Source organism: Microbacterium sp. ZW3a (assembly GCF_057167165.1).
In genome coordinates this window covers 1,025,021-1,138,819 of record NZ_CM169903.1, presented here as the reverse complement: position 1 = coordinate 1,138,819, position 113,799 = coordinate 1,025,021, and the positions used below count along the sequence as shown (strand labels likewise).

The 113,799-nt window shown below is 69.0% G+C and carries 105 protein-coding genes, 1 tRNA gene, 3 rRNA genes and 1 pseudogene (2 of these 110 only partly in view); 27 read left to right on the top strand and 83 right to left on the bottom strand.

Features of this window, described 5'->3' with window-relative positions; genetic code table 11:
- The 4 genes from ACU6WY_RS05295 to ACU6WY_RS05280 form a co-directional block, all read left to right on the top strand.
- Positions 1 to 466, top strand: partial view of a hypothetical protein gene (locus tag ACU6WY_RS05295; RefSeq protein ID WP_483821407.1) — the 3' portion only. Its footprint begins 254 nt before the window's first position; 466 of the gene's 720 nt are visible here — the last part of the coding sequence; its start codon lies off the left edge, out of view; it ends in the stop codon at positions 464 to 466.
- The gene (locus ACU6WY_RS05290) at positions 444 to 857 is read left to right on the top strand and encodes a phage holin family protein (protein ID WP_483821406.1); all 414 of its coding nucleotides are present in this window, start codon (positions 444 to 446) and stop codon (positions 855 to 857) included. Before ACU6WY_RS05295 ends, ACU6WY_RS05290 begins: the two co-directional genes overlap by 23 nt.
- Positions 854 to 1,429, top strand: coding sequence for a DUF3618 domain-containing protein (locus tag ACU6WY_RS05285; RefSeq protein ID WP_483821405.1), 576 nt, complete (start codon positions 854 to 856; stop codon positions 1,427 to 1,429). Before ACU6WY_RS05290 ends, ACU6WY_RS05285 begins: the two co-directional genes overlap by 4 nt.
- Positions 1,430 to 1,606: 177 nt before the next feature.
- Complete coding sequence (locus tag ACU6WY_RS05280; RefSeq protein WP_483821404.1) at positions 1,607 to 2,722, top strand: mechanosensitive ion channel family protein; 1,116 nt, start codon at positions 1,607 to 1,609, stop codon at positions 2,720 to 2,722.
- Between the two features lie 47 nt (positions 2,723 to 2,769).
- On the opposite strand, the gene ACU6WY_RS05275 is transcribed toward ACU6WY_RS05280, so the two are convergent.
- From ACU6WY_RS05275 to ACU6WY_RS05265, 3 genes are all read right to left on the bottom strand, one after another.
- Positions 2,770 to 3,060, bottom strand: a complete 291-nt coding sequence (locus ACU6WY_RS05275) for a hypothetical protein (protein WP_483821403.1) — start codon at positions 3,058 to 3,060, stop codon at positions 2,770 to 2,772.
- A gap of 591 nt (positions 3,061 to 3,651) precedes the next feature.
- Positions 3,652 to 7,647, bottom strand: coding sequence for an alpha/beta hydrolase (locus ACU6WY_RS05270; RefSeq protein ID WP_483821402.1), 3,996 nt, complete (start codon positions 7,645 to 7,647; stop codon positions 3,652 to 3,654).
- Between the two features lie 297 nt (positions 7,648 to 7,944).
- Entirely contained in the window at positions 7,945 to 9,693 is a 1,749-nt protein-coding gene (locus ACU6WY_RS05265) for a hypothetical protein (protein ID WP_483821401.1), read from the bottom strand.
- A gap of 693 nt (positions 9,694 to 10,386) precedes the next feature.
- On the opposite strand from ACU6WY_RS05265, the gene ACU6WY_RS05260 reads away from it, so the two are divergent.
- Both ACU6WY_RS05260 and ACU6WY_RS05255 read left to right on the top strand, forming a co-directional pair.
- Positions 10,387 to 10,821 (top strand): recombinase zinc ribbon domain-containing protein, encoded by a 435-nt coding sequence (locus tag ACU6WY_RS05260; RefSeq protein WP_483821859.1) that lies wholly within the window; start codon positions 10,387 to 10,389, stop codon positions 10,819 to 10,821.
- A gap of 33 nt (positions 10,822 to 10,854) precedes the next feature.
- A complete protein-coding gene (locus ACU6WY_RS05255) occupies positions 10,855 to 11,955 on the top strand; it encodes an IS1249 family transposase (protein WP_483821400.1) in 1,101 nt (366 codons plus the stop codon).
- Positions 11,956 to 12,109: 154 nt separating this feature from the next.
- On the opposite strand, the gene ACU6WY_RS05250 is transcribed toward ACU6WY_RS05255, so the two are convergent.
- Positions 12,110 to 12,186 (bottom strand) — tRNA-Pro (locus tag ACU6WY_RS05250).
- A gap of 126 nt (positions 12,187 to 12,312) precedes the next feature.
- Between ACU6WY_RS05250 and ACU6WY_RS05245 the strand changes: the two genes are divergently transcribed.
- Positions 12,313 to 12,696, top strand: a complete 384-nt coding sequence (locus tag ACU6WY_RS05245; protein ID WP_483821399.1) for an RNA-binding S4 domain-containing protein — start codon at positions 12,313 to 12,315, stop codon at positions 12,694 to 12,696.
- 279 nt (positions 12,697 to 12,975) lie between these two features.
- Here the strand turns inward: ACU6WY_RS05245 and ACU6WY_RS05240 are convergent, their stop codons facing one another.
- The 42 genes from ACU6WY_RS05240 to infC form a co-directional block, all read right to left on the bottom strand.
- The gene (locus ACU6WY_RS05240; protein WP_483821398.1) at positions 12,976 to 13,878 is read right to left on the bottom strand and encodes an NUDIX domain-containing protein; all 903 of its coding nucleotides are present in this window, start codon (positions 13,876 to 13,878) and stop codon (positions 12,976 to 12,978) included.
- Positions 13,879 to 13,991: 113 nt separating this feature from the next.
- The gene (locus tag ACU6WY_RS05235; RefSeq protein WP_483821397.1) at positions 13,992 to 14,435 is read right to left on the bottom strand and encodes a DUF805 domain-containing protein; all 444 of its coding nucleotides are present in this window, start codon (positions 14,433 to 14,435) and stop codon (positions 13,992 to 13,994) included.
- A 277-nt stretch (positions 14,436 to 14,712) separates the two neighbouring features.
- The gene (der, locus tag ACU6WY_RS05230; protein ID WP_483821396.1) at positions 14,713 to 16,236 is read right to left on the bottom strand and encodes a ribosome biogenesis GTPase Der; all 1,524 of its coding nucleotides are present in this window, start codon (positions 16,234 to 16,236) and stop codon (positions 14,713 to 14,715) included.
- Complete coding sequence (gene cmk, locus ACU6WY_RS05225) at positions 16,226 to 16,945, bottom strand: (d)CMP kinase (RefSeq protein ID WP_483821395.1); 720 nt, start codon at positions 16,943 to 16,945, stop codon at positions 16,226 to 16,228. Before cmk ends, der begins: the two co-directional genes overlap by 11 nt.
- A complete protein-coding gene (locus ACU6WY_RS05220) occupies positions 16,938 to 18,071 on the bottom strand; it encodes a prephenate dehydrogenase (protein ID WP_483821394.1) in 1,134 nt (377 codons plus the stop codon). The genes cmk and ACU6WY_RS05220 overlap by 8 nt, the downstream gene beginning before the upstream one ends.
- A gap of 52 nt (positions 18,072 to 18,123) precedes the next feature.
- Positions 18,124 to 18,894 carry a pseudouridine synthase gene (locus ACU6WY_RS05215; RefSeq protein ID WP_483821393.1) on the bottom strand — a complete coding sequence of 257 codons (771 nt, stop codon included), beginning with the start codon at positions 18,892 to 18,894 and terminating at the stop codon, positions 18,124 to 18,126.
- Positions 18,891 to 19,490: an SMC-Scp complex subunit ScpB gene (gene scpB, locus ACU6WY_RS05210; protein ID WP_483821392.1), complete on the bottom strand. Its 600-nt coding sequence runs from the start codon at positions 19,488 to 19,490 to the stop codon at positions 18,891 to 18,893. The genes ACU6WY_RS05215 and scpB overlap by 4 nt, the downstream gene beginning before the upstream one ends.
- A complete protein-coding gene (locus ACU6WY_RS05205; protein ID WP_483821391.1) occupies positions 19,480 to 20,322 on the bottom strand; it encodes a segregation and condensation protein A in 843 nt (280 codons plus the stop codon). Before ACU6WY_RS05205 ends, scpB begins: the two co-directional genes overlap by 11 nt.
- Positions 20,306 to 21,208: a ParA family protein gene (locus ACU6WY_RS05200; protein WP_483821390.1), complete on the bottom strand. Its 903-nt coding sequence runs from the start codon at positions 21,206 to 21,208 to the stop codon at positions 20,306 to 20,308. Before ACU6WY_RS05200 ends, ACU6WY_RS05205 begins: the two co-directional genes overlap by 17 nt.
- A gap of 86 nt (positions 21,209 to 21,294) precedes the next feature.
- The gene (xerD, locus tag ACU6WY_RS05195) at positions 21,295 to 22,224 is read right to left on the bottom strand and encodes a site-specific tyrosine recombinase XerD (protein WP_483821389.1); all 930 of its coding nucleotides are present in this window, start codon (positions 22,222 to 22,224) and stop codon (positions 21,295 to 21,297) included.
- Between the two features lies 1 nt (position 22,225).
- Positions 22,226 to 22,804, bottom strand: a complete 579-nt coding sequence (locus ACU6WY_RS05190; protein WP_483821388.1) for an NUDIX domain-containing protein — start codon at positions 22,802 to 22,804, stop codon at positions 22,226 to 22,228.
- Position 22,805: 1 nt separating this feature from the next.
- The gene (locus ACU6WY_RS05185) at positions 22,806 to 24,515 is read right to left on the bottom strand and encodes a CTP synthase (protein ID WP_483821858.1); all 1,710 of its coding nucleotides are present in this window, start codon (positions 24,513 to 24,515) and stop codon (positions 22,806 to 22,808) included.
- Between the two features lie 130 nt (positions 24,516 to 24,645).
- Positions 24,646 to 26,346 carry a DNA repair protein RecN gene (gene recN / locus ACU6WY_RS05180; protein WP_483821387.1) on the bottom strand — a complete coding sequence of 567 codons (1,701 nt, stop codon included), beginning with the start codon at positions 26,344 to 26,346 and terminating at the stop codon, positions 24,646 to 24,648.
- Positions 26,343 to 27,263, bottom strand: coding sequence for an NAD kinase (locus tag ACU6WY_RS05175; RefSeq protein WP_483821386.1), 921 nt, complete (start codon positions 27,261 to 27,263; stop codon positions 26,343 to 26,345). Before ACU6WY_RS05175 ends, recN begins: the two co-directional genes overlap by 4 nt.
- The gene (locus ACU6WY_RS05170) at positions 27,260 to 28,060 is read right to left on the bottom strand and encodes a TlyA family RNA methyltransferase (RefSeq protein ID WP_483821385.1); all 801 of its coding nucleotides are present in this window, start codon (positions 28,058 to 28,060) and stop codon (positions 27,260 to 27,262) included. The genes ACU6WY_RS05175 and ACU6WY_RS05170 overlap by 4 nt, the downstream gene beginning before the upstream one ends.
- Positions 28,057 to 28,218: a hypothetical protein gene (locus ACU6WY_RS05165; RefSeq protein ID WP_483821384.1), complete on the bottom strand. Its 162-nt coding sequence runs from the start codon at positions 28,216 to 28,218 to the stop codon at positions 28,057 to 28,059. The genes ACU6WY_RS05170 and ACU6WY_RS05165 overlap by 4 nt, the downstream gene beginning before the upstream one ends.
- A gap of 19 nt (positions 28,219 to 28,237) precedes the next feature.
- The gene (locus ACU6WY_RS05160; RefSeq protein ID WP_483821857.1) at positions 28,238 to 29,272 is read right to left on the bottom strand and encodes an HAD-IIA family hydrolase; all 1,035 of its coding nucleotides are present in this window, start codon (positions 29,270 to 29,272) and stop codon (positions 28,238 to 28,240) included.
- Positions 29,272 to 30,084 (bottom strand): hypothetical protein, encoded by an 813-nt coding sequence (locus tag ACU6WY_RS05155; RefSeq protein WP_483821383.1) that lies wholly within the window; start codon positions 30,082 to 30,084, stop codon positions 29,272 to 29,274. The genes ACU6WY_RS05160 and ACU6WY_RS05155 overlap by 1 nt, the downstream gene beginning before the upstream one ends.
- A gap of 863 nt (positions 30,085 to 30,947) precedes the next feature.
- Positions 30,948 to 31,064: ribosomal RNA gene (gene rrf, locus ACU6WY_RS05150) — 5S ribosomal RNA — on the bottom strand.
- Positions 31,065 to 31,163: 99 nt separating this feature from the next.
- Positions 31,164 to 34,274, bottom strand: a 23S ribosomal RNA gene (locus ACU6WY_RS05145).
- Between the two features lie 405 nt (positions 34,275 to 34,679).
- Positions 34,680 to 36,201 (bottom strand): 16S ribosomal RNA (locus tag ACU6WY_RS05140).
- The 16S, 23S and 5S rRNA genes sit together here, the layout of an rRNA operon.
- A 529-nt stretch (positions 36,202 to 36,730) precedes the next feature.
- Positions 36,731 to 37,504 (bottom strand): DUF4184 family protein, encoded by a 774-nt coding sequence (locus ACU6WY_RS05135; RefSeq protein ID WP_483821382.1) that lies wholly within the window; start codon positions 37,502 to 37,504, stop codon positions 36,731 to 36,733.
- Between the two features lies 1 nt (position 37,505).
- Positions 37,506 to 38,819 carry a tyrosine--tRNA ligase gene (gene tyrS / locus ACU6WY_RS05130; protein ID WP_483821381.1) on the bottom strand — a complete coding sequence of 438 codons (1,314 nt, stop codon included), beginning with the start codon at positions 38,817 to 38,819 and terminating at the stop codon, positions 37,506 to 37,508.
- A 49-nt stretch (positions 38,820 to 38,868) separates the two neighbouring features.
- Positions 38,869 to 39,582 (bottom strand): hypothetical protein, encoded by a 714-nt coding sequence (locus ACU6WY_RS05125; protein WP_483821380.1) that lies wholly within the window; start codon positions 39,580 to 39,582, stop codon positions 38,869 to 38,871.
- Positions 39,579 to 40,226, bottom strand: coding sequence for a SatD family protein (locus tag ACU6WY_RS05120; RefSeq protein WP_483821379.1), 648 nt, complete (start codon positions 40,224 to 40,226; stop codon positions 39,579 to 39,581). Before ACU6WY_RS05120 ends, ACU6WY_RS05125 begins: the two co-directional genes overlap by 4 nt.
- Positions 40,227 to 40,277: 51 nt before the next feature.
- Positions 40,278 to 41,708: an argininosuccinate lyase gene (argH, locus tag ACU6WY_RS05115; RefSeq protein WP_483821378.1), complete on the bottom strand. Its 1,431-nt coding sequence runs from the start codon at positions 41,706 to 41,708 to the stop codon at positions 40,278 to 40,280.
- 40 nt (positions 41,709 to 41,748) lie between these two features.
- Complete coding sequence (locus ACU6WY_RS05110; protein ID WP_483821377.1) at positions 41,749 to 42,849, bottom strand: heparan-alpha-glucosaminide N-acetyltransferase domain-containing protein; 1,101 nt, start codon at positions 42,847 to 42,849, stop codon at positions 41,749 to 41,751.
- Positions 42,850 to 42,857: 8 nt separating this feature from the next.
- Positions 42,858 to 43,781 (bottom strand): ornithine carbamoyltransferase, encoded by a 924-nt coding sequence (gene argF, locus ACU6WY_RS05105; RefSeq protein WP_483821376.1) that lies wholly within the window; start codon positions 43,779 to 43,781, stop codon positions 42,858 to 42,860.
- Entirely contained in the window at positions 43,778 to 44,956 is a 1,179-nt protein-coding gene (locus ACU6WY_RS05100; protein WP_483821856.1) for an acetylornithine transaminase, read from the bottom strand. Before ACU6WY_RS05100 ends, argF begins: the two co-directional genes overlap by 4 nt.
- A gap of 92 nt (positions 44,957 to 45,048) precedes the next feature.
- Positions 45,049 to 45,951, bottom strand: a complete 903-nt coding sequence (argB, locus tag ACU6WY_RS05095; RefSeq protein ID WP_483821375.1) for an acetylglutamate kinase — start codon at positions 45,949 to 45,951, stop codon at positions 45,049 to 45,051.
- Positions 45,948 to 47,105 carry a bifunctional glutamate N-acetyltransferase/amino-acid acetyltransferase ArgJ gene (gene argJ, locus ACU6WY_RS05090; protein ID WP_483821374.1) on the bottom strand — a complete coding sequence of 386 codons (1,158 nt, stop codon included), beginning with the start codon at positions 47,103 to 47,105 and terminating at the stop codon, positions 45,948 to 45,950. Before argJ ends, argB begins: the two co-directional genes overlap by 4 nt.
- Positions 47,102 to 48,151 carry an N-acetyl-gamma-glutamyl-phosphate reductase gene (gene argC, locus ACU6WY_RS05085; protein WP_483821373.1) on the bottom strand — a complete coding sequence of 350 codons (1,050 nt, stop codon included), beginning with the start codon at positions 48,149 to 48,151 and terminating at the stop codon, positions 47,102 to 47,104. The genes argJ and argC overlap by 4 nt, the downstream gene beginning before the upstream one ends.
- 509 nt (positions 48,152 to 48,660) lie before the next feature.
- Positions 48,661 to 51,171: a phenylalanine--tRNA ligase subunit beta gene (gene pheT, locus ACU6WY_RS05080; protein ID WP_483821372.1), complete on the bottom strand. Its 2,511-nt coding sequence runs from the start codon at positions 51,169 to 51,171 to the stop codon at positions 48,661 to 48,663.
- Entirely contained in the window at positions 51,171 to 52,211 is a 1,041-nt protein-coding gene (gene pheS / locus ACU6WY_RS05075; RefSeq protein WP_483821371.1) for a phenylalanine--tRNA ligase subunit alpha, read from the bottom strand. The genes pheT and pheS overlap by 1 nt, the downstream gene beginning before the upstream one ends.
- A 48-nt stretch (positions 52,212 to 52,259) precedes the next feature.
- Complete coding sequence (locus ACU6WY_RS05070) at positions 52,260 to 53,171, bottom strand: amino acid ABC transporter permease (RefSeq protein WP_483821370.1); 912 nt, start codon at positions 53,169 to 53,171, stop codon at positions 52,260 to 52,262.
- Positions 53,168 to 53,818, bottom strand: a complete 651-nt coding sequence (locus tag ACU6WY_RS05065; protein ID WP_483821369.1) for an amino acid ABC transporter permease — start codon at positions 53,816 to 53,818, stop codon at positions 53,168 to 53,170. The genes ACU6WY_RS05070 and ACU6WY_RS05065 overlap by 4 nt, the downstream gene beginning before the upstream one ends.
- 80 nt (positions 53,819 to 53,898) lie before the next feature.
- Positions 53,899 to 54,819 (bottom strand): glutamate ABC transporter substrate-binding protein, encoded by a 921-nt coding sequence (locus ACU6WY_RS05060; protein WP_483821368.1) that lies wholly within the window; start codon positions 54,817 to 54,819, stop codon positions 53,899 to 53,901.
- 93 nt (positions 54,820 to 54,912) lie between these two features.
- Positions 54,913 to 55,674 (bottom strand): amino acid ABC transporter ATP-binding protein, encoded by a 762-nt coding sequence (locus tag ACU6WY_RS05055; RefSeq protein WP_483821367.1) that lies wholly within the window; start codon positions 55,672 to 55,674, stop codon positions 54,913 to 54,915.
- A gap of 78 nt (positions 55,675 to 55,752) precedes the next feature.
- Complete coding sequence (locus ACU6WY_RS05050; protein WP_483821366.1) at positions 55,753 to 56,550, bottom strand: TrmH family RNA methyltransferase; 798 nt, start codon at positions 56,548 to 56,550, stop codon at positions 55,753 to 55,755.
- Positions 56,551 to 56,650: 100 nt separating this feature from the next.
- Positions 56,651 to 57,034, bottom strand: coding sequence for a 50S ribosomal protein L20 (gene rplT / locus ACU6WY_RS05045; RefSeq protein ID WP_063257942.1), 384 nt, complete (start codon positions 57,032 to 57,034; stop codon positions 56,651 to 56,653).
- 29 nt (positions 57,035 to 57,063) lie between these two features.
- A complete protein-coding gene (gene rpmI, locus ACU6WY_RS05040; RefSeq protein WP_483821365.1) occupies positions 57,064 to 57,258 on the bottom strand; it encodes a 50S ribosomal protein L35 in 195 nt (64 codons plus the stop codon).
- Between the two features lie 47 nt (positions 57,259 to 57,305).
- Positions 57,306 to 57,932, bottom strand: coding sequence for a translation initiation factor IF-3 (infC, locus tag ACU6WY_RS05035; protein ID WP_483821855.1), 627 nt, complete (start codon positions 57,930 to 57,932; stop codon positions 57,306 to 57,308).
- A 244-nt stretch (positions 57,933 to 58,176) separates the two neighbouring features.
- Here infC and ACU6WY_RS05030 point away from each other — a divergent pair, with 244 nt between their 5' ends.
- On the top strand, positions 58,177 to 58,581 hold the full coding sequence (locus ACU6WY_RS05030) for a DUF1844 domain-containing protein (RefSeq protein WP_483821364.1): 405 nt from the start codon (positions 58,177 to 58,179) through the stop codon (positions 58,579 to 58,581).
- 32 nt (positions 58,582 to 58,613) lie between these two features.
- Here ACU6WY_RS05030 and ACU6WY_RS05025 read toward each other — a convergent pair whose 3' ends face one another.
- The 6 genes from ACU6WY_RS05025 to ACU6WY_RS05000 are packed head-to-tail and all read right to left on the bottom strand — an operon-like array spanning position 58,614 to position 62,920.
- Positions 58,614 to 59,393 (bottom strand): SseB family protein, encoded by a 780-nt coding sequence (locus tag ACU6WY_RS05025; RefSeq protein WP_483821363.1) that lies wholly within the window; start codon positions 59,391 to 59,393, stop codon positions 58,614 to 58,616.
- On the bottom strand, positions 59,377 to 60,123 hold the full coding sequence (gene priA, locus ACU6WY_RS05020) for a bifunctional 1-(5-phosphoribosyl)-5-((5-phosphoribosylamino)methylideneamino)imidazole-4-carboxamide isomerase/phosphoribosylanthranilate isomerase PriA (protein WP_483821362.1): 747 nt from the start codon (positions 60,121 to 60,123) through the stop codon (positions 59,377 to 59,379). The genes ACU6WY_RS05025 and priA overlap by 17 nt, the downstream gene beginning before the upstream one ends.
- A gap of 46 nt (positions 60,124 to 60,169) precedes the next feature.
- Positions 60,170 to 60,817 (bottom strand): imidazole glycerol phosphate synthase subunit HisH, encoded by a 648-nt coding sequence (hisH, locus tag ACU6WY_RS05015; protein WP_483821361.1) that lies wholly within the window; start codon positions 60,815 to 60,817, stop codon positions 60,170 to 60,172.
- The gene (hisB, locus tag ACU6WY_RS05010; RefSeq protein WP_483821360.1) at positions 60,814 to 61,428 is read right to left on the bottom strand and encodes an imidazoleglycerol-phosphate dehydratase HisB; all 615 of its coding nucleotides are present in this window, start codon (positions 61,426 to 61,428) and stop codon (positions 60,814 to 60,816) included. The genes hisH and hisB overlap by 4 nt, the downstream gene beginning before the upstream one ends.
- Positions 61,425 to 62,510 (bottom strand): histidinol-phosphate transaminase, encoded by a 1,086-nt coding sequence (locus tag ACU6WY_RS05005; RefSeq protein ID WP_483821359.1) that lies wholly within the window; start codon positions 62,508 to 62,510, stop codon positions 61,425 to 61,427. The genes hisB and ACU6WY_RS05005 overlap by 4 nt, the downstream gene beginning before the upstream one ends.
- Before the next feature lie 59 nt (positions 62,511 to 62,569).
- Positions 62,570 to 62,920 carry a LysM peptidoglycan-binding domain-containing protein gene (locus ACU6WY_RS05000; protein ID WP_483821358.1) on the bottom strand — a complete coding sequence of 117 codons (351 nt, stop codon included), beginning with the start codon at positions 62,918 to 62,920 and terminating at the stop codon, positions 62,570 to 62,572.
- A 259-nt stretch (positions 62,921 to 63,179) separates the two neighbouring features.
- On the opposite strand from ACU6WY_RS05000, the gene lexA reads away from it, so the two are divergent.
- The 3 genes from lexA (at position 63,180) to ACU6WY_RS04985 (ending at position 66,894) form a co-directional block, all read left to right on the top strand.
- Entirely contained in the window at positions 63,180 to 63,869 is a 690-nt protein-coding gene (gene lexA / locus ACU6WY_RS04995; protein WP_483821357.1) for a transcriptional repressor LexA, read from the top strand.
- A 93-nt stretch (positions 63,870 to 63,962) separates the two neighbouring features.
- Positions 63,963 to 64,958: a hypothetical protein gene (locus ACU6WY_RS04990; RefSeq protein WP_483821356.1), complete on the top strand. Its 996-nt coding sequence runs from the start codon at positions 63,963 to 63,965 to the stop codon at positions 64,956 to 64,958.
- Between the two features lie 49 nt (positions 64,959 to 65,007).
- Positions 65,008 to 66,894: a prolyl oligopeptidase family serine peptidase gene (locus tag ACU6WY_RS04985; protein WP_483821355.1), complete on the top strand. Its 1,887-nt coding sequence runs from the start codon at positions 65,008 to 65,010 to the stop codon at positions 66,892 to 66,894.
- Positions 66,895 to 66,979: 85 nt separating this feature from the next.
- On the opposite strand, the gene hflX is transcribed toward ACU6WY_RS04985, so the two are convergent.
- The gene (hflX, locus tag ACU6WY_RS04980) at positions 66,980 to 68,497 is read right to left on the bottom strand and encodes a GTPase HflX (protein WP_483821354.1); all 1,518 of its coding nucleotides are present in this window, start codon (positions 68,495 to 68,497) and stop codon (positions 66,980 to 66,982) included.
- Positions 68,498 to 68,585: 88 nt separating this feature from the next.
- Between hflX and ACU6WY_RS04975 the strand changes: the two genes are divergently transcribed.
- Positions 68,586 to 69,230 carry a class I SAM-dependent methyltransferase gene (locus ACU6WY_RS04975; RefSeq protein ID WP_483821353.1) on the top strand — a complete coding sequence of 215 codons (645 nt, stop codon included), beginning with the start codon at positions 68,586 to 68,588 and terminating at the stop codon, positions 69,228 to 69,230.
- A 7-nt stretch (positions 69,231 to 69,237) separates the two neighbouring features.
- On the opposite strand, the gene dapF is transcribed toward ACU6WY_RS04975, so the two are convergent.
- The 13 genes from dapF to dapA form a co-directional block, all read right to left on the bottom strand.
- A complete protein-coding gene (dapF, locus tag ACU6WY_RS04970) occupies positions 69,238 to 70,092 on the bottom strand; it encodes a diaminopimelate epimerase (RefSeq protein ID WP_483821352.1) in 855 nt (284 codons plus the stop codon).
- A 10-nt stretch (positions 70,093 to 70,102) separates the two neighbouring features.
- Positions 70,103 to 71,092, bottom strand: a complete 990-nt coding sequence (miaA, locus tag ACU6WY_RS04965; RefSeq protein ID WP_483821351.1) for a tRNA (adenosine(37)-N6)-dimethylallyltransferase MiaA — start codon at positions 71,090 to 71,092, stop codon at positions 70,103 to 70,105.
- Positions 71,089 to 72,639, bottom strand: a complete 1,551-nt coding sequence (miaB, locus tag ACU6WY_RS04960; RefSeq protein WP_483821350.1) for a tRNA (N6-isopentenyl adenosine(37)-C2)-methylthiotransferase MiaB — start codon at positions 72,637 to 72,639, stop codon at positions 71,089 to 71,091. Before miaB ends, miaA begins: the two co-directional genes overlap by 4 nt.
- 121 nt (positions 72,640 to 72,760) lie before the next feature.
- Entirely contained in the window at positions 72,761 to 73,393 is a 633-nt protein-coding gene (locus ACU6WY_RS04955; protein ID WP_483821349.1) for a regulatory protein RecX, read from the bottom strand.
- 128 nt (positions 73,394 to 73,521) lie between these two features.
- Positions 73,522 to 74,571 (bottom strand): recombinase RecA, encoded by a 1,050-nt coding sequence (gene recA, locus ACU6WY_RS04950; RefSeq protein ID WP_483821348.1) that lies wholly within the window; start codon positions 74,569 to 74,571, stop codon positions 73,522 to 73,524.
- A 337-nt stretch (positions 74,572 to 74,908) separates the two neighbouring features.
- Positions 74,909 to 75,133: a DUF3046 domain-containing protein gene (locus tag ACU6WY_RS04945; protein ID WP_483821347.1), complete on the bottom strand. Its 225-nt coding sequence runs from the start codon at positions 75,131 to 75,133 to the stop codon at positions 74,909 to 74,911.
- A 10-nt stretch (positions 75,134 to 75,143) separates the two neighbouring features.
- Complete coding sequence (locus tag ACU6WY_RS04940) at positions 75,144 to 75,452, bottom strand: helix-turn-helix domain-containing protein (protein WP_138174360.1); 309 nt, start codon at positions 75,450 to 75,452, stop codon at positions 75,144 to 75,146.
- 168 nt (positions 75,453 to 75,620) lie between these two features.
- Complete coding sequence (locus ACU6WY_RS04935; RefSeq protein ID WP_483821346.1) at positions 75,621 to 76,148, bottom strand: CinA family protein; 528 nt, start codon at positions 76,146 to 76,148, stop codon at positions 75,621 to 75,623.
- On the bottom strand, positions 76,145 to 76,732 hold the full coding sequence (gene pgsA / locus ACU6WY_RS04930) for a CDP-diacylglycerol--glycerol-3-phosphate 3-phosphatidyltransferase (protein WP_483821345.1): 588 nt from the start codon (positions 76,730 to 76,732) through the stop codon (positions 76,145 to 76,147). Before pgsA ends, ACU6WY_RS04935 begins: the two co-directional genes overlap by 4 nt.
- Positions 76,732 to 79,422 (bottom strand): FtsK/SpoIIIE family DNA translocase, encoded by a 2,691-nt coding sequence (locus ACU6WY_RS04925; RefSeq protein ID WP_483821344.1) that lies wholly within the window; start codon positions 79,420 to 79,422, stop codon positions 76,732 to 76,734. Before ACU6WY_RS04925 ends, pgsA begins: the two co-directional genes overlap by 1 nt.
- An 89-nt stretch (positions 79,423 to 79,511) precedes the next feature.
- Positions 79,512 to 80,003, bottom strand: a complete 492-nt coding sequence (locus ACU6WY_RS04920) for an N-acetyltransferase family protein (protein ID WP_483821343.1) — start codon at positions 80,001 to 80,003, stop codon at positions 79,512 to 79,514.
- 84 nt (positions 80,004 to 80,087) lie between these two features.
- Positions 80,088 to 81,764, bottom strand: coding sequence for a ribonuclease J (locus ACU6WY_RS04915; RefSeq protein WP_483821342.1), 1,677 nt, complete (start codon positions 81,762 to 81,764; stop codon positions 80,088 to 80,090).
- A gap of 77 nt (positions 81,765 to 81,841) precedes the next feature.
- Positions 81,842 to 82,819, bottom strand: coding sequence for a 4-hydroxy-tetrahydrodipicolinate synthase (dapA, locus tag ACU6WY_RS04910; protein ID WP_483821341.1), 978 nt, complete (start codon positions 82,817 to 82,819; stop codon positions 81,842 to 81,844).
- A gap of 103 nt (positions 82,820 to 82,922) precedes the next feature.
- Here dapA and ACU6WY_RS04905 point away from each other — a divergent pair, with 103 nt between their 5' ends.
- Positions 82,923 to 83,459 (top strand): NUDIX domain-containing protein, encoded by a 537-nt coding sequence (locus tag ACU6WY_RS04905; RefSeq protein ID WP_483821340.1) that lies wholly within the window; start codon positions 82,923 to 82,925, stop codon positions 83,457 to 83,459.
- A 22-nt stretch (positions 83,460 to 83,481) separates the two neighbouring features.
- On the opposite strand, the gene ACU6WY_RS04900 is transcribed toward ACU6WY_RS04905, so the two are convergent.
- The 3 genes from ACU6WY_RS04900 to ACU6WY_RS04890 are packed head-to-tail and all read right to left on the bottom strand — an operon-like array spanning position 83,482 to position 85,550.
- Positions 83,482 to 84,240, bottom strand: a complete 759-nt coding sequence (locus ACU6WY_RS04900) for an SDR family NAD(P)-dependent oxidoreductase (protein ID WP_483821339.1) — start codon at positions 84,238 to 84,240, stop codon at positions 83,482 to 83,484.
- 3 nt (positions 84,241 to 84,243) lie between these two features.
- Positions 84,244 to 84,744 (bottom strand): dihydrofolate reductase, encoded by a 501-nt coding sequence (locus ACU6WY_RS04895; protein WP_483821338.1) that lies wholly within the window; start codon positions 84,742 to 84,744, stop codon positions 84,244 to 84,246.
- Positions 84,741 to 85,550, bottom strand: coding sequence for a thymidylate synthase (locus ACU6WY_RS04890; RefSeq protein WP_483821337.1), 810 nt, complete (start codon positions 85,548 to 85,550; stop codon positions 84,741 to 84,743). Before ACU6WY_RS04890 ends, ACU6WY_RS04895 begins: the two co-directional genes overlap by 4 nt.
- 177 nt (positions 85,551 to 85,727) lie before the next feature.
- Between ACU6WY_RS04890 and ACU6WY_RS04885 the strand changes: the two genes are divergently transcribed.
- The 4 genes from ACU6WY_RS04885 (at position 85,728) to ACU6WY_RS04870 (ending at position 88,128) form a co-directional block, all read left to right on the top strand.
- Entirely contained in the window at positions 85,728 to 86,165 is a 438-nt protein-coding gene (locus ACU6WY_RS04885) for a TlpA family protein disulfide reductase (protein ID WP_483821336.1), read from the top strand.
- Complete coding sequence (locus tag ACU6WY_RS04880) at positions 86,158 to 86,685, top strand: DUF4395 domain-containing protein (RefSeq protein WP_483821335.1); 528 nt, start codon at positions 86,158 to 86,160, stop codon at positions 86,683 to 86,685. Before ACU6WY_RS04885 ends, ACU6WY_RS04880 begins: the two co-directional genes overlap by 8 nt.
- A gap of 107 nt (positions 86,686 to 86,792) precedes the next feature.
- Entirely contained in the window at positions 86,793 to 87,218 is a 426-nt protein-coding gene (locus ACU6WY_RS04875) for an OsmC family peroxiredoxin (RefSeq protein WP_483821334.1), read from the top strand.
- Entirely contained in the window at positions 87,211 to 88,128 is a 918-nt protein-coding gene (locus tag ACU6WY_RS04870; protein ID WP_483821333.1) for a TIGR01777 family oxidoreductase, read from the top strand. Before ACU6WY_RS04875 ends, ACU6WY_RS04870 begins: the two co-directional genes overlap by 8 nt.
- A gap of 27 nt (positions 88,129 to 88,155) precedes the next feature.
- Here ACU6WY_RS04870 and ACU6WY_RS04865 read toward each other — a convergent pair whose 3' ends face one another.
- Entirely contained in the window at positions 88,156 to 88,620 is a 465-nt protein-coding gene (locus tag ACU6WY_RS04865; RefSeq protein ID WP_483821332.1) for a hypothetical protein, read from the bottom strand.
- Complete coding sequence (gene dapB, locus ACU6WY_RS04860; RefSeq protein ID WP_483821331.1) at positions 88,617 to 89,429, bottom strand: 4-hydroxy-tetrahydrodipicolinate reductase; 813 nt, start codon at positions 89,427 to 89,429, stop codon at positions 88,617 to 88,619. Before dapB ends, ACU6WY_RS04865 begins: the two co-directional genes overlap by 4 nt.
- Before the next feature lie 82 nt (positions 89,430 to 89,511).
- Here dapB and ACU6WY_RS04855 point away from each other — a divergent pair, with 82 nt between their 5' ends.
- Complete coding sequence (locus ACU6WY_RS04855; RefSeq protein WP_483821330.1) at positions 89,512 to 89,982, top strand: GNAT family N-acetyltransferase; 471 nt, start codon at positions 89,512 to 89,514, stop codon at positions 89,980 to 89,982.
- Between the two features lie 33 nt (positions 89,983 to 90,015).
- Here the strand turns inward: ACU6WY_RS04855 and ACU6WY_RS04850 are convergent, their stop codons facing one another.
- The 3 genes from ACU6WY_RS04850 to ACU6WY_RS04840 form a co-directional block, all read right to left on the bottom strand.
- Entirely contained in the window at positions 90,016 to 90,618 is a 603-nt protein-coding gene (locus ACU6WY_RS04850) for a histidine phosphatase family protein (protein WP_483821329.1), read from the bottom strand.
- Between the two features lie 78 nt (positions 90,619 to 90,696).
- Complete coding sequence (locus ACU6WY_RS04845; protein ID WP_483821328.1) at positions 90,697 to 91,722, bottom strand: aldo/keto reductase; 1,026 nt, start codon at positions 91,720 to 91,722, stop codon at positions 90,697 to 90,699.
- A 216-nt stretch (positions 91,723 to 91,938) separates the two neighbouring features.
- Positions 91,939 to 94,227, bottom strand: a complete 2,289-nt coding sequence (locus ACU6WY_RS04840; RefSeq protein WP_483821327.1) for a polyribonucleotide nucleotidyltransferase — start codon at positions 94,225 to 94,227, stop codon at positions 91,939 to 91,941.
- A gap of 303 nt (positions 94,228 to 94,530) precedes the next feature.
- Between ACU6WY_RS04840 and ACU6WY_RS04835 the strand changes: the two genes are divergently transcribed.
- Positions 94,531 to 95,769 carry an aggregation-promoting factor C-terminal-like domain-containing protein gene (locus ACU6WY_RS04835; protein ID WP_483821326.1) on the top strand — a complete coding sequence of 413 codons (1,239 nt, stop codon included), beginning with the start codon at positions 94,531 to 94,533 and terminating at the stop codon, positions 95,767 to 95,769.
- Positions 95,770 to 95,939: 170 nt separating this feature from the next.
- Here ACU6WY_RS04835 and ACU6WY_RS04830 read toward each other — a convergent pair whose 3' ends face one another.
- Entirely contained in the window at positions 95,940 to 97,904 is a 1,965-nt protein-coding gene (locus ACU6WY_RS04830) for a glycosyltransferase (RefSeq protein ID WP_483821325.1), read from the bottom strand.
- A 133-nt stretch (positions 97,905 to 98,037) separates the two neighbouring features.
- On the opposite strand from ACU6WY_RS04830, the gene ACU6WY_RS04825 reads away from it, so the two are divergent.
- Entirely contained in the window at positions 98,038 to 98,655 is a 618-nt protein-coding gene (locus ACU6WY_RS04825; protein ID WP_483821324.1) for a VTT domain-containing protein, read from the top strand.
- Between the two features lie 8 nt (positions 98,656 to 98,663).
- On the opposite strand, the gene ACU6WY_RS04820 is transcribed toward ACU6WY_RS04825, so the two are convergent.
- On the bottom strand, positions 98,664 to 99,425 hold the full coding sequence (locus tag ACU6WY_RS04820; RefSeq protein WP_483821323.1) for a fructosamine kinase family protein: 762 nt from the start codon (positions 99,423 to 99,425) through the stop codon (positions 98,664 to 98,666).
- A gap of 46 nt (positions 99,426 to 99,471) precedes the next feature.
- Between ACU6WY_RS04820 and ACU6WY_RS04815 the strand changes: the two genes are divergently transcribed.
- Positions 99,472 to 100,254, top strand: a complete 783-nt coding sequence (locus ACU6WY_RS04815) for a DNA/RNA non-specific endonuclease (protein ID WP_483821322.1) — start codon at positions 99,472 to 99,474, stop codon at positions 100,252 to 100,254.
- A gap of 58 nt (positions 100,255 to 100,312) precedes the next feature.
- Here the strand turns inward: ACU6WY_RS04815 and ACU6WY_RS04810 are convergent, their stop codons facing one another.
- The 3 genes from ACU6WY_RS04810 to ACU6WY_RS04800 form a co-directional block, all read right to left on the bottom strand.
- Positions 100,313 to 100,921, bottom strand: a complete 609-nt coding sequence (locus ACU6WY_RS04810; RefSeq protein WP_483821321.1) for a class I SAM-dependent methyltransferase — start codon at positions 100,919 to 100,921, stop codon at positions 100,313 to 100,315.
- Between the two features lie 632 nt (positions 100,922 to 101,553).
- Positions 101,554 to 102,198: a CE1759 family FMN reductase gene (locus ACU6WY_RS04805; protein ID WP_483821320.1), complete on the bottom strand. Its 645-nt coding sequence runs from the start codon at positions 102,196 to 102,198 to the stop codon at positions 101,554 to 101,556.
- A gap of 1 nt (position 102,199) precedes the next feature.
- On the bottom strand, positions 102,200 to 103,405 hold the full coding sequence (locus ACU6WY_RS04800) for an LLM class flavin-dependent oxidoreductase (RefSeq protein ID WP_483821854.1): 1,206 nt from the start codon (positions 103,403 to 103,405) through the stop codon (positions 102,200 to 102,202).
- 162 nt (positions 103,406 to 103,567) lie between these two features.
- Here ACU6WY_RS04800 and ACU6WY_RS04795 point away from each other — a divergent pair, with 162 nt between their 5' ends.
- Positions 103,568 to 104,671, top strand: a complete 1,104-nt coding sequence (locus tag ACU6WY_RS04795; RefSeq protein WP_483821319.1) for an acyltransferase family protein — start codon at positions 103,568 to 103,570, stop codon at positions 104,669 to 104,671.
- Positions 104,672 to 104,874: 203 nt separating this feature from the next.
- Here ACU6WY_RS04795 and efeB read toward each other — a convergent pair whose 3' ends face one another.
- Genes efeB through efeU form a run of 3 tightly spaced genes read right to left on the bottom strand, consistent with a single transcriptional unit; the run spans position 104,875 to position 108,339 of the window.
- Positions 104,875 to 106,149 (bottom strand): iron uptake transporter deferrochelatase/peroxidase subunit, encoded by a 1,275-nt coding sequence (gene efeB / locus ACU6WY_RS04790; protein WP_483821318.1) that lies wholly within the window; start codon positions 106,147 to 106,149, stop codon positions 104,875 to 104,877.
- A 1-nt stretch (position 106,150) separates the two neighbouring features.
- Complete coding sequence (efeO, locus tag ACU6WY_RS04785; protein WP_483821317.1) at positions 106,151 to 107,380, bottom strand: iron uptake system protein EfeO; 1,230 nt, start codon at positions 107,378 to 107,380, stop codon at positions 106,151 to 106,153.
- Entirely contained in the window at positions 107,377 to 108,339 is a 963-nt protein-coding gene (efeU, locus tag ACU6WY_RS04780; protein ID WP_483821316.1) for an iron uptake transporter permease EfeU, read from the bottom strand. Before efeU ends, efeO begins: the two co-directional genes overlap by 4 nt.
- A 445-nt stretch (positions 108,340 to 108,784) precedes the next feature.
- On the opposite strand from efeU, the gene ACU6WY_RS04775 reads away from it, so the two are divergent.
- Both ACU6WY_RS04775 and ACU6WY_RS04770 read left to right on the top strand, forming a co-directional pair.
- A complete protein-coding gene (locus ACU6WY_RS04775; RefSeq protein WP_483821315.1) occupies positions 108,785 to 109,783 on the top strand; it encodes an IS481 family transposase in 999 nt (332 codons plus the stop codon).
- Positions 109,784 to 109,792: 9 nt separating this feature from the next.
- Entirely contained in the window at positions 109,793 to 110,809 is a 1,017-nt protein-coding gene (locus tag ACU6WY_RS04770; RefSeq protein ID WP_483821314.1) for an isopenicillin N synthase family dioxygenase, read from the top strand.
- Positions 110,810 to 111,028: 219 nt separating this feature from the next.
- Here ACU6WY_RS04770 and rpsO read toward each other — a convergent pair whose 3' ends face one another.
- Positions 111,029 to 111,298 (bottom strand): 30S ribosomal protein S15, encoded by a 270-nt coding sequence (rpsO, locus tag ACU6WY_RS04765; protein ID WP_013583433.1) that lies wholly within the window; start codon positions 111,296 to 111,298, stop codon positions 111,029 to 111,031.
- A gap of 165 nt (positions 111,299 to 111,463) precedes the next feature.
- Here rpsO and ACU6WY_RS04760 point away from each other — a divergent pair, with 165 nt between their 5' ends.
- The 3 genes and pseudogenes from ACU6WY_RS04760 to ACU6WY_RS04750 all read left to right on the top strand — a co-directional run.
- Entirely contained in the window at positions 111,464 to 111,685 is a 222-nt protein-coding gene (locus tag ACU6WY_RS04760) for a DUF167 domain-containing protein (RefSeq protein ID WP_483821313.1), read from the top strand.
- An 86-nt stretch (positions 111,686 to 111,771) separates the two neighbouring features.
- Positions 111,772 to 112,984, top strand: a pseudogene (locus ACU6WY_RS04755) (MFS transporter).
- Between the two features lie 97 nt (positions 112,985 to 113,081).
- Positions 113,082 to 113,799: the 5' portion of a DMT family transporter gene (locus tag ACU6WY_RS04750; protein ID WP_483821312.1), read on the top strand. 218 nt of this gene lie beyond the right edge of the window; 718 of the gene's 936 nt are visible here — the first part of the coding sequence; it begins with the start codon at positions 113,082 to 113,084; the stop codon falls past the right edge of the window.

Genomic DNA, 113,799 nt, shown 5'->3' with positions numbered 1-113,799 from the left:
CGCGAAGGGTCTCGAGGCCGCCGGCGATGAGCTGGGTTCGATGGCTCGCGGCTCCGAGGGTGGCGGCATCGCCACGGATCTCGTGCAGCAGCTCTCGAGCCGCGTGTCCGGCGCGGCGTCGTGGTTGAGCGACCGCGAACCGGCGGACGTGCTCGACGAGGTCACGCGGTTCGCTCGACGACGCCCCCTCGTCTTCATCGGTGGAGCCGCGCTCGCCGGAATCGTGGCCGGCCGTCTCGTGCGCGCTCTCGCCGCAGATCACAACGACCAGTCGTCCTCCACGGCCGGGGCCGCGCGTCCCACGTCGTCGCCCTCGGCATCCCCCCGTGTCCCGGCGACCGGAACGGCGCCGATGCCCGGCGCGACGTCTGTCACCGTCGCCGAGCCGGTGGGCGACTCCCCCCTGTTCGACTCGACCGCGAACACCCGACGGGAGGGTCAGGATGAGCGACCCGACACCGTCTGAGCAGCGCGCCGCATCGTCCAGCCTCGGTGACCTTCTCGGAGAGGTGACCCGCAACCTCTCGACGCTCATGCGTCAGGAAATCGCGCTCGCCAAGGCCGAGCTGACCGAATCGGCGAAGACATCGGCGAAGGGCGCCGGCCTCCTCGGAGGCGCGGGGTACGCGGCATCCATGGTGGTGCTGTTCCTATCGATCGGCCTGTGGGCCGCACTGTCCGAGCTCGTGGGCGGCGGCTGGGCCGGCGTCATCGTCGCGCTCGTGTGGGCCGTGATCGCCCTCGTGCTGTACGTCGTGGGCCGAAAGCAGATGAAAAAGGTAAAGGGCGCCCCGCAGACCGCGGAGACCCTGCAGGAAATCCCGCAGACATTCCAGAGGAACGAGGAAAACAAATGAGCGATTCACCCGAGGCCATTCGCGCCGATATCGAGCACACTCGCGTCGAGCTCGGTCAAGACGTGGATGCGCTGGCCGACAAGGTCAACCCGTCGAAGATCGCCGACCGACAGACCGCGAAGATCAAGGGCGTGTTCGGCTCGTTCCGCGACCGCGTGATGGGTGCTGCCGACGACACCTCGTCCTCTGTCTCGTCGGCCGCCTCCGGTGTGGCCGAATCGGGTTCGAAGATCGCCCACGCCGCGAAGGGCAAAGCCGAGGGCAGCCCTCTCGCGGTCGGGCTGATCGCCTTCGGCGCGGGACTGCTCGCTGCGGCTCTCATTCCCGCCTCCGAGAAGGAGAAGGGCCTTGCCGCCTCGGCGAAGGAGCAGGCTCAGCCGCTCGTCGACGAGGTGACCGACGTCGCCAAGCAGGCCGCGTCGAACATGAAGGAGCCCGCGCAGGATGCTGCGGCCGCCGTGAGCGAGCGCGCCCGGGAGGCCGCCGGCACCATCAAGGACGAGACGACGGATGCCACCGACTCGGTCAAGGACCGCACCGCAGAGGCGCAGAGCAACCTCAGCGGCAGCTGATTCGAACCCCGGGGGCGGGCGCGTGGCTCGCCCCCGGATCGCTGGCGCTTGACGCTCACGCTGCCCGGGGTGGCATCCATCGCATCGACGTTCGCGCGCCGCGATATCGGGCCTGTCCGTTTGCCCCCGCCCCGGGGCCCGCCTCTACCGTGGACAGATCCAATCGGGAGGACGCGCGTGACCGAAGAGATCGAGCAGAACTGGCAGAGCTGGGGCGGATTCGCGATCGTGGCCGGCGTGGCCGTGGGGGTCGTAATCGCGATCATGATCGTCGTGGGCGTGGCGCTCACGCTCATCGGCCGCCGGAAGAGGTGGGCGGGCCAACTCCGCGAACGAGTGAGCTGGCCGTTCCGGATCACCCTGCTGCTCGTGGCTCTCACGGTTTCGATCTCCGCTCTCCCCGTGAGCGCAGGCCTGCGCGGCGGCCTGGAGCATCTGTTCGGCATCCTGGTCATCATCGCGGGGGCGTGGCTGCTCGGTCAGCTGTTCCTCTTCTTCGTCGACAGCGGGAGCCAGCGCTATCGACTCGTGGAGAGCGACACGTTCTCTGCACGAAAGATCCGCACCCAGCTGCAGATCGTGCGCCGCCTGGTGATCGTGGTGATCGTCGTCGTCGCGGCCGGCGGCATCCTCATGACCTTCGATGCCGTGCGCGCCGTCGGCGCGAGTGTGCTCGCCTCCGCTGGCATCGCGTCGATCGTCGCGGGCCTGGCCGCCCAGTCGGTGCTGAGCAACCTGTTCGCGGGCGTGCAACTCGCCTTCAGCGAGGCGATCCGCGTCGGCGACGTCGTCGTGGTCGAAGGCGAGTACGGCCGCATCCAAGAGATCACGCTCAGCTACGTCGTGCTGGAACTCTGGGATCAGCGCACCCTCGTGCTGCCGTGCACGTACTTCACCACCAACCCGTTCGAGAACTGGACCAAGCTCGGCCGAGCGCTCCTGGGCACCGTCTACTTCGACCTGGACTGGCGCGTTCCTGTGGACCAGATGCGGCTCGAGCTCGAACGGATCCTGGCCGAGACGGAGCTGTGGGATCGCGCCGCGCAGGGAGTACAGGTGACGGATGCCGTCGGCGGCACGCTGCAGGTGCGCGTCCTCGTCAGCGCCGACGACTCCGGCCGGCTGTGGGATCTGCGGTGCCTCGTGCGCGAGAAGCTCGCTGAGTGGGTGCGCACCGCGCACCCCGATGCACTCCCCCTCCGACGCGTGCAGATCGACGAGAAGCCGATGGATGCCACGGTCGTGCGGGAGCAGGGGCCTTCGGCGCCGCAGTCTGGCACGGCCTTGGGCTGAGGCGTTTGGGATCGGGACCCATGGGGCCTTCCTGAGGCGTCCCCGTTTCAGAGCCCAGTCGAGCTGAAGAATCTCCACACGGCATAGCCGATCATCACCGCTCCCATCAGCACGCCAAACCCGCCCGCGACTCCAACCCAGAACGCACTTTGAAGACGCTCGAGGAGTTCACTGAGACCCCTCCCGAACCACCGCATCTCTCCGCGAACGGTCGCTCGATATATTCGCTCGCGTTGGCTGACAACCACCACACCGATGATCAGAAGAATGACCCCAAGAATCAGGTTGGGTGCGGCGGGAGCGGGGATCTCCTTTAGAGAAAAGAACAGCACTTCCATCACCAACCCCACCTGCCTTGCACGCCGCATCCAGCCCTTGCTCCGAGGGAGCACAGCCGCCGTAGTACACCGATGGGCCGTCTTCCTGGACACGACCTATTCCGTAAGTGCCGACGGGGCCAGCCGCAAGAGTACAACTTCCTCCCGCGAGGAACCCACTTGCGCCCTATTCGCGTCTGAGCGGCGACGTGTCGTCGACTTCCCATTCGCCAGATCCTTCGGCATAACCCCATCGTCTTTTCCAAGCCCGGGAGCCTCCAACAAACCCGGGGCGCTTCAACGAGACCCCTGGCGCGCGGTCGAGCAGGTCGAACTCGCAACGCTCGAATGGGTGTGATGGTGGAACAACTCCCGCCTCCACGGCGCGCTCGACATGCGCACCCCCAACGAGGTCGCGGACACGTACTACGCTCACCAAGAATCATCCAAACCGGCACCCGCCGGACAATGCTCCCGATAGGAACGAAAGTCAGGCCGATTCAGTCAACGGGTGGAACGCCCTCTCCTCGCAAGAATCTGGCGATGCGAGGATTCTCCTTCGCTGAGCAATTCGACATGAGCTCAGAGATTGACGTTCAGTTGCGGGATGCCTCAGGCTGCACGTCGATGAAGGTACGCGGCAACCGTGGGGGGACAGTCGTCGCGCGCAGCCAGTCGTAACGCGGTGCCGTCCCGGTCAGAGATGAGTCCGTTCAGGACGGTCTCGGCGATGGCCTGTTTGTTTGCTTCAGGCACAGATGCCCACTGCCTCTCGATGGCCGGCCAACGATCGGGAGCGGCCCGCACCAACGCCGCGAGGTTCTTGGCAAGGACGCGAATCGCGCCCTGTGCGACTGCGCCGGCGTCCACTTCGGTCAGTAGATCGATCACTAACCGCTCCATCGCATCGATCCCCAGGATCGGTTTCACAAGGCGCCGCAACGCGTCCGAATATTGGTTGTATGTCGCACTCAAGAGCGCGGACTGCTCGCCTGCGGAGATTGCGCCGACGATGCCCGAACGGTAGATGTCGAGAAGCTGATGCAGTTGGTCCGGGGTCGGATGTGATTCGCGTGGGCCGTCGTGAACGATGGTCGCGAGAAGCGCAAGCAGGGCACCGCTCGCCTGGGGATCCTCTTCCCGCTGCAGTGCGATTCGGAGCCGTTCTGCGACGAATGCCGTTCCGGTGAGGGTCCATGATCCCGTCGCTGCATCATGGCGAAGGTGCTCGGCCAGGTTGCTGACGACTCCGTCATTGCGTGCCCTCAACAGATTGATCGTCCAGGGCAGGCGGTCGGCCCGCTCCTGCGCAGACAGCTGTTCCCGGGCGCCCAGGATTGCGTTCATCATCGCCTTCTGGTCGCGAAGACGGTTCGAATCGAAAGCTCCGTCGACCCGCGCCCGGGCGTCGACGTCGGCATACGACATTATTCCCCACACCGCTCTGAGGCGTTCATTGGCTGATTCATCGAAACGCTCCAGCAGGGGCTTGAGTTCATCCCACTCCCGCTTGGTGCCATGCGGTCCGAGCGCGTCTGCGACCGCGTCAACCGACGACGCGACGATCGAGACCCATTGCGGGTTGCTTGGGTGCACGTCGTCCCGCCCTGAAAGTTCCGTAAGCAACGACCCGAGCACTTCGGAGTCGACGGCAGCCACCTTCACCATCGCGGGCCACGCTCGCCTCGGTTCGATATGTGCAACGGTCCGCAGCATCGCGACCAACTCCGTGGCGCGCGCAGGACTGAGCGTGGCGCGCAGCTGCAGCGCGATTTGAGATAGGGCTGCCACCGCAACCCGGTCCTCATCTACACCGCAGTTCAGTACCGCTTCAATCGCCCAGTCCGGGTGGTCGTCGGCGAGAAACAGGGTTGCGTTGATTAGTTTGTCGCGAGGAATCTCGAGACGGGGCCGAAGGCACTCCGAGACCATCTCACCTGCTTCGATGCTGTCCCGGCCGAAGCCGACCACACGGACCTGGACTGCGTCCCACAGATCTGGCATCCTCTGTCCGAGAACCTCCCGCCAGCTGTGCCACCCTCGTCGAGTCCGCGCGTCCTGATCCAGCCATTCCGCCTTCAACAGCTCGACACAATCGATAACGGCGCCCGGGGGCACGGGCGACGCCAGCGCGACGTCGAGGAACTCCCTGCGGGCCACGGGATCGGCAGAGTCGACTGCGGCGCAGATCGCTCGTCTCCCTGCGACGGGCAGCAGTCGATAGCGCGCTAGGGCCGTGGTCAGCAGCCCCAGGTCTCTTCCGGTGTCGCCTTGAAGGATCGCCCGAAGGAATCGTTGCGCCTCGGTGTCGATCAGCGGATCGCGTTGCCTGTACCGAGCGATCAGTGCGTCCAGAACATCCGCCAACGCAGAAACAGCGGTCGCATGGGGCAGGCGCACGATGAGGGAGCCCAGCGCGTGCACGACGGCGGTCAAATGAGACTCGACGTCCTCGACGATCGTGATCAGGATGCCCACCACGGCGGGCACGTCTTGGCCAGCGGCATCTTCGAGCAGGTCAACTGCTGCCGCGAACTCCTCTGGCTGTTGGGTAGCGATTCGGTGAAGAAGCTTGCTTGTCTGTTCTACGTCGTCGAGCGAGAGTGCACCGATAATGCTGACCCGAGCCCCCTCGATGAAGTCGATGGGAATGAGGCTCTGGATGGCCTCAAAACGTTGGGGGGAGAGCTCATGAAGCAGGAGATGCCCGATGACCCCCCAGTAACCGGAGATCCTGGATCGCAAACCGTTGCCGAGGCGTTCCAGATCGGATTGGCTCCCCCCAACGGCGAGGTACTTGGCCACGGAGAACTCCGCAAACGTCTGGTGGAAGAAGTGCAGTCTCCCACCCATTCGGCCGAGCACGCCCTCGCTGATAAGTTCGTTTGTCGATTGGGTGTCATCAATCGGAGCCACGTCCTCGATGAAGCGACTAACGCTCTCATCCCAAATGTCATTCGCGACTTGGAAGGCCGCCTGCTCTTTCGCGACCGCCGCGGCCGTGTTTCGCCGACCATCGCGTTCTGCGCTCACCCGACTCGACCAATATTCGGAGTACAGCCGTGTAGCTGTGAGATTATCTGGCAACCTACCTGTGCTTACGTACAACTGGCACGCCATCGCGAGGCGAAGGGGAACCCCGAGCACCGCGAGCCCGCGCTTCACTTCGAGCGCCAATTCGACGCTGAATCGGAAGGCAAGCGCTTTGTCCGAGGCGACCTTCTTCGCGGTGAGATATGCGTCCACCCACTCGAGCACTTGATCCCGATCGAGTGGTGGCACCGGTGCCGACTCCAGCGCGAGGGTGTCTGAGAATGGCGCAAGCAGATCGTGCCATTCTCGGGCGCGACACGTCACGATGACGTCGCCTACCTGGCTGAGGCGGCCGAGAAGGACGGCAATCTCGTCCCCATTGGATTGATTCAGAAGCAGGTCAATTGTGTCGATAATTACGACTGGTCGAGGCTCAAGGTTCTTTACGCGTGCGGTGAGAGTGCCTTCTTGGCTCCCGGAGAGTGCTCCGAGCGCTGCATCAATTTGATCGGCTTCGGAGGTTCGCTGGGATAGCCGCAACATCGAGCACGCGACAAGGACTACGGGGCGGAGTCCATCGAGCGCGTCGAAGAGTTGACCCGTCAGTACAGACTTGCCTAGACCTCCCTCTCCGAACAGGATCTGGATCGGCGTACGGAACTCGAGTACCCGCTCTAAGAGGTTGGTTCGCGTCATCGACGGGAGGATGTCCGGCGTTAGTTCGTGCCGGGCAGATCGCGACGCAACGGCCAATGCTGCGGCCGCGTCTGAGGCCGTTGCCGTGGTACCGGCGGTCACCGACTCGGGTTCGCGGTCAGCTAAGGTTTCGCGGACGAACCGAGTCGTCTGCTCGTAGACAAAGTCGTCGCGATCAATGGGCGTTGCAATGCTGTTGTGATCGGCATCGACCGACAGCAACCGTGCGTCGTAAATCCCTGGATCCGCCGAAGCTGCGGTGACGACGATCAGGCCACCGGCGACGGGCCGGTTCTCCGTGAGTACGAGGTGTCGAGGACGCCCTTCTTGCGCGACCCAACTGCTATATCGGCGAGACAGGTGTGTCAGATGCGGGTCATTATTCAGCAGGGTGGCAATTGCTCGGGTGCCGCGTAGTCCACGGATTCGGCTGGCGAGTGTCGCCAATGCCGAACCGGTGTGCGGGGTTGCCAGGAAGACGACGCCGCGGCAGCGATCTGCGACGCGTCTGTCGTCGCTGTTCGAGCTCGCCTGCGATTGAAGCAGCATCTCTTTGATGACTAGGCCGCCCAGGCTATGGGCGACAAAAATGATGGGGCGCTCTCCGATTCCGTGCGCGCGAAGGGTAGCCAGCACGTTGGTCGCGCGGTCTTCCAGATGCATTGCGGTCCCGAACCAGCGCGAGGCTGCCGAATCGTACGAGAGCATGCCAACCCGAACATTCGGAAACTCTTGCTGTAACCATTCGGGCCAGAATGAACCCGGCACGCGGCGCTGACGCCAATCGGTCGCGCGACTCCCGCGCAGCATACGCAGGCCATGGACGAACACCACATCGGCGACAGCACCCTCACCCGAGGTCAGCGCTCGGAATGGCATAGGTCTCCTCTCGACTCCGTTGCGACCGTATCGTGTTCGCGAGGGATGCCACGTGACTGTGGTGATGTCTTTGTGCGTCGACGCCTCTCAGTTCGTTCAGTCGGCGGTCGGGACGTGAGAGCCCACGAGATGGATCTCAAGGCCGCATTGACGGAAAGCCGCGTGAGGCTACAGCAGCAACTGCAGCTATCCAGTCACCACCCGCGCAGCCACCCGACGGCTATTGACGCCACGCTGCATCAATTCAACCTGTCACCGATTCGTTCCTCACGCCCGGCCGACAGATCGACCAGAAGATCAGAAAGCGGTCGCGCCCGCGTCGCCATCGAAAACCTGCTCGTCTGTGCTTGGCGACCACCCCAAGCCCCTCACGACCAGTTCGAGCACGAGGTCGCCGCTCCGCCCACGGAAGTGGCTCTCGTTGCCGATGGACGTCGCTTCCGCCGTCGCGATCGCGGCGTCGCGGTCGCCGAGCCGCGAGACGATCCGATCGAAAACCCGCGACGCCTGGTAGGCGACCGTTGCGGCGCGTTCGTGGGCGCAGCCCGGCCCGCAGAGCTCGAAATGCGATCCGCCGATCCGTTCGAACGCGGAACGGAACGCGTCCGTGGACCATTCCTCGTCGGTCCGCAGCCACTCGATCAGTTCGCGGCGTTCCGGGATCCGGTCGTCACATCCGCGGCGGAGCTCCTCGTCGGGCGAACCCCCGAGCGCCGCGTCGACGTCCTCCGGAAGCGCCCGCATCGGGCTGAGGCCAAGCACGACGCGGAACACGACGTCAGTCGCGGCGGTGAGCGGCAGCTCGAAATCCTCCCGGAAGTGGTCGCCAAGCTCTTCCGGCGCGTCGATAGCACGCTGCACCCACCCGACGAAGCTGTTGACGCCGTGCGCGGCGGCCTTCTCCTTGCTCATGCCGCGGTTCCGTTCGTAGGCCGAGGCGGCGTTGCGTGCCGACGTCCACGCCATCCGGTACAGCTGGCCGAGAGAGAAGTGCTGGGCGCCGCGGTGGGCGTGGCTCCGCAACGTCTCGAGGTGATGGTCGGCGGGGTCGGGGAATCCGTGATCGGAAAGCTGGTGCCGGAAGTAGCGGATCGCTTCCTCCGTGACAAGCGCGCGTGCCAGATCGCGCAGTTCCTTGCGGTGGGTAGACCAGAGCACGTCGAGCTTGAGGTAGTCGCGCACGTAGCCCGCGAACCGCTCCAGCCGGCGGCCGAGTGGGCCGTCGCCCGGCGCCATGAAGTTCGTCCGCTCCGTGTAAATGCTCGATCCGAGCACCGCCGGTTCCTCCTCGTCCCACACGAACGCGTTCGACGGCGATGACGGGTGGATGAGCAGCAGGTGGGCCCGCCAGGCGTCCGCGAGGAGCTCCACTGACAGGTCGACGTTCGGCGCGATCTGAGCTTCGTCGTAGCGTCCAACTCGGATGGTCCCCGTGGAATCGCTCACGGCCTGGATGACGGCCAGCGCGCCAATGCGGGCGGTCACCGAAGCGTGCTCGAGGTCGTACTCGCCGGGATCGTCCGTCTCGGTCGGATACTTCGCCGCGACGGCGGCGCGACGCCGGCCTTCGAGCGCCGCCTCGCCCTGCGCCCGAACCGCGTCCTGCTCGCGGCTGATCTCCGCCGCGGCCCGCGCCCGCGTGTCGTCCTCGGCCTTTTTCTGCCGCTTTGCGAGCGCTGACGGATCCAGCACGGCGGCCGACCGCTGATTGACGGTGCCGTTGCAGTCGCGGCATTCCGGCGCGAGCCCGCGACGGGCGTCGGCAAGCGTCTGTCGGGAGCCGAGGGTGAGCGGTCCGCCGCAGGTCGGGCACGCGAAGGTCGGGGAGGTCGCCACTCCCCCAGCCGCGGCAGCGTAGTGGACCGTGCCGGACCAAGGCTTGAAGTCGATCTCGGTCGTCTTGCGCGTCCAGACGACGGCGTCGGAGTACCCGTCAATCCCGCCGAGCTCCCAGTACAGCCGCGCGACTTCCTGGAGCTCCGCGGGAGCGTGGGCGGCGGGCACAAAGTCGAACTCGAAGTCGGCGGGCAAGACGCTGTCGGGCATCTTCGGATGATAGCCAGCCGGGACGACACCGCGCGTTGTGGAATTTGCTTCAGGCCGAGCCTTTCACGTTCGCGATCATGCTTCATGAACCTCGGTCCGCTCGGTCCGCTCTTGCACGATGCCGGCTTTGATTCAGCATCTGTGCTCGTCGTCCGCCATGCCACTTTGACTAGGCCCGGTGCACCGTGTTCGCAGCTACGGTCACTGCAAAGTCGATGTCGATATCGGAAGCCCGAGTGGCGGACCGTTCCGCGTAAGCTCCCACCACGGCTACGAGTTGAAGAGGCGGCGGACCGCTCCCGGGTAGGAGAAGTCCGCCGCCTGTGATCACCCGAGTTGGACGACGCGCAGCTGTCGGTGTGGCGCGTATTCCATCATCAAGGTCGCGCCGACGATGACGTCTATGTACGTCTGCGGTTCGCTCGGCGCTGCTCGCCACTCGTCTGAGTTCAGACCTTGCAGTTCGACCTGACACAAGGTCGAACCGATGAGGAGCTTTCGCGCGACGGCGGGCACGTCCGTGCTCCGCCCGTTCCGGTCGGGCAATCCAACGAGAACGGCGTCACCAGCTAGCCGCGCTTGTCTTCGTGCGAGCGGCGAGTGGTACCACCACAGGTATGTCGCGCGTCGGTTGTATGGCAAGGACTACTCTTCTGCGGGCAGTGCGAAAGTGACGGCAGACACCGACGCTTGGTGTACACGCAGAACACGGGAAACGGCGGCACGTACGAGTACTGGGGCTGCTCCGGCAAACAGCGGGACAGCTGCCCAGTGGGCACCATCCGCATGGACGATGTCGAGGCAGCGGTGGCGCGACGAGTCGCTCAAGAGAGACTCACTGACGAGGACGCCAGCGTCCTGGGCGCTGCGCTCGACGAAACGCTGGGCGGAAGCCAGGCGGCGCAGCTTCAAGCGCGAAAGTCGCTCAACCTCGAACTCAAGAAGCTCGAGGCTCAAGAAGAACGCCTCATCGACCTGGCACCGAGAGGAGGACACGATCGATATCCACGCTCGGCGCACAGACATCAACGCGGCAATCCACCAACGCCGCCCAGGAAGCGGCAACGCGGGGTTATAGGCCAAAAAGTGTGTATGGGATGGTCGTTTAGCCGCGTGATTTCGCGGTGAATCGGGGATCGGTATGGTCCGCGACCCTTAGTCGTGGACCTTCCGACGAACTCGACGACTTGTCTGGTATGCGGGTCGCTGCTGGTGAAGAACGGGCGGACGTCGGCAGGGACGCAGCGGTGGCGGTGCCCGTCGTGCGGAGCATCGTCGACCAGGCGCCGTCCCGACGTCGCGCGTCGAGAACAGCTCCGCCGGTTCGTGAACTGGATCGTAGGCAAGAGCACCCAAGCCGAAACAGATGGGACGGCGTCGGGACGATCCTTCCGCCGCCGGTCTGCGTGGTGTTGGGAGCTGGTTCCCGATCTCGGGAAAGTCGAGACGGTCCACCACGCCGTCCTCGTCGACGGTGTCTGGGTAGGAACGTGGTGCCTACTGATCGCTCTCAGCGACACCGGACGCGTCCTGGCCTGGCAGTGGTGCGCCCGCGAATCGACCGCCGCGTGGGCTGCGTTGGTGGAACAGGTTCCCGCGCCCGCCGTCCTCGTCTCCGACGGCGGCTCCGGTCTACCCAGCGCGCTCAGACGATGCTGGCCAGAGACCGCGCATCAACGCTGCATCTTCCACCTGCAAATGAACATCACCCGCCATCTGACGCGACACCCGCGAACTACCGCCGGCAAAGCGTTACGACGCCTGGTGATGGACCTCAGCGCCGTCCGCGACGAAACCGCCGCGATCGAGTGGCAGCTTCGCCTCGAGCAATGGTGGCAGGCCTTCGGTCACCTCACCCGGGAACGCACCATGTTCCGCAACGGACAGTGGGGCTTCACCCACGACCGCCTCCGCAAAGCCTGGCTACTGATGCGCCTGGTCACACGCCGTCAGACCCTGTTCACTCACATCGTCTACGGCACCCCGCGCACGACCTCCGCGTTAGAGAGCCTCAACGCCCAAATCCGCGACCTGCTGCGCCGACACCGCGGAATGAGCGAACAGCACCGCCGCCGCGCAGTCGAATGGTTCCTCACCCTCCGAGAACTTCCCCTCGAGCACGCCCTCGACCTCGCACGCCCCACCGAGACCCCCATCCCCGCAGCGCACGTCGACGAACCCCTCGGGCCCGCCCTCTACGACACCGCCCTCAACCCCGAGGAAGGCCTCTGGACCCGAACCGGATGGGCAGGACGCGGCTAACACGCCCGACCCATACACACTTTTTGGCCGATAACCCGCAACGCGATGCTGCCAGACACAACAGCGACAGAAAAGGCCTCCCGCATCTCTGCGGGAGGCCTTTCGTCGACCTCTACGAGGCTCAACTTGTCCAATGGTTTGAACATCCTCGAAATGGTCGGGATGACAGGATTTGAACCTGCGACCCCTTGACCCCCAGTCAAGTGCGCTACCAAGCTGCGCCACATCCCGTCGCCCGCGAGCGGGCAACTCCCCTATATTAGCCCCTCCTCGGCACCGCCGCGAACCAGACGCAGCCCGGGCGTGTGGCGCCTCTCCACAGCCACTTACGATGGAGGTTCGCCCGAAGGAGCCCGAATGCCGGATGCCACCACCTCCGCCCGCGTCGACGCGTGGCTGTGGGCGGTACGCGTCTACAAGACACGGTCGGCGGCGACCACGGCGTGCCGCGCGGGTCATGTGCGGGTCAACGGCGAGCGGGCGAAGGCGGCCCAGCCGGTGCGCCCGGGCGACGAGTTGCGCGTGCGCATCCAAGGGTTCGACCGGATCCTCGTCGTAAAGAAGACGATCGCGAAGCGCGTCGGCGCGGCGCTCGTGGCCGAGGCGGTCGACGACCGCACTCCCCCGCCGCCCCCGAAGGAAAGCATGCCGTTCGTTCCGGTCCGCGACCGCGGCGCCGGACGCCCCACCAAGCGCGACCGCCGCGACATCGAGAAGCTCCGCGGCCGCGACCTCGACTGACGACATTCCCGCTCGGCCCCCGGCCCGCCGCGCACATCCTCACCGACGCGCACAAACTCAGCCCACCCACCGCCACCGCAGCTTAGGTTGCGCACATCACTGAGCCAGCGCCCCGCGCCGGCCAGCACCACCGCCCCGGCCCCCCGCCGCGCCCACGCTCAGCGATGCGCACAGACTCAGCCGACGCACCACCGCCGCAACTGAAGCTGTGCGCATCACTGAGCCAGCGCCCCGCGCCGGCCAGCGGCGCTACTGTCACCGCAGCGTCGAACCAGCCCCTCAGCCCAGCTGCTCCCGCAACCACCGCACGCCGCGCACCGACGCCCCGAGCTCCTCGACCCGCGCCGCGAGCCCGCGGTCGCTCGTCACGACGATCACCGGGTTTCGGGAATCCACGAGCGCGCGGGCGACCTCGACGATCTCGTCGTCGCCCGACCCCGGGGCGTGGAACACCCGAACCTGACCGGCATCCACGTCCGCGGAACGCGCCTCGCCCTCGAGCACCGCCGCGACGAACGGGAACCAGCGCGTTCCCGCGAGGCCGAGGTGCTCGGCATCCATTCCGTCGACGGCCAGTCGCGAGAGCTGACCGACCAGGCGTTCGGCCGCGCCGGCGCGGTCTTTCCACCACCCGTCGGGTGTGGAGCCCATCACGTTCGCGATGTCGACGATCACGGCGGGGCGCGCCGACAGCGCGTCGCGCAGCACCGGCCACGCCGAGGCGAATCCCGGATGCAACGGGCGGGATGCCACCTCGTCGACCGGCACCCACTCCAGCGCCACGCTCTCGGGGTCGCTGATCACCGGCTCGAACGGCGTGGTCACGTCGGCGACGAGCGTCGAATAGCTCCAGATGCCGAGGTCGAGCACGCTCTCGAAGCGGGGCTGCACGGCATCCACCGGCACACCCGCCTCCTCCGCCGACTCGCGCAGGGCCCCGTCGCGCGCGGACTCACCCTCGTGCCGCGCACCCCCGGGGAGCGCCCAGGTGTTGCCGAAGTGGCTCCACGACACCCGGTGCTGCAGCAGCACGCCGCGCGCCGCGTCGAGGGCGAGCAGGCCCGCGGCACCGAACCGGCCCCAGTACCTCTCCCCCGTGGGCGCGACCACCCAGGCATCGCCGGGATCGCGGGGCCCGTGCGGACGCCGCGGTTCGCCGGGGGCGGGAGGTTGGATCGTCATCCTCTCCAGCCTGGCACACCCCCGAAGCGCCCGGCGCGCCTCGCGTCACACGCCGCCGCCGAAACGACGACGCGCCCCGACCCAGAGCGGGTCGGGGCGCGTCGAGGAAGGTGTTACGCGTCGAAGCGTGCGCCCTCCGGCTTGGCGTCCAGAAGCATGAACACGAACAGGATGATCCCACCGACGAAGGGCACGAAGGCGATGAAGATCCAGAAGCCGCTGCGGTTGGTGTCGTGCAGCCGACGGACGGTGAGGGCGAGGTGCGGAATGATCGTCACCAGCGACCACAGACCGTAGATCACGTAGAACACCAGTCCGAGACCGGAAGGACCCACCGCGCGGCCCATCTCATCAACGGTCGGACCACCGGTGGCGAGGGCCAGGACGACGAGCACCATGCCCACGAGGAACATCACCAGCGCCCACCACCAGTACTCGCTGCGGCTGGCACGCCCGGTGAAGGTGGCGTATTTCTTGAAGAAGCGCTGCACGGCGGCGCCGATCGGCGCCCCGTAGTACGGCTGGTTCAGCGCCGGGACGGCCTGCTGATTGGTCATGATGAACCCCCATCACGGCATCGACGGGATGCCACTCCGGCGGCCCGGGAATAGTCCGCCGGAGTGGACTCTATCGACTCACAGGTGCCTTTCAGGAAACATGACACGCCGACTCGCGACGCATTCTTCGCGACAGCGCAGGACGCCGCCACCGCCGCGGCACTTCGCGCGAGATGCCGACGCGGGAAAGTGTCGACGCGCCGAGCCCCGATCACACGCGAAACGACGAACGCCCCGCCTTCCCGAAGGGGAAAACGGGGCGTTCGCGCGCGGCGACTCAGCGCTGGCGCTTCTCGCGGATGCGCATGTTCAGCACGATCGGTGTGCCCTCGAAGCCGTAGATCTCGCGCAGGCGCCGCTGGATGAACCGGCGGTAGCCCGGGTCGAGGAATCCGGTCGTGAACAGCACGAAGGTCGGCGGACGCGTGGCCGCCTGCGTGCCGAACAGGATGCGCGGCTGCTTGCCCCCGCGCAGCGGGTGCGGGTGCTCGGCGACGAGCTCGGCGAGGAACGCGTTGAACTTGCCCGTGGGAATGCGCTGATCCCACGACTCCAGGGCCGTCTCGAGCGCGGGCACGAGCTTGTCGAGGTGGCGTCCGGTGCGGGCCGAGATGTTCACGCGCGGCGCCCACGTCACGTGCGCCAGGTCTTGCTCGATCTCGCGCTCGAGGTAGCGGCGACGGTCGGCGTTCTCCATGTCGTCGTCGTTCAGGCGGTCCCACTTGTTGAACGCCAGCACGAGCGCACGGCCCGACTCGAGCACGAGGTCGATGATGTTCAGGTCTTGCACGCTGATCGACTGCGACACGTCGAGCACGACGACGGCCACTTCCGACTTCTCCAGCGCGGTCGAGGTGCGCAGCGACGCGTAGAAGTCGGCGCCCTGCTGCAGGTGCACACGACGACGGATGCCGGCGGTGTCGACGAGCGTCCAGAGCTTGCCGCCGAGCTCGACGACCTCGTCGACGGGGTCACGGGTGGTGCCCGCGAGCTCGTTGACGACGACGCGCTCTTCGCCGGCGGCCTTGTTCAGCAGCGACGACTTGCCCACGTTGGGGCGCCCGAGGATCGCGACACGACGCGGGCCGCCGATCTCGTACTTCGCCACCGCCGAGATCTGGGGCAGCACCTTCATGAGCTCGTCGAGCAGGTCGGCCACGCCGCGCCCGTGAATGGCCGAGACAGGGTGCGGCTCGCCGAGGCCCAGGTTCCACAGCGCCGCGGCCTCGGGCTCGTGTCGAGCGTCGTCGACCTTGTTGGCCACGAGGAACACGGGCTTCTTGGTCTTGCGCAGCAACCGCACGACGTGCTCGTCGGTCGCGGTCGCGCCCACCGTGGCATCCACCACGAACAGCACCACGTCGGCGAGGTCGATCGCGACCTCGGCCTGCGCCGCCACCGAGCGGTCGATGCCGCGGGCGTCGGGTTCCCAGCCGCCGGTGTCGACGAGCGAGAAGCGGCGGTCGAGCCACTCGGCCTTGTACGTCACGCGGTCGCGCGTGACACCGGGGGTGTCCTCGACGACGGCCTCACGGCGCCCGAGGATGCGGTTCACCAGCGCCGACTTGCCCACGTTCGGGCGGCCGACGATCGCGACCACCGGCAGCGCGGGCAAGAACTCGATGCCGTCCTCGCCCGACGCGAGGCCCGCGAGGAGCTGCGCATCTTCTTCGTCGAGGTCGAAATCCTCGAGGCCGGCGCGCAAGGCGGCGGCGCGCTGTTCGGCCAAGACCTCATCGAGCTCGGCCATCTTCTCGGCGAGCTGGTCGGGCCCGCCTTCGTACTCGTCGTCAACGCCCATCGCGGGCTCCCATCGTGGAGTCGACGACGTTCAACACGGCGTCGACGGTCTGTTCGAAATCGAGGTGGGTCGAATCGACCACCTGCACGCCGGGAGCGGCGGTGAGGAAGTCGACGACCGTGGAATCGGCGGCGTCGCGCTGGTGCAGCGCGGCAGCCACCCTCGCGGCGTCCTGGTCGGTCAGTTCGGCGCTGCGCCGCGCGGCGCGCACCTCGGGGGCGGCCGTGAGCAGAATGCGCACGAGCGCGTCGGGGTACACGACGGTGGTGATGTCGCGGCCCTCGACCACCACTCCGCGCAGACCCGAGGATGCCACGAGCCGGCGGAACAGGTCGTTGATCGCCTGCCGCACGGCGGGAACGCGGGCCACGCCGCTCACGGCATCCGTCACGCGGGGCTCGCGGATCGCGGCCGTGACATCGGTGCCGCCCACGCGCACCCAGCGGTCGGCCGGGTCGAGCGAGATGGCGTAGTCGAAGTCGCCGAACACCTCGAGCACCGCGGTGGCATCCGAGGTGTCGGCGCCGTGCGCCAGGGCGTGCCAGGCGAGGGCGCGATAGGCGGCGCCGGTGTCGAGGAAGCCGAAACCGAGGCGCTCGGCGGTGGTCTTCGACACGCTCGACTTGCCGCTTCCGGCGGGACCGTCGATCGCCACGACGGCGGGCGCACTCACCGCGGGCTTGGTCAGGGAGGGGGTGGCATCAGTCATGGGTGGTGCTCGCAATCCGCCATCCGCGCTGCTGGAGCCCGTCGACGGCTCGGTGGACGGCGTCGGGAACGACGCTGATCTCGGCCAGGCCGAAGGGAGCCCCCGGCGAGTGCTCGAGACGCAGGTCTTCGACGTTGACGTCGAGCTCACCGAGCTCGCCGAAGAGGCGCCCCAGCTGGCCCGCGGTGTCGTCGACCATGACGACGAACGTGTCGAACCGGCGGTTCTGGCCGTGCTTGCCGGGCAGGCGCTCGACGCCCTCGTTGCCGCGGCGGATGGTGTCGGCCACCGTCCGGCGGGCGCCGGGAGCGTCGGGGTCGCGCAGCGCGTCGGCGACGTCGGTGAGGTCGGCGGCGAGCTGGTCGAGCACCTCGACCACGGGCGCGGCGTTCGCGCCGAGGATCTGCACCCACAGCTCGGGAGCGGATGCCGCGATGCGGGTGGTGTCGCGCACGCCCTGCCCCGCGAGACGGAGCGAACCGTCGGGGGCGGTGACGAAGCGACCGGCGAGGAGGCTCGCGACCAGCTGCGGCACGTGCGACATGAGCGCGACGGACTCGTCGTGCTCTTCGGGGGTCATCTCCACGAGCGAAGCGCCTAGGTCGAGGGCGAGGCCCTCGACGAGCGAGAGGTCGTGCGCCGAGGTCTCGCCGTCACGGCAGACCACCCACGGGCGTCCGACGAAGATGTCGGCGCGCGCCGAGATCGCTCCCCCGCGTTCGCGGCCGGCCATCGGGTGCGACCCGATGTAGTGCGTGAGGTCGACGCCGCGGGAGCGCAGCGTGCGCAACGGCTCGAGCTTGACGCTCGCGACATCGGTGACGACCGCCCCGGGGAAGGCCGCGAGTTCGCGCTGCACCACGTCGGCGACGACGTCGGGCGGCACCGCGACCACGATGAGCGAGGGTCGGTCGTCGTCGCGCTCGGCGCGGCCGGCGCCGTAGTCGATCGCGAGGCGCAGCTGCGACGGAGAGGTGTCGGCGAGCACGACGTCGACCCCGCGGGCGGTCAGCGCGTGCCCGATGCTCGCGCCGAGCAGACCCGAGCCGACCACGCGCACGGTGCCGCTCGTACGGGTCGCCAAGGGCGCCTCCGCGCGCGCGGGCGTTCCGTTCGGTTCGATCATCGGGTCTCCTGCTGCCCTGGCGGTGACGCTGGCACCGCGCGGCGCCCGTGTGTCACTCGGCCGGAGCGGCCGGAGCGTCGCTGTCCGAACGGGACAGCGTCAACAGTGCGCCACGTTCCACTGTAGTCAACTCCCGAGCCTTCCCCACCGGGAGAGTTCCCAGGTGGAGCGGGCCGAACTGCCGCCGCACCAGTTCGACGACGGGGTGACCCACCTCGGCCATCATGCGCCGGACGATCCGGTTGCGCCCGGAGTGCAGCGTCAGCTCCACCAGACTCGCCCCCTTCGAGGCATCCAGCAGGCGCGCCTTGTCGGCCGCGATCGGTCCGTCCTCGAGCTCGACGCCGCGGGTCAGCCGCGCGATCGTCTGCGGGGTGACGAGGCCGTCGACCTTCGCGATGTACACCTTGGTCACCCCGAACGAGGGGTGGGCGAGCACGTGGGCGAGGTCGCCGTCGTTCGTGAGCACGAGCAGGCCGCTCGTGTCGGCGTCGAGGCGTCCGACGTTGAACAGACGCTCTTCCCACTCCGCGGTGAACTGCCGCAGGTCGGGCCGACCACGGTCGTCGCTCATCGAGCTGACCACGCCGGTCGGCTTGTTGAGGATCACGTAGCGCTTGGAGGCATCCAACTGCACGGCCACCCCGTCGACGTCGACGAGGTCGTTCTCGGGGTCGATGCGCGAGCCGAGCTCGGTCACGACCTCGCCGTTTACCCGCACGCGTCCCTCGACGATCATCTGCTCCGAGACGCGGCGCGACGCCACCCCGGCGTTCGCCAGAACCTTCTGCAGCCGTACGCCCTCGGTATCCATCTCACTCATCTGAGCACCTCTCCATCGAATCCGTCCGCGCCGTCGTCGAGCAACGGCGAGATGTGGGGCAACTCGTCGAGCGAATTGATCCCCAGGTTGATCAGCAGCTGATCCGTCGTGCCGTAGTGGATCGCGCCCGTGTCGGGGTCGGTGAACACCTCGGTGATCAGGCCCCGAGCCAGCAGGGTGCGTACCACCGAGTCCACGTTCACGGCCCGAATGGATGCCACCTGCCCCCGCGTCACGGGCTGCTTGTACGCGATGACGGCCAGGGTCTCCAGCGCCGCCTGAGACAGCCGCGACGGCGCCTGGGTGTTCACGAACTCCCCGACGACGTCGTCGTACTCCTCGCGCACGTACAGCCGCCATCCGCCGCCGACCTCGCGCAGCTCGAAGCCGCGGCGAGGACCGCCGGACTCGCCGTCGTAATCGGCGACGAGCGCCTCGACGGCCTGGCGCACCGCCGGAACGGGCGCGGCAACCGCGGCGGCCAGGCTCACGAGGCTCTGCGGCTCGTCGACGACGAGGAGGATCGCCTCCAGGCGACGGGCCACGGATGCCGTGTCGTTCGGCCGCTCGGTCGGGGCGGCGAGGTCATCGGTCATAGTCGGCTCCCAGGGCGGCGAGGTTCTCTTCCGACCACCTCTCGGCGGTCCAGCGCAGGGTCAGCTCCCCCAGCGGTTCGAGCTGCTCGAACGACAACGCGGCGTGCCGGTAGAGCTCGAGGATCGCGAGGAACCGCGCGACGACGACCCCGGTCTGGGTCACGCCGGCGACCAGGTCGCGGAAGTTCAGCGTTCCCGCCCCGCGCAGCAGCGTCACGACGATCGCGGCCTGCTCGCGGATGCTGACCAGCGGCGCGTGCAGGTGATCGAGGCCCACGGTCGGCGGCTGCTTCGGGGCGAGGGCGACCACGGCGAGCGCCGCGAAATCCTCGGCGCTGAGGGTCCACACGAGCTCCGGCACGGCGCTGCGGTACTTCTCGTCGAGGCGCGCGCTGCGGGTGTGGCGTCGGTCCTCCCGCTGCAGGGAGCGGGCGAACCACGCCGACACCTCTTTGAACGCCCGGTACTGCAGCAGCCGGGCGAAGAGCAGGTCGCGCGCTTCGAGCAGCGCCACGGATTCGGCATCCACGAGTTCGCCCTGCGGCAGGAGCCCGGCGATCTTCATGTCGAGCAGGGTCGCCGCCACGACGAGGAACTCCGACGCCTCGTCGAGGTCGCCGGCCGGACCCATGGCCCGCAGATAGGCGATGAACTCGTCGGTGACGCGGCTGAGCGCGACCTCGGTGATGTCGAGCTCGTGCGCCGAGATGAGGTTCAGCAGCAGGTCGAAGGGGCCGTCGAAGACGGGCAGAGACACCCGGAAGCCGGTGGCCTCGTCGGCTCCGCCGTCCGGCGCGGTGGCAGCGGTGCCGTCGTCAGGCGACAGCGCCACGGGCGACCAGTTCCCGCGCCAGCCGCAGGTAGGCCTGTGCGGCGGCGTGCTCGGGCGCGAACTCCGTGATCGGCATGCCCGAGACCGAGGCATCCGGGAACTTCACCGTGCGACCGATCACCGTTTCGAGCACGTCGTTGCCGAACGCCTCGACGACGCGCTCGAGCACCTCGCGCGAGTGCAGCGTGCGCGGGTCGTACATCGTGGCCAGGACGCCGTCGAGCTCGATCGCGGGGTTGAGGCGATCGCGCACCTTGTCGATCGTCTCGATGAGCAGAGCCACACCGCGCAGCGCAAAGAACTCGCACTCCAGCGGAATGAGCACGCCGTGGGCCGCCGTGAGGGCGTTGACGGTGAGCAGGCCGAGCGAGGGCTGGCAGTCCACGAGCACGACGTCGTAGTCGGCGGCGACCTTGCGCAGCACGCGGGCGAGGATCGTCTCGCGCGCGACCTCGTTGACCAGGTGCACCTCGGCCGCCGACAGGTCGATGTTGGCCGGGATCAGGTCGAGCCCCTCGACACGGGTCTGCACGATCACCTCACGCGGGTCGCGCTTGGTGTCGAGCAGGAGGTCGTAGATCGTGGGGACGTCGTGGGTCTGGATGCCGAGCCCCGCCGACAGCGCACCCTGGGGGTCGAAGTCGATCGCGAGCACGCGGCGGCCGTAGCCGGCGAGGGCTGCGGCGAGGTTGATGGTCGTCGTCGTCTTGCCGACGCCACCCTTCTGGTTGCACAGGGCGATGATGCGCGCCGGACCGTGGCTGTCGAGCGTCGGCGGCGTGGGGAAACCGTGGTACGGCCGTCCGGTGGGGCCGAGGATGACCTCGTCCGCGTTCTTCGCCGTCCCCTTCGTGCTCGCCGACACCGAGTCTCCCGCCTTCGTCATAACGTTCCCGAGTCTACTCGCCACCCCGCCGCGCGCCGGGAGACCCGCGGGGCGCCGGTGCACCGGTCCCGGGCGGACCGGGGTGCTCAGCGCGCCCGGGGGTGCGCGGTGGCGTAGACGTCGCGCAGCGCGTCGACCGAGACGTGCGTGTAGATCTGGGTCGTCGCCACCGACGCATGACCGAGGAGTTCTTGCACGACGCGCACGTCGGCGCCGCCCTGCAGCAGGTGCGTTGCGAACGAGTGCCGGAGCGTGTGCGGTGAGACGTGGGCGGTGAGCCCGGCGCGCTCCGCGGCCACCTGGATGATCAACCACGCGCTCTGGCGCGACAGCGGGGCGCCACGCACGCCGAGGAACAGGCGCGGCGTCGCGCGCCCCTTCGCCGCCCACGCCGGCCGCACCCGCGTGAGGTAGGCGTCGACAGCGGCCCGGGCGTACGACCCCACCGGCACGACCCGCTCTTTCGCGCCCTTGCCCCGCACGCGCAGCACGTCGCCGTGCGCGGTGTCGTCGACATCGAGCTGCACGATCTCCGACACCCGCGCCCCGGTGGCATACAGCAACTCCAGCAGCGCGCGGTCGCGCACGGCCGGCCCCTCGGCCGCGGAGGCGTCCGCCGATCCGGGCGCCGGGCCCGCGGCATCCAGCAGGTCTTCGACCTGGCCGATCGAGAGCGCCTTCGGCAGCCGCCGCGGTGCTTTGGGAGGACGCAGCCGTCCACTCGGATCGTCGTCGACGCTCCCCTCGCGCACGAGAAAACGGTGCAGCCCGCGCACCGAGGACTGCAGCCGCGCGAGCGACGAGGCCGCGGGCGGTGGCTCGGCCGCGGCCCGCTCGGCGGCGAACTCCGCCACCGTCTCGGCCGTCACCGACTCGACCTCGTGGATGCCGCGCTCCGCGAGCCACGCGCGGTACACCTCGAGGTCACGGCGATACGCCGCGACGGTGTGGTCGGAGAGTCCGCGTTCGAGCGCGACGTGCCGCAGATACGTTTCGACGGCGCGCTCGAGCCTCACGTCACGCCGACGCAGCCTCGCGGCGCAGCACCTCGGCGGCCGCCAGAACACCGGTGGCCAGGATGCCGTTGCGCAGACGCCCCGCCAGCACTCCGTCGATCACGTCGGCCAACGGCATCCGCTCCACCCGCATGTCGGACTCCTCATGCTCGCGCTCGTAGTCGGTGACGACGTCGCGGAGTCCTCGCGCGAGGAACAGGTGCACGATCTCGTCGTTGCCGCCGGGCGTGGTGTGGATCGACACGAGGTGCTGCCAGCGGTCGGCCGCGAGGTCAACCTCTTCGCTCAGTTCGCGCTTCGCCGTCTCGACGGGCGGCTCCCCCGCCACGTCGAGCAGCCCGGCCGGGATCTCCCAGTCGCGTTCCTTGATCGGCTGACGGTACTGCTGAATGAGCACGACGCGCTCGTCGTCGTCGATCGCGACCACCGCCGCCGCGCCCGGGTGCTCGACGTACTGGCGCGTCATCTCGCCGTCGCCGTACCGCACGGTGTCGGACCGGACGTCCCACACCGCACCCTGATACACGAGGTCGCTGGCGACGACCTCCAGGTCGACGGGCTCGTCGCGCAGCGACTCCATGTCAGTCCTCCTCGACGTCGTCGAACAGTTCGCTCGAGCGGTGACGCTCCAGCGCCGCACCGACGAGACCGCGGAACAGCGGGTGCGGCTCGGTCGGCCGCGACCGCAGCTCGGGGTGCGCCTGCGTGGCGATGTAGTACGGGTGCACGTCGCGCGGCAGCTCGACATACTCGACGAGGTCGAGGTCGGGGTTGAGCCCCGAGAACACCAGGCCGGCGTCACTCAGCTGCTGGCGGTAGGCGTTGTTGACCTCGTAGCGGTGGCGGTGACGCTCCGCGACGCGGTTCGATCCATACACCTCGGCGGCGAGCGAGCCCTCGGCGAGGTCGGCGGGGTACAGGCCCAGGCGCATAGTGCCGCCAAGGTCGCCGCTCTGGAGGATGTCGACCTGCTCGGCCATGGTCGCCACGACCGCGTGCACGGTGTCGGGGTCGAACTCGCTCGACGACGCGCCCTCGAGGCCGGCGACGGTGCGCGCGTACTCGATGACCATGCACTGCAGGCCGAGGCAGATGCCGAGCGTGGGGATGCCCTGCTCGCGCGCGAAGCGCAGCGCCCCGAGCTTGCCCTCGATCCCGCGGATGCCGAACCCGCCGGGCACGATGATCCCGTCGACCGCCGAGAGGGCCTTGGCCGCGCCCTCGGGCGTCTCGCACAGGTCAGAGGGGATCCACGTGATCTTCACGTGCGTCTCTTGTCCGAAGCCACCGGCCTTGATGGCCTCGGTGACCGAGAGGTACGCGTCGGGCAGGTCGATGTACTTGCCGACCAGGCCGATCGTGACCTCGTGCTTGGGGTTGTGCACGGCCTGGAGCACGCGCTCCCAGCGCGACCAGTCGACCTCGGCCGCCTTGTCGATGTCGAGCGCGTCGACGATGTAGGCGTCGAGGCCCTGGTCGTGCAGCATCGTCGGGATGTCGTAGATGCTCGGCACGTCGACCGCGTTGACGACCGCGTCTTCGTCGACGTCGCACATGAGCGCGATCTTGCGCTTGTTCGACTCGGTGACGGGGCGGTCACTGCGCAGCACGAGCGCGTCGGGCTGGATGCCGATCGAGCGGAGGGCTGCGACGGAGTGCTGGGTGGGCTTGGTCTTTTGCTCGCCGGAGGCGCCCATGAAGGGCACGAGCGAGACGTGCACGAAGAAGACGTTCTTGCGGCCGAGCTCATGACGGATCTGCCGCGCCGACTCGATGAACGGCTGCGACTCGATGTCGCCGACCGTTCCACCGATCTCGGTGATGATCACGTCGGGCTGCGGCGTCTCGGTCGCCTGCAGACGCATGCGGCGCTTGATCTCGTCGGTGATGTGCGGGATGACCTGCACGGTGTCACCGAGGTACTCGCCGCGGCGCTCGCGCGCGATGACCTGCGAGTAGATCTGCCCCGTGGTGACGTTGGCCGCCTGGCTCAGCTCGATGTCGAGGAAGCGCTCGTAGTGGCCGATGTCGAGGTCGGTCTCGGCCCCGTCGTCGGTGACGAACACCTCACCGTGCTGGAACGGGTTCATCGTTCCGGGATCGACGTTGAGGTAGGGGTCGAGCTTTTGCATGACGACGCGGAGACCCCGCGCCGTGAGGAGGTTGCCGAGGCTTGCCGCCGTCAGGCCCTTCCCGAGAGACGAGACCACACCTCCGGTCACGAAGATGTGCTTCGTGGTGAAGGCCGATGCCGTGGTGTCGTATGAATGTCCCGCGTCCGAAGTCTGCATCACGGGCTTCGATCCTATCAGTGAGTCGGAGGGTGGACGCCCGATGGTCACCGGGTGTTGGGGGAAGTCTCGCACCGACCTCCGACACCCGTGTCACCCGGGCGTGACGATCCGGTGTCGGGGCGGAGCGTCAGCGCAGGGTGCGCCCGGTCTCGAGGAGTTCGCGCGCGTGGGTGAGCGCCGCGTCGGAGTCGCTGAGGCCCGAGAGCAGCCGCGCCATCTCGGCCTCTCGTTCGGCGCCGTCGAGCCGCCGGACACTGGATGCCGTCACCGCGCCGTCGTTGCCCTTGACCACCGTCAGATGGTTCCCGGCGAACGCGGCGACCTGGGCGAGGTGGGTGACCGCGATCACCTGCGACGATTCGGCGAGTCGGGCGAGGCGCCGGCCCACCTCGATGGCCGCGGCGCCGCCGATTCCGGCATCCACTTCGTCGAAGACGAACGTCGGCACCGGGTCGACGCCGGCGATGACGACCTCGATCGCGAGCATCACGCGGCTGAGCTCGCCCCCGGAGGCGCCCCGCGAGACGGGCCGGGGATCGGCACCGGGATGCGGGGAGAGCAGGATCGCGACGTCATCGCGGCCGTGGGTGCCGGGCGCCGCCGACGGCGACACCTCGACGGTGAGCCGGGCGTCCGGCAGGGCGAGGGCGTGGAGTTCCTCCGTGACCAAGGCCCCGAGCCGTTCGGCGGCCTCGCGCCTCACGGTCGTGAGGGTGTCGGCCGCGGCATCGAGCTCGGCCGCGGCGGCGTCGCGCCGTTCCCCGAGCCGCGCGATCCGGTCGCCATCGTCGTCGAGCTCGAGCAGGCGCGCCGACCCGGTCTGCAGCAGATCGATCGCCGCCTCGACCGAGCCGTGCGCGCGGACGAGCCCGGCGAGCACACCGCGGCGCTCGTCGACGGCCGCGAGTTCGTGTGGCCCCGACTCGTCGAGGTCGGCGAGGTAGCCCGACAGGGCGACGGCGGCGTCGGTCGCGCGATACCCGAGGTCGGCCACCTGCTCCCCGATCGTCGCGAGCGCCGCATCACTGCCCGAGACGCGCTCGAGCGCCCGCCGCGCCTCCGCGAGCAGGGTGACCACGTCGGGGGTTTCGTCGTCGCTGGAGAGCACCGCGTGCGCGCTCACCGCGGCGATCCGCAGCTCCTCGGCGTTGGACAGGCGCTCCGCGCGACGCGCGAGCTCCTCTTCTTCGCCGGCCAGCGGTGCCGCCGCCTCGATCTCGACGATCGCGGCGCGTAGTTCCTCGGCCTCGCGGGCGCGATCGTCGCGATCCGCGGTCAGCGTCGAGAGCTCGGCATCCAGCGCCCGCCAGGCGTCCCACGCCGCGCGATACGCTCCGCGCGCGGCCACGATGGCTTCGCCCCCGAAGCGGTCGAGCGCGTCACGCTGGGCGGATGCCGAGCGCAACCGCAGCTGATCGGACTGCCCGTGCACCACGACGAGGTCGTCGGCCAGGTCGGCCAGCACTCCGGCCGGCGCCGTACGCCCACCGACCGTCGCGCGGCCGCGCCCTTCGCTCGACACCGTGCGCGCGAGGTACAGCTCCGCGGCACCGTCGCCGAGCGGCTCGACGTCGCCGCCGGCCTCACGCACGCGCGCGGCCACCGACCCGTCTTCGGGAACCACCCAGACACCTTCGACCGCAGCCTGCGCGGCGCCGGAGCGCACGGCGCCGGAATCGGCGCGCTGACCGAGCAGCAGCCCGAGGCCCGTGACCACCATGGTCTTGCCGGCACCCGTCTCGCCCGTGATGGCGGTGAAGCCGCGCCCGATGGGCAGGGTGGCGTCGGCGATCACGCCGAGGTCGCGCAGGTGCATCTCTTCGATCACGGCGTGCCTCCCAACGCGCCACGCCAGCCCGTCACGGGCAGACGAAACTTGCGCACGAGTCGGTCGGTGAAGGCTGCGGGGTGCAGGCGCGCCAGACGAACCGGCCGCGACGACCGGCGCGCCACCACCCGCGCGCCCGGCGGGAGTTCGTGCGAACGGCGACCGTCGCACCACAGGATGCCACTCCCGCTGGTGCGCTCGAGCACCTCCACCGCGACCGTGGCATCCGGGCTCACGACGAGCGGACGCGCGAACAGGGCGTGCGCCGACAGCGGCACCACGGCAATCGCCTCGACGGTCGGCCAGATGACCGGGCCGCCGGCGGAGAAGTTGTAGGCGGTCGAACCGGTGGGCGTGGCCATGACCACGCCGTCGCAGCCGAACGACGACAGCGGGCGACCGTCGACCTCCATCACGACCTCGAGCATGCGCTCACGGCTGGCCTTCTCGACGGTGGCCTCGTTCAGCGCCCACGTCTCGAAGATCACCCGCCCGTCGGCATCGAGCACCTTCACCGCGAGGGCGAGGCGCTCCTCGACGCGGTAGTCGCGGGCGATCACGCGGCGGACGGCGTCGTCCATATCGTCGCGCTCGATCTCGGCGAGGAAGCCGACGTGGCCCATGTTGATTCCGAGGATGGGGGCCGTGCCCCCGCGCACCGTCTCGGCCGCGCGCAGGATGGTGCCGTCTCCGCCCAGCACGATCGCCATCTCGAGGTCGTGGACGCCGGTGTCGACGCCGAGGGTCTCGACGCCCTCGAGCGACAGGCGCTGTGCGAGCTCCGGACGGTCCTCGGCCGAGACCACAGGCACCGCCCCCGCCGCGCGCACCGCGGACAGCACGCGCTGGGCCGCCTCGACGGTGTCGTCGCGGCGCGCGTGGACGACAAGGAGGATTCGGCGTTCGCTGGGGGTCATCGGCTTCCGGTCAGTCGGGTCACGGTGCTCTCCCATTCTGAGGGGTCGGTGCCACGGGAGTCCGAGAACCACGCCACGTACTCCTGGTTGCCGTGGGTTCCCACCAGTGGAGAGGCGATCACCCCCGCCGTCCGGAGTCCGGCGTCCCACGCGGCCCACAGCACACCGTGCACCGCGTCGGACCGCAGCGCCGGGTCGGTCACGAGACCACCCTTGACCGCCGTGCGGCCCACCTCGAACTGCGGCTTGATCAGGAGGACGGCATCGGCGGAGGGCGTGGCGGTGGCGACGACGGCGGGAAGCACGTGGTGGAGCGAGATGAAGGACAGATCGCCCGTGACCACGCTCGGACGCTCGGCGACCCCTGTCGCGGAAGCCAGGGACTCGGCGGTCATGAACCGCACGTTATACCCCTCCACCGACACCACCCCCGGGTCGGCGGCCACGACGGTGGACAACTGCCCGTGGCCGACGTCGAGCGCCAGTACCGGTTGTGCGCCCCGCTCGCGCAGCACCTGCGTGAATCCCCCCGTTGACGCCCCGAGATCCACGGCCACGCGCCCGGCGACGTCGATCTCGAAGGCATCCAGCGCGGCGAGAAGCTTGTGCGCGGCGCGGCTGACGTAGTGGTCGGCGCCGGCAACGGCAATCACCGCTTCGTCGTCGACGCGCACCGACGGCTTGACCACAGCGCGCCCATCGACGCTCACGAGTCCCTCGGCGATCAGCTGCGCCGCGTGCGAGCGAGAACGCGCGAGACCGCGCGCCGCCAGCTCCGCATCGAGTCGGCCGCTCATTCGTCGGCCGGCGTCGCCGCGCCCGATTCGAGTCGGCGGGCGAGCTCGTCGTGCAGGGCGGCGTAGGCGTCGGCGCGCGCGTCGAGAGGCTGTTCCTCGATAATGCGCAGGCGGCTGATCAGCTCGGCGTCGGCATCGGTCTCGCGGTCGTCCGACATGGATGCCATCGTATCCGCGTCAGCGCACGCGGAAGGGGTCCGCGTACAGCTGTTCCGGAACCCGGAAGCCGAAGATCGCCCGACCGGAGTTCCAGATCGCCGCGGCTCCGGCGCGCAGCAGATCGATCTGACGATCCCCCGCCGAGACCACACGGAGGTCGACACCGTCGATCTCGACCACGGCGTCGCCGACGCGGGTGCGGGCGCCCTTGACGATCGTGGCCGGGTACGGCTCGAACAGCTGGCGCAGGTCCGCGACGATGTAGTCCGGCCGCTGGTTGGGGGCTGCGGCGAGCACCTGCTTGGGCCGGTCGATCCCCGTGAGGACGAGGACCGATTTCATCTCGGCTCCCCGCGCGCCCTGGATATCGGTGTCCAACCGATCACCGATGAACAGCGGCGACTGTGCGCCCATACGGGCCACAGCGACGTCGAAGATCGGACGCTCGGGCTTGCCCGCCACCGTCGCGAGTCGCCCGACGGCCGTGTGAACGGCCGACACGAGCGTTCCGTTTCCCGGCGCGATACCGCGGGCCTGCGGGATGGTCCAGTCCGTATTGGTCGCCACCCACGGGATGCCACCCTCGTCGATCGGGGTCGCCAGCGCGTACGCCGCTTCGGCGAGATCCTTCCAGCCCAGCTCGGGCGCGAAGCCCTGAACGACGGCCGCAGGAGCGTCCTCGGCACTGCGGGTCACGACGAAGCCGGCCTTCTCGGCCTCGACCACCAGCCCCTCCCCGCCGATGATGAGCAGGGTCGACCCGGCCGGTACGAGTTCACGCAGCAGACGCATCGCCGCCTGCGGACTCGTCACGACATCGTCGGGTGCAACGCGCAGACCGAGCGAGCACAGATGCTCGGCGACCGAGGCGTCGGTTCGCGAGGCATTGTTGGTGATGTACCCCAGGCGGTGTCCGGACTCCGCGGCACGGTTGAGACTCTCCACGGCGTGCGGAAGAGCATCGGGTCCGGCGTAGACGACCCCGTCGAGGTCGGCCAGCACGACGTCGACCCCGTCGAGAGGCGTCGGCGGGGTAGTGCTCCGGCCGAAGATCACCGCTCTCCGTCCTCGTCGCCGTCGCTCTCCGGTGTCTCCTCGGGCGCGTCGTCCGATTCCGGCTCCTCCGCCGGCTCGTCGTCGACGTCGGCGGGGGCGACGTTGGTCACGGGAACGACACCGGATGCCACCTCCACGCCGCCCTCGTCATCGATGAGGTCGATCTCCTCGACGACGATGACCTCGCGGTCAGCGACGCCAGCTGCCGCATCCAGGGCCTCGGCGGCGATGTCGGCGCGACGCGACCATTCCGCCGCCTCTGCGTCGCGGCCAAGCTCCTCGAGCACCGCGGCACGAGCCGCGAACAGGGCCGGGCTCCACTCGAAGGCGCGATCGGGGTCCGCTTCGGGGATATCCAGCTCCTGGAGCGCCCGATCGGTCTGCCCGAGATCGAGGCGCGCGCCCGACATCGCGATGGCGAGTTGCACACGCACCGCGACGGGGAGCGTCGCGCGGTCTACCGCGCGTCCCTCTTCGAGCGCACGGTCGGGACGACCCACCCCTCGCTCACTGTCGACGATGAGCGGGAGCTGCTCATCGGATCCCGAGATCCGGCGATGGGTGCGCAGCTCGCGCAAAGCCAGAGCAAAATCGCCGACCGCATAGGCGGTGATCGCCACCGTCTCGCGCACGACGGCGACACGGCCCGCGCTTCGCGACGCCGCCAAAGCGTGCTCGTGCGCCCGCGCGGGGTCTTCATCAATGAGCCGCGCCGCCATCACCAGATGACGAGCGACGTTCTCGGCGTTGTCCTTGCTGAGGGTCTTCAGCTCATTGCGCGCCGCGCCCGGCAGATCGCGCGCCGTCACCTCTTCGGGAAGCTGCGGCCCGCGCTCGCGCTGATCCTGGGGAGGACGCGTGGCGCGGGAGTCCTCGCGGTCGAAGCGTCGCGGAGCCCCGGCCCCGGGCCGGCGGTCACCGGACGGGCGGCGGTCTGCGCCCTCCGAGCGCGGACGATACGGACGTGCATCCCCGTCGCGGCGCGGACGCTGCGCGCCGTCGCGGTTGTACGGACGGGAGTCTCCCTCGCGACGCGGACGGCTGTCTCCGCCACCACCGCTGTAGGGACGCGAATCCCCATCACGACGCGGACGACCCGCACCGGACCCACCGCTATACGGACGCGCATCACCATCACGACGCGGACGGCTGTCTCCGCCACCGCTGTAGGGACGCGCATCACCATCACGACGCGGACGACCCGCACCGGACCCACCGCTATACGGACGCGCATCACCATCACGACGCGGACGCTTGTCTGCGCCACCGCTGTAGGGACGCGAATCGCCATCACGACGCGGGCGCGCCGTCGCGTCACCCTCACGGCGGAAGGGACGGTCTCCACGATCAGAATGCGGACGGGCATCACGGCCTGAGCTGGACGGACGCGCATCACCGTCGCGACGCGGACGCCCCGCGCCCTCGCCGTCCCGACGGAACGGCCGCGCCGACGCGTCGCGAGGCCCGCGAGCGGCCGAGCTGCCGCGATCAGAACGCCGCGCACCGTCGCCCCGAGGAGAAGAATTCGGCCGCGATCGACCGTCCGAACGCCCGTCGCTGTCGGGGCGTTCTCTCGAGTCGTCGTTCGACATGGAATCCTTCTCTCGGAATTATGTCCGCACAAATGCGAAATGGCCACCCAACAGTGGGTGGCCATTTCGACTTAAAAGAAGTCCGGCGGTGTCCTACTCTCCCACAGGGTCCCCCCTGCAGTACCATCGGCGCTGAGAGGCTTAGCTTCCGGGTTCGGAATGTAACCGGGCGTTTCCCTCTCGCTATGGCCGCCGAAACACTATTGATGTTTCAAAAACCAACAACGAATGTCATTGTTGTGTTCCCGACCGTACATCGAGAACCACTCAGTGGACGCAAGCACCAAAAACGGTGTGTTATCAAGTCATCGGCTTATTAGTACCGGTCAGCTTCACGTATTACTACGCTTCCACATCCGGCCTATCAACCCAGTAGTCTGGCTGGGAGCCTCTCACCCCGAAGGGTATGGAAGTCTCATCTTGAGGCCGGCTTCCCGCTTAGATGCTTTCAGCGGTTATCCATCCCGAACGTAGCTAATCAGCGGTGCTCCTGGCGGAACAACTGACACACCAGAGGTTCGTCCAACCCGGTCCTCTCGTACTAGGGTCAGATCCTCTCAAACTTCCTACGCGCGCAGCGGATAGGGACCGAACTGTCTCACGACGTTCTAAACCCAGCTCGCGTACCGCTTTAATGGGCGAACAGCCCAACCCTTGGGACCTACTCCAGCCCCAGGATGCGACGAGCCGACATCGAGGTGCCAAACCATGCCGTCGATATGGACTCTTGGGCAAGATCAGCCTGTTATCCCCGAGGTACCTTTTATCCGTTGAGCGACAGCGCTTCCACAAGCCACTGCCGGATCACTAGTCCCGACTTTCGTCCCTGCTCGACCTGTCAGTCTCACAGTCAAGCTCCCTTGTGCACTTACACTCGCCACCTGATTGCCAACCAGGTTGAGGGAACCTTTGGGCGCCTCCGTTACATTTTGGGAGGCAACCGCCCCAGTTAAACTACCCACCAGGCACTGTCCCTGAACCGGATCACGGTCCTAAGTTAGATATCCAGAGTGACCAGAGTGGTATTTCAACAATGACTCCACGAACACTGGCGTGTCCGCTTCACAGTCTCCCACCTATCCTACACAAGCCACACCGAACACCAATACCAAGCTGTAGTAAAGGTCACGGGGTCTTTCCGTCCTGCTGCGCGTAACGAGCATCTTTACTCGTAATGCAATTTCGCCGAGTTCGCGGTTGAGACAGTTGGGAAGTCGTTACGCCATTCGTGCAGGTCGGAACTTACCCGACAAGGAATTTCGCTACCTTAGGATGGTTATAGTTACCACCGCCGTTTACTGGGGCTTAAATTCTCAGCTTCGCCTTACGGCTAACCGGTCCTCTTAACCTTCCAGCACCGGGCAGGCGTCAGTCCGTATACATCGTCTTGCGACTTGGCACGGACCTGTGTTTTTAGTAAACAGTCGCTACCCACTAGTCTCTGCGGCCACCACACCCTTTCGGAGCAAGTCCTAATAAGTGGATGGCCCCCCTTCTCCCGAAGTTACGGGGGCATTTTGCCGAGTTCCTTAACCACGATTCTCTCGATCTCCTTGGTATTCTCTACCTGACCACCTGAGTCGGTTTGGGGTACGGGCAGCTAGAACCTCGCGTCGATGCTTTTCTCGGCAGCATAGGATCACCCACTTTTTATCCGCATCGTGTCTCAGCCTCAATGAGTGACGGATTTGCCTATCACTCGGCCTACGCACTTGCACCAGGACTACCATCGCCTGGCTTGGGCTACCTTCCTGCGTCACACCTGTTAATACGCTAGCCGCACCAGCATGGGGTCGAGCGTTCACACAGACGTTCATCACCCCGAAGGGATCCGACCATTCCATGCTAGGACTCTTAGCACCACTGGATTAGCTTGGGCGGTTCTTCGCCGGTACGGGAATATCAACCCGTTGTCCATCGACTACGCCTGTCGGCCTCGCCTTAGGTCCCGACTTACCCAGGGAAGATTAGCTTGACCCTGGAACCCTTGGTCTTTCGGAGGACATGTTTCTCACACGTCTTTCGCTACTCATGCCTGCATTCTCACTCGTGTCGCGTCCACGGCTGGGTCACCCCGCCGCTTCACTCGCGACACGACGCTCTCCTACCCATCAACACGGCTGGACCACGAAGGCCTACCAAAAATGTCAATGCCACAACTTCGGTGGCGTGCTTGAGCCCCGTTACATTGTCGGCGCGGAATCACTTGACCAGTGAGCTATTACGCACTCTTTCAAGGGTGGCTGCTTCTAAGCCAACCTCCTGGTTGTCTAAGCAACTCCACATCCTTTCCCACTTAGCACGCGCTTAGGGACCTTAGATGGTGGTCTGGGTTGTTTCCCTCTCGACTATGAAGCTTATCCCCCACAGTCTCACTGCTGCGCTCTCACTTACCGGCATTCGGAGTTTGGCTGACGTCAGTAACCTTGTAGGGCCCATCGGCCATCCAGTAGCTCTACCTCCGGCAAGAAACACGCAACGCTGCACCTAAATGCATTTCGGAGAGAACCAGCTATCACGAAGTTTGATTGGCCTTTCACCCCTATCCACAGCTCATCCCCTCAGTTTTCAACCTAAGTGGGTTCGGTCCTCCACGACGTCTTACCGTCGCTTCAACCTGGCCATGGATAGATCACTTCGCTTCGGGTCTAGGACACGCGACTGAATCGCCCTATTCAGACTCGCTTTCGCTACGGCTACCCCACACGGGTTAACCTCGCCACGTATCGCTAACTCGCAGGCTCATTCTTCAAAAGGCACGCTGTCACCCCTACTAAGGAGGCTCCAACGGTTTGTAAGCAAACGGTTTCAGGTACTATTTCACTCCCCTCCCGGGGTACTTTTCACCTTTCCCTCACGGTACTTGTCCGCTATCGGTCATCTGGGAGTATTTAGGCTTATCAGGTGGTCCTGACAGATTCACACGGGATTTCTCGGGCCCCGTGCTACTTGGGATACTCTTCACGCCAAGAACAGGCATTTCGACTACGGGGTTCGCACCCTCTATGACCGGCCATTCAAAACCGTTCGTCTATACCCTCTTGTCACGTCGACTGCTCGGCAGAACAATCAGAAAAGTCCCACAACCCCCAACATGCAACACCTGCCGGCTATCACACACGCTAGGTTTAGCCTCTTCCGGTTTCGCTCGCCACTACTCACGGAATCGCTTTTGCTTTCTCTTCCTGTGGGTACTGAGATGTTTCACTTCCCCACGTTCCCTCTACCCGCCCTATATATTCAGGCGGGAGTCACCAGGCACGCACGCGCCCTGGCGGGGTTTCCCCATTCGGACACCCTCGGATCAAAACTCGCTTATCAGTTCCCCGAGGCTTATCGCAGATTGCTACGTCCTTCTTCGGCTCCAGATGCCAAGGCATCCACCGTTTGCTCTTAAAGACTTGAAATCACATGAGTTGAATCGTCAAAAAATTGACTAATGATCTTTAAGATCATCTTCACGACACAATCCCCAAAAGGATCATGTCGAAGATGCTCGCGTCCACTGTGTAGTTCTCAAAGTACGGGCGGTACCCCACACCACCACCAACCGGCAGCAGCACAAGGCCCAAGAGGAACAACCACCAACCACACCCAAAGATGCGATCAGCGCCCGGCCCCTCAGGACCCAACAGCGTGCATGTACCAACCAGACCCACCCCATCTCATTCCCACCGCAAACGGCGTACTAAAGACCAGGCAAACCCAACCAGCACCTCATCAAACGTTCCACCCATGAGCTAACCGGCAGACACATTCGGTCTGATCCGGCGCCTGAACAACCCCATCACAGGGCGTCAGATGCTCCTTAGAAAGGAGGTGATCCAGCCGCACCTTCCGGTACGGCTACCTTGTTACGACTTAGTCCTAATTACCGATCCCACCTTCGACGGCTCCCTCCACAAGGGTTGGGCCACCGGCTTCAGGTGTTACCGACTTTCATGACTTGACGGGCGGTGTGTACAAGACCCGGGAACGTATTCACCGCAGCGTTGCTGATCTGCGATTACTAGCGACTCCGACTTCATGAGGTCGAGTTGCAGACCTCAATCCGAACTGGGACCGGCTTTTTGGGATTCGCTCCACCTCACGGTATTGCAGCCCTTTGTACCGGCCATTGTAGCATGCGTGAAGCCCAAGACATAAGGGGCATGATGATTTGACGTCATCCCCACCTTCCTCCGAGTTGACCCCGGCAGTATCCCATGAGTTCCCACCATTACGTGCTGGCAACATAGAACGAGGGTTGCGCTCGTTGCGGGACTTAACCCAACATCTCACGACACGAGCTGACGACAACCATGCACCACCTGTTTACGAGTGTCCAAAGAGTTGACCATTTCTGGCCCGTTCTCGTATATGTCAAGCCTTGGTAAGGTTCTTCGCGTTGCATCGAATTAATCCGCATGCTCCGCCGCTTGTGCGGGTCCCCGTCAATTCCTTTGAGTTTTAGCCTTGCGGCCGTACTCCCCAGGCGGGGAACTTAATGCGTTAGCTGCGTCACGGAAACCGTGGAATGGTCCCCACAACTAGTTCCCAACGTTTACGGGGTGGACTACCAGGGTATCTAAGCCTGTTTGCTCCCCACCCTTTCGCTCCTCAGCGTCAGTTACGGCCCAGAGATCTGCCTTCGCCATCGGTGTTCCTCCTGATATCTGCGCATTCCACCGCTACACCAGGAATTCCAATCTCCCCTACCGCACTCTAGTCTGCCCGTACCCACTGCAGGCCCGAGGTTGAGCCTCGGGATTTCACAGCAGACGCGACAAACCGCCTACGAGCTCTTTACGCCCAATAATTCCGGATAACGCTTGCGCCCTACGTATTACCGCGGCTGCTGGCACGTAGTTAGCCGGCGCTTTTTCTGCAGGTACCGTCACTCACGCTTCTTCCCTGCTAAAAGAGGTTTACAACCCGAAGGCCGTCATCCCTCACGCGGCGTTGCTGCATCAGGCTTCCGCCCATTGTGCAATATTCCCCACTGCTGCCTCCCGTAGGAGTCTGGGCCGTGTCTCAGTCCCAGTGTGGCCGGTCACCCTCTCAGGCCGGCTACCCGTCGACGCCTTGGTGAGCCATTACCTCACCAACAAGCTGATAGGCCGCGAGCCCATCCCAGACCGAAAAATCTTTCCAACCCCCACCATGCGATGAGAGCTCATATCCAGTATTAGACGCCGTTTCCAGCGCTTATCCCAGAGTCCAGGGCAGGTTGCTCACGTGTTACTCACCCGTTCGCCACTGATCCACCAAGCAAGCTTGGCTTCACCGTTCGACTTGCATGTGTTAAGCACGCCGCCAGCGTTCATCCTGAGCCAGGATCAAACTCTCCGTAAAAGAAAAAAGCCCACCCAACCGGAATAAGGTCAGGGCAGACGAGTTCAATCTGACCAAACAGGAAGTCAAAACTGACTATCCAGATGCCAACCAAAAAAGGTTGGACTTTGATCCAAAGGAATTCTCACCAGACCCGAAGGCCCGACGAGGAATAAATTGGCATTTGACAAGTGCACGCTGTTGAGTTCTCAAGGAACGGACGCACCCACAGAACCAATCTTCCGACCGTACCCGTGAGGCAAGTTCACACCCACCACCCACACCCCACAACACACAAACAAACCCCGAAAGAGGTCCAACCGTGGAAGCAAGCGCCGAGTGGCAGATTCCCCATCCTAAACCCACAAGCCAAAGCTCACAAGATCAAGACAAGGAGTGGTTCACCACGTGAGAGGACGCGGGGCCTTCCGGCCGCTCCGCTCTCCCCTGTGGGGCGAACAAGGAATAACTTACGCCGAACCCCCACACCCGTCCAATCCACCACACCCCCCGGGCGTGTCGCACCCCCGGACCCCGGAAAGACGGAGGTTCAGCGCAAGCGACGCACCTGAATCACGATCGCGAGCGCGAGGGTGGCGATCGCCCATCCCGCGGCGACCTTGGTCAGCACCCCGTACACGAGGTGGGTGGGCGTGAAGTCCGCATCGAACGGACCCGCCACAAGGAGCGCGACGCCGGCCGCGACGATGAGCGCCGCGGGCAGCGATACCCACCACGCGACGCGCACCACGTCGGGGAGGACGCGGTGTACGGCGCCCACCGGGCGACGCGAAAGCCACACGGCCGCGAAGACGGCTAACCCGGCGAGCCCCCCTGCGCTGGACGCGTGCTGCAGCCATTTCACCCCGGGGAGCGGTCCCCACTGCTCGTCGAGCACGGGAAAGAGCTGCACTCCCGCGCGCCCCTCGTGCGTCAGCACATCCCACGCGATGTGGGACGCGACCCCGAGCGTGAGGGACAGGACCAGCCAGACCAGCGCCATGGCTCCCCCGCCCAGCGCGGCGCGTGCCGCTGCACCCGCACCGGTGTCCCATTCGCTCGGCAGCCGTGCGGCAATGCTCCGTGGAAGCACCTCGCGAGTGGCCGGCCGCAGGGCACACCGCCAGACCAGGAACAGCACGAACGCGACGACGACCGTGAGCGGAAGCCACACCGGATCGTGTGTCATCCCATAGTGCGGGACCATCCCCCGAAGGAAGAGCGGAAGGTCGGGCGTCATCGCTCCGACCGCAATGGCCGCCGGAACCAACCGCGTGCGCACAAAAGGCAGCGCGACGATGGCGTGGCTCGGCGTGAACGGCATATCAGCCGACGAACACTCCGGCGAGCGTCTTCTTGCCGCGGCGCACGACCGATACTCCCCCGGGCAGCGATCCTGTTACCACGACATCGTCGGAGGTGACTTTCTCACCGTCCAGCGACACACCGCCCTGGGCGATCGCCCGACGTGCCTCGCTGAGACTACTGACCAGACCGGTCGCCGTCAGGGCGTCGAGCACCGTGGCCCCCGCGGGCACCGACGCGTGCGGCAGCTCCTCGAGAGCAGTGCGGAGCACCGTGGCATCCAGGCTCGTCAGGTCTCCCTGCCCGAACAGCGCCTCGGTTGCCGCGATGACCGCCTCGGTCGCGTCGGGACCGTGGACCGTCGTCACCACCTCGCGCGCCAGACGCTTCTGAGCCGCACGGCGGAAGGGCTCGTCCGCCACGAGCCGCGCGTACTCGTCGATCTCGTCGCGCGAGAGGAACGTGAACACCTTCAAACGCTCGATCACATCGCGGTCGTCGGTGTTGAGCCAGAACTGGTACATCGTCCACGGGCTGCACATCTCGGCATCCAGCCAGATGGCGTTGCCCTCGCTCTTGCCGAACTTCGTCCCGTCGCTGTTGGTGATCAGCGGCGTGCCGATGGCGTGCGCCGAGACCCCCTCGACGCGGCGGATCAGATCCGTGCCGCTGGTGAGGTTGCCCCACTGGTCGCTTCCGCCGGTCTGCAGGACGCACCCGTACGAGCGGTACAGCTCGAGGTAGTCCATGCCCTGGAGGATCTGGTAGCTGAACTCGGTGTAGCTGATACCGGCCTCGGAGTTGAGCCGAGCGCTCACCGCGTCTTTCTTCAGCATCGTGCCGACGCGGTAGTGCTTGCCGATCTCGCGGAGGAAGTCGATGGCGCTCAGCGGCGCCGTCCAGTCGAGGTTGTTGACCATGCGAGCGGCGCTGTCGCCGTCGAAGCTGAGGAAACGCTCGACCTGCGCGCGAAGGCGATCGACCCACGCGGCCACCGTTTCGGGGGTGTTCAGCGTGCGCTCCGCCGTGGGGCGCGGGTCGCCGATCAAACCGGTCGACCCGCCGACGAGACCGAGCGGACGGTGCCCCGCGAGCTGCAGCCGACGCATCGTCAGAAGCTGCACGAGGTTGCCCAGGTGCAGGCTCGGTGCGGTCGGGTCGAATCCGCAGTAGAACACGATCGGCGGACCCGCAAGGAGCTCACGCAGCTCGCCTTCGTCGGTGGAGACGTGGATCAGGCCACGCCACACCAGTTCGTCCCACACCGTGTCGAACGACGGATCGTTCGCGGGATCGAGGGCGCGGACAGGGGCGACATCGGAGGGCGCGGACACCGTTCCAGGCTATCAGCGGCGGGCGGACGGACCGGATCCCGTGCTCCGGTCAGACGTTGCGGATGCCCCACCAGACCAGGAACGCCGCCGCCAGGGCGATGACCCAGCTGACGAGACTGCCGATGAGGAAGTACTCGGCACGCTCTCCTCCGTCGCCGTCGCGGGAGATCTCCGGGAAGCGCACGATGCCCTTGGCCGCGAGGACCGCCGCAAGCAGCGTGTAGGCGCCGGCGAGGGTGAGAGCGAAGACGAGGATGCGCTCGAGCGGGCCGATCAACCGGCCGCCCTTGAGGGTCGCGGGAGCCTCTCCGGTGGCAGGCGCAACATGTTCCCCCATCTCGGCGCGCAGCGCGATGCGCACCACGGCGTTGCCGGACTCCAGCAGGAACAGCACGCACCCCGCGATCAGGAGAACCTCGTCGATCGACGCGCCCCCGCGCGGCCCGTACGCCTCCCACACGGCGCCCAAGAGCCCGGGGCGAGTCCGCGCGGGGGCCACCACGACGCACGCGGCGACCGCGACCCCGAGAAGACCCACCGGCCACAGTCCCGCGCGCGCGGGACCGGATTCGGGGATCACCCAGATCCAGATGGCCGCGACGGCGACCGCGAGAAGCCCGGCGACGATGGCATCCGCGCCCGCGGCGAGCGCCACGAGGGCGACCGCGGCGATGGCGTAGGGCACGGCGCGGCGTCCGGTGATCAGGCGCCGCACGAGGTCGGCGCCCCCCACCGCGACCAGGAGCAGACCGGCGGCGATCATGCGCGACTCCCCGTGCGCAGGGCGAGGAAGCCCTCGACGACAGCCGACGACCCCGCCGAGGACAGGGCCTGTGACACGGCCGACTGGGTGATGCCCTCGTCGGCGGCCAGGTCGCGCTGCGAGCGTCCGAGGCAGCGACCGTACGTCAGTCGGCGGGTCCGCTGGCTCATCGACGACACGAGCTGATCGCGCGACAGCACGTAGGCGTTGGCCACGGCAATCGTCTCGAGCATGGTGGCATCCTGCCCCTCGGCGGCCTCGATCCATGTGCGCGCGAGCGGCGCGGCGCGATGCTGAAGCACTTCGACCCGTTCGATCGCCGCGCGCGCGGCCCACCATGCCGGCCCCTCGGGGATCGTGCGGCCGGCCAGTTCGACGGGGCGCACGTCGCCGACACCCACGCCGAATCGGCAATCGACACCGTCGGGAAGCTGCAGGCGCAGGAGGAGCAACGACGCCGTGGCGGCGGCGATCGTCGGGAACTCTCCCTGGAACTCGTCGCCCACCACCGCCGTGAGAGGTGACGCCGCCATCGGAGCGTCGGCTTCTGCCCGCGCGACGGCGTCGACGATGGCCTGCTGCGCGGCCGCGCGATCGTCGAGTTCGCGGGACCGGACGATATCAGCGATGACGGCGACGGTCATGCGATCAGTGTATGGCTTATCTTTGCGAAAAGATAAGTGAAGGGCTGATCTTTACAGGCCCAGGGCGTGCGCAGCCGCTTGCGCCCGCGACACAAGCTCGGCCCGCTGCTCCGCGACACGCACCGGAGCCGTTCCCCCGACGCCGGTACGGCTGGCCACCGATCCCTCGATCGACAGCACGTCGCGCACGGCCGGCGTCAGCGACGGCGAGACGGATGCCAGGAGAGCGTCGTCGGCGTCTTCCAGCCCGATCTCGCGCTCCTCGCATGCGCGCACCAGGGCGCCCGAGATCTCGTGCGCGTCACGGAAGGCGACACCCTGCCGCACGAGCCACTCGGCGACATCGGTCGCGAGGGAGAAACCCTGCGGAGCGAGCTCGGCCATGCGAGCGGTGTGGAAGCGCAGCGTGGAGATCATGCCGGAGAACGCCGGCAGCACGAGCTCGAGCGTGCGGACCGAGTCGAAGACGGGCTCTTTGTCTTCCTGCAGGTCGCGGTTGTAGGCCAGCGGCAGACCCTTCAGGGTCGCGAGAAGGCCCGAGAGGTTACCGATCAGGCGTCCGGCTTTGCCGCGCGCGAGCTCGGCGATGTCGGGGTTCTTCTTCTGCGGCATGATGCTCGACCCTGTGGAGTAGGAGTCGTCGAGGGTGACGAATCCGAACTCGCGCGTGTTCCACAGGATGATGTCTTCGGACAGACGGGAGAGATCGACCCCGATCATCGCGGCGATGAAGGCGAACTCGGCCACGACGTCGCGCGAGGCGGTGCCGTCGAGGGAGTTCTCGGACGGGCGAGCCAGCCCGAGACGGTCGGCGACGAGCTGCGGATCGAGGCCGAGGGTCGCCCCGGCGAGTGCCCCACCGCCGTAGGGCGAGACCGAGGCACGGACCGACCAGTCACGCAGACGCTCGATGCCACGGACGAAGGCCCATCCGTACGCCTGCAGGTGATGCGCGAGCAACACGGGCTGGGCGTGCTGGAGGTGCGTCCGCCCCGGCATGATGGCCGCCTCGTGCGCCGAGGCCTGCGACACGAGCGCGTCGACCAGTCGCAGCAGCTCACGGGTGATCGTGCGCGCGTGGTCGAGCAGGTACAGCCGCACGAGGGTGGCGATCTGATCGTTGCGGCTGCGACCGGCGCGCAGCTTGCCCCCGAGCGCGGGGCCGACCGTCTCGATCAGGACCCGCTCGAGGGCTCCATGCACGTCTTCGTCGCCCGGGGCGGCGACGAGCGTTCCCGCCTGGACGCGCGCGGCGAGGTCGTCGAGACCCGCGTGCATGTCACGCGCCTCGTCGGCGGTGAGGTAGCCGGCGGCCTCGAGAGCGGCCGCGTGCGCGTGCGAGCCGGCGATGTCGTACAGCGCGAGGTCCCAGTCGAAATGCGTCGACCGGCTCAGCGCCGCCAGTTCGGGAGAGGGGCCGCCCGAGAAACGGGCACCCCACAGGGCGCCCTCGTTCGTGGCCTGACCGGTCTCGCTGCTCATGGCTCCAGCCTACCGAGAGTGGCCGTCACCGCCCGGCCGGTCAGGCCGCGGTCCCCCGAGAGGGCGCGCGGGGCGAAGGAACCACACGCCGGACGATGCCGTCGATCATCGCCTCCAGCGGCCCGCGCCCGAGCAGGAGCGCCCACGCGGTGCAGCCGACGATGAGACCGAGAGTCAGCGGCGCGAACAAGCCCTCCTCGCGGACTCCGAACAGATCGGAGGGGTCACCGAGCACGACAGCGGCGAACACCGCCCACACCAGCACCTGCGCCACATACGCCGTCAGCGGCATGGACCCCACGGCGCGCAGCGGGATCGCCAGCCACCGGAGCGGCGTCCGACACACCAGCAGGCACAGGCCGATCGTCGCGATCGCGAAGCCACCCGAGCCGATCACCTCGCCCAGCCCGGACGAATGCGCCTCCGCGCTCCACACCGCCGCGAGGTAGCGGTCCTGCGGCAGCATGGCCGAGTCGGCGAGAACGGCCGCCCCGTAGCCGACCGCCGCGAGCGCCGCACCCGCGGCCGCGAGCGTCACCTGCACTCCCCCGCGCCGCAGGTCGAGACGGCCCACCCCCATCCCCGCCAGGAGAAAGGCGATCCACACCGGGAACGGATAGGCCCAGCCGACGAACGCCTCGAGCCCCTCCCCCGCCGGGCCGCTCCACACCGGCGCGGCATCCAGGATCGGGAAGATCCAGGGCGCGATCACGGCGACGAGGGAAGCGGCCAGGAAGAGCCCGCGCGCCCGCAGGCCCAGGAACGGCAGCGACAGCGCGAAGAGCACCGCGTACGCGGGGAGGATGACGTAGATCGGCACCCCTGTCATCACCAGCAGGATGCCGATGACCCACAGGAGTGCTCCGCGCAAGGCCAGTCGGCCCGCGGCGCGTCCGCGCGCTCGGCCCACCACGGGGCGGGTGCCACCGGTCACGAGCGCGATGGACACCCCGGCGAGGGTCGCGAAGAGGATGGAGGACCGACCGTTGGCGACGTCGAGCCACGTGCCCGGGTCGCCCGGCTCGAACGGATCGATCGTCAGCAGGTGCGCCGCCAGCATGCCGATGACGGCAAGACCGCGGGCGAGGTCGATGCCCACGAGCCGGGCCGGGCCGTCGAAACGCACCCAGGCCCGACTCATGCGCGGGATCACTGCTGGCGCAGCAGCCACACCAGCAACGCCTTCTGGGCGTGCAGGCGGTTCTCGGCTTCGTCCCACACCACGCTCTGCGGTCCGTCGATGACCTCGGCATCGACCTCGTAGCCGCGGTCGGCGGGGAGGCAGTGAATGAAGATCGCGGCGTCGTCGGCGCGCGTCATGAGGTCGGTCGTGACCTTGAAGCCGCCGAGATCGCGGATACGGGCGATCTTCTCTTCTTCCTTGCCCATCGAGACCCACGTGTCGGTCACGACCACGTCGGCCCCGGATGCCGCGGCCTCGGGGTCGGTCGTCAGCGTCACCGACCCTCCGGTGCTCGCCGCGATGCGCTCGGCATCGGCGATCACGTCGGCTCGGGGCGCGTAGTCGGCCGGCGAGGCCACGCGCACGTGCATGCCGGCGGTGACTCCGGCCAGGACGTACGAGTGCGCCATGTTGCTGCGCCCGTCGCCGAAGAACGACAGGGTCAGGCCGGCGAGTTCACCCTTGTGCTCGCGAATCGTGAGCAGGTCGGCCAGCAGCTGGCACGGGTGGAAATCGTCGCTCAGCGCGTTCACCACCGGCACGCGCGTGTCGCGGGCCATCTCTTCCAGGCCCGCCTGCGCGTAGGTGCGCCACACGATCGCGGCCACCTGACGCTCGAGCACCCGGGCGGTGTCGGAGGGGGTCTCCTTCCCGCCGAGCTGGCTGTTCGCCGTCGAGATGATCAGCGGAGAACCCCCGAGGTCGGCGATGCCGACGGCGAACGACACCCGGGTGCGGGTGGAGGACTTGTCGAAGATGACGGCGACCGTCTGAGGGCCCGCGAGCGGCTTCTGCCCCCAGCGGTCTTTCTTCAGCTCGAGGGCGAGGTCGAGGATCTCCGACTGCTCGGCGGGGCTCAGGTCATCGTCGCGCAGCAGGTGGCGGGTCACGCGGGTACTCCTTCGGTGGCCGGGGCAGCGGGCTCGTCGATGACGAGGGCATCGGAGACGGTGGCCAGGGCCGCCCCGAACAGGGAGAGGAATTCGGACACCTCGGCGTCGCCGATGATGAGCGGCGGGGCGATGCGGACCGTGTCGTCGTTCGCGGCGTTGACGATCAGGCCGTGCTCCTGCGCCGCGGCGACGACCGCCTTGGCGACGGGGCGGGTCAGGCCCACACCGAGCAACAGACCGCGACCGCGGACACCGGCGACCAGCGGGGAGCCGATCGCGGCGATACCCTCGCGCAGCTGAGCCTCACGCACCGCGGCGTTCTCGACGAGACCGGAGGCCTCGATCTCTTGCAGCACCGCTCCCGCGACGGCTGTGCCCAGGGCATTCCCGCCGAAGGTGGAGCCGTGCGTGCCCGGGAAGAACAGCTCGCTCGCCTGACCGAAGGTGATGAGCGCCCCGATCGGGAAGCCGCCACCGATGCCCTTGGCCACGGTGATGGCATCCGGCACGATACCGGCGTGCTCGAACGCGAACCACGCGCCCGTGCGCCCGGCACCGGTCTGGATCTCGTCGACGATCAAGAGGGCGCCGTGGCGCGCAGTGATCTCGCGCGCCGCTTCGAGGTAGCCCTCCGGCAACTCGACGACCCCGGCCTCGCCCTGGATGGGCTCCACGATCAGCGCAGCCACGCGGTCGTCGACCGCGGTCTGGAGTGCCTCGATCGTGGCATCGATGTGCTCGACGCCGGGGATCATGGGCAGGAAGTCGGCCTGGAGCGCCGGCTTTCCCGTGAGCGCGAGGGCTCCCATGGTGCGCCCGTGAAATCCACCCTTCAACGTCAGGATCCGCGTGCGCTCGGTCCCGCGCCCGTGCAGGCGCGCGAGCTTGAAGGCGGCCTCGTTGGCTTCGGCGCCGGAGTTGCCGAAGTACACCCGGCCCGATTCGCCCGTGCCCGCCAAGCGCTTGAGCCGCGCGGCCAGCGCCAGCTGCGGGGGCGTGGCGAAGTAGTTCGACACGTGCGTCAGCGTCGCGGCCTGCTCGGTCACGGCGGCGACGAAGGTCGGGTGCGCGTGTCCGAGGGCGTCCACCGCGATCCCCGCGAGGAAATCGAGATAGCGCTTGCCGTCACCGTCCCAGACGTACGAGCCCTCGCCGCGCACGAACAGCGCCATGCGGTCTCCGAAGCTGCGGACCAGATCGCGTCCGGCATCCTCCTGCCAGGCGGGGCCGCGCGCGGCGAGAGATTCCTGTGTCGTGTCCGCGTTCACGCGACCACCTCCGTTCCGATTCCTTTGCTGGTGAAAAGTTCGACGAGCACCGAGTGCGGCACGCGGCCGTCGATGATCGCTGCCGAGGGCACTCCCCCGTCGACGGCGTCGAGGCAGGCCTGCATCTTGGGGATCATGCCCGATTCCAGTCGCGGCACCATCGCGCGCAGCTCCGTCGAGGTCAGGTGCGACACGAGCGAGTCCCGGTTCGGCCAATCCGCGTACAGACCGGGCACATCGGTGAGCACGACGAGCTTGCGGGCCTTGAGCGCGACCGCGAGCGCCGCCGCCGCGGCATCCGCGTTGACGTTCAGCGACGCACCGGGGTGGTCGAGATCGGGCGCGATGCTCGAGACGATCGGGATGCGGCCGGCGGCGAGGTGGTCGAGCACCGGCTGCGGGTCGACCGTGACGACATCGCCCACACGACCCAGGTCGTGCTCGACGCCGTCGACGACGACGCCGCGGCGGCGACCGCCGAACAGGCCCGCATCCTCGCCGCTCAGCCCCGTCGCGAGGGGACCGTGGGCGTTGACCTTCGCGACCAACTGCGGGTTGATCTGTCCGGTGAGAACCATGCGCACCACGCCGATCGCTTCGGTGGAGGTGACGCGGTACCCGCCGCGGAATTCGCTCGGAATGTCGAGGCGGTCGAGCATCGACGAGATCTGCGGACCACCGCCGTGCACGACCACCGGCTTGACCCCCACGTAGCGCAGGTAGGCGATGTCGGCGGCGAAGGCGTCCTGGAGCTCGTCGCTGACCATCGCGTTACCGCCGTACTTCACGACGACGACCTGATCGCGGTACTTGCGTACCCACGGCAGCGACTCGACGAGCGTCACCGCGCGTTCGCTGGCGGCGGCGGGGTCGGTGTCCTGGATATCGATATTGCTCATGAGGAATAGGCGCTGTTCTCGTGGACGTAGTCGTGCGTGAGGTCGTTGGTGCGGATCGTTGCCGCGGCATCGCCCACGCGCAGATCCACGACGAGGTCGGTGGCCCGCGGCGTGAGGTCGACGTCCTCGCGCGGGCGGTCCGGACCTCCGGCGGTGCACACGCGCACGCCGTTCATCCAGACGTCGACGTCGTAGGGGTCGAACGCGGCGTGTGTCGTGCCGATCGCGGCGAGCACGCGACCCCAGTTGGGATCGTTGCCGAAGACCGCGGCCTTGAAGAGGTTGTTGCGGGCGATCGAGCGTCCGACCTCGACCGCATCCTCCTCGGAGGCGGCGTTCACGACGCGGATCGTGACGTCGTGGTGCGCCCCCTCGGCATCGCCCTGGAGCTGCGCGGCGAGATCGTCGCACACCGCGGTCAGCGCGGCGGTGAAGTCATCGGCATCCACCCGGATGCCACTGGCCCCGCTGACCATCAGGGTGACCTGGTCGTTGGTCGACATGCACCCGTCGGAGTCGAGGCGGTCGAAACTCACCCGCGTGGCCGCGCGAAGAGCGGCGTCGGCCTCGGCCGCGTCGAGGATCGCGTCGGTCGTGAGGACGACGAGCATCGTCGCGAGCCCGGGGGCCAGCATCCCCGCGCCCTTGGCCATCCCACCGATGCTCCACCCGTCGCCGCGGTGCGCGGCCCGCTTGGGACGCGAGTCGGTGGTCATGATCGCCAGCGACGCGTCGTCACCGCCCTCCGCCGACAGGGCGGCGACGCCCTGCTCGACGCCGTCGAGCACCTTGGCGCGGAAGACCTCGTCGCCTGTCCCGATCAGCCCGGTGGAGCAGACGACGACGTCACCGGCGCCGATGCCCAGGAGAGCGGCCGCGCGCTCCGCCGTTTGATGCGTGGTCTGGAAGCCGAACGACCCGGTGAAGCAGTTGGCTCCCCCGGAGTTCAACACGACCGCCTCGACGACCCCGTCGCGCACGACCTGCTCCGACCAGAGGATCGGGTTGGCCTTGGCCCGGTTCGACGTGAAGACGGCCGCGCCCACCTTGAGCGGTCCTCGGTTGACGACGACCGCGACATCGCGCGCGCCGGTCGACTTCAGTCCGACGGCGACTCCGGCCGCCTCGAATCCCGCGGGGACGGTCACGCTCACGGAGCGACTCCATTCGTCGGAAGCGCCGTGGTCTCGGGGAGCCCCAGCGCGATATTCATGGACTGCACCGCGGCGCCCGCGGTGCCCTTCACCAGATTGTCGACGGCCGCGACCACCACGACGCGGTTCGCCGCGCGGTCGATCGCGAGGCCGAGCAGCGCGGTGTTGGCGCCGAGCACGTCCGCCGTCCGGGGGAAAGCCCCCTCGGGCAGCAGGTGGACGAAGGGCTCGTCGGCGTACGCGCTCTCCCACGCGGCGCGGATCTCGGCCTCCGAGACCCCCTCGCTGATCGGCGCGGTCGAGGTGGCGAGGATACCGCGCGCCATCGGTACCAGCACGGGCGTGAAAGAAAGACGGATGCCATCGGGCGCGGCTCCGGCCGCCACGAGCGCCTGGCGGATCTCGGGGATGTGCCGGTGCGTCCCGCCGACGGCATACGGGTTGGCGGTACCGAGGATCTCGCTGGCGAGCAGGTTCGTCTTCGCGGCTTTGCCGGCCCCACTCGGGCCCACGGCCAGGACCGAGACGATGTCACCGGGGTCGATGACCCCCGCCGCGACGCCCGGCGCCAGCGACAGCGACACCGTCGAGGCGTTGCAGCCGGGCGCGGCGATGCGGGAGGCCCCGCGGAGGAACTCGCGCTGCGTCGTCGCGCCGACGGGGAGCTCGGGCACGCCGTACACCCACGGCTCGGCGTGCGGGCCGTCGTAGAACGCCGCCCAGTCCGCGCGAGAGGTAAGCCGGTGGTCGGCGCCGGCGTCGATGACGAGCGCCGTGTCGCCAAGGGCATCGGTGTACTGGGCCGATTGTCCGTGCGGCAGGGCGAGGAAGACCACGTCGTGCCCGGAGAGCACGTCGGGGGTCGTCGCCTGCAGTTCGAGGTGCGCGAGCGAACGCAGGTGCGGCTGGTGGGAGATCAGTGGCTGCCCCGCGCTGGAGTGCGCGGTGACGGTACGGATCTCGACATCGGGGTGGTCGGCGAGCAGGCGAAGGATCTCGCCGCCCGCATAACCGGAAGCGCCGGAGACGGCGACCGAGAGGGTCATGAATCCACCTTAGGAGTCGGGGCTGTGGCTGGAATCAGCGTGTACCGGGGCGGCGACGCCCGTATGCCCGACCGACGGCGGGTTACGAGGTCGCCGAGACTCGGCGTGCGACCCGACGTCGACGCACGGCAACGGTGCTCACGGAGAGCTCCTCGTTGCGGACGACGATCGACGACATTCCGCGAGAGTATCCGGCCCCTCGGGCCCAGGGCAAATCGTTGACCAGGGGCAGAAGGAGCCCATCCTCCCTCTTGTCCCCCAAAAGGGGGACAAGAGGGTCTATGCTGGAGTCCTGCCCTCATCGCCGGTACTTCCGACTGCCCCCTTCCGGCGATGAGGGCAGTCTGCTGCCCGGAGACCGCGCGGATGTATCTCCCGCGCGTACCTCCGCGTTCGGCAACGGTGCATCTCCCCGCTCGGCGCCGGCGCATCTCCCCGCTCGGCGCCGGGAGACGACAAAGCGCCGCACGGCGAAAGCCGGCGGCGCCCGTCGAGTGCGGCGTCGAAGATCAGTCGCGGATGACCGCCCCGAATCGTTCGGCAGCCACCGCGACACCGGACAACTTGGCATCCGTCGCCTCGGCGGCCGTGAGCGTTCGATCCTCGGCGCGGAAGCGCAGGGCGAACGTCAGGCTCTTCGAGCCGTCCGGCAGTCCGCTCCCGCGGTAGTCGTCGACCAGACGCGCCCCCTCGAGGAGGGGTGCCCCGCCCTCGAGCAGGGCCGCGCGCACGGCGCCGGCGGCGACATCGGTCGGGACGACCACCGACACGTCTTGCGTGGCAGCGGGGAAGCCCGATAGGGAACCGGCGACCACGCGAGACTGCCCCTGCCCCAGGAGCGCATCGAGGTCGAGCTCGGCCACGAGCACTCGCCCGGGAAGGTCGGCGGCCGATGCGACGGCCGGGAGCAGCTCTCCGACGTAGCCGACATCGGCACCACCGACGAGCACCCGTGCGGTGCGGCCGGGATGCAGGGCGACGCGCTGCGCCTGGACGAGCTCGATATCGACGCCCGCCGCGGCCGCAAGTACCCGGATCGCGTCGACCGCGTCGGCGAGATCCGCGACGACCGCCGCTTGTCCGGGCTGCTTGGGCACGGTGTGCCCGGTGAGCAGCACCGCGACGTGTCGGCGCTGGGGCGGGATCGAGGCGTCGAGCGCCGCGAGCGTGGCGGCGTCGGGACGCACGGCCAGGGGCGGGACCGACACGGTGCCGTACTGCACGCCCGGCTTGGGGAGGAAGACCGTGCCCGCCTCGAACAGAGCGAGATCGACAATGCCGCGCGAGAGGTTGCGGTGCGCCACCTGGAGCAGCCCCGGCACCAGCGAACGGCGCAGGAACGGCGCCAGCCCGTCGAGCGGGTTCGCCAGCTTGACGCTCGGCAGCGTCTCCCCCGAGGGCGACCCGTGCAGGTCGTTCTGCTCCGCGGTGGTGAAGGGGAACGACGGCGTCTCGACGAAGCCCGCCGCGGCCAGCGCGTTGGCGACGCGCCGACGTCCCTGCTGGGCGGAGGTGAGTCCACGCCCGGACGGAGGCGTCGGGAGCACGGACGGGATGCGGTCGTAGCCCTCGATGCGGGCGACCTCTTCTGCGAGCGTCCACTTGTCGGTGAGGTCGGGACGCCACGACGGCGGCGTGACATTCCACCCGCTGGCCGCCGCGTCGACGGTGCAGCCGACGAGGCGAAGAGCTGCGGCGATCTCGTCGTCGGTGTAGTCGACGCCGATGAGCCCGGGGACGAAGCCCGCGGGCAGCGCGATCGCCTCACGCGCGTGCGTGACCGGGAGGGACCCGCCGAGGTCGGTGTCGAGGGTGCCGCCGGCCAGTTCGACCATCAGCGTCGCGACACGTTCAGCGGCGACGAAGGCGACCAGCGGGTCGACCCCGCGCTCGAAGCGGCGGGAGGCCTCCGACGGCAGCTTGTGTCGCCGCGCGGTCCGCGCGATCGACACCTGATCGAAGGTCGCGGACTCGATCAGGACGTTCCGCGTCGCGTCGCTCATCTCGGTCGGACCGCCACCCATGACGCCCGCCAGGCCGATGGGGCCGGACTCGTCGGTGATGAGCAGGTCTTCGGCGTGCAGGGTGCGCACCTGACCGTCGAGGGTCTCGAGCTTCTCGCCCGCCTCGGCACGGCGCACCGTGATGCCGCCCTGCAGCTGATCGAGGTCATACCCGTGGATGGGCTGGCCGAGCTCGAGCATGACGTAGTTCGTGATGTCGATCAGAACGCCCAGCGAGCGGATTCCCGCGAGCGACAGGCGCGTGATCATCCACGGCGGGGTGGGCCGCGAAGGATCGACGTCGCGCACGATGCGAGCCACGAACTGGCTCGCGCCGGTACGGCCCCGGATCGGTTGACGGTCGTCGACGGCGATCGGGAAACCCTGCGGCGTGCGCTCGAGCGCATCGTCGTGCCCGGCGCCCGGGTCGCGGAACGTCGCGCCGGTGGCGTGGGAGTATTCACGCGCCACGCCTCGCAGCGACAGCGCATAGCCGCGGTCGGGGGTGACGTTGATCTCGACCGCGAGGTCGTCGAGCCCCAGCAGCGCGATCGCGTCGGTCCCCACCGGCGCGTCGATCCCCAGGTCGACCAGACGCAGGATGCCGGAGTGCTCGCTGCCGAGACCCAGCTCTTTCGCCGACGCGATCATGCCGTCGGACACGTGACCGTAAGTCTTGCGCGCGGCGATCGGGAACGGGCCGGGGAGGACCGAGCCGGGCAGGGTCACCACGACCTTGTCGCCCTCGAAGAAGTTCCCGGCACCGCACACGATGCCACGCACTCCCCCGTGCTCGGCGCCGACGTCGACCTGGCACCAGCGGATGGTCTTGCCGTTGGACTGCGGCTCAGGGGTGAACTCCGTCACCTCGCCGACGACGATAGGACCTTCGAGCTCGAAGCGATGCACATCTTCTTCTTCGAAGCCGACGGACACCAGCGCCGCGAGGACGTCGTCGGCCGTGGCATCTGCCGGCACGTCGACGTACTCGCGCAACCAGGAGAGCGGGACGCGCATCAGACCACCATTCCGAACTGCTCACTGAAGCGGACATCGCCCTCGGCCATGTCGCGCATGTCTTTCACGTCACTGCGGAACATGAGCGTGCGCTCGATGCCCATACCGAAGGCGAAGCCCGAGTACTCCTCGGGGTCGATGCCGGCGGCACGCAGGACGTTGGGGTTCACCATTCCGCAGCCACCCCACTCGATCCAGCGTGCCCCGCCCTTGAAGGTGGGATGCCACAGATCGAGCTCGGCGCTCGGCTCGGTGAACGGGAAGAAGTTGGCGCGGAAGCGCGTCTTGGCCTCGGGGCCGAACAGCACACGGGCGGCGTGGTCGAGCGTGCCCTTGAGGTGGGCCATGGTGATGCCCTTGTCGACGACGAGGCCCTCGAACTGCGTGAACACGGGCAGGTGCGTCGCATCGAACTCGTCGGTGCGGTACACCCGTCCCGGGCAGAGCACGTAGATCGGCAGGTCGCGCTCGAGCATCGAGCGCACCTGCACGGGGCTCGTGTGCGTGCGCATGACGAGGTGGCGGGCGACCGGGTCGACGAAGAACGTGTCCTGCATCTGCCGCGCCGGGTGATCGACGTCGAAGTTGAGGGCGTCGAAGTTGAACCACTCGTGCTCGAGCTCGGGGCCCTCGGCGATCTCCCACCCCATGCCGACGAAGATGTCGGACACCTGCTCCTGCAGGAGCGAGATCGGATGCCGCGCCCCCACGCGGGCGCGCTGCGGCAACGCCGTGACGTCGATGCGCTCGGCCTCCAGGCGGGCGGCCGTCTCGGCCTCGGCGAGCTCGCCTTCGCGGGCGGTGAACGCCTGGTTCACACGCGCGCGCGCTTGCCCGACGAGCTTGCCGAACTCGGCCTTCTGCTCGGGGGCGACGGTGCGCAGCTGGGCGTTCAGCCGGGAGAGCGGGGACTGCTCGCCGGCGTGGGCCGAGCGGACGGCTTTCAGGTCGGCCGTGGTCGCGGCGTCGGCGATCGCCGCGAGCGCGGCTTCGATGGCGGAGGCGACGGCCTCGGGGGTGATCTCGGGTGCGTCAGACACGAGACGAGAGTCTACCGAGGGGCGGGGACACTCCCCCGCCGCCGGCGGTCACAGACCCGATGCGTCGTACTTGCCCAGGCCGCGTTGAGCGACGATGAGCTCGGTGTCGGTCCCAGCCTGTTCGGGCGGCTCAGCGCCGACACGGGTCGTCCTCGGCGACCGACGCAGCGAGAGCTCGACGCGATGAGCGGCGTACGACAGAGCGAGACACATCGCCACGTAGATGACGCTGGCGACCATCGCGGCCGGGACCAGGGGCGATCCGTACTCGCCGTTCGACCCGAGGAGCCGTGCGAAGTAGAGCAACTCGGGGTACGTGATGATGAACCCGAGCGCGGTGTCTTTCAGCGTCACGACGAGCTGGGCAATGATGACCGGCAGCATTGCCCGGATCGCCTGCGGCAGCAGGATCAGGCGCATCACGCCCGCTTTGCGCAGCCCGATCGCGTACCCCGCCTCGCCCTGGCCGCGGGGCAGCGACTCCACGCCCGCACGGATGACCTCCGACAGCACCGATCCGTTGTAGGCGATGAGGGCGATGACCACGGCCCAGTAGGACGACATCCGGATGCCGATGACCGGCAGACCGTAATACAGCAGCAGCATGAAGACGAGGACGGGCACCGCGCGCAGGAGTTCGACGATCCACCCCACCGGCACGCGCACCCATGCGTGGTCGGACATGCGGCCAATCGCCAGCACGAAGCCCAGCAGGATCGCGCCGACGGCCGCGGCCGCAAAGGCCGCGAGCGTCGCAAGCGTGGCCTCACCGAAGCGAACCCAGATGGCGCTATACGTGAACACGTTCCACTTCGCCGCGGAGAACTGCCCCGTGTCGATGAAGCGCCAGACGACGAAGCCGATGGCGGCCGCGACCACAAGCAGCGTGAGCACGCCCAGAAGGCGATTACGCACGCGCGCGCGCGGACCGGGCAGGTCGTAGAGGACGGAGGAGCTCATCGGGCGACCTTCCACTTCTTCTCGGCGACGCGCTGCAGCGCCGACAGCACCAGCACGAGGAGCACGAAGATCACCATGACGAGCACGATCGTGACGAGCTGGTTCTCGCCGTTCTCGCTCATGTTCGCGCGAATGTTCCCGAGATTGACGACGGAGAAGCCGGAGGCGACCGTGGTGTTCTTCAGCAGAGCGATGAACACACTCATCATCGGCGGGATGACCGAGCGCGTTGCCTGGGGCAGCACGACGAGCGTCATGACCTGACCGAAGCTCAAGCCCAGGGCACGAGCAGCCTCGGCCTGTCCGACGGGAACGGTGTTGATGCCCGACCGGATGGTCTCGGCGACATACGTCGCCGTGTAGATGCCGAGCCCGCAGACGGCCAACACGAGAAAGCTTCCGCGGGGGACGTCCACGAGCAGCGGGACGCAGAATGCAAAGAAGAAAAGCACCAGCGTCAGCGGCGTATTGCGAATCCAGTTCACGTAGACCGCTCCGACGGCCCGGGCGATCGGCACCGGCGAAACCCGCATCGCGGCGACGATAAAGCCCAGGACGAGGGCGATCAGACCGCCGCCCAGGAAGAGCAGAACGGTCCCCCACAACGCCTGCGACCACAGGTCGGGGTAGTCCAAGATCTGATTCACCGGGAACTGTCCGTTCTCTCTCGTGGGGCGTGACGCCGGGGCGGTGCAGGCGGCGAGTTCTCGCCGCCTGCACCGGAAACTCAACCGACCGGGTCGACCGCAGGCTGCTCGCCGGCGACGCCCGAGGCGCCGAGGTTCTTCTCGAAGATGGCCTCCCACGTCGAACCGCCATCGGTGAACATGGTGTTCACGAACTCCTGGAACGCCGTGTCACCCTTCGCCAGGCCCACGCCGTAGCGCTCCTCACTGAAGGGCTCGCCCGCGATCTTCAGGTTCTCGGGGTCCTGGGCGGCGTAGCCGAGAAGGATCGCCTCGTCGGTGGTGACGGCATCCACCTCGCCGTTCTTGAGCTTTTCCACGCACTGGGAGTACGTGTCGAACTCGACGACCTGAGCCGGGGTCTCCTCGCGGATGCGCTGGATCGGCGTGGAGCCGGTCACGGAGCAGACGGTCGTCTCGGCCGTAAGTGAGTCCTTCCCCGTGATGGTGTCGTCGTCCGCGGCGACCAGGAGGCCTTGACCAGTGAGGAAGTAGGGTCCCGCGAACGAAATCTGCTCTTTGCGCTTGTCGGTGATCGAGTACGTGCCGACGTAATAGTCGATGTCGCCGTTGATGATCGCCTGCTCGCGGTTAGCCGACGCGATCGCCTTGTACTCGACCTGCGACTCGTCCGCCGGGTCGAACCCGAGCGACGCCGCGACCCAGCGGGCGATGTCGACGTCGAAGCCCTTGCGCTCACCGGTCACGGGGTCGAGGTATCCCAGGCCGGGCTGGTCTTCCTTGACGCCGATCACGACCTTGCCAGCCGAGCTGACCTGGTCGAACGTGGGGCTGCCCTCGATGGTGACGTCGGTGGCGACCTCGCCCCAGACCGGGCCGTCAGTCGTGCCCTCGCCGGCGCCCGCGTCGGGCGCTCCCGGGGTGCCGCTGTTGCACGCCGTGAGCGCGAGCAGGCCGGCGGCGATGACGCCGACGCCCGCGAGAAGTCGAGTTTTACGCATGTGATGTCTCCTTGATGACGTGTGCTGTAGGGAGGGGATACGGGGGGATGCCGAGGCGGCGGGGCAGAGGAACGTCATCGTTCCGTGCCGGAATCAGTGCGTGATGAGCTTGGAAAGGAAATCCTTCGCCCGATCCGACTGCGGGTTCGTGAAGAACTGCTCCGGAGGAGCTTGCTCGACGATCTGACCGTCGGCCATGAACACCACCCGGTTCGCGGCTTTGCGGGCGAAGCCCATCTCGTGGGTGACGACGATCATCGTCATACCGTCCTTCGCGAGCCCGACCATCACATCGAGGACCTCGTTGATCATCTCGGGGTCGAGCGCCGAGGTCGGCTCGTCGAACAACATGACCTTCGGCTTCATCGCGAGGGCGCGCGCGATCGCGACGCGCTGCTGCTGCCCGCCCGAGAGCTGCGCGGGCAGCTTGTCGGCCTGGTGCCCGACGCCCACTCGCTCGAGGAGCGCACGCGCCTCTTTCTCGGCATCCCCCTTCTTGAGCTTGCGGACCTTGATCGGACCGAGCGTGACGTTCTCGAGGATCGTCAGGTGCGCGAAGAGGTTGAACGACTGGAAGACCATGCCCACGTCGGCACGGAGCTTCGCGAGCCCCTTGCCTTCTTCGGGAAGCGCTTCGCCGTCGATCGTGATCGAGCCGCTCGTGATCGTCTCGAGGCGGTTGATCGTGCGGCACAGGGTGGACTTGCCCGAACCCGACGGGCCGATGACGACGACGACCTCGCCGCGGTCGACCGTGAGATCGATGTCTTTCAGCGCCTGGAATTGTCCATAGTGCTTCTGGACGTCGGAGACGACGACAAGGGGCTCGGAGCCCGCCGGGGGAACGGATGCCATGTGCTCACCCTAAGAGACGGTCGGGAATGCGACCACACCGGGACGCACGCCTTAACCGTTCTGTAACAGCGGGTGATGTCAGTCGGTGCGCTGGGCGAAGGCGGTCTCGTACAGGCACACGCTGGCCGCGGTGGCGAGATTCAGCGATTCGGCGCGACCGTAGATGGGTAGGCGCAACGCCAGGTCGGCGTGCGTGAGGGCACCCTCGTCGAGACCACGTGCCTCGTTGCCGAATAGCCAGGCCGTCGGCTCTGCGAGGAGCGAGCGCGACGCGACGAAGTCCTCACCCCCCACATCGGCTGCGACCACGCGCAGTCCCGCCTCGTGGACACGCTCGACCACGTCGGCGAGGTCGAGATCGACCGCGACGGGCAGATGGAAGAGGGAACCCGTCGTCGAGCGGACGACCTTCGGGTTGTAGAGGTCCACCGTCCGCCCGGTCAGGATCACCGCATCGGCGCCGGCGGCGTCGGCCGCTCGGATGATCGTGCCGAGGTTGCCGGGATCGCGAACCTCTTCGCAAATCGCCAGGAGGCGCGGCTCCCCGGCGAGGATGTCCTTCAGCGCCGTCGGCGACTGCCGGGCCACCGCGACAATGCCCTGCGGCGTCACGGTGTCGGCCATGGCATCCAGGACCGCCTCGGTCGTGTACTGCAGATCCACGCCCGCGTCGATCGCCGCATCGCGCACATCGGTGTGCTTCTCGAGCGCCGTCGGTGTCGCATACAGCTCGAGGACCGTCCCGGGAGCCCACGCGAGGGCTTCGCGCGCCGCCTGAGGGCCCTCCAAGAGGAACAGGCCGGTCTCCTGCCGGGCGGCGCGCTTGCTCAGCTTGGCCACGGCGCGCACCCGCGGCGAACGGGGGTTCTCCAGCACGCCCCCAGTGTATGGCCCCACCGGCATGCACCCCGGAAGCCGCGGCGGAAACGCCGAACGGGCGCCCTCCGAAGAGGACGCCCGTTCGTGAGAACCGGTGTTACGCGGTCTTGGCGGCGTTGACATCGCTGGGCAGTGCAGCCTTCGCGGTCGCGACGAGCGACGCGAACACGGCGGGCTCGTTCACGGCGAGCTCGGCCAGCATGCGACGGTCCACCTGCACACCCGCAAGGCCCAGGCCCTGGATGAAGCGGTTGTAGGTGAGGCCGTTCTGACGGCTCGCGGCGTTGATGCGCTGAATCCACAGACGACGGAAGTCGCCCTTGCGCTTGCGGCGGTCGCGGTAGGCGTAGACGAGCGAGTGAGTGACCTGCTCCTTGGCCTTGCGGTACAGGCGCGAACGCTGACCGCGGTAACCGGACGCGCGCTCGAGGATGACGCGACGCTTCTTGTGGGCGTTGACGGCCCGCTTGACTCTAGCCATTTCTGTTCTTTCCTAACGTGCGTCGGCGCTCAGAGGCCGAGGAGCTTCTTGGCGACCTTGGAGTCACCCTTGGCCAGGACCTGCTCCTGGTTCAGGCGACGGGTGCGCTTGGAGGCCTTGCCCTCGAGGTTGTGCCGCATGCCGGCCTGCTGCTTCATGAGCTTGCCGCTACCGGTCACCTTGAAACGCTTCTTGGCGCCCGAGTGGGTCTTCTGCTTCGGCATCTGTCTTCCTTCGTTGGTATCCCGGCACTGCGGGAGTCGGGGGGGGCTTACTCGGCGGGTGCCGGAGCAGCTTCGTCGTCGGGAGCCGAGTCGCCGCGCGCGGCGCTACGGGCCGCCTCGCGGTTGGCCGCGCGCTGCGCGTTCTGCTCGGTCTTGACCTCGGACTTGTTCTTGTGCGGCGCGACCACCATGACCATGTTGCGACCGTCGATCGTGGGGTTCGACTCGACCGTGCCGAACTCGGCCACGTCTTCGGCGAACTTCCGCAGCAGACGCACACCCTGTTCGGGACGGGACTGCTCACGACCGCGGAACAGGATCATCGCCTTGACCTTGTCGCCCGCCTGGAGGAAGCCCTCGGCGCGCTTGAGTTTGGTGATGTAATCGTGCGCCTCGATCTTCAGACGGAACCGGACCTCCTTGAGGACGGTGTTCGCCTGGTTGCGACGCGCTTCCTTGGCCTTCTGAGCTGCCTCGTACTTGAACTTGCCGTAGTCCATGATCTTGACCACGGGCGGCTTCGAGCTCGGTGCGACCTCGACCAAGTCGAGGTCCGCTTCCTGGGCCAGGCGCAGCGCAGCTTCGATTCGGACGATGCCGACCTGCTCGCCGTTGGGTCCGACGAGACGGACCTCCGGGACTCGGATGCGCTCGTTGGTGCGGGGATCGCTGATGCGGAACTCCTCTTGTCTGCGAATGACGGCCGCCGCGATCCTGGCGGATCACGGGCGAAGAGGAGAACATGCCACCCGGCACGGTGCCCTGAGCACCGGCTTCTGCACCCTGGCAACCCCGTGCGAAACGGAGCGGAGTGCGGGAACCCGGTAGCCTGGAGCGGCAAGCGCGGGTGGGATGTCATCCTCTTTCGTACGGAGCAGAACGCTCCGAAGCCCGCCACAGTCTAGCAGAGAGATACCCGTGGACACGATTCCCCCCGACGACGCCCGAAACGCACAGGATGCCGAGCGTCTCGCGCGGTGGGAGGAGCAGGAGCGCGTCTCCTCCTCCGCCTCCCGTGACATCGCCGATGTGCCCGCCGTCGAGGTCATCACCACCACCGCGGTGCACCTCATGAGCGCGGCGGCCGTGAAGGTCGGCCTCGCCGATGATCCGGGGCAGCAGCTCGACCTCGACGAGGCCCGCAAGCTCATCAACGCCCTCGCCGGGCTCATCACCGCGGGCGCGCCCGAGATCAGCGACATGCACGCTCGCTCGCTCCGCGACGGCCTGCGCTCCCTGCAGCTGGCGTTCCGCGAGGCCTCCGTCATCCCCGACCCCATCGGCAAGGGGCCCGGCGAGAAGTGGACGGGGCCCGTCACGTAGGTCGCTGGTACTTCGGTACCGGACGCGGGGAATCAGACGTCGGTGCTGCGGTGGAGCTTGACGGTCAGCGAATCCACGAGCACGGCGACGCGGTCGTCGGCGGCCCAGCGGCGCGCAAGACGGGCGAGCACGGCATCCAACTCGTCCTGCTCAAGACCCGACATGAGTTGCAGGTGCACGACCAGCTCGGGCCCGCGGAGGCGGCCGGTGGGATCCCCCGGCTGCACCGCGAGGTCGAGGACCGCCAGCTCACCGGAGATGCTCTCCTGCAGACCGGTGAACACGGCGGGCGACGTGTGCGCCGGCTCCCACGATTCACCCTGGGCGATCGCCCAGACCGCCGGGCGACGGAGCACGAACTCTGTCTCGGAAGCCGGATCGATCACGATCAGTTCGGTATCCTCCGAGGCCGCGGCCAGAGCCGTGCGACGCCCGTCCGCGGGGACCGGGCGGGCCGTGGCATCCCAGGCCTGGAGCGCCGTGACCGACGTGAACACCGGCAGCACCTTCCGCCCGTCGGGGGCAGCGACCGTGACGATCGAGAGCTCCTGCGTCTTATCGACCTCGAGCCCGTGCGGGCCGACGCCGTGGTCGCCCTTCTCCGCGACGAGCGGGATCAGCAGACGCGCCGTGCGATAAGCGTCGACGACCGCTCGCGCATCGCCCTCGCCGGTCGGGAAAGCGAGCAGGGCGGAGAGCAACGCGGGATCGGCCGAGCCGTCGTCGCCCGCGTGCGGATTCGACTCGAAGCGGCGCCCCTCCCAGGGGACGCCCGCCGAGTCGGCGTGGTGACCGTCAGTGTCCGGCGACATCCAGCGCCTCGGCGAGGGTGAACTGCCCCGCGTAGAGTGCCTTCCCCACGATCGCGCCCTCGACGCCCAGAGGCACGAGGTCGCGAAGCGCCGCGATGTCGTCGAGGCTCGAGACGCCGCCCGAGGCGACGATCGGCTTGGGGGTGCGCTGGGTCAGTTCGCGAAGGAGGTCGAGGTTCGGGCCACGGAGCGTGCCGTCCTTCGTGACGTCGGTCACGACGTACCGGCTGCAACCGGCGTCTTCGAGTCGCTCGAGCACCGTCCACAGGTCGCCGCCATCACGGGTCCACCCACGGGCGGCCAGGGTCGTGCCACGCACGTCGAGGCCGACCGCGATCGCCTCGCCGTAGCGGTTGATGACGTCGGCGGCCCATTCCGGGTTCTCGAGCGCCGCGGTACCGAGGTTGATACGGCTCGCACCGCTCTCCAGCGCCGCCTCGAGCGACCGGTCGTCGCGGATGCCACCGGACAGCTCGACCTGAACGCCCTTGACCTGCTTGATGACCTTGCGCATCACGGCGGTGTTGTTCCCGCGGCCGAAGGCGGCATCGAGGTCGACGAGGTGGATCCACGCCGCACCCTGGCGCGCGAAGTCCATCGCGGCATCCACGGGGTCGCCGTAGCTGGTCTCGGTGCCCGCCTCTCCCTGGGTCAGACGGACCGCCTTACCGTCGGCAACATCGACCGCCGGAAGGAGGACAAGCTCGGGCGTGGACGCGAAATCGTTCATGGCTCCTCGTGCCGGTAGGCGCCTCTCGCCAGCCCCGGGCACGAGGTCACACAGTAGTCGTGCGCAGCCCGTCGATCCAATTCGCGAGGAGACGGATGCCGGCTTCGCCCGACTTCTCCGGGTGGAACTGAGTCGCCGAGAGCGGACCGTTCTCTACCGCGGCCAGGAACGGGGCACCGTGGGTCGCCCACGTGAGGACCGGCTCCGGGAAGGGCGGAGTGACCTCGAGGGACCACTCCTGCGCGGCGTACGAGTGCACGAAGTAGAAGCGCTCGTCACGGAGGCCGTCGAACAGACGAGACCCCTCACCGACGGACACCGTGTTCCACCCCATGTGCGGGAGGACGGGTGCGGAGAGCTCGGAGACCGTGCCCGGCCACTCCCCCAGGCCCTCGGTGTCGGTGCCGCGCTCGATCCCCCGCCCGAACATGACCTGCATGCCCACGCAGATGCCGAGCACGGGGCGTCCGCCCGCCAGACGGCGGTCGATGATCTCGCCACCGCGGCTGGCGTTGAGGGCGTCCATGACCGCACGGAAGGCCCCCACGCCGGGCACCAAGAGCCCGTCTGCGTCGAGGAGGAGGGAGCGGTCGGACGTCAGCCGCGCATCGGCGCCGGCTTCGATCAGCGCCTTGACCGCCGAGTGGACGTTGCCGGAGCCGTAGTCGAGAACGGCGACGACGGGCTTGCTCACAGTGCGCCCTTCGTACTCGGGATGCCGTCGACGAGCGGGTCGAGAGCCTTGGCCTGACGGAACGCACGGGCCAGCGCCTTGTACTCCGCTTCGGCGATGTGGTGCGGGTCACGGCCACCGAGCACGCGCACGTGCACCGTCAGTCCCGCGTGGATCGAAATGGCCTCGAACGAGTGACGCACGAGCGAGCCGGTGAAGTGACCGCCGATGAGGTGGTGCTCGAAGCCGGCGGGCTCACCGGTGTGCACCAGGTAGGGGCGCCCACTGATGTCGACGACCGCCTGCGCCAGCGCCTCGTCGAGCGGGACGAGCGCGTCGCCGTAGCGCGCGATGCCCGACTTGTCACCGAGCGCGTGACGGATGGCCTGGCCGAGGACGATCGAGGTGTCTTCGACGGTGTGGTGGGCATCGATGTGAGTGTCGCCGGTCGAGCGCACACGCAGATCGGTCAACGAATGCTTGGCGAAGGCGGTGAGCATGTGATCGAAGAACGGCACGCTCGTGGAGATCTCGCTCGCCCCGGTGCCATCGAGATCGAGCTCGAGCTCGACGCGCGACTCGCTCGTCTCTCGCGTGATCGAGGCGGTGCGGGGTGTGGAGGGGCCGGTCATGCTCGCGATCCTACCGAGGCGAGGGCGTCGAGGAACGCGGTGGTCTCGTCGGCCGTCCCGGCCGTGACGCGCAGGTGGTGCGGGATTCCGACGTCGCGGATGAGTACCCCGCGGTCGTACAGCGCCTTCCACGTTGCCGCGGGGTCGTCGACCCCGCCGAAGAGGACGAAGTTGGTCCAGGAGTCGTGCGCGGTGTAGCCCAGAGCCGACACCGTCGCCGAGATCCGGTCGCGCTGCGCGACGATCTCGTCGACCATCGACAGCATGGTGCCCGCGTGCCCGAGCGCCGCCGTGGCGGCCGCCTGGGTGAGCGCACTCAGGTGGTACGGCAGGCGCACGAGGCGGAGGGCATCGATCACCCCCGGGTCGGCCGCGAGGTAGCCCACACGGGCGCCGGCGAACGCGAACGCCTTACTCATGGTGCGCGAGACCACCAACCGCGGGCGCCCGGGCAGCAGCGTGACCGCGGACGGCTCGTCGTGCGGCGCGAACTCCTGGTAGGCCTCATCGACGATCACGATGCCGTCGGTCACCGCGTACACGGCCTCGATCACGTCGAGACCGAGGGGTGTACCCGTCGGGTTGTTCGGAGCGCAGAGGAAGACGATGTCGGGGTTCTCGCGAACGACCTGCTCGGCCGCGGACGCGGGGCTGAGCGTGAAGTCGTGCGCTCGCTCACCGGCGACCCACTGTGCACCCGTCGCGCGGGTGAGGATCGGGTACATCGAGTAGGTGGGGGCGAAGCCCATCGCGCGTCGTCCGGGACCACCGAACGCCTGCATCAGGTGCTGCAATACCTCGTTCGAGCCGTTCGCGGCCCAGATCTGCTCGCGGACGAGACCGTTGCCGAGGTACTCGGCGAACGCCTCGCGCAGCGCGGTGAACTCGCGGTCGGGATAGCGGTTGACATCGCGCAAGGCCCGAGCGATCGAATCGAGGATGTCGTCGGCGACCTCGGACGGGACGGGATGAGTGTTCTCGTTGACGTTGAGGGCAACGGGGAGAGCCGCCTGGGGCGCTCCGTACGGAGTCATCCCCCGCAGATCGTCGCGAATCGGGAGGTCGTCAAGGCTCACAGTCACCCCACCCATCGTAGGCGTCGATGCCCCCGCCCCTCCTCGTTGCGCTGAGCGCGTGAACCTCAGCGGGCGGCGACGTACGCGGCGGGGATCGCGATGCGCTGGCCGGCGGCGACCGATCCGTTCTCGAGCGCGTTCAGTCGGGTGATCTCGGCGACGACGTCGCGCGGGTCAGCCTCGGGCGCCACATCTTCCGCGATGGACCACAGCGTCTCGCCGTTCATGACCGTGATCTCGGCGAACGCTGCGGTGGACGCTCCGGTCTCGTTGGAGGCGAGCGCCGCGCCGCCGCCGACGACCGCGACCGTCAGGGCGATCACCACGGGGAGAGCCGCGAGGAACGCGAACACGCGACGGCCGCGCGCGGTCAGGCGCAGGCGGGTGGTGGGGGCAGTGGCGGTGATGCTGGTCATGGTGTGCTCCTCGGTGGGGAGAGATTCGCACCCCACCCTCGGCCGGGAGGGCGGTGGTGCGAATCTGTATTCCGAATCTATCTTCGATACTGTGAGGGTGTCAACACCGGGGTTCTCGGAGACAGATCGAACGCGACACGCGGAGAGCTCCGTGAGGTTCGAGCGGTCGACCGGATACGGTTTCGACAAGGAGACCCCACCACGGACCTCCGACATTCGAATTTCCGCCGCCACGAAGCGCGGCGCGAGGGGAGTACAGATGACCGACGCGACGACCGCCGGCGGCCGCGAACGGCCACAGACCCGGCGCCGGAAGAGCCTCAGCGACAAGCAGTTGGCGATCCTCGAGGTCATCCAGCGCTCGATCGCCCGGCACGGTTACCCGCCGAGCATGCGCGAGATCGGCGACGCGGTGGGACTGAAGTCACTCTCCAGCGTCACCCACCAGCTCAACCAGCTCGAGCTCAGCGGCTACCTGCGCCGCGACCCCGGTAAGACGCGCGCGATGGAGGTGCTCATCGACCTGCCCGGCACCGCCGCCGAGAATCCGGCCGACACCGCTCCGGCCGTGGGCGATGCCGCTCTGGTCCCGCTGGTCGGCCGCATCGCCGCCGGCGTCCCCATCACCGCCGACCAGCAGGTGGAGGAGATCTTCCCCCTCCCCCGCCAACTCGTGGGCAAGGGCGAGCTGTTCATGCTCAAGGTCGCGGGCGACTCCATGATCGATGCGGCGATCTGCGACGGCGACTGGGTGGTCGTGCGCGCGCAGGCCAACGCCGAGAACGGCGAGATCGTCGCCGCGATGCTCGACGGCGAGGCGACCGTGAAGACCTTCCGGCGTCGCGATGGGCACACGTGGCTGCTCCCTCGCAACACCGCGTTCGAGCCGATCCTCGGCGACGACGCCGTCGTCCTCGGCCGCGTCGTGGCAGTACTGCGGACGATCTGACCCCACCTCGAGGCGACGCGCGTCATCCACAGGCGGGCGTCACCGCCCCGCGTGGCCCCTAGCATGACAGGACACATCGAGAGAGCGAGTGTCGTGTCCTCAAACGCCCCCGCGGGAGAACCGTCGACGGAGTCCACCGCCGATGGCCGCCCCGTCGTCATCTCCGCCGACGAGCACGCGCCCCTTCCCCCCGCGACCGGGCGCCGTCCCCGTGCGAGCATCGTCGTTCTCTCCTGCCTCCTCGCCCTCGTCGCCATTGCTGCCGGGCTGGGCATCGCCTGGCTGGCGACGCAACTCGACGAGGCACGCTCGCAGATCACCGATCAACGACAGCAGATCACCGACCAGCAGCGGCAGATCGATGAGCAGCGCGATCTGATCGACCGCAAAGACCAGTTCGGAGCGGCCATGGCAGGCCTCTACGAGACGGTCGAGCCGCTGATCGGGCTCCCGTACGCGACGCTCGTCCCGTGGACCCGTGTCGAGGAGTTCGCCGACCACGCGTGGATCCATCGCTGGAACGCCGAGGCACTCAGCAGAGACGTCGCCGAGGTCACGGCGTTCGACACCGACCTGGGATCACGCATCGACTCGGCTCGGAGCCAGTCGGCGACCAACGCCTCCGGAACCGCCTGGGAGTCGACGCTCGATTCGCTCGGACAAGGGTGGGTGTCGATGGCGTTCGACGAGGGAGAGACGGCGTGCGGCGCGGAGGCGCTGGCGTGCGTCTCCGACGCCGAGCCCTTCACCGTGCGCGTCAACGGCGCAACGCAGACGGATGCCACGATGACCGACTGGATCCGAACGGGGATCGCTTACCACGAGTACGCCCACGTGCTGCAGTTCACGAATCCCGAGGCCACGCAGACCGCACTGGCGGCTTTCGCCGGCGATCTCGAAACGATGGCGGACTGCTACTCCCTGACCTTCCTCGACGGCTGGTCGTTGAACCATGACGTCCCGATCGACGAGTTTTCGTATTGGCAGGTCAGTGTCGGCTACGGCTACACGTGCGACGAAGGACAGCGGCAGGTCATCCGTGACTGGGCCGCCGGGCTCGGCATCGTGAACCAGCCCGTCGGCGGCTGAGCCGTCGCGCCGCGGAGCCGTGTCCGACCCCGTCCGTAGGCTGGATGCCATGCCCCAGACGCTCCCCTACGGTTCCTGGCCCTCCCCCCTCTCGCCCGAACGCGTGGCTCAGTCTTCGCCGCGCATCGACGGCGCGCGCATCGTCGGCGACGAGATCTGGTGGGGCGAATCGGTCCCGAGCGAGGGCGGTCGCGTCGCCGTGCGGCGTCGGCGGCCCGATGGCTCGGTCGAGACCGTGCTGCCGGCCCCCGGGAATGCGCGCTCCTCAGTACACGAGTACGGGGGCGGCGCGTGGACCGCCTCCGACGACGGCGAGCTCTTCTACGTCGAGAAGACCGACCAGCGCGTGTACGCGCTCACCCCCGGCGGTGAGCCGCGGCCCCTCACCCCCGCCGACGACGGCGTACGGCACGGCGGGCTGTCGTGGCAGCACGGGTCGTTGCTGGCGATACGCGAGGTCCACGGCGCCTCGCGCGTCCCCACCCGCGCTATCGTGCGCATCCCGCTCGATGGCTCGGGCACCGAGGTGCTCGCGGACGGTAGCGATTTCCTCGCCCACCCCGCACTCTCGCCGGACGGGCGACGAGTGGCCTGGACGGCGTGGAATCACCCCGACATGCCCTGGGACGCCACGACCGTCCGCGTCCGCGACCTCGCGACGGGCACGGTGCGCGACCTCGCGGGCGGCCCGCGCCGCGCGCCCTTGCAGCCCGTGTGGATGGCCGACGACGAGGTGCTGTACGCCGACGACCCCCACGGACGCTGGAACCTGTTCCGTGTGCGGATCGGCGAGGAGCCACAGGCCGTGGCCCCGGCAGACGCCGACACCGGTGGCGGCGTGTGGGTCCTCGGCACCCGCTGGTTCGGTGCGACGACCGACGGCCGCATCGTCGCGGTGCGCACCGACGGTGCCGACGAGATCGTCGAGATCGCCCCCAGCGGCGTACGCCCCCTCGACCTCCCGGTGACCGCCGGAGCCTCGATAGACGACATCCGCGGATCGCGCGCCCTCGTCTCCGGATCCGACGCAGTGGGTCGTGCGGGGTTGTGGTCGATCGACCTCGACACCGGCGCCGCCGAAGTCGTCACCGACGGCGCCCATCCGGGCGTCGAGTGGATGCCGACCGCTCGCGCTCTCACCGCCGAGGGGCCGCACGGCCCGGTGCATGCGTTCGCGTACGCACCGACGAGCCCCGACCACGTCGGCCCGGTCGACGAGCGCCCGCCGTACGTCGTTCTCGTGCACGGCGGACCCACGTCCCACGTCGGGCCGTCGCCGTCGGTCAAGACGGCGTTCTTCACCAGCCGCGGGATCGGCGTGCTCGACGTCAACTACGGCGGGTCCACCGGCTACGGCCGGGCGTACCGTGAGCGCCTGCGGGGCCAGTGGGGCGTCGTCGATGTCGACGACGTCGCCGCAGCGGCATCCGCCCTCGCCGAGGCGGGTCTCGCCGACCCCGAGCGCCTCGCGATCGCTGGAGGCTCCGCGGGCGGCTGGACGGTGCTGGCCGCCGTGACGAATACCGAGGTCTTCTCGGCAGGTATCTCGCGCTACGGCGTCGGGGACGCTCGCGCACTGGCCGAAGACACGCACGACTTCGAGGCGCGCTACCTCGACGGTCTCATCGGTCCGCTCCCCGAGGCGGAGGCCGTGTACGTCGAGCGATCGCCGCTGTCGCACCCCGAACGTTTCCGCGTGCCGCTGCTCATCCTGCAGGGCACGGAAGATCGGGTCGTCCCACCCTCGCAAGCCGAGGCCATTCGCGACGCGCTCCGCGAGCACGGCGTCGCTCACGCCTACGTGCTGTACGAGGGCGAGGGTCACGGTTTCCGTCAGGCGGACACGGTCGTCGACTCCCTGCAGCGGGAGCTGGGTTTCCTGGGCGCGGTGTTCGGGTTCGAGACGCCGGGGGTCCCGACGCTCGCACTCGACTGATCTGCGCGCGCAGCGCGCGTGGCGCCCCCCGACACCGAAGACCCCCGCCGAACATCCTGTCGACGGGGGTCTTCGTGCACAGCGGTCAGGCCGCGAACGGCGCGAGTTCGGCCGCCAGACGGGCGCCCACGTGGGCGTGCAGGAACGTGCCCTGCTCACGATGCTCCTGTGCCACGATGAGGCCCGTTTCGTGGATGGCCGACACGAGGTCGCCGCGGTCGTACGGAACGACCGCCTGCACCTCGACCGCGGGGAGCGGCAGCGCGTCTTCGATCGCGGCGCGCAGCTCGTCGACGCCCTCGCCCGTGCGCGACGAGACGAACAGCGCTGAGGGGGCGAGCCCGCGCAGCACCAGACGATCGTCGGGGCCGAGCAGATCGGCCTTGTTGAAGACGACGATCTCGTGCCCGAAGTCGGCATCGACGTCGCCCATCACGTCTCGCACCGTCGAGAGCTGCGCCGCCGGATCGGGGTGGGACGCATCGACGACGTGCAGGATGACGTCGGCGTCGCCGACCTCCTCCAGCGTCGACCGGAACGCCTCGACGAGCTGGTGCGGCAGATTGCGCACGAAGCCCACCGTGTCGGTCAGCGTGTAGACGCGACCGTCGGTGGTCTCGGAGCGGCGGACGGTGGCATCCAGGGTCGCGAACAGCGCGTTCTCGACGAGGACGCCGGCGCTGGTCAGGCGGTTCAGCAGACTCGACTTTCCCGCGTTCGTGTAGCCCGCGATCGCGACCGACGGAATGGTGTTGCGCTTGCGCTCGGCACGCTTGGCCTCGCGGGCGGGGGCGAAGTCCCGCAACTGCTTGCGCAGCTGGGCCATGCGGGTACGGATGCGGCGGCGATCCAGCTCGATCTTCGTCTCACCGGGGCCGCGCGAGCCCATGCCCGCACCGCCCGCGCCGACCTGTCCACCGGCCTGCCGCGACATCGAGTCACCCCAGCCGCGCAGGCGCGGCAGGAGGTACTCGAGCTGGGCGAGCTCGACCTGGGCTTTGCCCTCTCGGCTCTTCGCGTGCTGACTGAAGATGTCGAGGATCACCGTGGTGCGGTCGATCACCTTCACCTTCACGACGTCTTCGAGCGCGCGACGCTGGCTGGGCGCGAGCTCCGTGTCGGCGATGACGGTGTCGGCTCCGACCGCGGCGACGATGTCGCGCAGTTCCTCCGCCTTTCCGCGTCCGACGTACGTCGCCGGATCGGGATGCGGGCGGCGCTGCAGCACGCCGTCGAGGACGACGGCACCGGCGGTCTCGGCCAGCGCCGACAGCTCGCGCAGAGAGTTCTCGGCATCCGATTGTTCGCCCTGCGGGTGAACGCCGACAAGGACGACGTTCTCCAGACGCAGCTGGCGATACTCGACCTCGGTGACGTCCTCGAGTTCGGTGGAGAGTCCGGGAACGCGACGGAGGGCCGCACGTTCCTCACGGTCCCACTGGTCACCGTCGGAGGCGCCGCCGTACGCGGTGGAGGCATCCTGGAGGGCCTGAGCCCCACCGAAGACCCGGACCCCGCGATGCGCCTCGGTGCGCGACAGCACGCGGTCGACCGGATCCACCGGCGACGCGTCGGTGCTCGGGGGTGTGGTCTGTTCGGTCATGTGTTCCTTTCGTCCGCGGGCGATGCCGCGGTGTTCTGGCACTTTATCCGCCTGGGCGACAGGGGCGCCGGTCGGATACTCTGTGGGGATGGGGAGCGAGCACTATTTCAGCGCGTCGCCGTCGAGTCCCGAGCAGCTCCGCCGCCTCCGTGTGAGCCTCGCCGGGCGTGAACTCGAGGTGGTCACGGCGGGCGGCGTCTTCAGTCCTGACCGACTGGATGCCGGAACGTCGGTGCTTCTGGCGAACACTCCGCCCCCGCCCGCCGGCGGGAACTTCCTCGACCTCGGAAGCGGATGGGGACCGATCTCGCTGAGCCTCGCTCTGGATGCGCCGCATGCCACGGTCTGGGCCGTCGACGTGAACGAGCGGGCGCTCGACCTCGTGAGGCAGAACGCCCAGCGACTCGGCCTCGACAATGTCAACGCCGTGCGTCCCGAGGATGTTCCCGAGGGCATCTCGTTCCGCACCATTCGCTCCAATCCCCCGATCCGTGTGGGAAAGAACGAGCTGCACGGCATGCTCGAGCACTGGATCCCCCGGCTCGCCGAGCGTTCCGACGGCTGGTTCGTCGTGCAGCGCAACCTCGGCTCCGACTCTCTGCAGCGCTGGCTCGCGGCAACATTCGCGTCGGGCTTCTCGGTGCATCGCGCGGCCACCGGTCGCGGCTACCGCGTCCTGCGCGTGCGCCGACACGGCTCGCCCCCGAGCGAGCCCATCGACGTCGTCTCCTGACGACGGCTCACGCCAGCGCGACCTCGCCGGTGAAGACGAGGGATGCCGGACCCGACAGGAAGACGTGACCGTCGGCGACGCGGACCCCCAGGGTGCCGCCGCGGGTCTCGACGACCCAGGAGTCCGGCGCCGCGGGCCCCGCCCAGTGGCGCACCGCGAGAGCGGCGGCGGCGACACCGGTTCCGCAGCTGAGGGTCTCCCCCACCCCGCGCTCGAAGACGCGAAGACTGATCGACCCGACGCCGTCGTGCACGAGCGGGTCGGCGGGGACGACGAACTCCACGTTGGCCCCGTGCCGTGGGGCGGGGTCGAGGACGGGCTGGTAGGCCAGCTCGAGGCCCTCGAGCTCGTCCTCGGAGGACAGCGCGACCACCACGTGCGGGTTGCCCACGTCGATGCCGACGCCGGGCCGCGCCACGGGAAGGCCCTTCGCCCGGACGAGGATGTCTCCGGGTTCGATCGCGAACGCCCCCAGGTCGACTTCGAACCCGCGGTCGCTGCGCGTGAGGGTCTTCACACCGGCGCGCGTGCCGATGCGGAGGCCGTCCGCGATGTCGGCAAGCCCGGTATCGGTGAGGTAGCGCGCGAAGACGCGCGTGCCGTTGCCGCACATCTCGGCCTTCGAGCCGTCGGCGTTGCGGTAGTCCATGAACCACTCGGCGCCGGAGGCCGCGGCATCCGCCCCCTCGTCGATCGCGCCCGCGCGCACGACGCGCAACATACCGTCAGCGCCGATCCCGAAGTGCCGGTCGCACAGGATCGCGACCTGATCGTCGGACAGGTCGAGCTCGCCGTCAGGATCGGAGACGACGACGAAGTCGTTTCCGGTGCCGTGGCCCTTGGTGAACGCGAGAGTCGCCATGGCATCCAGTCTAGGCACCGGCTCCCCCGGCCGTCCTCGGAGCAGAACCGGTGCCCCGCTCGCCCGGCGCGGGTGCGGCAGCGAGCACGTTCGCGTCGGCCGTGCGCGCGTCGACCCAGCGAACGTCGGCGTAGCGGCGGAACCACGACACCTGCCGACGCGCGTACCGGCGGGTGAGCGCCTGCGTCTGGGCGATCGCCTCGGCCCGGGTGACCTCGCCGCGTAGCTCGGCCAGGGCCTGGGCGTATCCGATCGCGCGCCCGGCGGTCGCGCCCCGTTCAAGGCCCTCGGCGCGCAACCCCTCGACCTCGTCGAGGAGCCCGTCCGCCCACATGCGTTCCACCCGCGTGTCCAAGAGGCCCACGAGCTCGGCGCGGTCGATCGCGGCGCCCAGGAGGGTCGTCTCGGGGTGCCAGAGCGCCGGGGCCGCCGGGAGCGTTCCGCCGTGGGTGTCTTTCCCCTGGGCGAGAACTTCGAGGGCCCGCACGACGCGACGCCCGTTCCGCGGATCGATCCGCTCGGCCGCCGCGGGATCGGCGGTGCGAAGGCGTTCGTACAGGTGCCCGGGGCCGACCCGGTCGAGTTCGGCTTCCAGCTCCGCGCGGACGGACTCGTCGCGGGGAGGAAAGCGGAAGTCCCAGAGCACCGCGGACACGTACAGGCCTGACCCTCCGACGAGGATCGCATCGGCGCCACGCGCGTGGATCTCTCCGATGACCCGTCGTGCCGCCTCCTGGTACCCGGCGACGGCCGCCTCGTCGGTCACCGCGAGCGCATCGAACAGATGATGCGGGATGCCACGCCGCTCGGTGACCGAGAGCTTGGCGGTGCCGATGTCCATCCCGCGGTACAGCTGCATGGCATCCGCGTTGACGATCTCTGCCGGACGACCCCGGCGACCCCGTGCCTCGGCGATGTCCAGCGAGAGCCCGGTCTTCCCCGTCCCCGTCGCCCCGACGATTGCCCAGAGCCGCGGGGCGACGACGTCGTCTGGCGTCACCTGCCCGCGCGCAGCGTCGGCAGACCGAGCGACACGGCGCGGGGTGCGCCGGCGTCACCCGCGGGAGCCGGGACGCCGCAGGACTCCGCCTGCGCGCGATCCCACGCGTCACCCGCACGAGTGCGGCGGATGCGGAGAGGCTGCCCCGCCGGAGCGTCGGCGAGAAGGTGGAAGGGAGCGGCGTGCGTCACCTCGACGGAGACGACGTCGCCGGGGCGCGGGAGAACCGAACCGTTGGGGACTTCGAAGTGCACGAGGCGGTTGTCTTCGGCGCGGCCGGTCAGTCGGCGCGTCTCGGCATCTTTCTTGCCTTCACCCGCGGAGACCAGAACCTCCAGCGTCCGGCCGAGCTGCGCGTGGTTCTCTTCGAGCGAGATCCGCTCCTGCAGCGCGATAAGCCGCTCGTAGCGCTCCTGGACGACAGCCTTGGGAACCTGCTCGTCCATCGTCGCGGCGGGGGTGCCCTCGCGGATGGAGTACTGGAACGTGAAGGCACTCGAGAAACGCGAGGCCTCGACGACGCGCATGGTCTCTTCGAAGTCCGCGTCGGTCTCGCCCGGGAATCCGACGATGATGTCGGTGGTGATCGCCGCATTCGGGATTCGCTCGCGAACGCGGTCGAGAATGCCGAGGAACCGCTCGCTGCGGTACGACCGGCGCATGGCCTTGAGGATGCGGTCGGAACCGGACTGCAGCGGCATGTGCAGCTGCGGCATGACCGCGGGGGTCTCTGCCATCGCCGCGATCACGTCGTCGGTGAACGCGGCGGGGTGCGGGCTCGTGAAGCGGATGCGCTCGAGGCCCTCGATCTCGCCCGCCGCACGCAGCAGCTTGCCGAAGGCGAGACGGTCACCGAACTCCACTCCGTAGGAGTTGACGTTCTGTCCTAGCAGCGTGACCTCAATAGCTCCGTCGTCAACGAGGAGACGGATCTCGTTCAGGATGTCGCCGGGTCGGCGGTCTTTCTCTTTACCGCGGAGGCTCGGCACGATGCAGAACGTGCACGTGTTGTTGCAGCCGACCGAGATCGACACCCAGCCACTGTGGACCGAGTCGCGCTTGGTCGGAAGCGTCGAGGGGAAGATCTCCAGCGACTCGAGAATCTCGAGCTCGGCTTCGCCGTTGTGCCGAGCGCGCTCGAGCATGCCGGGAAGCGACCCCATGTTGTGCGTTCCGAAGACGACATCGACCCAGGGCGCCTTTTGCTGCACCGCGTCTTTGTCCATCTGCGCGAGGCAGCCACCGACGGCGATCTGCATGCCCTCGCGCGCGTCTTTCCGGGACTTGAGGTGACCCAGCGTGCCGTACAGCTTGCCGGCGGCGTTGTCGCGCACCGCGCACGTGTTGATCACCACGACGTCGGCATCGGTGCCGGCATCGGCACGCACGTAGCCGGCGCTTTCGAGCGACCCCGACAGACGCTCGGAGTCGTGGACGTTCATCTGACAGCCGAACGTGCGCACCTCGTAGGTGCGGGCGCGACCGTCGACCGACACGGCGGCGGCGGAGGGCGCGATGAGCGTCGGCGTGGATACGGGGGTGGTCATGATGCGAGCCATTCTAAACGCCGGTGCCACGTGAGCCTCGTGGGGCGGCAAAGGATCCGACGACAGAAGCTCCGGGTGACGGGGCGACGCCCGGATACCGTGCAGACGACGACTGCCGGCGTCATTCGTCGGGGGTGAAGCGCACTCCCGACGGCGCGGGCCGGGAGAACGGTGCGCGGCGTACACCGGCGTCGTCGAGCGCCTGACGCGCCGCCGTCAGTGCCACTGACGAAGAGTAGCCACGCCGTGCGAGCTGGCCGGCCAGGCGCCGCAGGCTGGCGTCGTAGTCTTTGCCCCCGACGGAGCGCGCTTTCGACTGCGCGAATTCGAGCGCCCGCTCGGCGTCATCGTCGGGGAGCTCGGCGACCACCGCGTCTGCCACGTCACGCGGGATACCGCGCTTGCGCAGGGTCTGCACGACGGCCTGGCGGCCCTGACCGCGTCGCTCAACCGCGGACAGCGCCAATTGCTCAGCGAACGCCGTGTCGTCGAGGTAACCGAGATCCGCGAACTTCGCGAGGAGGGTGTCGACCGCACTCTCGTCGAGACCCTCGACCCCACGAAGGACGTCCCGTGCTTCCGCGAGGGAAAGGGAGCGGCCCCGCAGCCTGCGGAGCAGAACGGCTTCGGCGCGCTCGCGCACGGCATCCTCGGTTTCGTCGGGGGCGTCGCCGGCGGCCGCTCCGGCCCACCACGTGGCGGGCTCGCGCTGAGAAGCAGGGGCGTCGGAGACAGACGCCCCGGCGTCGCGCAAAGCACCCGCCTTTCGCGTCCCGAAGAGCGGGATGACCGGTGCGAGGTCACGCTCGTCCGGGCCGTCTCCCGGACCACGGCCCGCCGAAGAGGCGGAGCCAGGGCCCGGGAAACGCGTGTCGTGGCTCATCAGGCGGGGCGACGGGCGGCCAGCTCGTCGTTGGTCGGCGCCGCCGCGGGGGCGACACCGATTCCGAGCTTGGTCTTGATCTTCGACTCGATCTCGGCCGCGACATCGGGGTTCTTGATGAGGAAGCCGCGGGCGTTCTCTTTGCCCTGACCCAGCTGCTCGCCGTCGTAGGTGTACCACGCACCGGACTTCTTCACGATGCCGTGCTCGACACCGAAGTCGATGAGGCTGCCCTCGCGAGAGATGCCCACGCCGTAGATGATGTCGAATTCGGCCTGCTTGAAAGGCGGAGCCATCTTGTTCTTGACGACCTTCACGCGGGTACGGTTACCCACCGCCTCGGTGCCGTCTTTCAGGGTCTCGATACGACGGATGTCGAGACGCACAGAGGCGTAGAACTTCAGCGCCTTTCCACCGGCGGTGGTCTCGGGAGAACCGAAGAACACGCCGATCTTCTCGCGCAGCTGGTTGATGAAGATCGCGGTGGTCTTGGTGGTGTTCAGCCCACCCGTGAGCTTGCGGAGCGCCTGCGACATGAGGCGGGCCTGGAGACCCACGTGGGAGTCGCCCATCTCGCCCTTGATCTCGGCCTCGGGCACGAGAGCGGCGACGGAGTCGATGACGACGAGGTCGATGGCACCGGAACGGATCAGCATGTCGGCGATCTCGAGCGCCTGCTCACCGGTGTCGGGCTGCGACACGAGCAGGGCGTCGATGTCGACGCCGAGCTTCTTCGCGTACTCGGGGTCGAGCGCGTGCTCGGCGTCGATGAAGGCGGCGATACCCCCCGCACGCTGCGCGTTGGCGATGGCGTGCAGCGTGAGCGTGGTCTTACCCGAGGACTCCGGACCGTAAATCTCGATGATGCGGCCGCGGGGAAGCCCGCCGATACCCAACGCGGCATCGAGGGCGATGGAACCCGTTGGGATGGTCTCGATCGGGGCGCGCTCGTCGCTGCCCAGGCGCATGACCGAACCCTTTCCGAACTGACGGTCGATCTGGGCGAGGGCCGACTCGAGGGCCTTCTCGCGTTCTGCGGGTGAGGGCATGACGTCTTCTTTCTGCTCGCGTTCCGTCGCCTATAGGCTGTCGCGCTCGCCACCGACGGTGGAGATGCCCGACAAGGCGTTCAGAGTGTCGTTCGACTCCGCCCACGTTAGGGAGGGCCTCCGACATCGGCGGAGGAAACCCGACCTTCTGGGGACGAACCCGCTCGAAACTCCAATGTGCAGGAGCCTACGCCGATATCGAACGAAGATTCGATGACACGCCGGATCCGGTGACTCGAGTACCGAAGTCATCCGGCATCCGTTCTCCGCGCACCAGGCGCCCAGATGCCCGCGCCCCTGACGTACGAGCGCCAAGCCCCGGGCTGCCCTTAGGTGGTCAGCGTCGCCGCGGATCGAGCCGCCCGACTCCGTAGCGGCGATCCTTCGGAACGTCGGTCTCTTCGCAGAGCGCGAGCCACACCTCGCGCGGATCGACGCCCGCGGCGAGGGCGTCGGCACTCGTGCGCCCGCCCACGGCGGAGAGCACGAGATCAGTCATCAAAGAACCGCCACGCGGACCGAACTCGTCGGCGACGGCACGATCGAACTCGCTTCGACGCATGTCGGAGACGTCAGTGCAGGGAGAGCTCGGGCTCGACCGCCGCGACCAGGTCGTCGGGGACGACGTCGGGGAATGTCTGCAGACCCTCGAGGACCGACAGACGGTCTCCGACCTCGCGCATGATGGTCGAGATGGGGACATCGAGGGCCTCGGCGACGGATGCGAGAATCTCGCTCGAGGCTTCTTTCTGACCGCGCTCGACTTCGCTGAGGTACCCGAGCGCGACGCTCGCGCGGCTGGCGACCTGACGAAGGGTGCGGCCCTTCTGCTGGCGGAGCTCACGCAGGACTTCGCCGATCTCTTGACGGACCAGGATCATGTGAACCCCTCCTCACTGCAGATTCCCCCGCTGTCCGGGTGGACAACGGTACAACACCGTTTCAGGTCACCCTAATGCCGCGCGCTGGGCACTGGATGGGAATCGCTGTCAAACAACCCCCGTGTGTCACCGTTTGTTCCCCCGGCCGGGCGTGTCGGGCTGTCCCGCTCACAGCGCCGCCAGTGCGCGCCGGATGGAGATGTGTGTCGCTTCACGACGGATGCGATCACGGTCGCCCGAAATCACGAGGGAGTCCACGCGCGTCCCGAGCGGCGTGGAGACGGCGATGTGGACGGTGCCAACCGGCTGCCCGTCCTGCTCGTCGGGACCGGCCACCCCCGTCGTGGCGATTCCGACGTCGGCCGGCGCACCGTCGCGGCCCAAGACGTCACGGACGCCCCGTGCCATCTGCCGCGCGACACGCGGATGGACGGCGCCATGCGCCTCGAGGAGCGCGGGATCGACGCCGAGGACGCTGTTCTTCACGTCGGTGGCGTAGGCCACCACACCGCCCCGCACCACGCGCGAGGCCCCCGGAATGTCGACGAGCGAGGACACCACCATTCCTCCCGTGAGTGATTCCGCGATCGCGATCGTCCAGCCGAGTTCGGCAAGGCGTTCGAGGAGGACAGCCGCGCTCTCGCGCGGATCGCGCACGAGCGTCTCGTCGAGATCGTCGGGCACGCCGTCAATCATCGGGCACTCCGCTTCGCCCGGGCCCCTCGCACCTCGGAGATGACGTAGTCGACCCCCGAAGCGATCGTGAGGACCACGGCGATCGTCATGGTCACCACCCCGGCCCACCACACCGTCGCCTGCCACGCCGCGGCGTCGGACAGTGACGCGAGCGGGAGGAGGGCGATCGACAGAGCAACGGCCTGCGCCACGGTCTTGAGCTTGCCCATCCACGCGGCGGCGAGCACGTGATCACTGACCACCATGAACCGGTAGATCGTGATGCCGATCTCACGCACCAGGACGATGATCGTCACCCACCACGGCAACTCACCCAGGATCGAGAGACCGACGAAGGCCACACCGGTCAGCGCCTTGTCGGCGATGGGGTCGAGGAGCTTGCCGAGGTCGCTCACGATCTCGTAACGACGGGCGATGTAGCCGTCGACGCCGTCGGTGGCGATCGCCACGATGAACACGACCGCGGCCGCCCACCGCAGGGCACCCCCGGCACCGCCGTCGGCCAGCAGCATCCACAGGAAGACCGGTGCGCACAGGATGCGCGCGATCGTGATCGCGTTGGGAAGCTGGGGGTGCACGGCCATCAGTCTCGTCCCGTCAGTTGCCACGCGTCTTCGGATCCCTCGTCGTCTTCGGCCACGGGGAGGCCATCGAACTGCGCCGTCACGGCATCCGGACCGTAGCGGTCGTCGTCGGTCGGCGCCGCATCGGCTGGTTCGTCGCCGCGCAGTCGCGCGAGGACGCCCGGCAGCTGCTCGTTGGTGACGAGGACGTCACGCGCCTTCGACCCTTCGGACGGCCCGACGATCTCGCGCGACTCCAGGAGGTCCATGAGGCGTCCGGCCTTGGCGAAGCCCACGCGGAGTTTGCGCTGGAGCATCGAGGTCGACCCGAACTGCGTCGACACGACGAGCTCGGCCGCGGCGAGAAGCAGTTCGAGGTCGTCACCGATGTCGGCGTCGATCTCTTTCTTCTCGGCGGCCGCCTGCACGTCGGAGCGATACTCCGGGCGAGCCTGCTGCGTCACGTGCGCGACGACGCGCTCGATCTCTTGCTCGCTCACCCAGGCGCCCTGCACACGCACGGCCTTCGAGGCACCCATGGGCAGGAACAGCCCGTCGCCCTGACCGATGAGCCGGTCAGCGCCGGGCTGGTCGAGGATCACGCGCGAGTCGGTGACGCTGGTCACCGCGAACGCGAGCCGCGAGGGCACGTTCGCCTTGATGAGGCCCGTGACCACGTCGACAGACGGGCGCTGTGTCGCGAGCACCAGATGGATGCCGCTGGCACGCGCGAGCTGCGTGATGCGGACGATCGAGTCCTCGACGTCGCGCGGGGCGACCATCATGAGGTCGGCCAGCTCATCGACCACGACCAGGAGGTACGGGTAGGGCTTGAGCACGCGCTCGCTCCCGGCCGGCAGCTGGATCTCGCCCGCGACGACTGCCTTATTGAAATCGTCGATGTGCCGGAAGCCGAACGACGCGAGGTCGTCGTAGCGCATGTCCATTTCTTTCACGACCCACTGGAGAGCCTCGGCGGCCTTCTTGGGGTTCGTGATGATCGGCGTGATGAGGTGCGGCACTCCGGCGTAGGAGGTGAGTTCGACGCGCTTGGGGTCGACGAGCACCATCCGCACCTCGGAGGGCTTGGCCCGCATGAGCAGGCTCGTGATCATCGAGTTGACGAAGCTCGACTTACCCGACCCCGTGGATCCGGCTACGAGGAGGTGGGGCATCTTCGCGAGGTTCGCCACGACGAAGCCCCCGCCGACGTCTTTACCCACGCCGATCGTCATCGGGTGGGTCGAGGCCGCAGCCGCGTCGGAACGCAGGATGTCGCCCAGCGTGACGATCTCGCGGTCGGCGTTGGGGATCTCGACGCCGATCGCGCTCTTCCCCGGGATCGGGGCGAGGATGCGCACCTCGTTGGACGCGACCGCGTACGCGATGTTGTTGGTGAGGGCGGTGATGCGCTCGACCTTGACACCGGGGCCGACCTCGATCTCGTACTGGGTGACCGTCGGGCCGCGCGAGAACCCGGTGACACGCGCGTCGACCTTGAACTGCTCCATGACGCTCTCGATGGCACGAACGACGGCGTCGTTGGCAGCCGACCGCTCCTTCGGGGGCGTGCCCGCGGCGAGCGCGGTGACCGAGGGGAGACGGTAATTGGCAGACGGCGGAAGGCCCGCGTTGTCGCCCCCGAGACCGGAGATGCCGGGGAGCTCATCGTCGGTGTCGGCGTTCGGTGAATCGTCCTGCAGGCCCCGGCCGGTGGCCGCGCCCGCGAGCGCGGACGGATCGATGATCTCGGTCAGCGCGTCGGGTGCGGGCGGCATCGGGGGGCGCGCGGGCGGAGCCGCGGGCGCTGCGGGAGCCACGACCGGCGAGTCGAAGCCGCCCTGCGGGGCATCGGGGGTGAGCAGGGCCGTCAGGTCGTCGGATCCGAGGTCGCCGTCGACGTCTTCTTCGCGACCGGACTTGTTGCGCCGCCACCAGGGCATCGACTTCTCGGCGGGTGTCTCGTCGTCGGCATCCACGTGAAGGACGGCCGTGGGCGCATCTTTCTCGACGCGCTCCGCACCGAACATCCACGCATAGAGGTCGCCGAGACGCCGACCGATGCGGTTCGGTGGCGTCTTGGTGAGGATCAGGATGCTGAGGACCGTCAGCAACGACAGCGCGATATACGCGCCCACGTCTCTCAGCACGAGCGCGAGCGGTTCGCCGCTCAGCCACCCGGCGAGACCGCCCGCGAGACTGAGCGTGGGCAACCCGGCGCTGGGCGCGGGGCGACCTCCGGCGACGTGGCAGAACCCCGCCATGACGATGACGAACAGGGCGAAGCCGATCCCGATGCGTCCGTTGTCGTGCACCGACGACGGATGCCGGAACAACCAGCCCGCGAGCAGCAGAAGCAGCACCGGGAAGACGAACGCGACACGACCGATGAGCCCACCGAAGCTGTAGGCGCTGATGGTCGCGGCGACCTCGGTGCCGATGAAGAACCACTCGACGACGGCGCCGATGGCGGCGAGCAGGACGAGGAGGAACGGAAATCCGTCGCGCCGCTGATCGCGCTCAAGAGTCTCGGGGCCGAACACGCGGAACATTCCGCCGACGCCGTGAGCGAGACCGTTCCACGCACGAACGGCCACGGGCGGCTTTTCGGGCTCATCGACATAGCGTTTGGGCGCCGGGGCCGAGGCTTTCGGTCGCGCAGCCCCCTTCGCGGGGGCGCGACCGCCGGTGGTGGACGAGCTGCGAGCCATTCCTCCACGGTAGGCGCGGTCTCCGACATTCACGCGGACCGACGCGGGGTTCGAGACAGGACCGATACCGAGTGGCCCCGCGCAGAACCTCAGCGCAGCGTCTTGACCATGACGTCGCGGCCGTGACCCGCGCGCGTGACGGCGAATCCCTCGCCGCGGTAGAACGTCCGGGCGAAGTTGTCGCGGTCGACGCTGAGACTGATACGGGAGTACCCCTGCTCTCGGGCATGCGCGACGAGGCGCCGCAGGAGAGCGCGCCCCACACCGTGCGCCCGCCACACCGGACGCACGCCGATGATCAGCTCGGGAACTCCCGTGCCGACCCACCCGAATCCAGGTTCACTGCGCGGCAACATCCGGTACCACGCGGCCCCGATCGCCTCGCCCACGGGTGACTCCGCGACGAAGCCCGCATCGCCCGGCCGCAGCCAGCCCGCGACGTAGCGCCGGTGGTCGGGGTTGCTGAGCACCTCGTGGCGCGGTCGGGCACTGCCGGCGCGCCAATTCGCGGCCTCCACCGTCATATCGACGAGGAAAGACCCGTCGGACGGGAGCGCCGCGCGGATCGGGATGGCGGGCATGCCCGCATGATACCGACGCGCGGGGCGCGCCCGCACGAGCGCACCCGGGCGGCCACCGAGGGGCGGCGCGCCCGGGGCAGGCGATCAGGCTTCGATGACGAGAGGAACGATCATCGGGCGGCGGCGGAGCGCCTGGTTGACCCAGCGGCCGATCGTGCGGCGCACGACCTGCGACAGGGCGTGGTTGTCGCGGACGCCCGACTGCGCGGCCTCCGCCAGCGCCGCCGCGATCTTGGGCTTGACGCTCTCGAACACCGCGGCATCTTCGGCGAATCCTCGCGCGTGGATCTCGGGACCCGAGACAATCTTGCCGGTCTGGCGGTCGACCACCACGATGACCGAGATGAAGCCTTCTTCGCCGAGGATCCGGCGGTCCTTGAGGTCGGCGTCGGTGATCTCTCCGACCGAGGAGCCGTCGACGTAGACGAAGCCGATGTCGAGCTGCCCGACCACCTCCGCACGACCGTCGCGCAGATCGACGACCGTGCCGTTCTCGCCGAGGATCGTCCGCTCGGCGGGAATGCCCGTCTCTTGAGCGAGCTTCGCGTTGGCCATGAGGTGGCGGTACTCGCCGTGCACCGGCAGCACGTTCTTGGGCTTGAGGATGTTGTAGCAGTACAGCAGCTCGCCGGCGGCCGCGTGCCCCGAAACGTGCACCTTGGCGTTGCCCTTGTGTACGACGGTGGCACCGAGCTTGGTGAGGCCGTCGATGACGCGGTAGACGGCATTCTCGTTGCCCGGGATCAGGCTGGATGCCAGGATCACGGTGTCGCCCTCGCCCGGCTCGATCGCGTGGTCGAGGTTGGCCATACGGCTGAGGACGGCCATCGGCTCGCCCTGCGAACCGGTGGACATGTAGACGATCTTGTCGTCGGGCAGGTCGCGGGCCTTTTTGTAGTCGATGAGGACGCCGTCGGGCACGGTGAGGTAGCCGAGGTCGGCGGCGATCCCCATGTTGCGCACCATGCTTCGCCCGAGGAGCGCGACACGGCGGCCGTTGGCGTGCGCGGCGTCGAGCACCTGCTGCACGCGGTGCACGTGGCTCGAGAAGCTCGCGACGACGACCCGTCGCGGGGCCTTGGCGATGACCTGGTCGAGGACCGGCCCGATCGCGCGCTCCGTCGGCGTGAAGCCGGGCACGTCGGCGTTGGTGGAGTCCACCAGGAAGAGATCGACGCCCTCCTCACCCAGCCGGGCGAACGCCCGCAGGTCGGTGATGCGTCCGTCCAGCGGCAGCTGATCCATCTTGAAGTCGCCGGTCGCGAGCACGAGGCCGGCGGGCGTGCGGATCGCCACGGCCAGGGCGTCGGGGATGGAGTGGTTCACCGCGACGAACTCGAGGTCGAAGGGCCCGACCTGCTCGCGCTGCCCCTCTTTCACCGTCAGGGTGTACGGGCGGATCCGGTGCTCCTTGAGCTTCGCCTCGATGAGCGCGAGCGTCAGGCCCGAGCCGATGAGGGGGATGTCGCTCTTGAGCTTCAGCAGGTAGGGGACCGCGCCGATGTGGTCTTCGTGCCCGTGGGTGAGCACGACGCCGACGATGTCATCGAGGCGGTGCTTGATGGGCTCGAAGTCCGGCAGGATCAGGTCGACGCCGGGCTGGTGCTCCTCGGGGAACAGCACGCCGCAGTCGACGACGAGGAGCTTGCCCTCGTACTCGAACACGGTCATGTTCCGGCCGACCTCACCGAGGCCACCGAGAGGGAAGACGCGCAGCGTGCCCGGCTGGAGCGCGGGCGGATCGTAAACGGTCGTGGGCATGGAGTGCCTCCTCGGATGCCGCCATACGGCATCCCTTCGTGTGGCGTCCCTGGCCGCGGTTCGGCGGACGCCGATGCTTATCTCGTGGTGCCGTGCACCTTCGGCAGGGCGCCGCCGGCGGCCGCGTTGCGGTCGGGGCGGAAGTTGGAGAAGTCGGCGCCGGCGACGTCGCGGACCAGGGCCAGCTCGTCTTCGATCGCGGCGGCTTCCCACTCTTCGGGACCGACCAGGGGCAGGCGCACGCGGGGGCTGCCGATCCGGCCGAGGCCGTGCAGGATGTACTTCGCCGCCACCGTGCCGGGAACGTGCGTCATCACGGCCCGCACGAGCGGCTCGAGCCGCTGGTGCGCGGCCGTGGCGGTCGCGAGATCGCCGCGGTTCACGGCATCCACGATCGTCCGGTAGGGCGCTGCGGCGATGTTGGCCGTGACGCCGATGAGGCCGGACGCTCCGATCGCCAGGTGCGGGAGCACGTTGGCGTCATCGCCCGAGAAGTACAGGAGGTCGGTCTGGTTGAGCACGCGGCTGACCTCGCTGAAGTCGCCCTTGGCGTCTTTGACGGCGAGGATGTTGGGGTGCTTCGCCAGGCGCAGGATCGTCTCGTACTTGATCTCGACGCCGGTGCGGCCCGGAATGTCGTAGAGGATCACCGGGAGGTCGGTGGCGTCGGCCACCAGACGGAAGTGCGTGAGGATGCCGGCCTGCGTGGGCTTGTTGTAGTACGGCGTGACGATCATGATGCCGTCGGCGCCGGCCTTCTCGCTGGCTTTGTAGAGCTCGATGGCGTGGGCGGTCTCGTTCGAGCCGCCGCCCGTGATGATCTTCGCGCGGCCCGCAGCGACGTCTTTGCCGACCTCGACCAGCCGGAGCTTCTCGGGGTCGGTGAGCGTGGAGGTCTCTCCCGTCGTGCCGGTGACCACGACGCCGTCGGCGCCGGCGCTCACGACGTCGTCGATGTGCTTCTCGACAGCGGGCCAATCGACTTCGCCGTCGGCCGTCATGGGGGTGACGAGCGCGACGAGCACCTGACCGAAGGGATTGCCGGAGTGCGTCATGCTCTCAGGGTATCGGTTCGGCCCCCTCTCACCCCGGCCAGGCCGCACCGGGGGCCGACAATTCCCGCCGGCCGCACCGTGGCAGCGACTCTAGGCTGGCGGCATGGCCTGGATGACCCGCGCGTCGCGCACCGTGTATGAGAACCGCTGGATCCGCGTGCGCGAGGACGAGGTCACCGGGCCGCACGGCGACGGGATCTACGGCGTCGTGCAGATGCAGCAGCCCGCCGTGTTCGTGATCGCGCTCGACGACGAGGACCGCGTCTGCCTCGTCGAGCTCGAGCGGTACACGACGGGCCGATCGATCGAGGTCCCCGCCGGCGGCACCGACGGAGAGGATCCCCTGCTCGCCGCGCAGCGTGAGCTCCGCGAAGAGAGCGGAGTCACCGCCGAAAGCTGGGAGTACCTCGGGCGGATGAATGCCCTCAACGGGATCGCCGACGCCCCCGAGCATGTCTTCCTCGCGCGTGACCTGCAGATTGCGGATGCCACCGACTCGCAGCAGGAGGAAGGCATCGAGGCCGTGCGGTGGGTGCCGTTCGCCGAGGCCCTCTCGCTCGTGGCCGACGGGGAGATCACCGACGGCGAGACGATCGCGGCGCTGGCGTTCGCCGGCATCCGACTCGGGCGGTTCCGCTAGGGGATCAGCGCCGGGCAGCTGCTCAGCGGCCGCGCGCGGCGGCGCGCACGACGACCGCGTCGGGGAGCAGCCGCGACGCGGCCACCAGCAGTCGGTAGCGCCGGGACGGGATCGAGACCGCGCGGCCGCGCGCGGCATCGCGGAGGCCCTCGCGCACCACGGTCTCGGCCTCGAGCCACAAGCCCGGCGGCACGCCCTCCTGCCCGGGCGGCAGGCCGAGGCGCTCGTGGAAGTTCGTGTGGACGAAGCCCGGGCAGACCGCGGTGACGGTGACGCCCCGTCGCCGATAGGCGACGTTCGCCCACCGACTGAACGAGATGAGCCACCCCTTCGCGGCGCCGTACGTGCCGCGCGGGACGAATCCTGCGACCGAGGCGACATTGATGATGCGCCCGCCGCCGCGGGAGAGCATCGCCGGGAGCGCCGCGTGCATGAGACGCATCGCGACCTCCACGTGCAGGCGGACGTGCCGCACCTCGTCGGCGACGTCGGTGGTGTCGAACGCCAGGTCGAGTCCGAATCCCGCGTTGTTGACGAGCACGTCGATGCGTCCCGCCGCCAGCCGGGCCTCGACAGCGGCGAGGTCGACGGGATCGAGAAGGTCAGCGGTCAGTACTTCGACTCCCGTGCCGTGCGCGACGCGGATTTCCTCGGCCACCGCGGCGAGCGCGTCGCGATCACGCGCCACGAGGACGACATCGGCGCCGCGCGCCGCGAGCTGGCGGGCGAACTCCGCGCCGAGACCGGAGCTCGCCCCGGTGATCAGGGCGGTGCGGGTCATGGACTACTGCCCCGCGCGCCGGTAGGTCTCGAAGCGGTATGGGATGCCACTGCGGGAGACGTGCCAGCCCTCGTCCGGGTCGGACGACACACGGCTCCAGCCGTCGAGGCCCGGGGCGCGCGTGTCGCCGTCGACCCGGAGGTCGAGCCGGGTGACCTCGAGGAGATCGGCGCGCGCGATGGCTTCGGTGTAGAGCTGGCCTCCCCCGATCACCCATGCGCGTCCGCCCGTGGCGCGGGAGACCGCCTCATCGAGCGAACCGGCGCGCTCCGCCCCCTCGGCGCTCCACTCGTCGGAGCGGGTCACGACGATGTTGCGGCGCCCCGGGAGCGGCCGGAAGCGCGGCGGGAGCGACTCCCACGTGCGCCGGCCCATGATGACGGCGGACTCGCCCGTGACGGCACGGAAGTGCGCGAGGTCTTCGGGAACGTTCCACGGCATTCCGCCGTCGGCGCCGATGACGCCGTCATGTGCCTGCGCCCAGATGAGCCCGAGCGCGGTCATACCGCGACGGCCGCGCGGATGGCCGGGTGGTGCACGTAGTCCTCGAGAACGATGTCGTCGTACGTGTAGTCGAAGATCGACTCGGGCTTCCGGGCGAACCGGAGCGTCGGGTACGGGTACGGGTCGCGCGAAAGCTGCTCACGCACCTGGTCGCGGTGGTTGTCGTAGACATGGCAGTCACCCCCCGTCCAGATGAACTCGCCGGGCTCCAGGCCGGTCTGCTGCGCGACCATCAAGGTCAGCAACGCGTACGAGGCGATGTTGAACGGCACCCCGAGGAACATGTCGGCGCTGCGCTGGTAGAGCTGGCACGACAGCTTGCCGTCGGCGACGGAGAACTGGAAAAGGGCGTGGCACGGAGCCAGGGCCATGTCGGGGATGTCGGCGGGGTTCCACGCCGAGACGATGAGGCGGCGCGAATCGGGATCGCGGCGGATCTGCTCGATCACCTGCGCGATCTGGTCGATCGTCCCCCCGTCGGCCGTCGGCCAGGAACGCCACTGCACGCCGTACACCGGGCCGAGTTCACCGTCGGCGTCGGCCCACTCGTCCCAGATGCTGACGCCGTTCTGCTGCAGCCACCCCACGTTGGATTCGCCGCGGAGGAACCACAGGAGTTCGTACACGATCGACTTCATGTGCACGCGCTTGGTGGTGACCAGGGGGAAGCCCTGCGCCAGATCGAAGCGAATCTGGCGACCGAACACGCTCGTCGTGCCGGTGCCGGTGCGGTCGGACTTGTGCACGCCGGTTTCGAAAACGTCGCGGAGGAGGTCTTCGTAGGGCGTGAGGATGTCGGCGGTCACGGCCCTCACGATACCCGCGTCACCTTTCGAAAGGGGGGCTGCCGACCACGCACACATCCGCATCGGGGCTGGGGAGGAGGGGCGAGCCTGGACACCGCCCGGGAGAACACGGGGAGGCAGCGTCACGCGGGGACTCATCGGCCCTCCCCGCCGCCGGGCGCGTTAGCGTTGACGGCTGTGGACCTGACCCTTGCCCTTCTCGCGACCGCCGCGCTCCTCGTCGTGGCGACGATCGCCGGTGTCGTGTTCCGCCGCACGCAGGGTCGCGCTCGCGCCGTCGACTCGGCCGAGGTCGTCGACCCCCGTCGCCTCGGTGCCGACGCCCTGGGGAGCGGAGCCACCCTGCTGCAGTTCAGCACCGAGATGTGCTCCCGCTGCCCCGGCGTGCACCGGATGCTCTCCGAGATCGCCGACGAGCGCGACGGCGTCCGGCACCTCGATGTCGACCTCACCCACCGGCCCGACATCGCCCAGCACTTCCGCGTGCTGCAGACGCCGACGACCCTTGTGCTCGACCGCCACGGCGTCATCCGCACCCGCTTCGGGGGAACCCCCGGACGCGCGGTCGTCGAACTCGAACTGACCCGCCTGCAAGAGGAGTCCGCCCGTGCCTGAGGCTGCCCGCATCGACGTCCGCGGCCCCCGCTTCGCGGCATCCATCACCGCCGTCCTGCTGCTGACCGCGACCCTGCTGTCGCTGCTGGGCATCTCGACGCAGCGGGCCGACGCGGGGGGATGGGCCGTCTCGACCGCGCCGCTGGCAGCGCGCGCCGCCGATCCGGGGTTCCTCCTGCTGCTGGTGATCGCCGCCCTGTTCGTGTGGGGCGTCGCGTCGCCGCGCACCGCCCCGTGGGGCGTGCTCTACCGCCGCGTCGTGCAGCCGCGGCTCGCCCCTGCGACCGAGTTCGAGGACCCGCGCCCGCCGCGTTTCGCCCAGGGCGTGGGCCTGTTCGTCACCGGTGTCGGCCTGCTCCTGCACCTGGCGGGCGTCCCGTGGGCGCTGCCGATCGCCGCGGCCATGGCCTTCGTCGCAGCCTTCCTGAACGCGGTGTTCCGACTGTGCCTGGGATGCCAGCTGTATCTGCTGCTCCAGCGCGCCGGTCTCGTCGGCCGCCGTCGCCCCTCCGCGGCCTGACGACCTCTCGGCGAGGCACCTGTCAAGAACCTCCGGCACGTCGGAGGTGCTGGCTAGGCTGACGACGCCGCAGCCATTCCGGTTGCGTCCACATACGGGAGGTACGAATGTCCGTCACGAGCGAAGCCACCACCGCCTGGAAGGGCACCCTGTTCGAAGGATCGGGCGAGGTCACCTTCACCTCGTCGGGAATCGGCACGTTCGACGTCAACTGGAAGGCGCGCAGCGAGGGCTCGAGCTCGGTCACCACCCCCGAGGAACTTCTGGCCGGCGCACACTCCTCGTGCTTCAGCATGGCGCTCTCCAACGCCCTCACCGACAACGGCACCCCGCCCGAGTCGATCGACGCGACCGCCTCGGTGACCTTCATTCCCGGCACCGGCATCACCGGTAGCCACCTCAACGTCAACGCGGTCGTCCCCGGCATCGACGCGGCGACGTTCGAGAAGATCGCGAACGATGCCAAGGCGAACTGCCCCGTTTCGCAGGCGCTGGCGGGGATCGACATCACCCTCGAGGCGACGCTTGCCTGAGTCGTCCTCGGCCCGACGGGTCGTCCTCGCCGGCGCGTCGGGCCTCATCGGCTCGGCGCTGGCCGATTCGCTGCGCGCCGACGGTGTCGAGGTCACCTCGCTGGTGCGCCACGCCCCGTCGGGTCCGCACGAGGTGCAGTGGCTCGAAAATGCCGCTCCCCTCGACCCCGAGGTCCTCGCGGGCGCGCAGGCCGTGGTCTGCCTGAACGGTGCGACGATCGGCCGGTTCCCGTGGACCCGCTCGTACAAGAGCACGCTCCTGTGGTCGCGAATCACGCCGACGCGCACGCTGGCGACGGCGATCCGCGCGCTCGGAGACGACGCCCCCGCACTCGTGAATGCCTCGGCGACCGGGTACTACGGCTCGCAGCCCGGGGCGGTCCTGACCGAGGAGTCCCGTCGCGGTGAGGGGTTCCTCGCCGACATCTGCGGCGAGTGGGAGAGCACCGCTCTCGCCGCCGGGCCCCGCGCCCGGGTCGCCCTCCTGCGCACGGCCCCCGTGGTACACGAGCGCGGGGTACTCAAACCCCTCCTGCTCTTGACCAAGCTCGGCATCTCCGGTCCGATCGGCCGCGGGACCCAGGTCTGGCCCTGGATCACCCTCGACGACGAAGTCCGGGCGATCCGACACGTGATCGACTCCGAGATCGACGGTCCGGTGAACCTCACCGGCCCGACGCGGGCGACGGCTAACGATCTCGGTTTCGCCCTCGCGCGACGCATGAACCGTCCCTACGCGCTGCGCGCCCCCGTCTGGGGCATCAAGCTGGGTCTCGGCGCCGATGCGACCGAGGCGTTGCTCACCTCCGACGCCGACGTTCGTCCGACCGTGCTGGAGCAGAGTGGCTTTACCTTCACGCACAGCACCGTCGAAGAGGCCGTCGCCTCCGCCGTGCCCGCCGCGGGCTGACCGACGCGAGCACCCCGGGCGACGGGATCAGCGACCGGGAGCGGACGCGCGGCGTTCCTGCGCCTCGAGCGCGATGGCCTTTCGCACGGCCTCGCGCGCACGGCGGCGGTCGCCCGCGGCGTCATAGGCGAGCCCGAGCCGGTACCAGGCCCGCCAGTCCGCGGGATTCTGCTCGACATCGGCCCGATACGCCGGGAACAGTCCGTCGGCGTCGTCGCGCGTCGCGCGTCCGCTCGGCCGCACCTCGACCTCCTCGTCGGGCAAGGCGCCCTCGGCATCCAACATCTCGCCGAGTTTCTGCGCACGCACCCCGAACCAGAGTTCGCGCCCGATCGCCCAGAGCGCGATGATCGGCAGCACGATCAGCGCAACACCCATGGCGACGCCCACCGCGTCGCCGCTGGTGAGGAGCACCACGGCCCGTTGCCCGGCCAGCACGATGTACAGCAGCAGGAGCACCGTCATGATCGCGACGGCGATACGCGCTCTCATGCGGTGGTGACGCCGGCGACCTGGCCCGGGACCGCATCGTCGGCGATGGGCGCTTCCTCGCGTGCGGGGCGCGTGCGCACTCCGATGTCGATGAAGCTGTCGAGGCCGACGATGACGCCGCGCGCCTCGCGCGCGGCAGCCATGGCGATCCGGATGCCGGGCGCGTAGGCCGTGGCGGGATCTACCGTGTCGTGCACGATCGTGAGGGACTCCCCCGCGCCCGAGAGTACGGTCTCTTGCCGCGCCACCACACCGGGGCGACGGAGCGAGTGGATGGGGACGGAGGCGACCTGCTGACCGCGGGCGCGCTGGTCGACGTACGGCGACTGCACCGGACCGACCTTGCCACGCGCCGCCGCGATGAGTTCGGCGGTGCGGACGGCCGTACCGCTGGGGGAATCGACCTTCGTGTCGCGGTGCGCCTCGACGATCTCGATGGACGGGAAGAACGGTGCCGCCGCGGCGGCCAGGGCGCTGCCCACCACCGATCCCAGCGAGAAGTTCGGGATGAACACGGCGCCCGTGCCACTGGCCTCCACGAGGGGGCGCACCAGGGCGATGCGCTCGTTCGACCATCCGGACGTGCCGACGAGCACGTTGATGCCGCGCTCGATGGCCGCGCGGACCACGTCGATCGACACCGCCGGGGTCGAGGCGTCGATCACGAGGTCGGCGCCGTCGAGCTCGGAGAGATCGGACCCGGAGCCGAGGACCGCGGCAACGTCGTACCCCTCTTCGGCTTCGACCACCTCGCGGATCACTCCGCCGAGCTTTCCGGTTCCGCCCACGATGGCTACGCGTGTCGTCATGCTCCCAGCCTAGGCGGCGGCGCGGATGCGGGCCGGGCTCTCTCCACAGACGCGCCGCTCCGACCTCGCCTAGCATCGACGGGTGGTCTCGATTCGCACGTCCCCCGCCGACACTCCCGACGCGCACGCGCTGTTGGAGGAGTACTTCGCGCTCCGCGCCGCGATCTTCCCGGGAGGCACGTATCGCACGGTGTTCCCCTCCCCCGCCACGTTCGTCGAGCCGGCCGGTGTCTTCGTCGTCCTCGAGGACGACGAGGGCCACCCCGCCGGGTGCGGCGGCATCCGTCGTCTCGACGATGGGCCGCTCGGGCCGCGAGATGAGGTCAAGCACCTCTTCGTCAACGACACCGGACGCGGACGCGGCTGGGGCCGCCTGCTCCTCGACGACCTCGAGCGACGGGCGCGCGAGCGGGGCGCCGCCGAGCTCGTCCTCGACACGCACCACACCCTGGAAGCCGCGGGCGGGCTCTACGCCCGGTCGGGCTTCGTCTCGATCCCCGCGTACAACGACAACGCCAACGCGACGCGCTGGTACAGCAAACCGCTCCGCTGAACCCCACTCGCCCCGGCCTCCCGGCCGAAGACCTCACACCGGCAGCGGATCCACCAGCCCCGTGCGCAACTCGACGGGCAAGTGCGCCAGGTCGTTGTGCGACAGCACGGTCCACGGACGCCCCTTCTTCTGCGCGATCACCGTCAGGCCGCAGTACGCCTGGTTGATCGTCATCCAGCGCCAGTCGGGGGCCTGCAGCACCTCGCGGACGAACCACGAGATCACGAAGTTGTGGGTGATGAGAAGCTCGTGCACCTCACCGGTCTTTCGGGCGAGGAACTCGGCCGTGGCATCGGCCATCTGCGCGCGCCCCGCGTCGATCTCGGCCTCGGTGACCGAGCCGAAAAAGGGCTCGTACGCCGCCGGCGTCTCGGGGGTCATGCCCGTGGGCACGCAGTCGAACAGCAGGGCGGATGCCTCGGGGGCGACCGACGGAAGCCTCTCGGCCACCGCGCGCGCGGTCTGCGCCGCACGCTCGAGCGGGGAGTGCCATACCGCGTTCAACGGCAGCCCGGACAGGCGGTCGGCCAGCAGTGCGGCCTGCCTCTGCCCTCGCGGAGACAGCGGGCCGTCGGTCAGGCCGTGCTCGGCATCCTGATGCTCACCATGGCGCACCAGGTAGATGTAGTGCGTCACTCAACTCACCTCGTCGTCAGTGTGCGGAACCCCCGCCGAACACCTCCAGCCTACGTCACACCCCCGACACGCGCCCGGTCACTCGGCAGCGCGGGCGATGTCCGCGAGGTGCGCGCGGCTGAGCCGGACACCGACCGCGCGCATGCACTCCACGACGTGTCGCGGGGCGAAGGCATTGACGATGGGTGCGGTGACCACCTTCTGCGCGAGCAGCCACGCCACTGCCACCGCGGCATCCGGAATACCCAACTCATTGCCGATCACGTCGAGGGCCCGCAGGACGCGGGAGCCCCGCCGGTTGAGGTGCGCAGACACCTGGGTGCCGCGGACCGAGGTCGCCTGCTGGCCGCGGGTGCGGGTCTCGCCGGCGAGGAAGCCGTGGGCGAGTGGATGCGAGGGCGTCACGGCGATCCCCTGCGCCGAGGCGATCAACCGCAGATCACCGTCGAACTCGTCGCGACGCAAGACGTTGTACGGCACGTCGAGCACCGTGACACGCGGGTAGCCCGCCGACGAGAGGATGCGCGCCTCGACCAGCTGAGCGGCGCTGTAGCCGTGGGCGCCGATCGCCCGCACCTTGCCGGAGTCGACGAGCCACTCGCACGTGGCGAGGGTGTCTTCCAGCACCGCCGGCTCGCCGCGGACGGCATCGAGGGAGAGCACGTCGATACGGTCGGTGCCCAACCGGCTCAGGGAGGCCTCGACGGCGCGCACGAGGTTCGTGGATCCGAGACCCGGATTGTCGGGATGCCGCCCGATCCGGACCGTCAGGACGGTGTCGTCTCGCGACCCCCGTGAGTGCATCCAGGAGCCGATGATGTGCTCGCTGCGCCCCGCGCCGTAGCTGTCGGCCGTGTGGACGGCGTTGCCGCCCAGTTCGACGTACGCGTCGAGGATGTCGTGGCTGGTACGGGCGTCCACGTTCCACCCGAACTCACCGCCGCCCAGGAACAGGGGGAAAACGTCGAAGCCGGTCTCGCCCAGCGGGACGCGGACGTGAGAGCCCAGTCCGGGCCCCTGCAGGGCGACCGGAGCGGAAGGGTGCGCGGCGCGATCGCGGCGCAGACGCGGCGAGGCCGTCTCATCGACGCCCGAGCCGCTCATGGGTTCCCTCCCGGTGCGCCGGAGACCGGACGCCTTCGGCACCCGTTGCGCCCCCCGGCGCGTATTTCGAGGGTAGAGCCTCCCCCGCAGTCGCCCCCCGAATCGCCCGGTCTGCCGATAAACATTGCGTAACGCTTCCGCGGGCTGCTCTCCCCCGCCCCCACGCACGGATGCCCGCCCCGCACGAAGCGGGACGGGCATCCGGTGAAGCGGGGGTCAGCCCTCGGCGGGAGCCTCGGGGCCTTCGCTCGACGCGGCCGAACCCTCGGTGTCAGCGGGCTCCGGAGTCTCGTCGAGCACGGGCTCGAGCGAGAGCTTGCCGCGGTCGTCGATCTTGGTGATGCGCACCAGGATCTTGCGACCGACCGACAGAACGTCTTCGACGTTCTCGACGCGCTTGCCACCGGCGAGCTTGCGGACCTCGCTGACGTGCAGCAGACCGTCCTTGCCGGGCAGGAGCGAAACGAACGCACCGAACGTCGCGATCTTGACGACCGTTCCGAGGAACTGCTCGCCGACCTCGGGGTTGGTGGGGTTCGCGATCGCGTTCACCTGGGCACGGGCGGCCTCGGCCGAGGGGCCGTCGGTCGCACCGATGTAGACGGTGCCGTCGTCCTCGATCGAGATCTGGGCGCCGGTCTCGTCCTGGATGGAGTTGATCGTCTTGCCCTTGGGCCCGATGAGCTCACCGATCTTGTCGACCGGGATCTGCACGCTGATGACGCGCGGCGCGGTGGGCGCCATCTCGTCGGGAGCGTCGATCGCGGAGTTCAGGACGCCGAGGATCGTCAGACGAGCCTCCTTGGCCTGGGTGAGCGCGGCGGCCAGCACCGACGACGGGATGCCATCGAGCTTGGTGTCGAGCTGGATCGCCGTGATGAACTCGCTCGTGCCGGCGACCTTGAAGTCCATGTCACCGAGGGCGTCTTCCGCGCCGAGGATGTCGGTCAGGGCCGCGTAGCGCGTCTGGCCGTCGACCTCGTCGGTGACCAGACCCATGGCGATACCGGCGACGGGAGCGCGCAGCGGCACACCCGCGTTCAGCAGCGACAGAGTCGAGGCGCAGACCGAACCCATCGAGGTCGAGCCGTTGGACCCGAGGGCCTCGGAGACCTGGCGGATGGCGTAGGGGAACTCCTCGCGGCTGGGGAGCACCGGCACGAGCGCGCGCTCGGCCAGGAAGCCGTGCCCGATCTCGCGACGCTTGGGGCTGCCCACACGACCGGTTTCACCGGTCGAGTACGGCGGGAAGTTGTAGTGGTGCAGGTAGCGCTTGCTCGTGATGGGCGACAGCGAGTCGATCTGCTGCTCCATCTTGAGCATGTTCAGCGTGGTGACGCCGAGGATCTGCGTCTCGCCGCGCTGGAAGATCGCCGATCCGTGGACGCGCGGGATGACCTGCACCTCGGCGTCGAGCGGACGGATGTCGGCGAGGCCGCGACCGTCCATACGCACACCCTCGGCGAGGATGCGACCGCGGACGATCGTCTTCGTCACCGACTTGTAGGCGGCGTTGAACTCGAGAGTCGCGACGGCCGGGAGCTCGCCCGACTCGACGGCGGCGACCAGCTGCTCCTTGACGGAGGTCTTGACCTCGTCGTCGGCGTTCTGACGCTGCTGCTTGTCGGCGATCTGGTACACCGGCACGAGGCGGTCGTACGCGCGACCGGCGACGAAGTCGTAGGTCTGCTGGCTGTAGGCCGGGAAGACCGGGAACGACTGGATCTCCTTGGCCGCGGTGCGAGCGACCTCGTTCTGAGCGTCGACCAGCTGACGGAGGAAGGGCTTGGCGGCCTCGAGGCCCTCGGCCACGACCTGCTCGTTCGGCTTGGTGGCGCCGCCCTTGATGAGGTTCCAGCTGCCCTCGGTCGCTTCGGCCTCCACCATCATGATGGCGACGTCGCCGTCGTCGAGCACGCGGCCCGCGACGATCAGGTCGAAGACGGCGTCTTCGAGCTGGGTGACGGTCGGGAACGCGACCCACTGGTCGGCGTGGTCGCCCTGGCCGGGGATGAGCGCGAGGCGCACACCGGCGATGGGGCCCGAGAACGGCAGACCCGAGATCTGGGTCGACAGCGACGCGGCGTTGATGGCCAGGGCGTCGTAGAACTCGCCCGGCGCGATCGAGAGCACGGTCACGACGATCTGCACCTCGTTGCGGAGGCCGTCGACGAACGACGGACGCAGCGGGCGGTCGATCAGGCGGCACACGAGGATGGCCTCGGTGGAGGGGCGACCCTCGCGGCGGAAGAACGAGCCGGGGATCTTGCCGGCGGCGTATGCGCGCTCTTCGACGTCGACGGTCAGCGGGAAGAAGTCGAAGCCTTCGCGCGGGTGCTTGCCGGCGCTGGTGGCCGAGAGAAGCATGGTTTCTTCGTCGAGGTACGCGGCGACGGCGCCCTGCGCCTGCTGCGCGAGACGACCGGTTTCGAAGCGGACGGTGCGGGTGCCGAAACGGCCGTTGTCGAGAACGGCTTCAGCGGCAGTGATTTCTGGACCTTCCAAGAGGTCCCTCCTTCTTTGTTTAGGCTCGCCGCCCCGTGTGGGCGACGAGCTGACATGCGAAGGAGCAGGAACAGGCAGAAAGGGCGCGCCGACGTGTCGACCCGGAAATCCCGGCGACTGGCCACCAGTAGACGACCACCCGGCGTCATGACGGGGAGTCCACCACAGGGGACCAGCGTCTGCCGGCCTGCTCCGTGAGCTCATCTTGAGTTGAGCGGATGCCAGTGCGGCACCCTCCCAGAGCCTATCAGTGACGGGCTTCCCGGGGTGTTTTCGGCGGGAGGCGTGCCGTAGCGTGACCTCATGAGCCTCACGCGTCGCACCCGTCACACGGTGCTCACGGGCGTGCTCCTGAGTGCGGTCCTCGCCCTTTCCCCGGCGGCGGCGAGGCCGGCGCACGCCGCATCCGCGGATGACGGCGACCCGGCGGTCATCGAGGTGCAGCGCGCCCTGGATGCCGCCGAGACCGCGGCCGCTTCTGCCTCGCGTCGAGCCCTGGATGCCTCCGCCGCAGCGGAACGCGCCCGCGTTCAGGCCGAGGCCACCGCCGAGCGCGCCGCCACGCTGACGGCGCAAAGCCTCACCGCCGACGCGGAACTCGCCGAGGCCAGCGCCCGAGCGGGCGCCAGCGCGTCACGCCTGTACCGGACGACGGTCGGTGGCCCTCTCGTCGCGCAGCTGTTGACGACGGCCGATCCGGATTCGTTGCTGCAGCGTCTCGGCATCCTGGACCGGGTCACCACCGTCGCCGCCCGGACGGCGGGCCGGGCCCGGAGCGCCGCCGACGTCGCCGAGTCGCTGCGCTCGCAGGCCGATGGCGCACGGGCGGAAGCGTCGCGCCTGGCGGACGAGGCCGAGTCGACCGCCGCCGCGGCCCGGGCGCAGGCCGACACCGAAGCAACGACGGTGGCCGCGACCCAGGCCGAGCTCGACGGGCTTTACGCGCGCCTCGCCGCGCTGCGCGAGACCACGGCGGCGCAGGAGCGGGCGGCCCGGCTGGCGCAGCAGACGGCGGCACAGGCGGCCGAACCCGGAGGCGCGACCGGCGGCGGGGCGGGCGCGGGCGGCGGCGGCTCGGGCGCGGGGGCGGGATCCGGCACGAGCGGGTCCGGTAGCTCGGGCAGCTCCGGTGGGTCGGGTTCCGGCGGCGGCTCGGGCGGCGGCACCGGCTCGAGCGGCGGCTCCGGCGGTGGAAGCTCGAGCGGCGGCTCGACCGCGCCGGCCGGGCCCACGATGAGCCCCGGCGAAGCACGCGACCACGCCCGCGGCGCGATCCGCGGCTACGGTTGGGGGGACGACCAGTTCTCGTGCCTGGTGTCGCTGTGGAATCGCGAGTCGGGGTGGCGCGCCGAGGCCCTGAATCCGTGGAGCGGTGCGTATGGCATCCCTCAGGCCCTTCCCGGCGAGAAGATGTCGTCGGCCGGCCCCGACTGGCGCACGAATGCCGCGACCCAGATCGCGTGGGGTCTGTCCTACATCAAGGCTCGCTACGGCTCCCCGTGCGGCGCCTGGGCGCACTCCGAGTCCACCGGCTGGTACTGACGCCGCCCGCGCCGCGCGCGCCCCGCGCCGCCCCGCCCGCGCCGCGCCGCGCGGTGCGACACGTTCCGCACGAAGCCACACGTTCCGCACGACCGCAACGTGTGCGCTCGACCCGAACGTGGGGTTTCGGCCGGCATCCCGGGGCCGCAGCGGCCGCAGCGGCCGCAGCGTCAGGACGACGCGGGCTGACGCTGGCGGTCGCCGCGGGTGGGGAGGTCGACGTATCCGTCGTGCTTGGGCAGGATGCCATCGCCCGCGGTGCGTCCGCGCATGCGGCGCCACACCCACGGCAGGGCGTCGCGGGTCAGCCATCCGGGCTGATGCACGTCGTCGTCGGCGTGCAGTGCCTCGTCGAGGCCGAGGAGGGCGCCGGCGTCGGGCACCCCGAGCGCCTCGGCGGCACGGTAGGCGACCAGGCGGTGCCCGCGGGAACGGAGGTGCACGAGGTCGTCGGCCCACAGCGGAAGATCGCCGATCTCGGCCACCGCCTCGAGGTCGAGCAGAATCGCGCCGGTCGTCCGGGCGATCCGCCTCAGCTCGACGTTGTACGCCGCGAAACGCCGGGCGAAGATGCGGGCCGCGGCCCGGCGCGGCAGGAACGTCGTCACCAGCAGCACGTCCGCCCCCGTACGTCGCACGGCGCGCACCGCCGACTCCACCTCGGCCACGAGCGCCGGGATCACCGGGGCGGGACCGACGAGGTCGTTCGCTCCGATGAGGATCGACACGAGATCGGGCCGCAGCTCCAGCGCCGCGGGGATCTGCTCGTCGATCAGGTGCCGCACGCGCCGGCTGCGCACCGCGAGGTTGGCGTAGCGGAACGGCCCCTCATCGCTCGTGTGCGCCAGGAGCTCCGCGAGGCGATCGGCCCAGCCACGGAACTGCCCCGACGGCATGCGCGACCCATCGCACAGCCCCTCGGTGAGCGAGTCGCCGAGGGCCACGAATCGCGTCCAGCGCCCCCGCGTGCGTGACGCCGGTACCTCGGGGCGGGCTCCCCCGCGCACGAGCATGCCGTCGTCCATCGCGCGCAGCGCCGCGGCCTCGCGGTAGTGCTCGACGAGGGTCTGCGTGAGGGCTTCCCACGTGCGTCCGGCGACGGCCTCGCGCGCCGCGCGGGCGAAGGCCTGCCGCTTGGACTCGTCGCCCACGAGGTCGGCGACGCGGGCGCGCAGGTCGTCGAGGTCGCCGGGACGGTAGAGCCAGCCGTCCACGCTCGAGCGGACGAGGTCCAGCGGCCCCCCGACGCCGGTGGCGACCACCGGAACGCCGCTCGCGAGCGCCTCCTGGATCGTCTGACCGAACGTCTCGCTCTCCCCCGGGTGCACGAAGACGTCGAAGCCCGCCAGGGTCGACGCGAGCGCCGCCCCCGAGAGGTGCCCCGTGAACACGGCATCCGGGATCGCCTTCTCCAGCGCGGGGCGCGAGGGCCCGTCGCCCACGATCACCAGTCGCGTGCCGTCAAGGGCCGCGAGGGCGCGCAGGTCGTCGACCTGCTTCTCGGGCGCGAGGCGTCCGACGTAGCCGACGATGCGCTCGCCGTTCGGGGCCACGGCGGCGCGCCAGGCCTCGTCGCGGTGCTCGGGCGCGAAGCGCACGGCATCCACTCCCCGTCCCCACCGACGGACGCGATCCACGCCGAGCTGTTCGAGCTGCTGCATCGACGCCGACGACGGAGCGAGGGTGAGAGTGGCACGACGGTGCAGCCGGGTGACGTGGCCGGCAACGAGCGCGGTCGCGTGGGGCAGGCCGTACTTCTGCGCGTACGCGATCACGTCGGTCTGGTAGATGGCGACCGAGGGGATCTTCAGGGCGTCGGCGGCGGCGAGCCCCTGCCATCCGAGGATGAACGGGGATGCCAGGTGCACGACGTCGGGGTTGAACTCGCGCAGCAGTGCGCCGAGGCGGGCCGCGCGGGCGAAGACCACGCGTACCTCGGGGTACGACGGCAGCGGCACGGACCGGAGCAGCTCGGTACGGGCGCCGTGCAGATCGGCGGTGACATCGCCGGACTTGGGGGCGATCACGAGCGTCTCGTGACCTGCCTCCGCCAGATGGCGCAGGACATGAAGAACGGAACCGGTGACCCCGTTCATGTGCGGGAGGAAGGACTCGGCCAGCAGCGCGACTCTCACGCCTCCAGAGTGGGACCCGCGCGGGGGTCATGGCGCCGTTGCGGGCCCGACGTTCGCGATGTTCACCGGATGCTCCGCACCCGGTCACCACCCCGTGGGCCGGGCGTCTCGATCCGCGACGGAGAGTGACGTGATGGACGGGATCGACGCGTGGCTCACCGCGATGGCCGCGAGCCCGTGGGCCCTACCCGCTATGGCCCTGCTCGTTTTCGCCGACGCGTTTCTCGTCGTGATTCCGGGCGAGGCGGCCGTCACCGCGTTCGGTGCGCTGGCGGTATCCCACGGCGCGCCCCCACTGGCCGCGGTCATCGCCGTCGCCGGCGCGGCGGCCTTCGCGGGGGATCTGTGCTGTTACGTCGTGGGTCGTGTCGTCGGCGTGGAGCGCTGGGCCTGGATGCGAGGCCCGCGCGTGCGCGCCGCGCTGGACTGGGCGCGGGCTCGACTGGAGCGAAACGCCGCGGTCGTGCTGTTCACGGCTCGGTTCGTGCCGTTCGCGCGGCTCGCGGTGAACCTCGCCGCGGGGGCCGCGCGGGTCGCTCCGGCACGGTACCTCGGGATCGCGGCGGTGGCGGCCCTGGCCTGGGCGGCCTACCAGGCGGTGATCGGGGCGGTCGTGGCGGCGCTCGTTCCCGGCGGACCGGTGGTGGCGGTGATCGTCTCGATCGCGGTCGCGGTGGGGATCGGTCTGGGCATCGACCTGGTGCTGGCACGGCGAGCGCGGCGGCGCGCGGCCAAGGGCCTTTCGGCGTAGCCGACGCCTCAGGTGAGAGCGAGTGTCCGCTCGGCGGCGTCGACGAGTGCGCGTCCGTACGAGGGTCCGTGTCCGGCGGCGTGGACGGCGAGCGGGTGCAGCTGGTGCAGCGGGACGCGGTCGCGCCAGCCGTCGCGGAGCGGATGCGCCCGGTCGTAGGCGGCGACGATGTCGTCGAGGTGAGGGCAGCCGAACAGTGCGAGCATCGCCAGGTCGGTCTCCCGGTGACCGCCGTGGGCCGCCGGGTCGATCAGCACGACCCCCTCGGCGGACCACAGCACGTTGCCGGCCCAGAGGTCGCCGTGCAACCGGGCGGGGGCGTCGCCGTCGTCGAAAGCCCCGGCGGAGATGAGCGCGCACGCGCGGCGGACGACCTCGGCGCCGGATGCCGAGAGGTTCCCCGCCGCGACGGCGGGGGCGAGGAAGGGCTCGATGCGCTGCGCGGCGTAGAACGCGCCCCAAGTGTGCGTCACGCGGGCGGGCTGCGCGCGACTGCCGATCCAGATGTCGCCGGACCACCCCGGCGGCGGTGCGCCGAACCCGTCGGCACCGGCGTCGTGGGTCGCGGCGAGCGCGCTGCCGAAGGCCGCGGCGGACGCGGCACTCGGGCGCACCTCGTCGACGCGGTCCAGCACGATCCGGTCACCGGACACCTCGCGCACCCGCACGATCCGGGCCCCGCCGGCGTCGGCGAGCCAGCGGAGGCCCGCCGCCTCCGCGGCGAAGAACCCCTCGGGAGCGTCGTTCCGGGTCTTCACATGGTGTTCCATGACACGAGTCTGCCCCGGTGTCGGAAGCCCCGGGCACGATGGAGACATGAGCGACGGCTACGTCCCCGACTTCCTCGGCATCCCCCTGCCCCTCCCCTCACCCGCCGTACCGACGACCCGGTTGGACTATCCGCGCTTCTCGGTGCTGCTCGATCCCGCTCGCCGGCTCGCGGCCGTTACCGGCGTCGTCATCGACGGTGCGACCCTGCGCGACCTGCCCCGACGGGGCGACTGGCGCCTCGACCCCCGCGTGCCCGACGAGGCGCAGGCCGGCCCCGAGGTCTACGCCCGCAACGATCTCGACCGGGGCCACCTGGTGCGCCGCCGCGATCCGGGCTGGGGGTCGCCCGATGAGGCTCAGGATGCCACCGCCGCCACGTTCTTCTACCCGAATGCTGCCCCGCAGGCCGCCGGGTTCAATCAGTCGAAAGAGCTGTGGCTCGGGCTGGAAGACCACGTGCTCGCGTACGCCGAAGCGACGGACCAGCGGCTCGCCGTCTTCACCGCGCCGGTGCGGGGTGAAGACGACCCGCCGTACCGCGGCATCCGGGTGCCGCTGCGCTTCTGGAAGATCGCGGCGTGGCGCACCGGCGAGCGCCTCGCCGCGGCGGGGTTCGTGCTCGACCAGAGCGCCCTGGTCGACACGCGGGCAGGACTCGCGGTGCCGCCCCTCGCGGCATTCCGCACCTTCCAGGTACCGATCGGCGAGATCGCGGCGGAGGCTCGCATCGACGTCGGGCCGCTGGCCGCGGTCGACGTTCTCGTGCAGCGGGGCGCGCGACCGGCCGGGGCGCGCGAGCTGCGGACGGCGTCCGACATCGTGCTGTGAGAGTCGCTCTGGGTGGGCCGGAAACGGCTCCTCAGCGCCGACGCACGGCGTGCAGCCCTCAGCGCCGACGTACGGCGTGCAGGAGGGTGTCCACCGCCGCCCGGGCGTGGCCTCCGCGCAGTTCGGCGTCGGCGCTCTCGCGCGTGAGGCGCTCGCACCGCGCGATGTCGAAGCCATCGCCGACGGCGGCACGCAGCAGGTCGGGGGTGTAGAGGATCGCCGGATTTGACGGCCCGTGACCACCCGCGGCGATGTTGTCGACGTCGTGCCCGACCACCACGAGCGTGCCGCCGGGGGCGACCCATCCGGCGAGTCGGGCGATCACCGCCACGTTGTCGCGCAGGTGCAGATAGCACGACACCACCAGATCGACCGGCGCCAGCGGCTCCCACTCGTGCACATCGGCGCGCACCCAGGTCACCGCCTCACCCCCGGGCCGGGTAGCGGCGATCGCGAGCCCTTCGGCGGAGAAGTCCACGCCCGTGCTCGTCCAGCCGCGCGCAGCGAGCCACAGCGCGGTGCGCCCGTCCCCGGTCGCGACGTCGATCGCGGTGCCCGGCCGCAGCGCGCCCGCGATCTCCTGCACGGCTCGGGGAGGTTCGCTCGCCCACACCCCGCCGCTCGAGGTGCGGTATCGCTCGTCCCACTGCTCGGCATCCATTGGCATCCCTTCCCGTCCTCACCCTAGTGAGCCGGCGCGGCTCGGCTCGGCCGCTCGCGGACGGGCACGCCGCGACCTGCGTGACGGGCGGAGGGGATGGGGCCGCGGGAGGACCGCCGAGCCAGAACGATCCTCCGCCCTCACCTGCCCCTCCGCTGCGCACGGGCGCCCGCGCAGCCCGCAGGGAGGGGAGGAGCAGGAAACGCCGCGGGCGCGCGAACCCCGGCGCAAGAAGCGGTCCCGCCGAGCCGCGGGGCATCACACGCCGCGCCGAGAGGAACAGAGAACATGGGGCATCATGCGCCGCGCCGAGAGGAACAGAGCACACGGGGCATCACGCGCCGCGCCGAGAGGAACAGAGGATATGGGGCGACGGGAGGACCTCGACGCGGCAACAGTCCTCCGCTCGCCCCAGGCCCTCCACTCCTCACCGACGGCAGCCGCAGGAGCACGCACCACGCCGCGCCGGCCACAAGATCACGCACGACCCCGTGCGGGACGGAGGACACGGGGCGACGGGAGGGGCCCCTCGCCGCGACACACCCCCTCCGCCCCCCACGCGGCGAAGCCCAGCCCCCACTCCGGAGACGCCCGAAGCCCCGCCGGATCACCGGCGGGGCTTCGGGCCTGCGGAACGCTTACTCGCCGGAGAGACCCCCGAGGAGATGGCCGAACGACTTCCCCGCGCCGAGGTACGACGTCGGGTCGAACGGGTCGGCGTCGCGCACCGGCTCGCGAGCGGCGATCGCGTCGGCGAACTCGCGCGCGCCGCGGTCGACGCGCGATCCGAGGGGCGCGACCTCGTCCGCGTTGGCGCCCCAGTCGCTGGATGCCGCGAAGACACCCGTGGGCACGGGGTTGGCGTGCAGGTAGGTGAACAGCGGCCGGATCGCGTAGTCGATCGCGAGCGAGTGCCGGGCCGTGCCGGCGTTCGCCCCGATGAGCACCGGGGTGCCGGTGAGCGCCTGCGGGTCGAGCACGTCGATGAACGACTTGAACAGCCCGGAGTAGCTCGTGGAGAAGATCGGCGTCACCGCGATAATGCCGTCGGCCGAGACCACGGTGTTGATCATCTGCTCGAGGGGGGCCGGGGCGAAGCCGGTGAGCAGATTGTCGGTCAGGTCGTGCGCGTAGTCGCGCAGCTCGAACACGTCGGATGTGGCGTCGATCCCCCGCTCACGCAGCTCGGCGAGCGCCGCGTGGGCGAGGCGGTCACCCAGCATGCGCGTCGAAGACGGTGTCGACAGACCCGCGGTCACGACCGCGATACGACGGGCGGTCATGTCAGGCCCCCACACGCGTTGCGGCGGCACCGAAGGCACTGCCGGCCTTGGCCGGGGCGTCCTGGTAGGGGCTGCCGGCGGTGAGGTTGTCGCCGCGGTTGGCGCCGGGCACGGCCTGGCGCGGGGCCGCGCCGGCGTAGATCTTCTCCACGAGGTTGGCGTGCGTGGGCGCGTCGGGAACCTCGGCCGGGCGGTTGACCTGGAACTCCTTGCGCAGGGCCGGCACGACCTCGCCACCGAGGATGTCGAGCTGCTCGAGCACCGTCTTGGTGGGAAGACCCGCGTGGTCGATGAGGAAGAGCTGGCGCTGGTAGTCGCCGAACGTCTCACGCATCGCGGCGTAGCGGTCGATGATCTGCTGCGGCGAGCCGACGGTGAGCGGCGTCATCTCGCTGAAGTCTTCGAGGCTCGGGCCGTGACCGTAGACGGGGGCGTTGTCGAAGTAGGGGCGGAACTCCCGCACCGCGTCCTGCGAGTTGGCGCGCATGAACACCTGGCCGCCGAGGCCCACGATCGCCTGCTGGGGCGTGCCGTGGCCGTAGTGGGCGAAGCGCTCGCGGTACAGCGTGATCAAGCGCTGGTAGTGCTCCTTGGGCCAGAAGATGTTGTTCGCGAAGAATCCGTTGCCGTAGTAGGCGGCCTGCTCGGCGATCTCGGGCGTGCGGATCGAGCCGTGCCAGACGAACGGGGGCACCCCGTCGAGGGGCCGCGGCGTGGAGGTGAAGCCCTGCAGCGGCGTGCGGAACTTGCCCTCCCAGTCGACGACGTCGTCGCGCCACAGCTTGTGCAGCAGGTCGTAGTTCTCGATGGTCAGCGGCAGGCCCTGACGGATGTCCTTGCCGAACCACGGGTACACCGGTCCCGTGTTGCCGCGACCGAGCATGAGGTCGGCGCGACCGCCCGAGACGTGCTGCAGCATCGCGAAGTCCTCGGCGATCTTCACCGGGTCGTTCGTGGTGATGAGCGTCGTCGAGGTCGTGAGAATGAGCCGCTCGGTCTGCGCGGCGATGTACGCCAGCGTCGTGGTCGGCGACGACGACCAGAACGGCGGGTTGTGGTGCTCACCGAGGGCGAAGACGTCAAGACCCACCTCTTCGGTGTGCTTCGCGATCGTGAGCGTGTCCTGGATGCGCTGGGCTTCGCTCGGGGTCTTGCCGGTGGTCGGGTCCTGGGTGATGTCGCTCACCGTCATGACACCGAACTGCATCCCGGGCCAGTTGCTCGTCTCGTTCACGATGCCCCTCCTGTTTGTATGCATCTGAATATACATGGGAGAACGCAGCGCCGCGAGATCTATTCCCTACCCCATCGGCATCCCGATCCCACCCCCGTCGACCGCAGCGAACGGTGCGGGCTATCGTGGCGCGCGATGACGACCCCGGATGCCATGACCCCCGCGCCCGCGAAGACCCGCGTGCCGTTCTGGGACAACGCGCGCTTCGCGGCGATCGTCCTCGTCGTCTTCGGGCACGCGATCCAGCGGCTGACGTACGACTCGGATGCCGCCGAAGCGCTGTACCTGCTCGTCTACGCGTTCCACATGCCGCTGTTCGCGCTGGTATCGGGGTACTTCTCCTCGGCCGAAGAACCCACGCGCCGGCGGATGGCCCGCGTGATCACCGACCTCGTCGCGCCGTACCTCATTTTCGAGGCGATCTGGACGCTCGTGCAGCTCTTCGCCACGGGCCGCACGAACCTCGACCCCGCCCAACCGGCGTGGACGCTGTGGTTCCTGCTCGCCCTGGCGCTGTTCCGCCTCGTGCTGCCGTACCTGGCACTGCTGCGCGGGCCGTTCTGGTGGGCGCTGGGCATCTCGATCGTCGCCGGCTACCTGCCGAGCATCGACTCGACGTTCTCGCTCTCGCGGCTCCTCGGCCTCCTCCCCTTCTTCACGCTCGGATGGTGGTTGCGCGAGCACGACGTGGTCGCACGACTCGGGCTGCTCGATCGACGGCCGATGTGGCTCCGCGGGGGCGCGGTGATCGTGCTCGCGACAGCCGGCATCGCCGCGTTCGCGTTCATCGACGTCTGGCGCGAGGTGCGCCTGGGCACCTGGTTCTTCTTCGTCGACGCCTACGTCGACCTCGATGCCCCGCAGTGGTGGGCCGGCGCCGTACGGCTGGCGATCATCGCGCTGGCGCTCGTGCTGATGGCGGCGTTCCTCGCGCTCGTCCCCCGACGCCAGACGGCGTGGACGTCGCTCGGAAAGTACACGATGTACGTGTACCTCCTCCACACGTTCGTGCTCTACCCCTTCCGCCAGTCCGGCGTGCTGCGGGGTCTCGAACCGGCCGTCGTGTGGATCCCGGTCGTCGCGGTGGCGAGCGTCGCCATCGCCGTGGCGCTCTCGAGCCGCCCCGTGCGGTGGGTCTTCCGCCCCCTCGTCGAGCCCCGCCTGCCCTGGCTCTTCCGCGACCCCGCCCTCAGCAACGGCCGCGGGGCCGCGGCATCCCGCACCTCCTCCCCGCGATAAACGCTTCCGGCGCGGAAAAACGCGCTCTGCGAGCGTTTGCCGGCGGAGGAAGCGTTTATCCGGATACCGCACGCCCGATCCGCACGCCCGATGCCGCACGCCCGACGCCGCACGCCCGATCCGCACGCCAGTGCCGCACGCGGGATGCCGCACGCCAGATCCGCACGCCGGATGCCGCACGGCCGATGCGCGGGCGGACGGCGTCAGGCGCCGAGCAGGCCCGCGCCCACCGACTGCCCAGCGGACGGGGCTGGCGGCACGGCCCACAGCCCTGAGCCGACGTGGCGGATGTACTCGTTCATGGCATCCGTTGACAGACTCCGCTGCAGCGTGATGTAGCGGTCGGGGCTGCGCTGGAACGACAGGAAGAACAGTCCGGCGTTCAGCCGCCCGAGGTCGGTGTTCCCGTCGACGAAGTTGTAACCGCGGCGGAGGATCCGGATGCCGCCGTTGGTCGTGGGGTGCGCGCGGCGCACGTGGCTCTGCACGTCGAGGCGGGGCGTCCCCGTGGCATCCGTCGCGGCGAAGTCGGGGGCGGTGAACTCGTCGCCGCCCGAGAGCGGGGCGCCCGCACCCTTGTCGCGTCCGATGATGCGATCCTGCTCCGACAGGCGCACGCGGTCCCACGTCTCGATGAGCATCGCGATGCGGCGCGCGACCAGGTACGACCCGCCCGCGAGCCACGCCGGCCCCTCGTCGGCCGACACCCACACGTTCGCCTCGAGGGCGGCGGTGTCGTCGGCGAGGATGTTGGCCGTTCCGTCTTTGAAGCCGAAGAGGTTGCGGGGTGTGGCCTGCGCGCTCGTGGTCTTGGACGTGCGGCCGAAGCCCAGCTGCGACCAACGGATGCGCGCCCGGCCGAACGCGATGCGGCTGAGGTTGCGGATCGCGTGGACCGCGACCTGCGGATCGTCGGCACACGCCTGGATGCACAGGTCGCCGTCGGACCGCTCGGGATCGAGGTCGTCACCGAGGAACGCCGGCAGGCGCTCGAGTCCGGGCGGTCGCTCGGCGGCGAGTCCGAAACGGTCGTCGAACAGCGACGGCCCGAACCCGAACGTGATCGTGAGGTTGCTCGCCGGGAGCCCGAGCGCCTCACCGGTGTCGTCCGGCGGCGCTTCGGGCGAGCCACCGACGGCTCCGGTCGCGCTGACCTCGAGCCCCTGCATCATGCGCGTCGCGGCATACGTCCAGTCCTGCAGCAGCGAGGCGAGGTCGTCACGGGTCGTCCGCGCCATCATGTCGAACGCCGCGAAATGCAGGTGGTCCTGCACCGGGGTCGTGATCCCCGGCTGATGGATGCCACCGCCCGCCACCGCCGCGTCACGGGCGTCGCGCTCGCGTGCGCGGCCGAGGGCGACGCCCCCGGCCAGCCCCGCACCGGTGCCGGCCGCGAGGCCCGCCGCCCCGGCCCCCACGGCCAGGCCGAGGAGGCCGCGACGCGACAGCCCTTCAGGGGTGCTCTCGTCGTCGCTCACGTCACTCCAGCACGGTCACGGTGAGCTGCGAGAGCGGCTCGGCGAGCGCGTTGAGCAGGTCGGTGAGCTGACGCTTGTCGGCCTCGGTGAGCTGGGCGTAGGGCACGAAGCCCGCGGTGGCCGAGCCGTAGGTGGCCAGGGCCGCGTCGAGGTCGGCGTAGCCGGTGTCGATGCGCGTGACGAGCTCGGCGCCCTTGTCGCCCTTGGACTCGGCGAAGTCCCGCACGAGCGAGAACGCCATCTTCGACCCCTCGACGTTCGCGGCGAAGTCGTACAGGTCGGTGCCCGACCACCAGTCCTCTTCGCCGCTGATCTTGCCGGTGGCGACTTCATCGAGGAGCGCGATCGCGCCGTTCGAGATGCCGGCGACGCCCTGCGCGTCGAGGGTCTGGAGGAACTCGTCGGAGTGCACGTAGTCGTACAGCTCCTGCGTGTCGGTGATGAGCGTGTCGCCGTAGGAGGCGCGCTCGGCCGGCGTCGAGGGCGCCCAGCCCTGCCAGGCCGGCGTCACGCCGTCGGCGTTGAGCGCATCGGGTGCGGGCACCCAGAGGTCTTTCTCGATGCGGTGGAAGCCCGTCCACGCGAGCCCCTCGGCCACGGCGTCGACCTCGCGGTAGTCGATCCGAGGGTCGAGGTCGCCGAGCGCCTCGGCGATCGGCTCGATCCGCTCGTAGTATGCGCGAACCTGCGGGAACTGCGCGCGGGCGGCCTCGTCGTCACCGGACTCGTAGGCAGCGGCGAAGGTCTGGACGGCCGGCAGCAACTGACCGACCTGATCCTTGACGAACGCGGCGTAGAGGTCGACGGCCCGCTGCTTCTGCTCGGCATCCGGTCCCTCGACGGTGACGGCGTCACCGGTCACCGAGAAACTCGCGCGCCCGACGCCGTCACCGATCATGCCGGGCTTGCAGACGGTGACGTAGTCGCCCGGCTGGGCGGTGACGGTGAGCGTGCGCGACGCGCCCGGAGCGACGTTCTCGACCTCGCCGACGATGCGCAGACCGTCGGAGGCGAGCAGGTAGAACTCCGTGACCTGGTCGCCCTGGTTCACGACGTCGAAGGCGAGCGTGCCGCTGGAGGCGGTCGATGCCGACACGTCGCACCCGTCGGCCGTCGAGGTGACGGTGAGGGCGCCGGAGGAGGCGACATCGGTCTTGGCGACGCAGCCCGAGAGGACGAGGACGGCCGCGCCGGCTGCGGCCGTGGCCGCGAGGAGGCGAGTCGGGTTCATGATGCTCCGTTCGGGTGAGGGGCGGATGCCACGACCGGCGCGGCATCGGGAGGGGGAGACGCCGCGGGCGCGGGGCGACGATTCGCCCGCACGCCGCGCACGAAGAGCGGGACGACGACGGCCACGTAGAGCACCCAGGCGATGACCTGCAACCACGTCATCTGGGGCATGAAGCCCACGGTGGCCTGGAGCAGGGCGGCGAGAGCCGAGCCGGGGGCGATGACCGCCGAGAGGTCGAAGGCCCAACCGAGCGGGAATCCCGCCCAGCCGATGGCGACCAGACCCGTCGCGGGATCCAGGGGGGCGCCCGCGCCGAAGGGCCCGGGCAGAGCTCCCGCCTCCTGCAGGTCGTGGAGCGCGTACGCCAGGACGCCCGCGGCGACGACGATGAGGAAGGCGCCGGTCCAGGTGAAGAAGCGCCCGAGGTTCAGGCGAAGCATGCCCCGGGCGATGAGCCAGCCCAGCACGACCGCCGTCGCCAGGCCGACGACGGCCCCGACGAGAGCAAAGGGGGACGCTCCGAAGGACTGCACCATCGACCACAGCAGCAGCGTGGTCTCGATGCCCTCGCGCGCGACCGAGACGAATCCGATTGCCACGAGCGCCCAGACGCCACCGCGCAGGGCGCGGTCGATACCGCCCTCGAGCCCCGCTTTGAGCGTGCGGCCGGCGCGCTGCATCCAGAAGATCATCCACGTCACCATCGCCACGGCCAGCAGCGACAGCGAGCCGCCGATCAGCTCCTGCGCCTCAAAGGTGAGCATGTAGGCGCCGAAGGTGAAGATCGCACCGATGGTCACGGCGAGCGCGACGGCGAGACCCACCCCGGCCCACAGGCGCGGCAGCGCATCACGGCGATCGATCCGGGTGAGGTACGCCACGAGGATGCCGACGACGAGGGCTGCCTCGAGACCCTCGCGGAGGCCGACGAGGAAGGTGGCGAAGAAGGTGGCGGGCACGGGCGGATCGACTCTCGGTATTTCGGTGGATGCCGCGACGCTGCGGGATAAAGGTAAGGACAGCCTCACCTGACCACGCCACATTACGCATACACGGCCCCTCCGCGCACCCCGCCGATCAGCGGGGGATGCCCGCCGATCGGCGGGCATGACCGACGCGGCGCGGGCGTCCGGGCACGCGCGTCATGTTCGCCGTGGCATCCGCATTTCCTCGCGTCACCGGGGATTTCGCCCCTGCCCTCGGGCTGCCGCGCGCGGCGATCAACCGAGAGCGCGGCACCACGGGCCCGCGGACGGTAACCCTCGGCAATATTCGCCTCGCACGCCCGGAGGCGATCTAGCTGTAGTGCCCAGGGACGTTGTTTGACCTGGTTGCCGTGATGTGACGAGAACCTCCCGGCAGAGTGGAGCTGCTACCGCTTCCGCTCTGAACCAGGAGGTTCTCGTGTCTCACGCTAATGCGGCGCTCACGCCGCGCCAAAGGCTTCGGCTTGCCCGGCAGATTGTCGATGACGGCTGGCCGGTCGCTGCCGCCGCGCATTTCTTTCGGGTGTCATATCCGACAGCGGCGAAATGGGCTCGCCGGTATGTCGAACTCGGTCCCGAAGGCATGACCGATCGTTCGAGTCGGCCGCACTCGCATCCGAACCGAACGTCGCAGCCAGTGGTGAAGAAGATCGTGCACCTGCGGATCAGGAAGCGGCTCGGACCGGTCCAGATCGCTGGGCGGCTCGGGCTGAGCGCGTCGACTGTTCATGCGGTGCTGGTGCGTTGCAGGCTGAACAGGCTCACGCACGTTGACGTGCGGACGGGCGAGCCGGCGCGTCGTTATGAGCACGAGAGTCCGGGGTCTCTGATCCACGTCGATGTGAAGAAGCTTGGCAACATCCCCATCGGCGGTGGCTGGCGATTCGTCGGCCGAGCCCAAGGCATGAAGAACCGTGCGGCGACGGAACCGAACCGACGCAAGGGCAAAAACAGAGACCCGCTGATCGGCCACGCGTTCGTGCACACCGTCATCGACGATCACTCCCGCGTTGCCTACGCCGAGATCCATGACGACGAACGAGCTGACACCGCGATCGGCGTGCTGCGCCGAGCGGTCTCGTGGTTCGCCGACCACGGCGTGACCATCGAGCGAGTGCTCTCCGACAACGGATCGGCCTACCGGTCGCACGCCTGGCGGCACGCCTGCAACAACCTCGGGATCACGCCGAAGTTCACTCGGCCACGACGCCCGCAGACCAATGGCAAGATCGAGCGTTTCCACCGCACCCTGGCAGACGGCTGGGCCTACTCGAAGCACTACAACTCCGAGTCAGCGCGCCGGGCCGCGCTGCCCGCCTGGTTGCACTTCTACAATCACCACAGGCCCCACACCGCCATCGGCAAGCTCCCGCCCATCAGCCGGATCTCAAACAACCTGCCTGGGCACAACATCTAGCCTCATCGCATGTCCGAGTTGAACCTCCCGATCCTCGACCTCTCGCTCCTTGACCAGGGACCCGAGGCCGCCGCCCGCTTCCGTGACGATCTGCGCACCGCGACCCGCGACGTGGGCTTCTTCTACCTCACCGGCACCGGGGTCAGCCCCGAGCTCGAGGCGCGGTTGCTGCAGGCGGCGAAGGACTTCTTCGCCCTGCCCGAGGCCGAGAAACTTGCGATCGAGAACGTCACGAGCCCGCACTTCCGCGGGTACACCCGCGTCGGAGGGGAGCTGACGCAGGGACGCGTCGACTGGCGCGAGCAGATCGACATGGGACCCGAGCGTGCCGCGCTGAGCGATCCCGACGGTCCCGGGTACAACCGCCTCGTCGGGCCCAACCTGTGGCCCGCCGCGCAGCCGGAGCTCCGCGACGTGGTGACCGAGTGGCACGACCGCCTGACCGAGATCGCCCGGACCCTCCTGCGCGCCTGGGCCCTCGCGCTCGGCGCCGAAGAGGAGCACTTCGACCCCCACTTCGGCGATCCGCAGACGCTCATCAAGATCGTGCGGTACCCCGGGAAAGACGACCCGACGCCTCAGCAGGGCGTCGGTGCCCACAAGGACTCGGGGGTGCTGACGCTGCTGTGGGTCGAGCCCGGAAAGGGCGGGCTACAGGTGCAGCGCGACGGCGAATGGGTCGACGCTCCCCCGGTGCCCGGCGCTTTCGTCGTCAACATCGGAGAACTCCTCGAGTACGCCACGCAGGGCTACCTCACGGCGACGAACCACCGCGTGATCTCGCCGCGGTTCCCCGACGAGCGCATCTCGGTGCCGTTCTTCTTCAACCCGGCCCTCGACGCGGTGCTCCCGATCATCGATCTGCCCGCCGACCTGGCCGCCGAGGCCCGCGGCGTCTCGCAGGACCCGACGAACCCGATCTACGCCACCTACGGCGAGAACGCCCTGAAGTCACGCCTGCGCGCCCACCCCGACGTCGCCGAGCGCTGGCATCCCGACCTGGTCGCCGCCCGCGCGGCATCCTGACCCCGCCCTCACTCCCGATAAACGCTTCCTGCGCCCAAAAACGCGCTCGCAGAGCGTGTTTCGGCGCAGGAAGCGTTTATCAATGGATGCCGGGGCCCCACGCCGCGCCGGAGCGTCACGCCCCCACGCCGCGCCGGGCGCAGCCGGGAATGACGAAGGCCGCCCCACACCGTGGGGCGGCCTTCCAAGAATGTTTTGCGCGATAGAACGCTAGTGCGATTAGCGACGCAGACCGAGACGCTCGATGAGCGAGCGGTAACGGTTGATGTCGACATCCTGCAGGTAACCCAGCAGGCGACGGCGCTGACCGACGAGCAGGAAGAGTCCACGGCGCGAGTGGTGGTCGTGCTTGTGGATCTTGAGGTGCTCGGTGAGGTCCTTGATGCGCTGCGTCATCATCGCGACCTGCACCTCGGGGGATCCGGTGTCACCGGGGTGCGTCGCGTACTCTTCGATGATCGCCTTCTTGACGTCTGCTTCGAGTGCCATAGATGGGATCCCCTTCCTCTTGTTGCGCGGCGCCCGACGCCTGATACGTGGGCTCTCTTTATCCGCGGCCGATCCAACGGCAACCGCATGAGTCTACCAGCCCGGCGGCGCGCGCACGACCTCGGGCGGGACCGGAGAAATCGGAGGCGGATGTAGCCTCGACGCGTGCACATCACCGTCCGCGTCAAGCCCGGCAGCCGGCGCGGCCCCCTCGTCGAAGACGGACCCGACGGTCTCGTCGTGCACGTGCGCGAGCGAGCCGTCGACGGAGCGGCGAACACCGGAGTGGTGCGAGCCCTCGCGGCGCACTTCGGCGTCGCCCCGCGCGATGTCGAGATCGTGCGCGGCCACACCGCCCGCGTGAAGCGCGTCGAGGTCGACGCGTGAGCCATACCGGGGCGCTGATCGACCTGCGCCCCCTCACGACCTCGCCCGCGTTCGCCCGCCTGTGGATCGGGTCGACCCTTTCGGGCATGGGCGGGCAGCTCACGATCGTGGCGGTAATGCTGCACGTGTTCGCGCTCACGCAGAGCACGTTCGCCGTGTCGATGATCGCCGTGGCCGGGCTCCTCCCCATGGTCGCGGCGGGGCTGTACGGCGGGATGCTCGCCGACGCCTTCGACCGCCGTACCGTGGCCCTCATCGCCGCGTCGGTGACCTTCGTTTCGACGGCTCTCCTGGCCGTACTCGCGTGGACCGGCCTGGAGACCGTCGGCTGGCTGTTCGTCCTGAGCGTGGTCAACTCCGCCGCCAACTCGATCGTCCTGGCGACGAAGTCGGCGATCACCCCGCGGCTCCTGCCGCGCGATCTGCTGCCTGCCGCGGCGGCTCTGCAGGGCGTCACCGTGGGTGATCATGGTCATGGCCGGCCCGGCCCTGGCCGGTGTGCTGGTGGCGGTCGCCGGGTACGCGTGGACCTACTCGCTCGACGTGCTGCTCATGACGTCGCTGTTCCTGGGGTTGTGGTCGCTGCCGCGGCTGCGACCGGAGGGCGAGATCGTCCGCCCGGGCCTGGAGTCCTTCCGCGACGGCGCGCGGTTCCTGCGGCGCGCGCCGAACATCCGGCTGCAGTATCTGCTGGACATCGTCGCGATGACCTTCGGCCAGCCGGTGGCCCTGTTCCCGGCCATCGGCGCCGTACTGCTGGGCGGAGGGGCGATCACGACGGGGATCCTGACGGCGGCGGTCGCGGCGGGCGCGTTCCTGTCGAGCCTGTTCTCGGGCCCCGTCGGCCGCGTGCGCCGGCAGGGCCTCGGCATCGAACGCGCCATCCAGGTGTACGGCCTCGCAATCGGAGCGTTCGGACTCGTGCTGCTGGCGGCGACACTCGGCTGGATGCGACCCGCCGACACCGGCGAGAGCTCCGGCGCGATCGTGCTGATCACCCTCGCGGCGATCACGCTGGCCGTCTCGGGCGCCGCCGACAATGTCAGCGCGATCTACCGCTCGACGATGATGCAAGCGGCGGTTCCGGATGCCATGCGCGGGCGTCTGCAGGGCATCTTCATCGTCGTGGTCGCCGGCGGACCGCGCATCGGCGCGCTCTACGCGGGCACCGTCGCGACCCTCACCGCCCTGTGGGTGCCTCCGTTGTTCGGTGGCATCCTGATCCTCGCCCTCGTGGGAGTGCTGGTGCGTCTGTCTCCGCGCTTCCGGCAGTATGACGCGCTCCACCCCGTGCCGTAAGACCCCGACGCGGTCACCCGGCCAACCGTCGGCGGATTCCGGACGTCGCGCCCGCCCCGGCCGTCGCGGCGCTGACGCGGGGCTTATGGTCGGGATCGTGGCATCCGGTCCTTCCCCCTCCCCCTCCCCCTCCCCCTCCCCCGTCGCAATCGCCGTGCAGTTCGTGCTCACCGGCGTGGTGTGGGGCTCCAGCTTCCTGTTCATCGCCGTGGCCCTCACCGGCATGACACCCGCCCAGGTAGCGGGCGGACGCCTGCTCTTCGGGGCCCTCGCCCTCGGCGCGATCGTCGCGATCCGCCGGGAGCCACTCCCCCGCAGCCGCCGGGTGTGGGCGCACCTGTGCGTGCTGTCGGTGACGTTCTGCGTGATCCCGTTCCTGCTGTTCGCCTGGGCCGAGCAGCACGTGTCGTCGGGGCTGGCGAGCATCTTCAACGCCACGACGCCGATCATGACGGCGATCATGGCGGCGGCGGTGTTCCGGGTCGAGCGCCTGCGCGCGGGGCAGCTGGCCGGGATTGCGATCGGCATCGCCGGGGTGGCCGTCATCATCGCGCCGGGCGCGGTGTCGGAGGTCGGCGACAGCACCGTCGCGCAGATCGCCCTCCTCGGCGCGACCGCCTGCTACGGCGTGAGCCTGGCCTACATGCGCCGCTTCCTCGGCGGTGCGGGCCTGTCCGGCATCGCGTTCGCCTTCGGGTACATCGGTCCGGCCGCGGTGTTCATGCTGCTGCTGTCGCCGGTGATCCTCGCCGAGCCGATCCGGCCGAGCCTGCCCGTGGTCCTGAGCATCGTCGCCCTCGGCGTGCTCGGCACCG

What these genes read in the sequence shown, in the direction of transcription:
- ACU6WY_RS05245 (WP_483821399.1), top strand. Translation starts at nt 12,313, where the DNA reads ATGCCGGATGCCACCACCTCCGCCCGCGTCGACGCGTGGCTGTGGGCG.
- ACU6WY_RS05055 (WP_483821367.1), bottom strand. Translation starts at nt 55,674, where the DNA reads ATGGCATCCGTTCCCCCGGCGGGCTCCGAGCCCCTTGTCGTCGTCTCC.
- ACU6WY_RS04770 (WP_483821314.1), top strand. Translation starts at nt 109,793, where the DNA reads ATGTCCGAGTTGAACCTCCCGATCCTCGACCTCTCGCTCCTTGACCAG.
- ACU6WY_RS04920 (WP_483821343.1), bottom strand. Translation starts at nt 80,003, where the DNA reads ATGCCCGCCATCCCGATCCGCGCGGCGCTCCCGTCCGACGGGTCTTTC.
- ACU6WY_RS04905 (WP_483821340.1), top strand. Translation starts at nt 82,923, where the DNA reads ATGGCCTGGATGACCCGCGCGTCGCGCACCGTGTATGAGAACCGCTGG.
- ACU6WY_RS04900 (WP_483821339.1), bottom strand. Translation starts at nt 84,240, where the DNA reads ATGACCCGCACCGCCCTGATCACCGGGGCGAGCTCCGGTCTCGGCGCG.
- ACU6WY_RS05220 (WP_483821394.1), bottom strand. Translation starts at nt 18,071, where the DNA reads ATGATCGAACCGAACGGAACGCCCGCGCGCGCGGAGGCGCCCTTGGCG.
- ACU6WY_RS05275 (WP_483821403.1), bottom strand. Translation starts at nt 3,060, where the DNA reads ATGGAAGTGCTGTTCTTTTCTCTAAAGGAGATCCCCGCTCCCGCCGCA.
- ACU6WY_RS04865 (WP_483821332.1), bottom strand. Translation starts at nt 88,620, where the DNA reads ATGAGAGCGCGTATCGCCGTCGCGATCATGACGGTGCTCCTGCTGCTG.
- ACU6WY_RS04975 (WP_483821353.1), top strand. Translation starts at nt 68,586, where the DNA reads ATGGGGAGCGAGCACTATTTCAGCGCGTCGCCGTCGAGTCCCGAGCAG.
- rpsO (WP_013583433.1), bottom strand. Translation starts at nt 111,298, where the DNA reads ATGGCACTCGAAGCAGACGTCAAGAAGGCGATCATCGAAGAGTACGCG.
- ACU6WY_RS04815 (WP_483821322.1), top strand. Translation starts at nt 99,472, where the DNA reads ATGAGCGACGGCTACGTCCCCGACTTCCTCGGCATCCCCCTGCCCCTC.
- ACU6WY_RS05215 (WP_483821393.1), bottom strand. Translation starts at nt 18,894, where the DNA reads ATGAGTGAGATGGATACCGAGGGCGTACGGCTGCAGAAGGTTCTGGCG.
- ACU6WY_RS04810 (WP_483821321.1), bottom strand. Translation starts at nt 100,921, where the DNA reads ATGCCAATGGATGCCGAGCAGTGGGACGAGCGATACCGCACCTCGAGC.
- rplT (WP_063257942.1), bottom strand. Translation starts at nt 57,034, where the DNA reads ATGGCTAGAGTCAAGCGGGCCGTCAACGCCCACAAGAAGCGTCGCGTC.
- argB (WP_483821375.1), bottom strand. Translation starts at nt 45,951, where the DNA reads ATGAGCAATATCGATATCCAGGACACCGACCCCGCCGCCGCCAGCGAA.
- ACU6WY_RS04805 (WP_483821320.1), bottom strand. Translation starts at nt 102,198, where the DNA reads ATGACCGCCCGTCGTATCGCGGTCGTGACCGCGGGTCTGTCGACACCG.
- ACU6WY_RS05135 (WP_483821382.1), bottom strand. Translation starts at nt 37,504, where the DNA reads ATGCCGTTCACGCCGAGCCACGCCATCGTCGCGCTGCCTTTTGTGCGC.
- ACU6WY_RS04985 (WP_483821355.1), top strand. Translation starts at nt 65,008, where the DNA reads ATGCCCCAGACGCTCCCCTACGGTTCCTGGCCCTCCCCCCTCTCGCCC.
- ACU6WY_RS05000 (WP_483821358.1), bottom strand. Translation starts at nt 62,920, where the DNA reads ATGACCAGCATCACCGCCACTGCCCCCACCACCCGCCTGCGCCTGACC.
- ACU6WY_RS04835 (WP_483821326.1), top strand. Translation starts at nt 94,531, where the DNA reads ATGAGCCTCACGCGTCGCACCCGTCACACGGTGCTCACGGGCGTGCTC.
- ACU6WY_RS05190 (WP_483821388.1), bottom strand. Translation starts at nt 22,804, where the DNA reads ATGGAGTCGCTGCGCGACGAGCCCGTCGACCTGGAGGTCGTCGCCAGC.
- scpB (WP_483821392.1), bottom strand. Translation starts at nt 19,490, where the DNA reads ATGACCGATGACCTCGCCGCCCCGACCGAGCGGCCGAACGACACGGCA.
- cmk (WP_483821395.1), bottom strand. Translation starts at nt 16,945, where the DNA reads ATGACTGATGCCACCCCCTCCCTGACCAAGCCCGCGGTGAGTGCGCCC.
- ACU6WY_RS04820 (WP_483821323.1), bottom strand. Translation starts at nt 99,425, where the DNA reads ATGGAACACCATGTGAAGACCCGGAACGACGCTCCCGAGGGGTTCTTC.
- der (WP_483821396.1), bottom strand. Translation starts at nt 16,236, where the DNA reads ATGGGCGTTGACGACGAGTACGAAGGCGGGCCCGACCAGCTCGCCGAG.
- ACU6WY_RS05025 (WP_483821363.1), bottom strand. Translation starts at nt 59,393, where the DNA reads ATGTCGCCGGACACTGACGGTCACCACGCCGACTCGGCGGGCGTCCCC.
- ACU6WY_RS05235 (WP_483821397.1), bottom strand. Translation starts at nt 14,435, where the DNA reads ATGACCAATCAGCAGGCCGTCCCGGCGCTGAACCAGCCGTACTACGGG.
- efeO (WP_483821317.1), bottom strand. Translation starts at nt 107,380, where the DNA reads ATGAACCCGACTCGCCTCCTCGCGGCCACGGCCGCAGCCGGCGCGGCC.
- ACU6WY_RS05175 (WP_483821386.1), bottom strand. Translation starts at nt 27,263, where the DNA reads ATGACCCCCAGCGAACGCCGAATCCTCCTTGTCGTCCACGCGCGCCGC.
- ACU6WY_RS04915 (WP_483821342.1), bottom strand. Translation starts at nt 81,764, where the DNA reads ATGCCCACGACCGTTTACGATCCGCCCGCGCTCCAGCCGGGCACGCTG.
- ACU6WY_RS05100 (WP_483821856.1), bottom strand. Translation starts at nt 44,956, where the DNA reads ATGGCGCTGTTCGTGCGCGGCGAGGGCTCGTACGTCTGGGACGGTGAC.
- ACU6WY_RS05060 (WP_483821368.1), bottom strand. Translation starts at nt 54,819, where the DNA reads ATGCGTAAAACTCGACTTCTCGCGGGCGTCGGCGTCATCGCCGCCGGC.
- ACU6WY_RS05120 (WP_483821379.1), bottom strand. Translation starts at nt 40,226, where the DNA reads ATGACCGTCGCCGTCATCGCTGATATCGTCCGGTCCCGCGAACTCGAC.
- ACU6WY_RS05125 (WP_483821380.1), bottom strand. Translation starts at nt 39,582, where the DNA reads ATGATCGCCGCCGGTCTGCTCCTGGTCGCGGTGGGGGGCGCCGACCTC.
- ACU6WY_RS05290 (WP_483821406.1), top strand. Translation starts at nt 444, where the DNA reads ATGAGCGACCCGACACCGTCTGAGCAGCGCGCCGCATCGTCCAGCCTC.
- hflX (WP_483821354.1), bottom strand. Translation starts at nt 68,497, where the DNA reads ATGACCGAACAGACCACACCCCCGAGCACCGACGCGTCGCCGGTGGAT.
- recA (WP_483821348.1), bottom strand. Translation starts at nt 74,571, where the DNA reads ATGCCCTCACCCGCAGAACGCGAGAAGGCCCTCGAGTCGGCCCTCGCC.
- dapA (WP_483821341.1), bottom strand. Translation starts at nt 82,819, where the DNA reads ATGACGCACTCCGGCAATCCCTTCGGTCAGGTGCTCGTCGCGCTCGTC.
- ACU6WY_RS04845 (WP_483821328.1), bottom strand. Translation starts at nt 91,722, where the DNA reads ATGAGCGGCTCGGGCGTCGATGAGACGGCCTCGCCGCGTCTGCGCCGC.
- ACU6WY_RS04825 (WP_483821324.1), top strand. Translation starts at nt 98,038, where the DNA reads ATGGACGGGATCGACGCGTGGCTCACCGCGATGGCCGCGAGCCCGTGG.
- ACU6WY_RS05165 (WP_483821384.1), bottom strand. Translation starts at nt 28,218, where the DNA reads ATGTCGGACGACCGCGAGACCGATGCCGACGCCGAGCTGATCAGCCGC.
- ACU6WY_RS04935 (WP_483821346.1), bottom strand. Translation starts at nt 76,148, where the DNA reads ATGATTGACGGCGTGCCCGACGATCTCGACGAGACGCTCGTGCGCGAT.
- ACU6WY_RS04800 (WP_483821854.1), bottom strand. Translation starts at nt 103,405, where the DNA reads ATGCAGTTCGGTGTCATGACGGTGAGCGACATCACCCAGGACCCGACC.
- ACU6WY_RS04945 (WP_483821347.1), bottom strand. Translation starts at nt 75,133, where the DNA reads ATGCGTCGAAGCGAGTTCGATCGTGCCGTCGCCGACGAGTTCGGTCCG.
- ACU6WY_RS05200 (WP_483821390.1), bottom strand. Translation starts at nt 21,208, where the DNA reads ATGACGAAGGCGGGAGACTCGGTGTCGGCGAGCACGAAGGGGACGGCG.
- ACU6WY_RS04940 (WP_138174360.1), bottom strand. Translation starts at nt 75,452, where the DNA reads ATGATCCTGGTCCGTCAAGAGATCGGCGAAGTCCTGCGTGAGCTCCGC.
- ACU6WY_RS05240 (WP_483821398.1), bottom strand. Translation starts at nt 13,878, where the DNA reads ATGACGATCCAACCTCCCGCCCCCGGCGAACCGCGGCGTCCGCACGGG.
- ACU6WY_RS05270 (WP_483821402.1), bottom strand. Translation starts at nt 7,647, where the DNA reads ATGCCATTCCGAGCGCTGACCTCGGGTGAGGGTGCTGTCGCCGATGTG.
- ACU6WY_RS04895 (WP_483821338.1), bottom strand. Translation starts at nt 84,744, where the DNA reads ATGACCGCGCTCGGGCTCATCTGGGCGCAGGCACATGACGGCGTCATC.
- argH (WP_483821378.1), bottom strand. Translation starts at nt 41,708, where the DNA reads ATGAGCAGCGAGACCGGTCAGGCCACGAACGAGGGCGCCCTGTGGGGT.
- ACU6WY_RS05285 (WP_483821405.1), top strand. Translation starts at nt 854, where the DNA reads ATGAGCGATTCACCCGAGGCCATTCGCGCCGATATCGAGCACACTCGC.
- pgsA (WP_483821345.1), bottom strand. Translation starts at nt 76,732, where the DNA reads ATGGCCGTGCACCCCCAGCTTCCCAACGCGATCACGATCGCGCGCATC.
- hisB (WP_483821360.1), bottom strand. Translation starts at nt 61,428, where the DNA reads ATGACCGGCCCCTCCACACCCCGCACCGCCTCGATCACGCGAGAGACG.
- miaB (WP_483821350.1), bottom strand. Translation starts at nt 72,639, where the DNA reads ATGACCACCCCCGTATCCACGCCGACGCTCATCGCGCCCTCCGCCGCC.
- priA (WP_483821362.1), bottom strand. Translation starts at nt 60,123, where the DNA reads ATGAACGATTTCGCGTCCACGCCCGAGCTTGTCCTCCTTCCGGCGGTC.
- pheT (WP_483821372.1), bottom strand. Translation starts at nt 51,171, where the DNA reads ATGCGCGTCCCGCTCTCCTGGTTGCGCGAGTACGTCGACGTGCCGGCA.
- argC (WP_483821373.1), bottom strand. Translation starts at nt 48,151, where the DNA reads ATGACCCTCTCGGTCGCCGTCTCCGGCGCTTCCGGTTATGCGGGCGGC.
- ACU6WY_RS05110 (WP_483821377.1), bottom strand. Translation starts at nt 42,849, where the DNA reads ATGAGTCGGGCCTGGGTGCGTTTCGACGGCCCGGCCCGGCTCGTGGGC.
- dapB (WP_483821331.1), bottom strand. Translation starts at nt 89,429, where the DNA reads ATGACGACACGCGTAGCCATCGTGGGCGGAACCGGAAAGCTCGGCGGA.
- ACU6WY_RS05170 (WP_483821385.1), bottom strand. Translation starts at nt 28,060, where the DNA reads ATGAGCGGCCGACTCGATGCGGAGCTGGCGGCGCGCGGTCTCGCGCGT.
- ACU6WY_RS05265 (WP_483821401.1), bottom strand. Translation starts at nt 9,693, where the DNA reads ATGCCCGACAGCGTCTTGCCCGCCGACTTCGAGTTCGACTTTGTGCCC.
- dapF (WP_483821352.1), bottom strand. Translation starts at nt 70,092, where the DNA reads ATGGCGACTCTCGCGTTCACCAAGGGCCACGGCACCGGAAACGACTTC.
- lexA (WP_483821357.1), top strand. Translation starts at nt 63,180, where the DNA reads ATGACCGACGCGACGACCGCCGGCGGCCGCGAACGGCCACAGACCCGG.
- ACU6WY_RS05185 (WP_483821858.1), bottom strand. Translation starts at nt 24,515, where the DNA reads ATGCAGACTTCGGACGCGGGACATTCATACGACACCACGGCATCGGCC.
- ACU6WY_RS04925 (WP_483821344.1), bottom strand. Translation starts at nt 79,422, where the DNA reads ATGGCTCGCAGCTCGTCCACCACCGGCGGTCGCGCCCCCGCGAAGGGG.
- ACU6WY_RS05070 (WP_483821370.1), bottom strand. Translation starts at nt 53,171, where the DNA reads ATGAGCTCCTCCGTCCTCTACGACCTGCCCGGTCCGCGCGCGCGCGTG.
- ACU6WY_RS04795 (WP_483821319.1), top strand. Translation starts at nt 103,568, where the DNA reads ATGACGACCCCGGATGCCATGACCCCCGCGCCCGCGAAGACCCGCGTG.
- ACU6WY_RS04875 (WP_483821334.1), top strand. Translation starts at nt 86,793, where the DNA reads ATGTCCGTCACGAGCGAAGCCACCACCGCCTGGAAGGGCACCCTGTTC.
- rpmI (WP_483821365.1), bottom strand. Translation starts at nt 57,258, where the DNA reads ATGCCGAAGCAGAAGACCCACTCGGGCGCCAAGAAGCGTTTCAAGGTG.